A 115343-nucleotide genomic window follows, 5' to 3' on the forward strand; every position below is an offset into this window, starting at 1 on the left:
CAGGGCCGGGGTGCGGGAAGCCTGGATGCCGGCGCCGATCAGGCCGGCGAGGATGCGCGGCTTCATCGGTTTACCCCTTTCAACAGCTGGCTGAAATGCTCCAGCGCCAGGTGGTAACCATGGCTGCCAAAACCGGCCAGCACGGCCTTGGCGATGGGCGACACGAACGAGTGATGCCGGAACGCCTCACGGGCATGCACGTTGGACAAATGCACTTCGATCACCGGCACTTCGCTGGCTACCAGTGCGTCGCGGATGGCCACCGAAGTGTGGGTCCAGGCTGCCGGGTTGATCACGATGCCGGCACAGCGGGTGCGGGCGCCGTGAATCCAGTCCAGCAGCTCGCCTTCGTGGTTAGTCTGGCGGAATTCGATTTTCAGACCGAGTTGTTCAGCGCTGCGGCCACACAGGGCGGCGACGTCGGCCAGGGTTTCGTGGCCGTAGGTGGCGGGCTCGCGGGTGCCGAGCAAGTTGAGGTTGGGGCCGTTGAGCACCAGCACGATAGGCAGCATAGAGGGGTCTCCATTGTTCTTGTAGGTTGTGGAGATAAAATGTACTGGTTAGTTAATTTGGTCAATTGATGGCAGCGGATGTGTTCGATTACCGAACTGTTAATCGGACCTTTCGGACGTGGAATCAGATTAGATATCAATTGAAAATCATTCTCGACAACGCTTAAGATGCCCGCCTGTTTCCTTTACATTCCAGGGAGTCGGTTTGTCGGACGTGGATCTCAGAGGCCTGTTTCTCAAGCATGCCGATACCCTGCGCGGGTATCTGGCGCGCAAGGTACGGGACCCGCAGTTGGCCGCAGACCTAGTGCAGGAGAGCTTCCTGCGCCTGGCCGAAAAACCGGCCGGCGAGCGCATCGACAACTCCCAGGGCTATCTCTATCGAACGGCGAGCAATCTGCTGATCGACCATATTCGCCAGGAAGCGCGGCGCAAGACAGACTCCGTGCCCCACGAGGCGCTGGCCGAGATTGAAGATGAAGTGGCCGGGTTGGAGGCTCAGGCAATGGCGCAGCAACAGCGACAGGCATTGAAGCAGGCACTGGCGGAATTGCCGGAACGCACCCAGCAGATCTTCCGTCTGAACCGCATCGAAGGCATGACCCACGCCCAGGTCGCCCGGCACCTGGACATTTCCGACAGCTCCGTGCAAAAGCATCTGGCCAAGGCCCTGGCCTACGTGATGCAGCGCCTGCAGGAAGGCGAGGTGGCACCATCCGACGAATGAATTACCGAAAAACGCCAGGTCAGACGTCACAGCGTTATATAACGAAAAATTCGAGATTCACACGTGAATAGCCAGGGTCCGCAACAGCACAGCATTACCGAGGCGGCCGCCGAATGGGCGGTGCGCTTGCACGCCGGTGCCCTGACCGAACAGGAGCAGGCCGAACTGCGGCATTGGATCGCCTGCGACAGCCGCCACGAAGCGGCATTGCGGTTTGCCGAGCAGACCTGGGCGGCCTTGGGTGACGTGCATAAAGACGAGCCGGTGCATCGCCAGCGTCCGGCCACGGCAGCGATGCCTCAGCGCCGTCCCAAGCGCCGAAGGCCATGGCAACGTGCGGCCGCCGTGGCGTTGGTCGTGGTGGTGGCGGGCGTGGGCTGGGTGCGTGGGCCGGATGTTCTGCTGCGCATGCAGGCTGACTACATCACCGACAAGGGCGAAATGCGTACTGTGCACCTGGCCGATGGCAGCACGGTGGAGTTGGATTCCGCGAGTGCCATCCGTCTGGAGTACGACGGTGTGCAGCGGCGTATCAGCCTGATCCAGGGCTCGGCGATTTTTGATGTGGCGCCCATGGTGGGCGAGGAAACCCGGCCATTCGTGGTGCAAAGCGCTGGCGGGCAGACCCGTGCGCTGGGCACGCGATTCGTGGTGGAGCGCGAGGCGGATCGCCAGGCCTGGGTGGGTGTGTTGCAACACAGCGTCGCGGTCACTTTGCAGGCCTCACCCCAGGAGGGCTCGACGGACAGGGTGCTCAAGGAGGGCCAGGCGGCACGTTACAGCGCGCAGGAAGGCATCGTGCCCCTCGATCAATTCGATGTGGAGCGCGCCACCAGTTGGCGGCGTGGCGTGCTGATCTTTGACCGGCAACCGCTGGCCAAGGTCATCGAGCAGCTCAACCAGTACCGCCCTGGGCGCGTGCTGCTGGCAGACTCGGACCTGGGTGAGCGAGAGGTCAGCGGTGTGTTCCGCCTCGACATGCTCGACACGGCGCTCGCTACCTTGACCCAGGAACTCCAAGTGCAACGCTTGGACCTGGCAGGCCTCAGCCTGATCTATTGATAAGCCCGGTGGGAGGCCTTCTCCCACTTGATCAAAACCCCCGCCAAAAAAAACTTTCAAAAAAACCTTACTGACTTCCTGCGCGTCGTACGTCTTGCTAGGTGAGAAGCATTCGCATAAACAAAAAACGCTTAGCGCAGGGAAACCAGAAATGTCAGCACTCACCAAGGGGCGTATCACCGGTAGCCGGTTGGCCCTGGCCATCCACCTGGGGCTATTCGCCGCTGTGGCGCCCGCGTATGCCGCGCAGCCACAAGTGAAGGCTGCCCAACCTGCCGTGCTGATGATCGATATCCCCGCGCAATCCCTAGGCAGTGCCGTGCTGACCTTCGCCGACCAGGCAGGCTTGCAGGTACTGTTCGACAGCCAGCGCCTGGAAGGTTTGCAGAGCACGGCGGTGAAGGGGCAGTACGGCGTGCAGGAAGGGTTGGCGCGCTTGCTGGGTAATGCACCGGTGGAATATCGCTTCACCGGTGAGCGCCAAGTCACCCTCACCCGTGTCGAGCAGGGCAATGCCGCCTTGGCCTTGGCAACCACCACAATTACCGGCCTGCACCCCAATGACTGGGTGTATTCATCGCCGCATTCGGTCAGCGTGGTCGGGCGTGAGCAACTCGACCGCAACCCGCCGCGCCATGCCGCCGAGATGCTTGAGGAAGCACCGGGCGTCTACTCGGCCGTCAGCCAGCAGGACCCCGGCCTGTCGGTGAATATTCGTGGTATCCAGGATTATGGCCGGGTCAACATGTCGGTAGACGGCATGCGTCAGAACTATCAGCAAAGTGGTCACCAGCAACGCAACGGCACGCTCTACGTCGACTCGGAGCTGCTGTCCGAAGTCGTCATCGAAAAGGGCGCGACGTCCACCATGGGCGGTGCGGGTGTGATCGGCGGCGTGGCCAACTTTCGCACCATCGAGGCTGCCGACCTGCTCAAGGGCGGCAAGGAAATCGGCGGGCGTATCCGTGTGACCACGGGGCTGGGTGGGCGCAGCAACGGCACGCACTTTATCGGCAGTTCGGCGTTTGCCGTGGGCACCGATGTGTGGGACATGCTGGTAGCGGCCAGTGAGCGGCACCTCGGCGATTACAACCCCGGCACCAAGGGCAGCATCGGCGATCTGCGCACCGGCAGTTCTTTCCTGCCGGCCAGCCAGGATCGGATCAAGAACTCCACCGTCGAATACACCGGCTCGGTGATGCGCTCGCGCTTGCTTAAACTCGGCATCAACCTGCCTGTCGACCAGCGTTTGCAACTGAGCTACCTGACCACTGAAGTCGGCTACGACGACGTCAACATGATGGCCGCCGAAAAAGCCCAGTTATGGGAAAAGCTCGGTAGCAGCAATGTCACGGCACAGAACTTCGCGCTGGACTACAGCTACACGCCAGACAACCCGCTGATCGATTTCAAGGCCAAGCTTTATTACGTCGATACCCGCAATGACCAGACCACACTGACCCGTGGCAGCACCAAGGGCTACGAGGTCACGTATCAAACCAATACCTACGGTTTCCAGGCACAAAACACCTCGACCTTTGGCTTGAGCGAACTCTCCGTGATCAAGGCCAACTACGGCTTGGAGTTTTTCTACGACAAGGTCCGCCCGGACTCCAACCAGGCGGTGGCCGCCGACTCTGCGGTGGAGGCCTCGGCAGCGGAAAGCATCACCCCCGAGGGCGACCGGGCGCTCGGCAGCCTGTTCGCACGTTTGGATTACGACTACGACAACTGGCTGAACCTCAATGCCGGCTTGCGCTACGACCGCTATCGGCTGCGCGGCGAAACCGGGTTGAACACCCGTACGTTCATCATCGGTACCACGCGGCAAGTCGGCTTGCCCATGACCTATGACGTGGATCGGGAGGAGGGGCATTTCTCGCCCACCTTCGGCTTGTCGATCAAGCCAGGCGTGGATTGGCTGCAACTCTTCGCCACGTACGGCAAGGGCTGGCGCCCGCCGGCAGTCACCGAGTCGCTGGTCAGCGGCCGGCCCCATGGTGGGGGCTCGGAGTCGCTGTTCCCCAACCCCTACTTGAAGCCTGAGACGTCCACGGCCTGGGAGGTCGGCTTCAACGTGCTAAAGGAAGACTTGCTGTTCTCCGAAGACCGGGTGGGCATGAAGGTGTCCTACTTCAACACTCGGGTGGATGACTTCTCCTATATGGCCCTGGGGGTACAGCCGCCCGGTTATGGCATCGCCAATATCGGTAATGCGGCTTATGTGAACAACCTGGAAACCACCCGTTTTCGTGGCCTTGAATACCAGCTGGATTACGACGCCGGGTTTGCCTACGGCCAGTTCAACTACACGCGCATGCTTGGCAGTAATAAGTTCTGCAGCAAGACCGCGTGGCTGGGCGGGGTGACCAAAATTCAGAAAAGGCCGGGTAGCCGTGCGCCGGTAGACGCGATGGTGCCGGACGATGTGGCCAATGCGGGACAAAGCTGCAGTGCGATCCTGGGCTCCTCGGAACACATGCCGATGGACCGTGGCACCGCGACGCTGGGTGCGCGCTTCTTCGAACGCAAGTTGGACCTGGGCGTTCGCGCCCGCTACAGCGGCGGTTACTACGTGAAAGGCGGCGTCGGGGTGACCACCTCGCAAACCGGCGTCTACCCGGCCGACTGGAAGCCGTACACCGTCTATGACCTCTATAGCAGCTACCGCGCTACCGACCAATTGACGTTGCGCCTGGCCATGGAAAACGTCACCGACCGCGCGTACCTGGTACCGCTGGGCGACGTGCTGGCCTTCACCCTGGGCCGAGGCCGCACCGTGCAGGGCACCGTTGAATATCAGTTCTGACCGATTTTGCCCAGTGACGGGCAAAACCACAGCAGGCACTGGCTTGCTGCGGAGATACCACCCCATGACTTGGAGTTTTGCATGAGCATTTCTATTTCATACAGCACGACCTACGCCGCAAACACCGTTGCCGAATACCTGAGCGACTGGTCGGCTTACTTTGGTGACCTGAACCACCGTGAAGGTTCGGTCAAAGAGGGTTCGAACACCGGTGGTTTCAATCCTGGCCCGTTTGATGGCACCCAATACGGCGTATCGAGCACCGTCAGCAATGCGGCAGTGGTCGCTAACGGTGACCTGCATTACACCTTGTTCAACCCGCCGTCGCACACCTTGTGGGGTTCGATCGACTCCCTGAACCTGGGCACAATCCTGTCCGGCGGCGCGAGCAGCGGTGGCTACACCCTCACCGAGCAGGAAGTCAGCTTTACCAACCTCGGCCTGTCGAGCCTGCAGTCCGAAGGCCGCGATGGCCAGGTGCACCAGATCATTTACGGTCTGATGAGCGGCGACAGCTCGGCACTGACCTCGGCTATCGATTCCCTGCTCAAGGACATCGACCCAAGCCTGTCGGTCAACTCGACGTTCGATCAACTGGCCGCTGCCGGCGTGGCTCATGTGGACTCGGCTTCGTTCGCCGCCTCCGATGTGGCCCTGGTGGGCGTGCAAGACGTGCCTCAGGACTTCGCCCTGGCTGCCTGACGGCATGAAAAAAGCGAATGGAAGATCACTCTCCCATTCGCCGCATGACACCGCCGTCGCCCAAGCCTTCTAACTCTTCAGGCGACGGTGGTACCAAATTCTGCGCAGCGTCGTATCGCCTGTCAACGCGGCGGTGCTGCCCGCTAAACCCTTCGAGAATCCCCAGATGCGCCACGCCGGCAACGAAACCCTGGCCGCCCTCACGGCCTATAAAAGTGGCTTCTTTAACATCGGCCTGTTCTCGGCGGTGATCAACCTGCTGATGCTGGCCCCGGCGCTGTACATGTTGCAGGTGTATGACCGGGTGCTGGCTTCTGGCAATCAGATGACCCTGTTGATGCTGACGCTGATGATCCTCGGCCTGTTCGGCTTGATGGGCGCGTTGGAGTGGGTGCGCAGCCAGGTGGTGATCCGCCTCGGCACGCAGATGGACATGCGCTTGAACCAGCGGGTGTACGACGCCGCGTTCGAAGCGCAACTCAAGGGTGGCACCCAGGCGGCCGGCCAGGCGCTGCACGACCTGACCACCTTGCGCCAGTTCGCCACCGGTCAGGCGCTGTTCGCGTTTTTCGATGCGCCGTGGTTTCCGGTGTACCTGCTGGTGATCTTTATGTTCCACCCGTGGCTTGGCCTGTTGGCGTTGGGCGGCGCGGTGATGCTTATCGCGCTGGCCTGGATCAACCATCACGTGAGCCAGGCACCCATGGCCCTGGCCAGTCAACTGTCGATCAGCGCTAGCCAGCAGGCCACCACCAACCTGCGCAATGCCGACACCATCGAAGCCATGGGCATGCTCGCCACGTTGCGTGCGCGTTGGTTCCGCCAGCACCAGGCGTTCCTGGCCCAGCAGAACCTGGCCAGCGAAAAGACGGCCACCGTCACCGCGTGGTCCAAGGGCGTGCGCCTGGCGTTGCAGTCGCTGGTGTTGGGCTTGGGCGCCTTGCTGGCGGTGCAGGGGGATATCACGCCGGGGATGATGATTGCCGGCTCCATCCTGATGGGCCGGGTGCTGAGCCCTATCGACCAACTGATCGGTGTTTGGAAGCAATGGGGGTCGGCGCGCCTGGCCTTCGAACGGTTGTCGCAACTGCTGGAAGCCAACCCGGCACGGCCCGCGCGCATGAGTTTGCCGGTGCCCAAGGGCCAATTGACGGTTGAACACATCAGCGCCTGCGCCCCCGGTAGCCGCCGACCGGCGCTGGCGAATTTGGGCTTCACGCTACCGGCGGGTGACGTGCTGGGCGTGATCGGGCCATCGGGCTGTGGCAAATCCACCTTGGCCCGAATCGTCGTGGGCGCCTGGGCACCACTGTCCGGCAAGGTGCGGCTGGACGGCGCCGACCTGGCCCAGTGGGACAAGCAGCAACTTGGCCCGCACATCGGCTACTTGCCCCAAGACATCCAACTGTTCGCCGGCAGCATCGCCGACAACATCGCACGGTTTGCCGAGGCCGATGCCGACAAAATCCTGGCCGCCGCGCAAATGGCCGGCGTGCATGAACTGATCCTGCAGTTGCCTCAGGGCTACGACACGCTGTTGGGGGAGGGCGGTGCCGGCTTGTCTGGCGGCCAGAAGCAGCGCGTGGCGCTGGCCCGGGCGCTATATGGTTTACCCGCATTGATTGTGCTGGATGAGCCGAACGCCAACCTCGACGAAGTGGGGGAGCAGGCGTTGCTTCAAGCCATCGCCCAGCTCAAGCAGCAGCGTCGTACCGTGATCCTGATCACCCACAAACCCAACGTACTGAGCCTGACGGATCAGCTGCTGATCCTCAAGGAAGGCCAGTTGCAGGCCTTCGGGCCGACGGCGCGGGTGTTAGAGGCGCGGCAGAAACCCGCCGTCGCCAAGCCGGTGACAAGCATGAACATGAGCTACCGCGTCGGTGAAGGAAAACAGGCATGAGCATGAGCAAACCGATGTTGGTGAGCGACACACCCCATAACGTGCTGGCGCTGGACGACAAAAAATATTCGCGACTGGGCTGGTGGCTGGTGCTGGGCGGCTTTGTCGGGTTTATCGGCTGGGCCGCGCTGGCCCCGCTGGACAAGGGCGTGGCGGTGTCGGGCAAGGTCATGGTGTCAGGGCATCGCAAAACGGTGCAGCACCCTGCCGGTGGCATCGTCGAACGTATCGATGTGCGCGACGGTGATGTGGTCAGCGCAGGTCAGGTGTTGCTGCGCTTGAAGGAAACCCCGTTGCGTGGGCAGATGCAGTCCCTGCGCAGCCAGTACCTCGCGTCCCTCGCCAGCGAGGCACGGCTGAATGCGGAAAGTGAAGGTTTGCCCGCAATCACCTTCGGCCCTGAACTGCTCAATGATCCAGAGGCGGCGGGAACGTTGAACCTGCAACGGCAACTGTTCAGCAGTCGCGCCCAAGCGTTGGCCACTGAGCAGCAGGGCCTGCGCGAAACCATCGCCGGGGCTGAAGCGCAGTTGCGTGGCACACGGGACTCCCAGGCCAGCAAAGTCCAGCAACGAGCGGCCTTGAATGAGCAGTTGCAGGGCCTGCGGGAGCTGGCGCGCGACGGTTATATCCCGCGCAATCGCTTGCTCGACAGCGAGCGCCTGTACTCACAGATCGACGGCGCGATTGCCGAGGACTACGGCCGTATCGGCCTGTTGCAACGCCAGGTGCTGGAACTGCGCCTGCGCATCCGCCAGCTCGGCGAAGACTTCCAGAAAGACCTGCGCGGCCAATTGGCCGAGACCCGCACCCGCAGCGATGACCTGCGCAACCGCTTGGCCTCGGCTGAATTTGAACTGGCCAATAGCCTGGTGCGTGCGCCCGCGTCCGGGGTCGTCGTCGGCCTGGAGGTGTACACCGAAGGCGGGGTGATCAAGCCCGGCCAGCCGCTGATGGACATCGTGCCCCAAGGCGAGCCGTTGCTGGTGGAAGCGCGGGTGCCGGTGCAGATGGTCGACAAGGTGCACCCCGGCTTGCCGGTGGAGCTGATGTTCTCGGCGTTCAACCAGGCCACCACGCCACGGGTGGCCGGCGAGGTAACGCTGGTGTCCGCCGACCGCCAGGTGGACGAACGCACCGACGAGCCTTACTACACGGTGCGCGCCCAGGTCAGTGCGGCCGGCATGCAACAACTGGACGGCGTGCAGATCCGTCCGGGCATGCCGGTGGAAACCTTCATCAAGACCGGCGAGCGCTCGATGCTCAACTACTTGTTCAAACCCCTGCTGGATCGCACTCACATGGCCTTGGTGGAAGAATGAAGGCGTTGCTGTTTACCCTGTGTCTGAGTTGCATACCGGCGGCGCACGCCATGGGTTTGCTGGATGCCTACGACTTGGCCCTGCGCAACGATCCGACCTTTCAGGCGGCGATCCAGGAGCGTGAGGCGGGCGAAGAAAATCGTGTGATCGGTCGGTCGGGGTTGCTGCCGAACCTGTCCTGGAGCTACAACAATTCGCGTAACGAATCCGAGGTGACGGCGGGCAACACCACCAGCGATCGCGATTACCGCAGCTATGCGTCGAGCCTGACCTTGCAGCAACCGCTGCTGGATTACGAAGCCTACGCACGCTTTCGCCAGGGCACGGCCCAGGCGCTGATGGCCGACGAACGCTTTCGCGGCAAGAGCCAGGAACTGGCGGTGCGGGTGCTCAGTGCCTACAGCCAGGCGTTGCTGGCCCAGGAGCGTATCGAACTGAGCCGCGCGCAGAAACGCGCGTTTGCCGAACGCCTGCAACTCAATGACCGTTTGCTCAAAGGCGGTGAAGGTACGCGCACCGATGTGCTGGAAACCCAAGCGCGTTTGAGCCTGGCCCAGGCTGAAGAAATCGAATCGCTGGACGCGCAGGACAGCGCCCTGCGCGAATTGGAAGCCATCGTCGGCCAACCTTTGCAGATCGAAGAATTGGCGCCCTTGACCCGCCAGTTCAACATCCCGCCCCTGGAACCCAATCGCTTCGAAACCTGGCGCGAATTGGCCATGGCCAACAACCCCGAGCTTAAATCCCAGCACCATGCCTTGGACGTGGCTTCTTATGAAGTCGAACGCAAACGCGCCGGCCATATGCCCAAGGTCAGTCTGTACGCCACCAGCCGCCAGACCAGTTCCGATTCGGAAAGCAGCTACAACCAGAAGTACGACACCAACAGTGTCGGCATTCAGGTCAGCTTGCCGCTGTTCGCTGGCGGCTCGGTGTCGGCGTCCACACGCCAGGCGGCGAACCAGCTGTCCCAGGCCCAGTACGAGTTGGACGCACACACCTCGGCCACGCTGGTGGAGTTGCGCAAGCAGTTCAACCTCAACACCAGCGGCGCGGCGAAAGTGCGCGCCTATGAGATGGCTGTCAGCTCGGCCACTGCGCTGGTCACAGCGACCAAAAAGAGTGTCACGGGGGGCGAGCGGGTCAATCTCGACGTGCTCGACGCCGAGCAACAACTGTTCACCGCCCGTCGCGACCTGGCGAATGCGCGGCATGCGTATCTGCTGGCGAGGATTCAGTTGAAGTATTACGCGGGGTTGCTGAGCGAGCAGGACTTGCGAGCCTTGGCGGGGTATTTCCAGCCCTCGGCATGAGTGGTTACAACCCGGCATTCGCCGGGTTTTTTGTGCTGACTAGTCTGTGAAACAGCTCCAGGGAAAGGGAGCCGGTTGTCGGGTGGCAAGGCAAAATTGTTACCTGGCGGAAAATAACCTAACGGATGGGTTACGATGCGAGTAGGCGCCTACAAGGGATATGTGATTTCGGTATTTATCAGGGATGAACATTGCCCGCCCCATGTGCATGTGGGGGGAAAGGAGTGGGATGCGCGTTTTCGTTTCAGTTTTCTGGATGCAGATGTGGAGTTGTGGGATGTAGAGCCCGAGCGGAGGCAGCCATCCGCATCGGTCTTGAAAGAAATACGCGGGGCGATCATGCAGCGTCACTACCTGGCCCGTGCGCGTCGAATTTGGTGGGAATACCTGCAAACGGTCTGCCTGGAGAATCATTCCTGGGATTGGGAGGCCGGTGAATTGGTTCCAGGGTTGGTCATTCGACCTGGCGTCTATGTCATCGCAAGCGCCCGACACGATGTTGTAGAGCAACGGACAATTTTGAATCTGGTCAGGGCACCAGACTGCGTGGGGATTGATTTATGAAAATCGTAAAAGCAAAAGTTGTGCCTTATAAACCGCTCACTGAAGCCGACATCGACAAGGCAATTGCCCGAGGGCGCAGGACGCGGCATCTCTACGCCCGTGCCAGCTCTGTGCGTTATGAAGACAGCTGCATTTCCATCGGCTTCAGTGACGGCAGTCGCGTTATGTTGCCTGTGGCGGGGCTCCCGGAGTTCGAAGGCTTTACCCAGCAGGATTTTCAACAGTTGGAAGTCGGCTTTGGCGGAAAGGCGCTGTGTTGTGAGGCCCAAGACCTGGACGTTTCGATCACGGGCCTGATAGCCACAAGCAAACCTCTGATGGACTTGGCCACCAGCCTGGTGGCCTCGCACAACGGTCGCAAGAGCAGCGCTGCCAAGGCTGCTGCCGCACGTGCCAATGGCAAAAAGGGCGGGCGGCCGCGCAAGGAAGTCTTGGATAACGAGGATCCAACGGATGTATGAACGCCGAATGTGGGAGGGGCGGTGCGACGATTCGACTTGCTCGCGAAAGCGGTGAGTCAGGCAACACATCTGTGACTGATAGACCGCTTTCGCGAGCAAGCCCGCTCCCACAGTTTTGATCTGCGGTGAACCGCAGATTCAGCGGCGGGTCAGCAGCACCCCAGACTCCATATGATGCGTCCACGGAAACTGGTCAAACATCGCACACTGGGTAATGCGGTGCGTGTCGTGCAGTTGCGCGATGTTCGCCGCCAACGTCTCCGGGTTGCAGGAGATGTACAGGATGTTGTCGAAACGGCGGGTCAGCTCGCAGGTGTCCGGGTCCATGCCGGCGCGCGGCGGGTCGACGAAGACGCTGCCGAATTCGTAGCTTTTCAGGTCGATGCCGTGCAAGCGACGGAACGGGCGCACTTCGTTCAGCGCTTCGGTGAGTTCTTCGGCGGAGAGGCGAACCAGGGTGACGTTATCCACCGCGTTTTCATCCAGGTTGCTCAACGCTGCGTTGACCGAGGTCTTGCTGATCTCGGTGGCCAGCACTTTGCGCACACGGGTCGCCAGTGGCAGGGTGAAGTTGCCGTTGCCGCAGTACAACTCCAGCAGGTCGTCCGGACGATCGCCCAAGGCTTCGTACGCCCAGTTGAGCATCTTCTGGTTCACCGTGCCATTGGGCTGGGTGAACGCGCCTTCGGGTTGGCGATAGCTGAAAGTGCGACCGCCGACGTCGAGTTTTTCCACCACATAGTCGTGGCCGATCACATCACGCTTGCCTTTGGAGCGGCCGATGATGCTCACGTTCAAGTCCGCAGCCAGTTTGTTCGCGGCGGTGTGCCAATGCTCGTCCAGCGGGCGGTGATAGCACAGGGTGATCATCGCATCGCCGGCCAACGTGGTGAGGAACTCCACCTGGAACAGCTTGTGGCTCAGGGCGGCGCTGGCTTGCCAGGCGGCCTTGAGTTGCGGCATCAACTGGTTGATGCGCAGGCTGGCGATCGGGAACGCTTCGATGAGGATCGGCGTGCGTTTGTCATCCTGGGAGAACATCGCGTAGTGGCGCTCACCGCCTTCACGCCACAGGCGGAATTCCGCCCGCAGGCGGAAGTTCTGCAGCGGCGAGTCGAATACCTGCGGCTCTGGTGCATCGAACGGAGCCAGCAGGTCACGCAAGCGCGTGACCTTGTCTTGCAGTTGAGCGGTGTAGCTTGCGGCGTCAAAAGTCATGCGTTAAACCAGCCCAGCTTGATCACAAACAGAATCGACAGAATCACCAGCGCCGGGTTCAGCTCACGGTAGCGGCCCGAAAGCAGCTTGATGGCGGTCCAGGCGATGAAACCGAAGGCGATGCCGTTGGCAATGGAGTAAGTGAAGGGCATCGCCAGGGCGGTGATCACCACCGGCGCTGCAACGGTGATGTCATCCCAGTCGATTTCGGCCAGGCCCTGGGTCATTAGCACGGCCACGAACAGCAATGCAGGTGCGGTAGCGAAGGCGGGGACGCTGGCGGCCAATGGCGAGAAGAACAACGCCAGCAGGAACAGAATTGCCACTACGATGGCGGTCAAACCGGTACGGCCGCCGGCGCTCACGCCCGCAGCGGATTCGATATAGCTGGTGGTGGTCGAGGTGCCCAGCAGGGAGCCGGCCATGGCGGCGGTACTGTCGGCGATCAACGCACGGCCCATCTTTGGCATGTGGCCGTCCTTGCCCATCAGGCCGGCGCGCTTGGCCACACCGATCAGGGTGCCGGAGTTGTCAAAGAGGTCGACGAACAGGAAGGCGAAGATCACGCTGACCAGGCCGATGTCCAGCGCACCTTTGATATCCAGTTGCAGGAAGGTTGGCGCCAGGGACGGTGGCATCGAGGTCACGCCGCCGAACGGGGTAACGTTCAAGGCAATGGATACGATGGTCACTGCCAGGATGCCGATCAGCACCGCGCCACGCACGGCCAAGGCTTCCAGCGCGACAATCAGTACGAAGCCAAAAGTGGCCAGGATGGGCGCGGCTTTTGTCAGGTCACCCAGGCCAACCAGCGTGGCCGGGTTTGCCACCACGATCTCGGCGTTATGCAGGGCGATCAGCGCGAGGAACAGACCGATACCGGCCGCAATCGCAGAGCGCAGCGGCAGCGGGATGGCGTTGATGATCCACTCGCGAATGCGAAAGATCGACAGCAGGAAGAACAGCACCGCCGAGATGAACACTGCACCCAGCGCAACCTGCCAGGTATGGCCCATGTGCAGGACCACGGTGTAGGTAAAGAAGGCGTTGAGGCCCATGCCCGGCGCGAGGGCGATCGGGTAGTTGGCGATCAGGCCCATCACGGTGGAACCGATGGCGGCGGCCAGGCAGGTCGCGACGAAGATCGCGCCCTTGTCCATGCCGGTTTCGCCCAGGATGCTTGGGTTCACGAACAGGATGTAGGCCATGGCCAGGAATGTCGTGATCCCCGCGAGAATCTCGGTGCGCACATTGGTGTTGTGGGCTTTGAGTTGAAACAGCTTTTCCAGCATGCCGGCTCCCTGTGACGCTATTTTGCGTCGTGATTTGTTGACCTCTAAGTCAAAGCACAAACTGCGCCAAGCGCCTGTGGTTTCAGAGAGGATCGGAAAAAGCGGCGCATCATACCAGCAGCCGAGGCCGTGTGGGGCGCGGGCTCAGTCTTGTGAATCATCGCTCTGGATCATGGCCTTGAGGCATACTGCGCCGACGTTCAAACCGGGATCATCGACAGCATGAAAAAAGCCAACGCGTGGAGTCTAGCTCTGATCCCCTGTATCGGCCTGTGGCTCGCTGCAGCACCGGCGTGGGGCGCGACTGCACCGCCCTTGAGCGAGGTACGCGTGTTCAAGGTCCAATCGGCGGGTTGCACCGAAACCATTCCGGAGCGGGCGCAGGGCACGCAAATGTGCACGCATCGCGGGCCTACCAAGGTCTCGGTGATGGAAGTCGGCCTGGGCAACAACCCCATGGGCCGTTTCGATGGCGCCGAGTTGAACGGGCAGCGCACCCCGGTGTGCCAGGTCGGCAACATCAGCCAGGTGTGCAATGGGGCGGGCACGGTGATGGGCTATATCTACGTGTTTGAGGTGAATGTCGAAGCCCCAGGCTGGTTTGAATACACCAACTCGTCGATCAACGGCCCACAGAACACCTTGAAGACGCTACTCAATATCCGCTGATCAATCCTCTTGAACGCTCAAAACCCCGGGCAGTCGTACCCCTGAGACGGCGACTTTCCTGAACGCCGCGGACGTACACCAACCCGTGAGGTGTTTATGAGCGCAACTCCCAATGGCGCGGCGGTCCAACCGTTCGTCAGCCACCCGATTCGCCTGCGCCTCAACGGCCAGGACCGCCAGCTGGACGTGTTGCCCTGGACCACATTGCTCGACCTGTTGCGCGAACAACTCGACCTGGTCGGAAGCAAAAAGGGCTGCGACCATGGCCAATGCGGCGCCTGTACCGTGTTGCGCGATGGCAAGCGAGTGAATGCCTGTCTAACCCTGGCGGTGATGTGCGACGGCGCCGAATTGACCACCATCGAGGGGCTGGCCGACGGCGATGTGCTGCACCCGATGCAGCAGGCATTTATCACACACGATGCTTTCCAGTGTGGTTACTGCACCCCCGGTCAGATTTGTTCGGCCGTAGGCTTGGCCAATGAGGGGCGCGCCCGCGATTCGGCGCAGATCCAGGAATTGATGAGTGGCAACCTGTGCCGCTGCGGCGCCTACAGCAATATTCGCGACGCGATTGAAGATGCCCTGGGAGGTGAACGATGAATCCCTTCCATTACAGCAAACCGGCCAATGTGCACGAGGCCGTACATCTAAGCAGTGCCGCATCACGCTTTATTGCTGGCGGCACCAACCTGCTGGACCTGATGAAAGAAAACATCAGTCGGCCCGAACACCTCATCGATATCACCGGCCTGCCGCTGCATGACATCCAGGAAACTGCTCAGGGTGGCCTGATGATCGGCGCCCTGGTGAGCAATGCCGACGTGGCCTGGCACCCGCTGATCGAGCAACGCTATCCCTTGCTTTCCCAGGCGATCCTGGCCGGCGCCTCGCCACAATTGCGCAATATGGCCAGTACCGGCGGCAACCTTTTGCAGCGCACCCGTTGCTACTACTTCTATGACGCCGACGTGCCCTGCAATAAACGCGAGCCCGGCAGCGGCTGCCCCGCGCGCACGGGCCTGAACCGCATCCATGCGATCCTTGGCGCCAGCGATCAATGCGTTGCCACTCACCCCTCAGACATGTGCGTAGCCCTCGCAGCGTTGGAGGCACGTGTGCATGTGGAAGGGCGCGGTGGCGCGCGAATTATCGAATTTGCCGACTTTCATCGCCTACCCGGTGACGCACCGCAACGCGACAATCAATTGGCTGATGATGAACTGATCACCGCCATCGAATTACCGGCCGATCGCCTGGCCAGCCACAGTCACTACCTGAAAGTCCGTGATCGTGCGTCCTATGCCTTTGCCCTGGTGTCCGTGGCCGCCGCCCTCGAATTGGACGGTGACACCATCGTCGACGCGCGCCTGGCCCTCGGCGGTGTGGCCCATAAGCCCTGGCGTGATCGGGCAGTGGAAACCGCGCTGATCGGCCAAGCCGTCAGCCGTGAAACCTTCAGTGCCGCCGCCGACACCTTGTTGCAAGATGCCGAGCCGTTGGCGCACAACGGCTTCAAGATCAAGCTGGCTCGGCGCGGGATCATTCGCGCCTTGAGCGACGCTGCTGTGGCAGGAGTTCGACCATGACCGTTATCGGCAAACCGTTGGACCGGGTTGACGGTCTGCTCAAGGTCACTGGCCAGGCGCGGTATGCCGGTGAATTTCCCGAAAAGGGCCTGCTTCACGGCAGCGTGGTGTCCAGCCGTATCGCCAGAGGCCGCGTCTTACGCATCGACGCGTCCAAAGCCATGGCTTTGCCCGGTGTGGTGATGGTGCTCGATCACCTCAACCGCCCAACAATCGCCAGCTACGACGAGGCCTTTGCCGATGCCGATGCGGCGGATGGTTCGCCGTTTCGCCCGCTCTACAACGACCGCGTGCTGTACAGCGGCCAGCCGTTGGCCTTGGTCATCGCTGACAACCTGGAGTTGGCGAGGTATGCCGGGTCCCTGGTGGAAATCGAGTACGAAACCGAGGCGTTCGACACCGACTTGGTGGCCCAACAGGCGCATGCGTACCCATCGCCCCAGACGCCGCCCGCACCACGTGGCAACTTCCAGGCCGAATGGAGTGCGGCCGCTATCCGCCTGGACGTGCACTACAGCACACCGATCGAACACCACAACCCCATGGAGCCCCACGCCAGCACCGTGCTGTATCAGCCGGATGGCACCTTGCATATTCATGACAAAACCCAGGGGCCCCAGAACTGCCAGGCCTATGTGCAAAAAATCTTCGGGCTGGATAAAAGCCAGGTGCGGATCTTCGCCGCCTTTGTTGGCGGCGCGTTCGGTTCCGGCCTGCGCCCGCAGTATCAGTTGCCGTTGGCGGTGATGGCGTCCCTGTCGCTCAAACGCTCGGTGCGCGTGACCTTGACCCGCCAGCAGATGTTCACCTTCGGCTACCGCCCGCGTACGTTGCAGCGCTTGCAGATCAGTGCCGCCGCCAACGGCAAATTAATGGCACTTGGGCATACCGCCGTTGGCCAAACGTCGCGCTTCGAGGATTTCAGCGAGCACGTGGTGGAGTGGAGCGGCATGCTCTACCACTGCGACAACGTGCAACTGACCTACAACCTGGTGCCGCTGGATGTGTTCACGCCGTTGGACATGCGCGCTCCGGGTGCCGCCCTCGGGGTGATCGGCCTGGAGTGCGCCATGGATGAACTGGCCTGTGCCCTGGGCATCGACCCCGTAAAACTGCGGCTGATCAACTACGCCGAGTGCAACCAGAACGAAAACAAGCCCTGGTCCAGCAAGGCGTTGCGCGAGTGCTACCGCGACGGCGCCGAGCGCTTTGGCTGGTCGCAGCGCAATCCGGAGCCTCGCAGCATGCGTGACGGCCGCCAGTTGATTGGCTGGGGCATGGCCGGTGGCGTGTGGGAGGCTATGCAGATGAAGGCCAGTGCAAAGGCGCGAATGGATGCTACAGGCAAGCTGACAGTCAGCAGCGCCACTACCGATATCGGTACCGGCACTTATACGGTAATGACCCAAATTGCGGCGCAGGCCAGTGGCGTTGCGGTGGACGATGTGGTGTTCCTGCTCGGCGATTCGTCGCTGCCAACGGCCCCCCTGCAAGGCGGCTCGTTTACCGTGTCGTCGGTGGGCACTGCCGTGCAGCAAGCTTGCGAAGCGTTGACCGGCAAACTGCTGGGCATCGCCCGGCAAACGTACCCGGTATTTACGGACGCGGAGTCCGTGCGCTTTGAAGGGGGCCACTTGCATGCCGGCGCCGTGAGTGTGTCGTTGGCGCAGTTGGTCAAGGACAGTGGTGAAGAGGTGTTGGAGGTTCAGGTCGACAGCGAGCCCGACAAAAAACGCGAAGGTTATGCCACCGCCACCCATTCGGCGGTTTTTGTCGAGGTGCGGGTCGATGAGGACCTGGGCACTATCAAGGTCAGCCGTGTGGTCAGCGCAATTGCGGCGGGGCGGGTGGTCAATCCCAAAATGGCCCGCAGCCAGATCCTCGGCGGGGTGGTGTGGGGTATCGGTATGGCGCTGCATGAAGAGACGCAGATTGACCATCAACTGGGCCGTTATATGAATCACAGCCTGGCCGAATACCATATCCCGGTAAACGCCGATATTGGCGAGATTGATGTGGTGTTTGTCGAAGAACACGACGAGATCGTCAACGCCCTCGGGTCCAAGGGCGTTGGTGAAATCGGTATTGTCGGGGTGGCGGCAGCGGTGGCGAATGCGATTTATCACGCCACCGGCAAGCGGGTGCGGGAGTTTCCCATCACCCTGGACAAAGTGCTCTAGGCCTTCGCGGCCTCTTCCACTGGCACATGCATGCGGTCCCGATTCGCAAGGGTCGGGAACAGCTTGATCCATACGCCGGTCACCACCAACGTACCGATCCCGCCCATCACCACGGCGGGTACCGTGCCGAACCAGTGGGCGGTAATCCCGGACTCGAATTCACCCAATTGATTCGACGCGCCGATAAACAGCCCGTTGACCGCACTGACTCGTCCGCGCATTTCATCTGGCGTTTCCAACTGCACGAATGACGCACGGATCACCATGCTGATCATGTCCGCTGCGCCTAGCACCACCAGCACGCCCAAGGAAAACCAGAACGAGGTGGACAGGCCGAAGGCAATCGTGGCCACGCCGAACACGCCGACGGCGGTAAACATCACCCGGCCCACGTGGCGATCCACCGAAAACCGCCCCAACCACAGCGACATCAACAATGCCCCTACCGCCGGCGCCGAACGCAGCAGCCCAAGGCCCCAGGCGCCCGTCAGCAGGATGTCCTTGGCGAACACCGGCAGTAACGCAGTGGCGCCGCCGAGCAGCACGGCGAACAGGTCGAGTGAGATCGCGCCAAGAATGTCCGGGCGGCTGCGGATAAAGCGGATGCCGGCCAGCAACGAGTCCAAAGTGGCCTTGCCCTTGTTGAGCGGGGTCTGGCGAGCGGGCAGGTTAAGGGTCAGCACGCAGGCGATGAGGTACAGCGCCACGGTAGGCCCATACACCCACACGCTGCCGAAGGCATAAAGCAATCCGCCCAAGGCCGGGGCGACGATGGTGGCCAACTGCTGGGCGGATTGCGACGAGGCCACCGCGCGCGGAAACAATGCCGTGGGCACGATGCTCGGCAGCAGCGCCTGGGTGGTGGGCATTTCGAAGGAGCGTGCGGCGCCCAGCAGGAAGGCGAGGATAAAGATCATCTCGCGGGTCACGGTGCCAGTCAGGCCGCCGATGGCCAGGGACAACGCTATTAGCGCCTGCACGGTCTGGCAGATGGCGGCCACCTTGCGCCGCTCATAGCGGTCGGCCACATGTCCGGTGTGCAGCATGAACAACACGCGCGGTACGAACTCAACCAAACCCACCAGACCCAGGTCCAGCACGTTGCCGGTCAGTTGGTAGAGGTTCCAGCCAATGGCCACGGTGAGCATCTGAAACCCGCTGGCGGTGAAGATGCGCGCCAGCCAAAACGCGATGAAAGGGCGGTGGTGACGCAACAGCAGCGCGGGTTCACTAGGCATCGAGAGTTCAGGTCAGGGCCGGGGGGAGCGCCGAGATTATCATTAAGTTGTAACAGATGGTTGCAACAACTGAGCTGAGGCAGTCTGTCACGCGGCAAAAGACCACGCCGTCCTACAGCCAAATCCGGACTACTCTTTCAGCAATGCTTGATCCAGATCAAAACCTCCCCAGGGATTGCTCTGGCGGCCTTAGGGCCAGAATCCCTGCGTGGTTGGTTAAAAAAAGAAACGAATTGAAATTCGCCAGACTCCATATCCGTGGGGGCAGTGGGTGCAGGCTCCCGCCAGCAGCCGGTATTACCTGACAGAGGAAGACTTATGTTCGGTTTGGAGGCGCTAGATCTCGCCCGAATTCAATTTGCATTCACCATCTCGTTCCACATCCTGTTCCCGGCGATCACCATCGGCCTGGCCAGCTACCTTGCGGTGCTGGAAGGCTTGTGGCTCAAGACCCATAACGACACCTATCGTGACCTCTACCATTTCTGGTCGAAGATCTTCGCCGTTAACTTCGGCATGGGCGTGGTCTCAGGCCTGGTCATGGCCTACCAGTTCGGTACCAACTGGAGTCGGTTCTCGGACTTCGCGGGCGCCGTCACCGGGCCGCTGCTGACGTACGAGGTACTCACGGCGTTCTTCCTTGAGGCCGGTTTCCTTGGGGTCATGCTGTTCGGTTGGAACAAGGTGGGGCGCAAGCTGCACTTCTTCTCCACCGTGATGGTGGCCGTCGGTACGTTGATTTCCACGTTCTGGATTCTCTCGTCCAACAGCTGGATGCAGACGCCACAAGGTTTTGAAATCGTCGACGGTCGTGTAATTCCCACCGATTGGTTCGCTGTGGTCTTCAACCCGTCGTTCCCGTATCGCCTGGCGCACATGGCCACGGCAGCATTCGTGGCCACTGCATTCTTTGTCGGTTCCTCGGCGGCCTGGCACCTGCTGCGCGGCAAGGACAACCCGGCGATCCGCACCATGCTCTCGATGGCGATGTGGATGGCCCTGATCGTTGCGCCTATCCAAGCGGTGATCGGCGACTTCCACGGCCTCAATACCTTGAAGCACCAACCGGCGAAAATCGCCGCGATTGAAGGCCACTGGGAAAATATCGGCAACGAGCCGACCCCGTTGATCCTGTTCGGCTGGCCGGACATGAAAGCGGAAAAAACCAAGTATGCCGTGGAGATCCCGTACCTCGGCAGCCTGATCCTCACCCACTCCCTGGACAAACAGGTGCCGGCGCTCAAGGAGTTCCCGCCTGAGGACCGTCCCAATTCCACCATCGTGTTCTGGTCGTTCCGGGTCATGGTTGGCCTGGGCTTCCTGATGATCTTCACCGGCCTGTTCAGCCTCTGGCTGCGCCGGGGCGACAAGATGTATACGTCCAAGCCATTCCTGTACCTGGCGCTGTGGATGGGGCCATCCGGCTTGATCGCGATTCTTGCTGGCTGGTTCACCACCGAAATCGGCCGCCAGCCGTGGGTGGTCTATGGCTTGATGCGCACGGCGGATGCTTCATCCGGGCATAGCCTGGCGCAGATGACCATCACCCTTGTGTTGTTCGTGGTGGTGTACTTCGCGCTGTTCGGCGCCGGTTTGGGCTACATGATGCGCCTGGTGCGCAAAGGTCCTGTGACCCACGAAAGCACCGAGCCAACCCACGGCGGCCCTGGCCAGAAACGCACACCGGCCCGTCCGTTGTCCGCCGCCGATGATGGCAGCGACGACGACCACGTCGACATCCAGCACAAGGGGCATTGAGATGGGTATTGATCTTCCGCTGATCTGGGCCGTGATCATCATCTTCGGCATCATGATGTACGTGGTCATGGACGGTTTCGACCTGGGCATCGGCATTCTCTTTCCGTTCATCCCCGGCAAAGTCGACCGTGACGTGATGATGAACACCGTCGCGCCGGTCTGGGACGGTAACGAAACCTGGCTGGTGCTCGGTGGTGCGGCGTTGTTCGGCGCGTTCCCGCTGGCCTATTCCGTGGTGCTGTCGGCGTTGTACCTGCCGTTGATCTTGATGCTGATCGGGCTAATCTTTCGCGGCGTGGCCTTCGAGTTCCGCTTCAAGGCCAAGGACCACAAGCGTCACCTGTGGGACAAGGCGTTCATCGGTGGTTCCATTGCGGCCACCTTCTTCCAGGGCGTGGCGCTGGGGGCGTTTATCGATGGCATTCCGGTGGTCGATCGCCAGTTTGCCGGCGGCTCGCTGGATTGGCTCACGCCATTCACGATGTTCTGCGGTGTGGCCTTGGTAGTCGCCTACGCGTTGCTCGGTTGCACCTGGCTGATCATGAAGACCGAAGGCAAGTTGCAGGAGCAGATGCACAACCTGGCGCGGCCATTGGCCTTTGTTGTGTTGGCGGTGATTGGCATTGTCAGCTTGTGGACGCCGCTGGCGCATCCGGAAATCGCTTCGCGCTGGTTCACCCTGCCAAACCTGTTCTGGTTCCTGCCGGTGCCGATCCTGGTATTGGTGACCATGTACGGGCTGATCCGTGCGGTGGCGCGTAATGCGCACTACACGCCGTTCCTGCTGACGCTGGTGTTGATCTTCCTCGGCTACAGCGGCCTGGGTATCAGCTTGTGGCCCAACATCATCCCGCCGTCCGTGTCGATCTGGGACGCGGCGGCACCACCGCAGAGCCAGGGCTTCATGCTGGTGGGGACGTTATTCATCATCCCGTTCATCCTGGGCTACACCTTCTGGAGCTACTACGTGTTCCGCGGCAAGGTCACCCACGAAGACGGCTATCACTAAGAGGGTCGTTGCATGTCCGGCAAACCTACGTTGCACGAGATTGAACAGGCCGAGAAACAGCCGTTGTGGCGGCGCTTGGGGTGGTTGGCGATGATCTGGACCGGCAGCGTGCTGGCCCTGTTTGTCGTGGCCAGCCTGATGCGCATGTTCATGAATGCGGCTGGCCTGACCACCCACTGACATCCCGATCCGGGCTTCGCGGCCCGGCTTTCAACCCTGCCTCTCGCAAGAGTGGCAGGGTTTTTTTATTTGCGTGCCTTGAGGATCACGAACTTGGGCGTGGCCGCCACTTGCTCGACGCCCCGGAACAGTCGCGCCAATTTGCTGTGATAGCCCAGGTGACGGTTGCCGACTATATAGAGCGCGCCACCTACCACCAGCGCTTCACGCGCCTGCTGGAACATGCGCCACGCAAGGAAGTCGCCGACCACCTGCTGCTGGTGGAACGGTGGGTTGCACAGCACTACGTCGAGCGAATCCGGTTCCTGGCCGGCCAGGCCATCGGCGGCGCGCACGGTCACGTCGCGGTCGCCGAGGGCGGCTTGCCAGTTTTCGGCAGCCGATTGCACGGCCATGTATGACTCGTCCAGCAGGGTGTACTGCGCATCGGGGTTTTGCAGTGCACTGGCGATTGCCAATACGCCGTTGCCACAACCCAGGTCGGCCACACGGGCGTTGCCCAGGTTTTTTGGCAGGTGTGGCAGGAACGCGCGAGTGCCGATATCCAGGCTTTCACGGCAGAACACGTTGGCGTGGTTGAGCAGTTCGATGGCAGGCGTGTCCAGCGTGTAGCGGGTCGGGTAGGGCGACACTGCGACTGGGCGATCCGCGGAGGTGGCAATCAGCAGCCGCGCCTTCTTCACCGCCAGCGACGCATGCATGGGGCCGATATACCGCTCCAGCATTTCCCCGGCTGCCCGTGGCAGGTGTTTGACCATCGCCCCGGCGATCACTTCTGCGCCTGGGGCCAGTTGGCCCTGCAGGCGAATCAGCTGTTCTTCCAATAACGCCAGGGTCTTGGGCACGCGGATCAGCACCCGGTCGAACGGCCCGTTGGGTACTTGGCTGGCGGGAATGAATGTCACGGCATCAAAGGCCTTGCCATTGCGCACCAGGTTCTTCTCCAGGCCCTGGCCCGCTAGGAACGAGTCGCCGCTGGAGGTCACCTGCACCTGGCCATCAAGGCTGGCGGCCAGGGCGCCAAAACTGTCGTTGAGCACCAACACACGGGTGGCAGCAACGGGTTGCTGTTCTGCCAGGTAGTTGAGCAGGTACTCATCGGCGGCATCGAAGGCTTGCAGCGGATCATTGTGTTGCTCTGGCTGGCGGATCAGATCGAGCTGGGCGAAGGGGCTTTCGAGCAGGGGCATGGCGGGGGAGGCTCTGGGTCATCGATGGGAGTTCGACAGTTACCTGCGAACCCTCTGAGTGAACTGCGACGTGGGCCCCATGGGCTGCGTCAACACTCAGAATTGGGCGTAAATGTTACTTTTTTTCCAGAGGGATTACATGCGGTGTTTCCACGCGATTAAAAGCAGCCCATTTTGGATGCCCTTAGTACTGCGGCAATCTTGTTATTGACCCCCAGTTTTTTGAAAGAACTGCTGATATGGAACCCCACCGTGCGCTCCGACAAGCAGAGGATGGCGGCAATGTCCGCGGCGGTCTTGCCCATGGCTGACCATTTGAGGATTTCCGTTTCCCGTGGTGTCAGCTTACTGGGAGCTTTGACGCCAGGTTCGTCGGCAAATTTGTGGGCTACTACCGCGTGCATTGCATGACACAGCCACAGCACCTGGCCGGCTTTTTCGTACAGTTCTTCCGGGCTGACTTCGCCTTTGGTACGACCCAGGGTCAGCATGCTGAAGACCCCCTGGAAATCATGCACTGACTGCGTCCAGCCCAGGTGCACACCATGCGCTTGGGCCAATTCCCACAGGTTCGGCGCGGCGCCAAATGCCTTCTTCTCCCACACTATTGGCAATACGCTGCGTTTGCAGTGGGCGACAACGGGGTCTATTTCGAAGAAGTGTCCTTGTTTGTAGACAGTGTTCCATTCACTGGGGTAGTTATTTATATAAACAGGTTTTGTGTGGTTTTCAGGTATTTGAGAACTCATCGTAAATGAACAGAATTGGAAGCCGAGCTCTAAGGTGTGATTGAGGGCCATTTCAAAAACACTGGTTATCTGGTTCTCGCCCTCCAGCTTAGGGAGTCGTGTGTTGCGCCAGCTAATCATTGGTCACTCTCCATGAGATTTTACGTACTGTGGGTACGTCCTCACCCCGCAGTTGCACGAAACTGATTGTAGGATATGACCTACATAATTTAGTGAAAAAATAGTCAAAAGCTGTTGTGTTGTTATGGTGCTTGACCTTGTACAAATTGCAGGTGTCTGTGCAAGTTGTATTGGCATATATCTTTTCTAATTGAAATTAGAGAGTTGCCAATGCTGCCAAATTGATAGCTATTAACAACACTGCATCATCTGATAAGTGATTTAGACTGTATTAATAGCCAAATGATTAGTTGCGTGGTCGTCGGCTAACTGTTTCTCCAACGTTACGCACGCTCACTCACCGCAGCCATTGGCGGGACGTGAAAGGCGCAAATGCCAGTACAAATCAACGGTGTTTGCGCTCGCCACTTTGAGGGACACTAGGGCACCTGTAGAACGGAGCCCCCCATGACGGCCAGCGCTGAGAAATTTACCCGCCAGACCTTGCTAGACGTGCAGTCGCTGACTCCCAGTCTGTTTACCCTGCGCACTACCCGTGACGCGGGCTTTCGTTTCACCGCAGGCCAGTTTGTGCGCCTGGGGGTGACCAAGGCGGATGGCAGCACGGTGTGGCGTGCTTATTCATTGGTGTCCTCGCCGTTCGATGAACACCTCGATTTCTTTTCCATCGTCGTTCCCGGCGGAGAGTTCACCAGCGAATTGAGCCGTCTGCGGGTCGGCGACACCTTGATGGTGGAGCGCCAGGCCACCGGGTTTCTAACGCTGAACCGTTTTGTCGATGGCCGCGATTTGTGGATGCTGGGTACCGGCACCGGGGTCGCGCCGTTCCTGTCGATCCTGCAGGACTTCGAGGTTTGGGAAAAATTCGAGCGCATCATCCTGGTCTATAGCGCCCGCGAGGCCAAGGAGCTGGCGTATCAGGCGCTGATCAAATCATTAGGCGAGCGTGAATACCTGGCTGAACATGCGCACAAGCTCGTCTACCTCCCAATTGTCACCCGCGAACAACACCCTGGCGCATTGAACGGGCGCATTACCACGCTGATTGAAAACGGTGAGTTGGAGCGCGCCGCGGGTGTCGAACTGACGCCTGAACACTCCCGCGTCCTGATTTGTGGCAACCCGCAAATGGTTGATGACACACGGCAGTTACTCAAGCAGCGCGATATGCAACTGAGCCTGAGCCGACGTCCCGGCCAAGTGGCGGTGGAAAACTACTGGTAACAAAAAGGCGCCCCTTGGGGCGCCTCGTTTTACTGGCAGACGACGCTCAAGGCTTGTCGTTCTGCGCCTTGAGCAGATCGCGGATTTCACCCAGCAACACTTCTTCCTTGGTCGGCGTCGGCGGCAGGCTTGGCGCCACGGCCTCTTCACGCTTCAGGCGGTTGATCGCCTTCACGCCCATGAAGATCGCAAACGCGACGATCACAAAGTCGATCACGCTTTGGATGAATTTGCCGTACGCCAGCACTACAGCAGGCACATCGCCTTGCGCCGCCTTGAGCGTTATCGCCAAGTCGCCGAAGTCTACGCCACCGATCAACAGACCGATGGGAGGCATCACTACGTCGCCTACAAACGAGGAAACAATCTTGCCGAAGGCGGCGCCGATGATGATACCGACGGCCATATCGACCACATTACCTTTGACCGCGAAGGCCTTGAACTCACTGATCACGCCCATAGGTTATTCCTTGTTACAGATGAGAAGGGTGGAACTCAGTGTAAGTCAGTCGTAGAGCCCTTGCGCGACACAACTGTTAACACTGTTAGGTTTTATCGACACATTAAATCGCAAATAGTTTGCAAAATGCCACCAGTCGCGCGCGAAATACTCGTGATTTCAGTGGGTTACAACACTATTTTCTTTATCGGCTTGGTACTACTTTTCTATTTATCTTCTGCGCCCCAGGTCACTAGCCTCTGGCAAGCACAACAGAATGTGCACTAAAAAAACCAGAGGAAACCTCGATGAATAACTCAATGAGCCGCGGGCCCGTTTCAGCGCGATCAGCGCTGATACTGGTGACTGCCAGCTTGCTGTCCCTGTCGGTGCAAGCCGCCAACCTGACCCGCGATAACGGTGCAGCCGTCGGCGATAACCAGAACTCGCAAACCGCCGGCGCCAATGGCCCGGTGTTGCTGCAAGACGTGCAACTTATCCAGAAGCTGCAGCGCTTCGACCGCGAACGCATCCCTGAGCGCGTGGTACACGCCCGTGGTACCGGCGCCCACGGCACGTTCACCGTCACCGATAACCTCAGCGACCTGACCAAGGCCAAGGTGTTTGCCGCCGGCGAAACCACACCGGTGTTCGTGCGCTTCTCGGCCGTGGTGCATGGCAACCACTCTCCGGAAACCTTGCGTGACCCACGCGGTTTCGCCACCAAGTTCTACACCGCCGACGGCAACTGGGACCTGGTGGGCAACAACTTCCCGACCTTTTTTATCCGCGATGCCATCAAGTTCCCGGACATGGTCCACGCCTTCAAGCCAGACCCGCGCACCAACCTGGATGACGACTCCCGTCGCTTCGATTTCTTCTCCCACGTACCCGAAGCCACCCGTACGTTGACCGAGCTGTACTCCGACTCCGGCACCCCCGCGAGCTACCGGGAAATGGACGGCAATGGCGTGCATGCCTACAAGCTGATCAATGCCAAGGGCGAGGTGCACTACGTCAAGTTCCACTGGAAGAGCCTGCAAGGCATCAAGAACCTTGATCCCCAGCAAGTCACCGAGGTGCAGGGCCGCGACTACAGCCACATGACCCACGACCTGGTCACGCATATCAACAAGGGCGACTTCCCCAAGTGGGACCTGTACGTGCAGGTGCTCAAGCCTGAGGACTTGGCCAAGTTCGATTTCGACCCGCTGGATGCCACCAAGATCTGGCCGAACGTGCCGGAGCGCAAAGTCGGGCAGATGGTGCTGAACCGCAACCCGGCCAATGTGTTCCAGGAGACCGAGCAAGTGGCAATGGCCCCGGCCAACCTGGTGCCGGGTATCGAACCGTCGGAAGATCGCCTGTTGCAAGGCCGGGTGTTCTCCTACGCAGACACCCAAATGTATCGCCTGGGCCCTAATGCCCTGCAACTGCCGATCAACGCGCCACGGGTGGCCGTCAACAACGGCAACCAGGACGGCGCGATGAACGTCGGCAAGACCAGCAGCGGCGTGAACTATCAGCCGAGCCGCCTGGAGCCACGGGAAGAACCGCAGGCCGCGCGCTACAGCCAATCGGCGCTGTCGGGCAGCACGCAGCAGGCGAAGATCCAGCGCGAGCAGAACTTCAAGCAAGCCGGTGACTTGTACCGCTCCTACAGCAAGAAAGAGCGTCAGGACTTGATCGACAACTTTGGCGGCTCCCTGGCCACCACCGACGACGAGAGCAAACACATCATCCTGTCGTTCCTCTACAAGGCTGACCCGGAGTACGGCACTGGCGTGGCCAAGGTTGCCAAGGGTGATCTGGCGCGCGTGAAGGCGCTGGCGGAAAAGCTGACTGACTAACGTTGGTTCCGGTCGGCGCCCTCAAGCGGGCGTCGGCCTTTGGCAGGAGAAAAGCCATGCGTATTTCTATCGGGCTGTTAATGGTCATGCTGGCCTTTGTTGTCCGTGCCGAGCCGCCCGAGCCTGTGGCGCTCAAGGCCCAGTTGCAGGACTACTATTTCGATGCCGCCCGCCGTGGCGACCTCGACATGCTCAACACCTTTATCGACTCCGGCTACAGCCTCAACACCCAAGACGACAAGGGCTACACCGCGCTAATTTTGGCGGCCTACCACGGCCAGGGCGCGTTCGTGGAGCGCCTGCTCAACGCCGGTGCAGACGCCTGCGTACAGGACAAGCGCGGTAACACTGCACTGATGGGGGCGATCTTCAAAGGCGAGCTGAAAATCGCCCAGCGGCTTCTGGCCACCGACTGCAACCCCGACCAGCGCAACGGTGCCGGGCAGACAGCCGCCATGTACGCCGGACTGTTCAAACGTGTCGAGTTGCTGGATGAGTTGAAGGCCAAGGGCGCTGACCTCAACGCCGAAGACCCGATCGGCAACAGCGCATCACGATTGGCCAGTGGTGAAATCCGGACCCCGGCGCCGCGCTGAGCTATCATCGCGGTTTTTCGGTTGGAGGTTCTCAAATGGCAAAGGCCAAGCGCATGTACGGCTGCACGGAGTGCGGCGCGACCTTTCCCAAGTGGGCCGGCCAGTGCACCGAATGCGGTGCGTGGAACACGCTGACTGAAACCATGATCGAAAGCGGTGGCGCTGCAGCCCCCACCGGTCGGGCCGGTTGGACCGGGCAGCAAGCGCAGATCAAGACACTGGCCGAGGTCAGCGTCGAAGAAATCCCACGGTTTTCCACCGCCTCCGGTGAGTTGGACCGTGTGCTCGGCGGCGGCCTGGTGGACGGCTCGGTGGTGTTGATCGGCGGTGACCCAGGCATCGGCAAATCGACGATCCTGTTGCAAACCCTATGCAGCATTGCCAGCCGCATGCCGGCGCTGTATGTCACGGGCGAAGAATCCCAACAGCAGGTGGCCATGCGCGCCCGACGCCTGGGGTTGCCTCAGGACCAACTGCGGGTCATGACCGAGACCTGCATCGAAAGCATCATCGCCACGGCGCGTATCGAAAAGCCCAAGGTCATGGTGATCGACTCGATCCAGACGATTTTCACCGAGCAACTGCAGTCGGCGCCGGGCGGCGTGTCCCAGGTGCGGGAGAGTGCGGCGCTGCTGGTGCGTTATGCCAAGCAGAGCGGCACGGCGATCTTCCTGGTGGGCCATGTGACCAAAGAGGGCGCGCTGGCCGGGCCACGAGTGCTGGAGCATATGGTCGACACCGTGTTGTATTTCGAGGGCGAGTCCGACGGTCGCCTGCGTTTGTTGCGGGCGGTGAAGAACCGTTTCGGCGCGGTCAATGAGTTGGGCGTATTCGCCATGACTGACCGCGGACTGAAAGAAGTCTCCAACCCGTCGGCGATTTTCCTCACCCGTGCCCAGGAAGAAGTCCCAGGCAGTGTGGTGATGGCGACGTGGGAAGGCACTCGGCCGATGCTGGTAGAAGTGCAAGCGCTGGTGGATGACAGCCATTTGGCCAACCCACGGCGTGTCACCTTGGGTCTGGATCAGAACCGACTGGCGATGTTGCTGGCGGTATTGCACCGTCATGGCGGCATTCCGACCCACGACCAGGACGTGTTCCTTAACGTGGTGGGCGGGGTCAAGGTGCTGGAGACAGCGTCGGACCTGGCGTTGATGGCGGCGGTGATGTCCAGCTTGCGTAACCGGCCATTGCCGCATGACTTGCTGGTGTTTGGTGAGGTGGGGCTGTCGGGTGAAGTGCGTCCCGTGCCTAGCGGCCAGGAGCGGCTGAAGGAAGCCGCGAAGCACGGCTTCAAGCGCGCCATCGTACCTAAAGGCAATGCGCCGAAGGAGTCGCCGCCAGGCATTCAGATTATCGGGGTGACGCGCTTGGAACAGGCGTTGGATGCGCTGTTCGAGTAATCAGCAACGCCACAAAACCAATGTGGGAGCGGGCTTGCTCGCGAAGGCTGTCTATCAGTTGATACATGAGCCGACTGACACACCGCCTTCGCGAGCAAGCCCGCTCCCACAGTTGATCTGCGTGGATGCTCAGGTATCCAGCAATGCCGCCAACTCGCGATGCAACTCCTCCTCATCTCCAAGATTCAACTCGACGAACCGCCGCAAATAGCTGATCGAATCCAGGTCGATATGCTGGCACACGAACCCCAACTGCCCATGATCCTCATGGGTCAGCCGCACTTGCATCTTGATATGGGCCTTAGCGTCCAGGCGTATGTCCACATCAAACGGCAGCGCCTTATTGCCCTTCCAGTCTTCGGGCCGTTGCACCAACAACCCTTTTAGCGACAAATCCACCAATTGCACTGGCCATTCGCGACCGTTTTGCCGAAGTTCGGTCTTGGCGTCAAAGGCGATCCTGCGGAAACGGCGGCGGTCAGATGGTTGTTCGGTCATGGTGGAACCCTCTGTGGATAAGGGAATTGTAGCGCCGAGCCATCATTGGGCCTTTATTTCTGCTTTTTTTGCCCGCAGAAGGCTCTAGACCAACGTAGGGGGGTGGCCTTTGAGGCCAACAGCGCTAAACTCGGAACGGCTGTCCTTTCTGTCCACCCTGGCTGGAATATAAAAATGAAAAATAATAATAGCCTGCTACGCCACCTACCCTGGCTGGTGCTGGCAATCGTAGGAGCGTGCGCCCTTGGCGTAGTGGCCTTGCGCCGCGGCGAGGCGATCAACGCCTTGTGGATTGTGGTCGCTGCTGTGGCCATCTACCTGGTTGCTTACCGCTACTACAGCCTGTTCATCGCTAATAATGTGATGCAACTCGATCCACGGCGGGCCACCCCCGCAGTGATCAACAACGACGGTCTGGACTATGTGCCGACCAACAAACACATCCTTTTCGGTCACCACTTTGCGGCGATTGCCGGTGCAGGCCCCTTGGTTGGCCCGGTACTGGCGGCGCAAATGGGCTACCTGCCCGGCACGCTCTGGCTGATTGCCGGCGTGGTGCTGGCCGGTGCGGTGCAGGACTTCATGGTCCTGTTCCTGTCCACGCGTCGTAATGGCCGTTCCCTGGGGGATATGGTCCGCGAAGAGATGGGCCGCATTCCGGGGACCATCGCGCTGTTCGGCTGCTTCTTGATCATGATCATCATCCTCGCGGTGCTGGCGCTGATCGTGGTCAAGGCCCTGGCCGAGAGCCCGTGGGGCATTTTCACGGTGATGGCGACTATCCCGATCGCGATGTTCATGGGCATCTACATGCGCTACATCCGCCCGGGCCGCATCGGTGAAATCTCGATCATCGGCGTGCTGTTGCTGCTGGGTTCGATCTGGCTGGGCGGGCAGATTGCCGCTGACCCGGTGTGGGCCAAGGCCTTTACCTTCACCGGCATTCAAATCACCTGGATGCTGATCGGCTACGGTTTCGTCGCAGCGGTACTGCCGGTGTGGCTGATCCTCGCGCCGCGTGACTACCTGTCTACCTTCCTGAAAATCGGTACCATCATTGCCCTGGCCATCGGCATTCTGGTCACCATGCCAGAGCTGAAAATGCCGGCACTGACCCAGTTCATCGACGGCACCGGCCCGGTATGGAAGGGCGGCCTGTTCCCGTTCCTGTTCATCACCATCGCCTGTGGCGCGGTGTCGGGTTTCCATGCGCTGATCTCGTCGGGCACCACGCCCAAGCTGCTGGATAACGAAACCAACGCTCGCTACATCGGTTACGGCGGCATGTTGATGGAGTCGTTCGTGGCCATCATGGCGATGGTTGCCGCTTCGGTCATCGAGCCTGGCGTGTACTTCGCCATGAACAGCCCGGCCGCCGTTGTGGGTGGTGATGTGGTGGCTGTAGCGCAAACTGTCAGCAGTTGGGGTTTTGCGATTACGCCTGAGGCGCTGCAAGCCGTGGCCCATGACATTGGTGAAACCACCATCCTGGCCCGTGCCGGCGGTGCACCGACCTTGGCGGTGGGTATCGCGCAGATCCTGCACAGTGTGCTGCCGGGTGAAAACACCATGGCGTTCTGGTACCACTTTGCGATCCTGTTCGAAGCGCTGTTCATCCTGACGGCGGTTGACGCCGGTACCCGTGCCGGTCGCTTCATGCTGCAAGACCTGCTCGGCTCCTTCGTGCCATCGCTCAAACGCACAGAGTCGTGGACCGCCAACCTGATCGCTACCGCCGGTTGCGTGGCCATGTGGGGTTACCTGCTGTACCAAGGCGTGATCGACCCTCTGGGTGGCATCAACACCTTGTGGCCGCTGTTCGGTATCTCCAACCAGATGCTGGCAGGTATCGCGCTGATGCTGGCCACCGTTGTGCTGATCAAAATGAAGCGCCAGCGCTACATCTGGGTGACCATGCTGCCAGCGGTTTGGCTGCTGATCTGCACCACCACTGCGGGTTTCATCAAGCTGTTCGACGCCAACCCGGCGGTCGGCTTCCTGTCCCTGGGCAAGAAGTACAGCGATGCCCTGGCGAACGGCCAGATCCTGGCCCCGGCCAAGAACATCGACCAGATGCAGCACGTGATCTACAACGCCTACACCAACGCAACGCTGACGGCGCTGTTCCTGTTCGTGGTATTCAGCATCCTGTTCTATGCCCTCAAGGTCGGCGTCGCCGCCTGGGGCAACAAAGAACGTACGGATAAAGAAGCTCCGTTCCAGGCCGTACCGGACGCGTAATCGAGGGTTGCAACCATGTTCAATGACATCAGTCGCCTCGGTAAATACCTCGGTCAGGCCGCGCGCCTGATGGTCGGCATGCCCGACTACGACACCTACGTCGAGCATATGCAAACCAAACACCCGGACAAGCCGGTGATGGACTACAAGGCGTTCTTCCGGGAACGCCAGGAAGCCCGTTACGGTGGCAAGGGTGGGCCTAAATGCTGCTAACCCGGTAAGTCGGGTTGGCAGTGATCCCATGTGGGAGCGGGCTTGCTCGCGAAGGCGGTCTGTCAGTTGATGCATGTACTGACTGATACACCGCTTTCGCGAGCAAGCCCGCTCCCACATTTGTTTTTGTATTCCTTCAGGAGAATTCCTTTTGTCCTCTCCCATCCCCGTCACCATCCTCAGCGGCTTCCTCGGCGCCGGCAAAACCACCTTGCTGCGCCACCTGCTCAAGGCCGAGCACGGCCTGAAAATCGCCGTGATCGAAAACGAATTCAGTGACGCCGGTATCGACACCCAGCTGTTGGGCGATGAGCCGGTGCAAGTCATGACCCTGTCTAACGGCTGCGTGTGCTGCACCATCCACACCGACCTGACCAAAGCCCTGTACCTGCTGCTTGAGCGCCTGGACAGCGGCGAAATCGCCTTCGACCGCCTGGTGATCGAGACCACCGGCCTGGCCGACCCGGCGCCGGTGGCCCAGACCTTTTTCATCGACGAGGAACTGCGCGAGCGCTACATCCTCGACGGCATCATCACCCTGGTGGACGCGGCCCACGCCGAACACCACCTGACCCAGACCATCGCCCAGGCGCAGATCGGCTTTGCCGACCGCTTGCTGGTGAGCAAGCGTGACCTGGTGGATGACGCCGGCTTCGACGCCCTCAGCGAGCGCCTGACGCGCATCAACCGGCGTGCACCGATTCGGGTCGTCGATCACGGCACTATCGATCTGGCCGAACTGCTGGATGTGCGTGGCTTCAACCTCAACGCCGGCATGAGCCTGCGCCCGGTCAGCAAGGCACCGTCCATCGACCGTATCTCCAGCCTGGTGCTGCGCACCGACCAGCCGCTGGATATCGACCGGCTGAGCGAGTTCATGAACGAGCTGCTGGAAGACCACGGTAAGCAACTGCTGCGCTACAAGGGCGTGCTGAACATCGCCGGTGAAGACCGGCGCATGGTGTTCCAGGGCGTGCTGAAGCTCTACGGCTTTGATTGGGATACGGAGTGGGAGGAGGGCGAGGCGCGGGAGAGTGTGATTGTGTTTATTGCCGATGAGTTGCCGGAAGACAAGATTCGCGAGGGCTTTGCCAAGGTTTACCAACTTTGAATCGAAATGCGCTCCCACAGGTGACTGTATTTCAATTTGGTATCGCTCATAAAAAAGCCCGGCTCAAGAGCCGGGCTTTTCATTCAAGCAACTGCAATCAAGCGCCGTACACCGGCAGTTTTTTGCAGATGGCCTTGACCTTCTCACGTACCGCGTCGATCACGGCTTCGTTGTTCAGGTCTGCCAGGATGTCGCAGATCCAGCCAGCCAGTTCCTTGCACTCTGCTTCCTTGAAGCCACGAGTGGTCACAGCCGGCGTGCCGAAGCGCAGGCCTGAAGTGACGAACGGCGAACGTGGGTCGTTCGGCACGGAGTTTTTGTTCACGGTGATGAAGGCTTTGCCCAAGGCAGCGTCAGCATCTTTACCGGAAATGTCCTGCTTGATCAGCGACAGCAGGAACAGGTGGTTTTCAGTACCGCCGGACACCACGTCAAAGCCGCGCTCGATGAACACGCTGGCCATGGTCTGGGCGTTCTTGACCACTTGTTGCTGGTAAGTCTTGAACTCAGGCTGCAGCGCTTCCTTGAAGCAGATCGCTTTAGCGGCGATGACGTGCTCCAGTGGGCCGCCTTGGGCGCCTGGGAATACGGCAGAGTTCAGCTTCTTCTCGATGTCGGCGTTGGCGCGAGCCAGAATCAGACCGCCACGTGGACCGCGCAGGGTCTTGTGGGTAGTGGTGGTTACCACGTCAGCGAAAGGCACCGGGTTCGGGTAGACGCCAGCAGCGACCAGACCGGCTACGTGAGCCATGTCGACGAACAGGTAGGCGCCAACCTTGTCGGCGATAGCGCGGAAGCGTGGGAAGTCCAGGATCTGCGAGTAGGCAGAGAAACCGGCCACGATCATTTTTGGCTTGTGTTCAACCGCCAGGCGCTCGACTTCGTCGTAGTCGATCAGGCCGTTGGCATCGATACCGTATTGAACGGCGTTGTACAGCTTGCCGGAGGAGGAAACGCTGGCGCCGTGGGTCAGGTGACCGCCGTGGGCCAGGCTCATGCCCAGGATGGTGTCGCCACCTTGCAGCAGGGCCAGGTACACGGCGCTGTTGGCTTGGGAACCGGCGTGCGGCTGGACGTTGGCGTAATCGGCGCCGAACAGCTCTTTTGCACGGTCGATGGCCAGTTGCTCAACCACGTCGACGTACTCGCAACCGCCGTAGTAGCGCTTGCCTGGGTAGCCTTCGGCGTACTTGTTGGTCAGAACCGAACCTTGAGCCTCCATGACGGCTGGGCTGGTGTAGTTTTCCGAAGCGATCAGTTCAATGTGCTCTTCCTGGCGCACGGCTTCTTGCTGCATGGCAGCGAAGAGATCGGCGTCGTACTTGGCAATAGTCAAATCACGGCTGAACATGGCGGTCCTCAAGGATCGGGGGCAGAAAAGGAGGGCATTCTAACCCAATGGGTTTTAGATGGCATATGAAAGGACATCATGTCGCGGACAAGTGGGATTCACTTAGGGATGAATGGTGCCTGTGATGGCCCCTTCGCGAGCAAGCCCGCTCCCACACGTGACCGAGTCCCACCTTTGAACTGCGATCGAATGTGGGAGCGGGCTTGCTCGCGAAGAGGCCAGTGGCTTCACTACACCGTCTCAGTCGAACATGAACAGCGCATCATTGCTGAACTGCGCCTCGAATCGATTTGCCGGCATCGGCCGCCCAAACAGGTAGCCCTGCACCTCGTCACAACCATGTTCACGCAGGAAGTCCAACTGCTCATGGGTTTCCACACCTTCGGCGATCACCGCCAGGTTCAGGCTGTGGGCCATGGCGATAATGGCGCGGGCGATCTGCGCGTCCTGCTCGCCGGAGGGCAGGCCGTCGACGAAGGTGCGGTCGATCTTCAATACGTCGATGGGGAATTGCTTGAGGTAGTTGAGCGACGAATAACCGGTACCAAAGTCGTCTACGGCGATGCTCAGGCCCAGATTCTTCAAGCTGTCGAGGATATGCATGGCCTCGTTGACTTCGCGCATCAGGATACTTTCGGTCAGCTCAAGCTCCAGGCACGCCGGCGGCAGGCCGGTGTCCTTGAGGATGGTGGCGATGCGCGTACCCAGTTGACCGTCGGAGAACTGCCGCGCGGAGATGTTCACCGAGACTTTCGGCACGCGCACCTTGTTCTGGTGCCAGGTCTTGAGTTGACGGCAGGCTTCGCTGATCACCCAGTCGCCCACGTCCACCACCAGGCCCAACTCCTCCAACACCGGGATGAAATCGCCCGGCGGCACCAGGCCGCGTCGCGGATGGCGCCAGCGCAGCAGGGCCTCGGCGCCCGTCAGGCGTTTGCCGTCACCACTGAACTGCGGCTGGTAATAAAGCACGAATTCGTTCTGGTCCAGGGCGTGGCGTAGGTCGCTTTCCAGCTCCAGGCGTTCCAGGGCGCTGGCGTTCATGTCGGCCTGGTAAAACTGGAAGTTGTTCTTGCCGCGCTCCTTTGCGTGATACATCGCGGTGTCGGCGTTTTTCATCAGTTGGCTCAGCTCGTTGCCGTCCTGGGGGCTGAGGGCGATGCCGATACTCGCGGTCACGAAGAACTCGCGGCCTTCCAGCACAAAGGGCTTAACAAGGCTGGCGAGAATCTGTTCGGCCACATGAATTGCACGGTTCAACGCCAGTTCGCGGTTAACCCGCGGTTGCAGGAGCAAAGTGAATTCGTCGCCGCCCATGCGAGCCACGGTGTCGTCTTCGGCCACACAGCCCAGCAGGCGGGTGGCCATTTCCTTGAGCATGCGGTCGCCGGCGGCGTGGCCCAGGGAGTCGTTGATCGGCTTGAAACGGTCGAGGTCGAGGAACATCAACACCACCCACGACTTCTGGCGGTCGGCGGCCTGCAGCGCGGTGTGCAGACGGTCCTGGAACAACGTGCGGTTTGGCAAATGGGTCAGGGCGTCGTAGTAGGCCAGGCGGTGGATACGCTGTTCACTGGCCTTGCGCTCGCTGATATCACTGAAGAAGCACACGTAGCTCGCCAGGTCGCCTTCGTCGTCGAACACGGCGGTAATGCCGACCCAGGCCGGGTAATGCTCGCCGTTGCGGCGCTTGAGCCAGACTTCGCCTTCCCAGGTGCTGTGCTGGTGCAATTGTTTGAGCACGTAACGCAGGTGAGCTTCCTGCTGTTCATCGACGGTGAGCAGGTTGGGCAACTGGTCCAGTACGTCGGCGACCGCGTAGCCGCTGACCCGGCTGAATGCCTCGTTGGCCTGCACGATATAGCCCGCCGGGTCGGTGATCAGGATCGCCGACGTGGAGTGCTCGAATACCGTGGCCGCCATGCGCAGGTCTTTTTCGGCACGGCGCTGCTGGCTGACATCGCGACCCACGCCGAGGATGCCTTCAAAGGCACCGTGTTCGTCCCACACCAGCACCAGGCGCAGTTCGATCGGCACTTTGCGGCCATCGGCGCGCAGGCAGTCGAACAGGAACAGCTGGGTCTGCACTTCATCGCGCAGCTTGTTCAGCGCCTCGGTATCGCCCAGTGCGCGGCTGACCTGCTCCACCAGGCTGTAGATGCCGGTTAACTGCTGCGGGTTGGCGATGATCGATTGCCAGCCGTTCTTGAACACCCAGTCCACGTCGTAGCCCAGTACGGCATTGACCGACGGGCTGATGTAGTTGAGGGCCAACTGGCTGTCGGTGGAACAGATCACGTCGCTGATGCTTTCGGCCAGCATGCGGTAGCGCTGTTCGCTGTCACGCAGGGACTCGCTGGCTTCGATCTGGTCGGTGATGTCCTTGGCCACGCCGATGATCCGGGTGACCACGGCGGTCTTGTCCCGAGCCAGGGCTTGTTCGCGGATATCAAAGCGGCGCCATTGGTTGTTACGGTGACGGAAGCGCAACTGGCATTGCAGTTGAGTGGTGTAGCCGATCTGGCGTTGCTGCTGGCGCAAGTCGTGGTAATGCTCGGCATCTTCGGGATGTAGCAGGATTTCCCAGAAATACTCGCCCATTTGCTGCAGTTCGGCTTTGTTATAGCCGAGGGTATGGCCCAAGTGATGGTTGCTGAAAATCATGCGCTGGCTGATCACGTCCTGCACATACAGGTGGTCGGGCACGGTGCGTACCACGTCCGACCAGAAACTCTCACGCTCCACCAGTGACAACTCGATCAACTTGCGGCTGGTGATATCGCTGATGCTGAGGATCACGGCCTTGGCGTCATCCTGCTGCTCGGGCAGGCGCATCACCAGCCACAGGTATTGATCGTTGCCGGCCACATCCTTGAGCTGGATCTCCAGCTCAAGCTGGTTCTGTTGAGTCAGGACGGCTTCCAGTATCTGGTAGCCGATGGACGTGGCATTACGCGGGCAGTCATCGATCAGACGCTCCCAGGCTTCTTCGCAAGAGCCCACGTTCAGCAGGCGTACGGCAACCTGGTTGACCTCAGTAATGCGCAGTTCCTTGAGCAGTTGCTGGCGTTCGGCGGGGTTGTCTTGCAGCCAGGCGTGCAGTTGCGCGCGCGTTTCCAGTTGGGCCTTGGCGAAGAACGCCTTGAGCCCCGACAGGTCCAGCACGCAAAGCGCTACGCCGGTGCCCTCGAAAATGTCCTGGTAGCGTCGCCGGCCCTCATGCACCTGGCGCTGGCGGCGGCGCATGTTCAACAGCACGATCACCGGGATCAGTGAGAACGCCAGGCCCAGCAGGCATTTACCGATAAAGGCAGGCAGCAGTTGCTCCAGCACGGCGTTACGGTCGAACAGCCCGCGCAGCTGCCAGTCGCTTTTGCTCAGGGGCGTGACCAGCACGCTTTTATTCAGCTCGTCCGGAGTCAGGGCACTGGTCCATTGGGCGGGCATGCCACTGTCACGGCTGATGACACGGTGGTTGAGGCGATTCTCGATGGCCCACATCGGGCGCACGCCCTGGCCGTCCTGGCGGGTGAGGTTGGTCAGGTAATTGGGGGCCAGGCGCAGCACCCAATACACTCTAGAACCGCCGCTGGGCTGATGCAGCAACAAATAGATGATGGTCCCGTCGTTATTGTTGCTCAGGTAATACGACTGGGAGTGGCTGCGCTGCACCAGCTCTTCGAGCCAGGCAGCATCCTGGCTGTCGGTGGCGCTGTCACTGATCATCGCGCCGCTGGGGGCGAGCAGGGCGATGCTGCGCAGCTCCGGCAGCGAGCGTTGCAAGGTGCGCATCAGGGCTTGTTGCTGTTCGCTGTCGCGCGGTGGCTCGACCATCGGTAGCAGGTTCAGGGCGATTTTTGCGCTGAGGGCCATGTTCAGGCTGATCTGTTCAGCCAGGTCGGCGCTGTAGTCGATGGTGTATTGCTGCTGGTTCTTCTGGTTTTGCTGCAGTTGGTCCAGCAGTTGCCAGAACAATAATGCGAGCAGCATGAGGACAAGCGTCGCCAATGCGCCTTTGAGGGTGCCGTGCAGGGGCGCTCCCGGCGCTATATGAGCGGCGCGCAGAGGAGTTGGCGGCGTGACTTTGGACAAGCTGTGATCCTGCGGTTTGGCTGGACTGGCGCGCGACGTGCACTATAAGCCGGACGCCCGGAGGGCGGCTAGCATGCCTTGACTTGTGGCAAAGTGCCAGCCCCGCCTGGCTGGACTGACCAAGCGCATTCAGGTAGCTTTGCCGGTTACGCGGGGGCGTTCCAGCCCCAGACATTCAGGCTTTTTCCGCACGCAGGCATTGATCATCGTCAACGGCCCGCGCGGCGCATGGCCTGGCACGGGCTTCGCCCGCTTAATTCATCAGTCACTGACGCTAGGTTCACCATGGCTCAATACGTCTTCACCATGCATCGGCTGGGAAAAGTTGTTCCGCCGAAGCGGGAAATCCTCAAAAATATTTCGCTGTCGTTCTTCCCTGGCGCCAAGATCGGCGTGCTCGGCCTCAACGGTTCGGGTAAGTCCACGCTGCTGAAAATCATGGCGGGCGTCGACACCGAGTTCGAAGGCGAAGCCCGCCCGATGCCGGAGCTGAACATCGGCTACCTGCCCCAGGAACCGATCCTGGATCCGACCAAGACCGTCCGCGAAGTGGTTGAAGAAGCCGTCAGCGTGATCAAGAACGCCCAGGCCCGCCTGGACGAGGTCTATGCCGCTTACGCCGAAGAAGATGCCGACTTCGACAAACTGGCTGCCGAACAGGCCAAGCTCGAAGCCATCCTGCAAGCCGGTGACGGTCACAACCTGGAGCGCCAGCTGGAAGTTGCCGCCGACGCGCTGCGCCTGCCGGCGTGGGACGCCAAGGTCGAACACCTGTCCGGTGGTGAGAAGCGTCGTGTGGCCCTGTGCCGCCTGCTGCTGTCGGCCCCTGACATGCTGTTGCTCGACGAACCTACCAACCACTTGGACGCCGATTCCGTCGCCTGGCTGGAACATTTCCTTCACGACTTCCCAGGCACCGTGGTTGCGATCACGCACGACCGGTACTTCCTGGACAACGTTGCTGGCTGGATCCTCGAGCTCGACCGTGGCGCCGGTATCCCTTACGAGGGCAACTACTCCGGTTGGCTGGAAGCCAAGTCCGACCGTCTGGCCGCTGAATCCAAGCAGCAATCGGCCCACGAAAAAGCCATGAAGGAAGAACTGGAGTGGGTGCGCAAAGGCGCCAAGGCCCGCCAGTCCAAGTCCAAGGCTCGTCTGCAACGCTTTGAAGAAATGCAATCGCAGGAATTCCAGAAGCGTTCGGAAACCAACGAGATCTACATCCCGGCCGGCCCGCGCCTGGGTGACAAGGTCATCGAGTTCAAGAACGTTTCCAAAGGCTATGGCGACCGCGTGCTGATCGACAACCTGTCGTTCTCCATGCCAAAAGGCGCGATCGTCGGCGTTATTGGTGGTAACGGTGCGGGTAAATCCACACTGTTCCGCATGCTGATGGGCAAGGAAACTCCGGACTCGGGCAGCATCGAGATCGGCGAAACCGTGCAACTGGCCTGTGTCGACCAGAGCCGCGACGACCTCGACGGCAGCAAGACTGTGTTCCAGCAGATTTCCGACGGCTCCGACCAGATCCGCATCGGCAACTATGAAATCCCGTCGCGCACCTACGTCGGTCGTTTCAACTTCAAGGGCGGCGACCAGCAGAAGTTCGTCAAGGACCTGTCCGGTGGTGAGCGCGGTCGCTTGCACTTGGCCCTGACCCTGAAAGAGGGCGGCAACGTCCTGCTGCTCGACGAACCGTCCAACGACCTCGACGTTGAAACCCTGCGTTCCCTGGAAGAAGCCCTGTTGGACTTCCCGGGCGCCGCCATTGTGATCTCTCACGATCGGTGGTTCCTTGACCGCGTCGCGACCCACATCCTGGCGTACGAAGACGATTCCCAAGCGGTGTTCTTCGAAGGTAACTACACCGAGTACGAAGCGGACCGTAAAAAGCGTTTGGGCGAAGCTGCTGCTCAGCCGCACCGCGTGCGTCACAAGAAACTGGCCTGATTGGGGTTGGTGGTTTGAAAGAGCGGAGCCTTTGGGCTCCGTTTTTTTTGCGTTTTTTCAGGTGGACCGAGTTGGATTCATTCGCGAGCAAGCCCGCTCCCACATTCGACCGCATTCCAGGGTTGGAACCCGATCAAATGTGGGAGCGGGCTTGCTCGCGAAAGCGGTTTATCTGTTGGTGCATATCTACAGTTTGAAATCCCTTTTAAGGTGCACAAAACCCCTGCCTTTCAGGTTTATTTATATCAAATGCACCATTTAAATTCACAAAGGCGACATTTTGCCCTGTCGCAGTGCGGAATGAATTGATAAAGTCCGGCTCAATCTCCGTTAAAAACTAAAAATCTGCCGAGACTTTTCATGATCGAATCCGTCGAATCCTTCCTTGCCCGCCTCAAGAAACGCGACCCGGACCAGCCCGAATTCCACCAGGCAGTGGAAGAAGTCCTACGCAGTTTGTGGCCGTTTCTTGAAGCCAACCCCCACTACCTGACCTCGGGCATCCTGGAGCGCATCTGCGAGCCGGAACGCGCGATTACTTTCCGGGTTTCGTGGGTGGATGATCACGGCAAGGTCCAGGTCAATCGCGGTTTCCGTATCCAGATGAACAGCGCCATCGGCCCATACAAAGGCGGCTTGCGCTTCCATCCGTCGGTGAACCTGGGCGTGTTGAAGTTCCTCGCCTTCGAGCAGACCTTCAAGAACTCCCTTACTTCGCTGCCCATGGGCGGCGGCAAAGGTGGCTCGGACTTCGACCCCAAAGGCAAGAGCGACGCCGAAGTCATGCGTTTCTGCCAATCCTTCATGAGCGAGCTGTACCGCCACATTGGCGCCGATGTGGACGTGCCGGCTGGCGATATCGGCGTGGGCGCCCGTGAGATCGGTTTCCTGTTCGGCCAGTACAAACGCCTGAGCAACCAGTTCACCTCCGTGCTGACCGGCAAGGGCATGACCTACGGCGGCAGCCTGATCCGCCCGGAGGCTACGGGTTTCGGCTGTGTGTACTTCGCCGAAGAAATGCTCAAACGCAACAGCCTGCGAGTTGAAGGCAAGCGAGTGGCGGTATCCGGTTCCGGCAACGTGGCCCAATACGCGGCGCGCAAGGTCATGGACCTGGGCGGCAAAGTGATCTCCCTGTCCGACTCTGAGGGTACCCTGTACGCCGAAAGCGGTTTGACCGAAGAACAATGGTCGGCCCTGTTGGAGCTGAAAAACGTGCAGCGCGGTCGCATCAGCGAGCTGGCCGAGCGTTTCGGCCTGGAATTCCGCAAGGGGCAAACCCCTTGGGAACTGGCCTGTGACATCGCATTGCCCTGCGCGACCCAGAACGAACTTGACGCAGATGCGGCACGTGCACTGCTGCGCAACGGCTGCATCTGCGTGGCCGAAGGCGCCAACATGCCGACCACCCTTGAGGCTGTGGATATCTTTATCGAGGCGGGCATTCTGTTCGCGCCGGGCAAAGCGTCGAACGCCGGTGGCGTGGCCGTCAGTGGCCTGGAAATGTCGCAGAACGCTATGCGCTTGCTGTGGACCGCCGGTGAAGTGGACAGCAAGCTGCACAACATCATGCAGTCGATCCACCACGCTTGCGTGCACTACGGCGAAGAAAATGGCCGGATCAACTACGTGAAAGGCGCAAACATCGCGGGCTTCGTAAAAGTCGCCGACGCGATGCTGGCCCAAGGCATCGTCTAAGCCTCGGCCTCGATGCGCAGCACTTCGATCAACTGATCGCCGACGGGGCGCTTCCACAGCACCTCGTCACCCACTTGGGCGCCCAGCAACGCGCGGCCCAGGGGCGAACCCCAGTTGATCAGGCCGACCGAGGCGTCGGCCTGGTCCTCGCCCACCAGTTGAATGCGTTGTTGCTCATCCAACTGATTGGCGAAGGTCACCCAACTGCCAATCTGCACCTTTTCGGTGGACGTGGCCGCTGCTACCACCTGGGCGCTTTGCACCCGCTGGTTGAAGTAACGCAAATCCCGCTCAAGATCGGCCTGGCGTTGCTTATCTGCCTGTTCGCCCTTGGCGGATTCCAGGCTGTGCTCGTGCTGCAATTGCACAACCTTGGCCTGCAACTGCGCCAATCCTTGTGCCGTCAGGCGATTGGGCTGTTCACTGATCTGACGCTCCACCGGCTGATCAGCCTGGGCGGCGGCGCTGTCTTCATTCACAAAAGCTCGGCTCATGGCGTTCTCCCTCTATGGAGTTTGGGCCATGTTCACCGCGCTTTAGTTTCGATGGATGTCTGAAAGCGACCTATGGCGAGCGATAAGCCCTGGCCGCGTCGCGATCCTTCTCCTGCTGCCAGGCGCGTTCCCGGTCGTCCCAGTGGTTGTCCTTGTAGTCGCGCAGCTCTTCGTTTTCACGCATGGCTTTGCACTGGCGGAAGCCGTCCTCCCAGCCTTCTGCGTATTCACGGTCTTTCAGATAGCGCGGCACGTTCTTGCGAAACTCCCCGCTGATCACTCCAGCCGCCTGGCGACCGCTGCTGCAGCCGTCATCAAAACCATCGGCAAAGGCCGGGGGATAGCCCTTGGCCAACAACTCCTGATGGGTTGATTGGCAACCCGACAACCACACCACCGCACACAGCATTACTGCATACCGCCACATTGCTTGCTCCCTGGCCGGTCACCGGCTGATGGGGAGAAGTCTAGTTTGGGATTTGTCGGGGCGGTGTGAAAGGGAGGTGAGAATGGTGTTGGCGCTATGTCCCAATCGCACGGATGATGCGCTGGAGCCGGATAAATGCAGACCCAATGTGGGAGCGGGCTTGCTCGCGAATGCGTTGTGTCAGTTATAGATGTTCCAACTGAACCACCGCATTCGCGAGCAAGCCCGCTCCCACATTTTGGATTTGTGCTGAGTTTTAGAGTCGGGTCACGCGTAATAACCCACTGTTTTTTTCAATTGATCCGCGTACTCGTAAATCTCATCGATAGATGCGATTGCATGCCGGGTTTCATTTTTTTCCTCGTCGAATATTCCGAGGTATTTCTGACTGCGATTGAAGTGAAGACGGCAAATCGGTTTGCGGTTGTTATCGTCCAGTAATATCCCAAAATAGCTTTGTGTATCTCGCTGGACGATCCGCTTAGCATCAACCACTGATCGAACCAAAGCCCGAACAATGTGGTAACCCTCTAGTTCCTCAAGCGTTGTCACAACCTTGTCTTCTGACTCGTCGCGGTATTGCGAATCTTCATTTGCGCCGGTCGTTGAAGGTATCAACGCTATCGTTGGCTGGACCGCTCCACTCATGGCCGACTTAAGCCGATCGTTGATCTGGTCGTTCAGAAACTGGGCTAAAGCCTTTCGGGTCAGTTCAAAAAATTGCTCCCGCACTTTTTGCGTAATCACACCTTCGTAAACACGAGAGGCGAAAAATTTTACGAAGTCATCTTCTGGCTTACTGACCTGAGTGCCGATGAGCTTTTTGAGTTGGCTGACGTATTTCAGCTCTCCGGCTGCATTGATGATGGAGTCAACATCGAACGCCGACTTGGTGAGTTTGATCAGCTCCGGTACGGAGTACTCATCAATGTCTAACAGGTCCAATTCCAGAAATGGCTTTTCATCCATTTTGTTGGGGGCATCCAAGTCAGTAAAAAAACGATAGACCTGACCGTTGGTGAGAATCGAAATTCGTGCGCTAGTGACGTGGAAGTATCGAAAAAGCTGAGAGGCATGGTTGATGCTCAGTGATTCGCCGATCTTTTTGCATTCGATGAGTATTTGAACTTCGCCGTCTTTCATTATCGCGTAGTCGATCTTTTCGCCCTTTTTAGTCCCAACGTCACAGACGAATTCAGGCATCACTTCTTGGGGGTCGAACACGTCGTAACCCAGTACCGTGTTGATGAACGGCATTACAAATGCGTTTTTTGTAGCTTCTTCTGTTTGGATGGCAGGGCCTTGCAACCGAACTTTTGCTGCCAGGCTAGTGAGCTTTTCGAAAAAATCCATAGTAAGCCTCTACCTATTCAGATCCGTGTATAGACATGGTGGCAATTTGACTGCCACTCGAGACTAGACACAAATCCCCATAAAGCGAGGCTTGATCGGGACAAGTTTTTTGCTACAAAAAAAGCTAAAAACCGTTCAATATTTCCTGCTTATTAATCAGTGGCTTGAGTCGGCCATTTGGTTTTCTAACTCGGCAAATAAATTTGTTAATTTTTAGGGCTAGTTTGGGTGAGCTCTGCGTGCTCCGCCAACTCCAGCTGGATAAACGCCGCAATCATCGCGCGGTACACCTGCTCGGTGACATCCGGATTGGCGCCCACCGAATGGGACAAGTCCCGCACTTTGGCGATCACTTGTTCGACGCGCTGCGGTGCCTTGACGCTATCGGTGTCTTTTTTGAAGCAAGCAGCCTGGGAGACGAATTGGCCGCGCTCCGCCAGCAGGGTGACGATTTGCTGGTCGAGGCGGTCGATGTTGCTACGGACCTCTTCGAGGGTGGTGCAGGTAACGGCCATGTTGGTTGAGCTCCTTGAGATTAAACTGACTAGAAACGGACTCAATGTGGGAGCGGGCTTGCTCGCGAATACGGTGTGTCAGTCAATGCATCTGCTACTGAACCACCGCATTCGCGAGCAAGCCCGCTCCCACATTCTGGTCTTTGTCCGGCTTTAGCTAGTAGTGATACCACTTCACTTCAAGCATCACTTCATTCACCGGTGTGGACAGGTGGCTGTACTCGCGCTGCGCACTCAGCCGCAAGCCCAGGTTACGTGACAACTCCCACTGCTGGTTCAGGCTGAGACTACGGCGCACTTCGCCATTGGTGAAGAAGTCACCCTTGGCCTCCAGGCTCAGATTGCCCAGTGGATTTTTCCATAGCACACCCGTATTGAACCCGGCAGCCGGTGAGATGGCTTCGCTGAAGTCGTTGTTGTGTTCCACGCGCACGGTGCCGAGGGCGAAGCCGAGCATGTCGTCGCTCAACTGCCAGGTGCCGCCGGCGCCGCCGTTGACGTGGGCCACCAGGGTTTCATCGTCGTGTTTGCCCGGTACGCGCTCCAGGCCGCCGGTGACTTGCCATGACCAGGGTTGCAGCAAGGCGTTACGCGGGGTCAGGGAGCGGATGGTGGCCAGGTCCAGTTGTTGCAGTTGCCAGTGGTTGCCTTCGTACTGGCGCAGCTTCATTTGCAAAATTTCGATCTGCGCGCCGAGGGGGAAACCTTCGGCGTTGTCATTCAGGTCGTGGTAGGCCATGCGCAGGCCGTACTCGCCGTAGGCCTTGTCGCCACGGGTGCCGATGCCGGCTTGCCAGGTGCGTGATTCGTGGCCGTCTTCCGGCAGGCCTGGGCGCTCGATGTTCAGGTCGGGCGCCGGGTTCTGGTTGATGGCGCGCAGCAGTTCGAAGCTGCGTTGGGAGCGCGCGGGGTCGCGCTCCAGGCCATTGGCACGGTAGCGGCCCAGGCGATAGGCCGCATCGATGATCAGGGCCTGGCGCTCGCGTGGCAGGGCCTTGAACGCAGGTTCCTGCAGTTGCTTCTGGTCGTCGCTGACTTTCAGCACCCATTGTTGCTCGTCGCTGTTCAGCGGCTTGGCGCGTTCCAGCAGCTCGCGTTCGCGGGAAGGGCGGTAGTCGATTTTTTCCACCAAACCGGCCTCTTTCACCGCCTTGACCGTATCGGTCGGAATGGCGGTCAGCGGGAATTGTTCGGTCAGGCGCAGGCCAGGGCGCGCGACTTGCAGCAGTTCCAGCAGGCGATAGGAGCAGTTTTCGTCAAAGAAGAAGTAGTCGAACTGGATCTGCTTGAGTTCCCAAACATGCTCCACCATGCGCTCGGTCTCGACCTGGGTGAGGTTGAGGCGGTATTCCCACAGGTCGCGGTTTTCGAGGCTGCGGTATTCGGAGAGTTTTTCCTGGTAGGGCACCAGGGCGAACAGGCCGGGATAGCCGCCCATCAAACCCTTCCAGGCATAGAGAATGCTGTTGTCGGAGCCTTCGATATAGGCGCCGAAGTTGATCGCGTAGCTGAGCAGGGCGGTGTTGTTGCTCTGCACATCCGCCTGGTCGATGCGCAGCAGGGTATGGCCGAACATCGACGACGGGCTGTTGAGGTAGGCCGCCGGGAAAATCATCACCGCACTATGGGGCGCGACGTCCTTGAACCATTGCTTGAATTCTTTGCAGTCCACGGCAGGCAGGTCGGTCAGGTGCAACTGATCCTTGAGCCAGCGGGTACGTGCGGGGTAGACGCATTGGGCGTGTTGTTCGCCCAGGCTGGCCGGAGCATACAGTGCTTCAACGGTGGCCTTGAGTTCGGCGTCCGGGTGGTGGGCGCCATCGGGCGCGAGGAAGAACTTTTTGTCGCTGACATAGCTGCGCCAGCCGCTGATCTTGCCGGCCTCGTAATGGCCCAGGGAAAGCCAGAACGGATCGTTGGCCAGTTGCTGCAAACGTTGATCATCAATATGCGGCGCCGCATACAGCGGGGCGCAGGCGAAGAGTGCCATCCAGGCAAAGCGTTTGAGCATAGGGGCAACTTAAGTCGGAAAAAGTGAGACCCAAAGGGGAGGCGGGTCCAAAAAACGCCCGCGCCTCGAAGGACGCGGGCGGGTCGAGCTTAAGCTTGGGTTGCGTACTTCGCCAAGCGGGCATCGCTTTTCAGTACCGCCAGGGTGTTGTTGTGCACATCGTCTGCGGTCACGTCAGCCTTGCTGAAGATTTGCTGGAAGTGTTCGTGGGTCACGGCAGCAAAGTGCTCGCGATCTTCTGGAGCCACGCCCAGTACCACGGCATAGGTGGTCAGCGCTTCGCCATTGCCCTTGGCCATGTCTTCGGACAGCTCGTTCATCATGCCATTCATGGCAATCCAGGACTTGCCGCCGTAGGTCAGGGCGCTGTTGGTGCTGCAACCATTGGTGCCCGAGGTCATGCCGAAGGTGGCGTTACCCGAAGTGCCGTTGGTGGTGGAAGCCAGGAAGTGAGCCGGAGTACCGCGCTGGCCTTCGAACAACATGTTGCCCCAACCGCAGTTCGGGCCACCTGGTGCTTCTGCCATTGCATTGAGGGAGACGACGGTGAAGAGAGTACCGAGAAGGATCCGTTTCATAGCTTTGTTCTCTTTGTGTGCAAACCAATGGACAAGGGTTCAGGCGCGTCGCAGCGCCCTGAGGGATCGGTTATTAGTCCAACCCGCGCAGTTTGGAGTTTAGGCATGTTCCTGGGGTTCCGTTATTTTTTATAAAACAATCAGAGATTTCGCGTTTTTTATTTGGGACCTGTTCCGTGTCCACGCTTTCCCAACAACGCGCCTTGCCAGAGCGCGCAACCGGGAGCCAGAATGCCGTCATCTGCCCCGCCTGATGTAAGGAAGCCCGATGCCTGATCCTGTTGCTGCCAGCTTGCGTCTAGCGCCCGAAGCGCTGACTCGCCCTTTCTCCGCTGAACAGTTCAGCTTCTCGACCACCAATGATTTGGAGCCCTTTCGCGGTGTGCTTGGCCAGGAACGTGCGGTTGAAGCGTTGCAGTTCGGTGTGGCAATGCCGCGCCCCGGTTACAACGTGTTTGTCATGGGCGAGCCGGGTACCGGTCGCTTTTCGTTCGTCAAACGCTACCTGAAGGCTGAGGGTAAACGCCTGCAGACCCCTGCGGATTGGGTCTACGTGAATAATTTCGATGAGCCTCGCGAACCGCGCGCACTGGAATTGCCAGGCGGCGGCGCGGCGGCGTTCATCAGCGACATCAACGGCTTGGTGGATAACCTGGTTGCCACCTTTCCGGCGGTCTTCGAACACCCCACTTACCAGCAACGCAAAAGCGCCATCGACCGCGCGTTCAACCAGCGCTACGACAAAGCCCTGGACGTGATCGAGCGCCTGGCCTTGGAAAAGGACGTGGCGCTGTACCGCGACAGCACCAACATCGCGTTTACCCCGATGCTCGACGGCAAGGCGCTGGACGAGGCTGAGTTCTCGCAACTGCCGGAAGCCGACCGCGAGCGCTTCCACACGGATATCTCCGAGCTGGAAGAACGCCTGAACGAAGAACTGGCCAGCCTGCCGCAGTGGAAGCGTGAGTCGAACAACCAACTGCGTCAGTTCAACGAAGAAACCATCACCCTGGCCCTGCAGCCTTTGCTTGCACCGCTGTCGGAAAAGTACGCGGAAAACGCGGCTGTCTGCGGTTACCTGCAAGCCATGCAGGTGTATTTGCTCAAGACGGTGGTCGAGCAATTGGTGGACGACGCCAAGACCGACGCCCAGGCGCGCAAGCTGCTGGAAGAGCAATATTGCCCAAGCCTGGTAGTCGGCCACCCGGTCAACGGTGGTGCACCCGTAGTGTTTGAACCGCACCCGACCTACGACAACCTGTTCGGCCGTATCGAATACAGCACCGACCAAGGCGCGCTGTACACCACGTATCGCCAGTTACGTCCGGGCGCGTTGCACCGTGCCAATGGCGGCTTTCTGATCCTGGAAGCCGAGAAAATGCTCGGTGAACCGTTTGTGTGGGACGCTCTCAAGCGTTCCCTGCAGTCGCGCAAATTGAAGATGGAGTCGCCGTTGGGCGAGCTGGGCCGTCTGGCCACGGTGACCCTCAACCCGCAGATGATCCCGTTGCAGGTCAAGGTGATCATCATCGGTTCGCGCCAGTTGTACTACGCGTTGCAGGATGCCGATCCGGACTTCCAGGAAATGTTCCGCGTGCTGGTGGACTTCGACGAAGACATCCCGATGGTGGACGAAAGCCTGGAGCAGTTCGCCCAGTTGCTCAAAACCCGTACGTCGGAAGAAGGCATGGCGCCGCTGACCTCGGACGCGGTGGCACGCCTGGCGACATACAGTGCGCGGCTGGCGGAGCACCAAGGCCGTTTGTCGGCGCGCATTGGTGATTTGTTCCAGCTGGTCAGCGAGGCGGACTTCATTCGTCACCTGGCCGGCGATGAGATGACCGATGCGGGTCACATCGAACGAGCGCTCAAGGCCAAGGCCACGCGCACCGGGCGGGTGTCGGCGCGGATCCTGGACGACATGCTCGCCGGGGTCATCCTGATCGACACCGCCGGCGCCGCAGTCGGCAAGTGCAACGGGCTGACGGTATTGGAAGTCGGTGACTCGGCCTTTGGTGTACCGGCGCGGATTTCCGCCACGGTGTACCCGGGCGGCAGCGGTATCGTCGACATTGAACGCGAGGTCAACCTCGGCCAGCCGATTCACTCCAAGGGTGTGATGATCCTCACCGGTTACCTGGGCAGCCGTTATGCGCAGGAATTCCCGCTGGCGATCTCGGCGAGTATCGCGCTGGAGCAGTCCTACGGTTATGTGGACGGTGACAGCGCGTCCCTCGGCGAGGCGTGCACCCTGATCTCGGCCCTGTCAAAAACGCCGCTCAAGCAGTGTTTTGCGATCACCGGCTCGATCAACCAGTTTGGTGAAGTGCAGGCGGTGGGCGGGGTCAACGAGAAGATCGAAGGCTTCTTCCGTCTCTGTGAAGCCCGCGGTTTGACGGGTGAGCAGGGGGCGATCATTCCCCAGGCCAACGTTGCCACGTTGATGCTGGATGAGAAGGTGCTGCAGGCCGTGCGTGCCGGGCAGTTCCATATCTACGCGGTGCGCCAGGCGGACGAGGCGTTGAGCCTGCTGGTGGGCGAGCCGGCGGGTGAACCGGATGCCGAAGGGCAATTCCCGGAAGGCTCCGTCAACGCGCGCGTGGTTGAGCGTTTGCGGGTCATTGCGGAGATGATCAGCGAAGAAGACTTGAAGGAAGCGGAGAAGGAACTTGCGCAGCAAGCGCTGGCCGAGGCCAAACCCACCTGAAGACGGTTTGTCATGAAATTGACTCGGGCTGTAGGGACCAACGCCCGTTGGTCCCTACAGCCTTGGTTTGTACTGGTTTTCTTCTATTCTCTGCTCAAGGGATCTCTACAGGAGTCGCAGGATAGAGACAGCCTCGCCTTGCGTGAGGTTGAACACCGATCTACCGAGGGTCGCCGCCATGTCGCGCAACCTCTGCCTCACCCGCCAGTGCCTGGGCCTGGTCACCCGTATCGAATGCTCCATTCGCCCTCTTGCGGGGGATACCGGGATGTGGACCTTGTTGTTTGCCGCCGGAATGACGGGCGAACAGCCTTCCACGATCAAGTCTCAAGGTCCGTTCCATGGGCCTTTCGTGGCCGAAACCATTCTTGAGTCCATCGTCGAAAGCCTGACGCTGCACGGCTATAAGCTGGCAGACGACCCGCAGATCTGGTGCCTGCACCTGCAGGCCCATCTGCGAGAGCTCAACAGTGGACGGGTGCATAGCCTCAGCGACACCCGTCACTGAGGGTTATTTGGTTTCTGGCTTGTCCAGCTTGACCTCGAAACCGTATTGCACGGTGTTCAGGTCGGTGCGCTGGTAGCTTTCCAGCGATGTCGGCTGACCGTAGAAATAATGCACATCAAACATCGCCGTGCCGTATTCCTCGGCGCGGTGACTTACGCCGAGGATTTCCTTGAGGTAGTTGCCACTGGCGTCCTTGGCGTAGAAGCGCCAGCTGTCGGACGGGAATTCTTTTTGGTCGACGATCAACGCGTTGTCCTTGAGGGTCAGGCCCTTGGGCAGCTTGGTCACGTCAATCGTGGCTTTCTCGATATTGGCCAAAAACAGCGGAATCGAGCCCACCACAAATGCCGGGTTTTCCGGGAACAGGTTCAGGTCGTAGGTGAGAGTGCCGCGCGCAGCATCCAGCTCGAACGCCTCGGCCGGTAGCTCAATGGGCTCGCCGCGTTCGCCTTTTTCGTCGGCGGTGAAGAAGGTGATGGGCTCTTCACTGCTGCTGCGTTCGTTGCCCACCAGGTCGTCATTGAAGGTGAACGGGTGGTCGAACACGATATGTGCAGCGCTGGCGTCTTCGGTGGACTGGCTGATGGTGACGCTGTTTTTCAGCTGGTCCTCGGTCATCGACGCGTCCTTGAGCCAGCTGGCGGCGCTGTCGTCGTACACGGTGACTGGCATCGGCAGGGCTTGCACGGTTTTCTGCAGGCTGTTTTTGTCGAAACGTTGTACGGGCAGGTCGAGGTCTTTGCGGGTGACCGTGGCCGTGGAGAAGTCGAGCACATCGACCTGCAGGTTATCGATCAAGCCATTGAAATAGACCTTGGCGTAATGGCTGCTCTGTTTATGTTCGAAGGCTTTTTGCTCGTCAGTGAGCTGTTTTTCGAACGCATCGGACCAGGTTTTCTGTTTTTGCATTTCGGCCAGTTGTTTCTCGTAGAACTCCACCTGCGCGGCATTCTCGTTGATCGAGCCTGAGCGCGTGAGGAATTGCCCCGTGCTGTCCCGTGCCTGTACCAGCAGCGGGTTGGGCGATTCGTCGCCGACCTCCGGCGCCAACGGTGCGCTGTTGGTCAGCTCGATTTCGGCGTAGTTCTTTTCCAGCAACAGCAGGTTGAGGGTGATCGTGCCCTCGGTACGTTTGTGGCCGACGTCTTTTTTCGACAGGTCAAACGTCAGCACTTTACCGGGCGCAACCACTTCAACCGCACCTTTGAGGCTGACGGGCTGTGGTTGGCTCTTGTTCTCTGTCTCGACGCCCTCGATGAATGGGTAGGTCACTGTCAGGTCGTCAGGGTTGGTCAGGTTGGAGCTGCTGGGGCTCAATTGGATGCCGGGATCGGTTTCCGACCATTCGGGTTGGAAGGGAATGACCTTGTTGTTGCTCAAGGTGACCGACTGCCATTCCAGGACGTGGGGGAACGGGAATTGGTCAGGGGTGTTGAAGCTGAACGGGAAGACCGGCTGCAAATCCGTCAGGTAGTCGGAGTGGGAGGCTTTGCGCAGCACGAACAGGCCATTGACGTAGGTATCCACCAAGGCTTGGGGAGTGGGGTAATGCTTGAGCAGGGCCAAGGTGTCTTCGCCGTACTCGGCCTCGATGGGCTTGTCGGCGAGCTTGACCCGCGCGCGCTCCAGCAACAGCAACGAACCACCGAGGTCGGCGATGGCGTCGCGCAGTTTTGGGTCCTGGATGCTGTCCAGTGACTGTTCGAACTTTGCGGTTTTCTCTTCGAGGGTGACCTGCTTTTTCTGCTCGTCTTTGGGGGAGCAGCCGCTGGCCATCAGCAACGCCGCACACAGGCCGATACTGGCCAAAGGGGATCGCACATCCATCATCTGAGTCTTCCTGTCCGACGTCATCGAGCCGAGTTGATGGGCTCGACACTAGCAGAAAAACGCTCTTACAGATGCCGCCTGGGTCAGTTTTCTCGCGGTTACAGCTGTTTGGTAGTGGCTGGTATACTCGCCGCCATTTTTAGCCTAGCTGTGTGAGATCCCATGGAACGCTTTATCGAAAATACGATGTACGCCTCACGCTGGCTGTTGGCGCCTATCTACCTCGGGTTGTCCCTGGGCCTGCTGATCCTGGCGCTGAAGTTCTTCCAGGAAATCATCCATGTACTGCCCAACGTGTTCACCATGCTGGAGGCGGACGTCATCCTGTTGCTGCTGTCGCTGATCGACATGGCCCTGGTTGGCGGCTTGCTGGTGATGGTGATGATCTCCGGCTACGAGAACTTCGTCTCGCAACTGGATATCGATGACAACAAGGAAAAGCTCAACTGGCTGGGCACCATGGACTCTTCATCGCTGAAGATGAAGGTGGCGGCCTCCATCGTGGCGATTTCGTCCATCCATTTGCTGCGCATCTTCATGGACGCCAAGAACGTCGATCCACAGCACCTGATGTGGTACGTGATCATCCACATGACCTTCGTGGTCTCGGCGTTTGCCATGGGTTACCTGGACAAACTCACCAAGCACTGATGCCCCGCGCCAGCCTTATTGCTCAATGAAGTAGTAAGGCTGGCGGCTGATCGCCATCTCCTTGATCACCGTCACCTTCTCATCCAGCCCCTTGGTGTGATCCGTCAGCACAACGTTGCCGGGTTTGGCGGTGAGGAAAGCGCGCAACTCAGGCTCGGTTTGCAGGATCGGTACGTAGGCCTGCATGTAGAACACACCGGCTCCGGAAATACGTTCGTTGGGCTGGAACATCGCCACTTCTCGACCTTCTGCCTGCAGCGCCTGGAGTTGGCTGATCACCGGCACGAACGACTCGCGCTTGTCGGCCTTGGGGATAAACCAGAAAGCCGCGCCGAGGTAGCTGGCAAACAGCACGGTAAATACCCCAGTAATCACCGGCCGGTGGTAGCGGTACAGGCCAGGCTTGCGATCCTTCAGCCATTGCAGCAACACGTAGGCATATTCCGCCGCCAGCACCGTGGCCGCTGGCGTGAGGGACATCAGGTAAACGGTACGTTTGCTGGAAGCCAGCGTCAGCAGGGTGAACTGCGCCACCAGCCACACACTGAAAAACAGGCGGTAGCGATTGCGCATCAAGCTTTTGCGGAAATGCCACAGGCCCAGGTACACCAGGATGTTCCACGGCAGGAACGCCTGGGGCAGCTTGGCGATGTAGTAGTAGAACGGCTCGTAATGACCGGCTTCGACAAACGAACCGCTGAAACGCCCGACGCTGTTGGTCCACAGCACTTCGCCGACAGCCTGCATACCGCCGCGCTGGAACAGGAAGCCCAGCCAGATCATCAGCGGCACCAGCGCCAACAGTGTGAACAGCCCAGGCTTGATCCAGTCAACGATGCGCAGGCGCTTGTCCATCACACTGGTCACGGCCAGGTACACAAAAATCACAATGCCCGGCATCGCCAGCCCCAGCACCCCTTTGCTCAGGGTGGCGATCACCATACCGACGGTAAACAGCGCCCAAGCCCAGGTGCTGGAGCCTTGGCGCTCCGGACGCATGACTTGGTAGAACGCCAGCAGCGCCGTGGTCACGCCAAGGGTCAGCAATGCGTCTTCACCCACACCGCGCACATTGCCCCAGAAACTGGCCATGGTCGCCAGGATCAACGCGGCGCCGAACGCCAGGTTCTTTGGCCGGCCGAATTGACGCAGCATCCCGTAGAACAGCATCACGCTGAACAACCCGGCAAACGCCGAGGCCAGGCGCACGGCCCAAGTAGTGCCGCCAAACAGGCGAATCGCACCGGCGTCGAGCCATAGGCTCAGAGGCGGTTTTTCCAGGAAGGGTTCGCGAAACAGGCGCGGCACCACCCAATCGTTGTCCAAGTGCATGGCCATGGCTATCCCGGCAACGCGGGCTTCGGTGGAACCTTGCAGCTCATGTCTGCCCAGGGCGAAGAAGAACAGCAAACCTACAAGCAGCAACAGCAAAGGAACGGGACGCGTCATGGGTTCAAGCTACCGGGGCAGGGGACCGTTCGGGGGGAGCGGTCATTGCAATTGGCTAGTATCTGTCGGGGATTCTGAATATTTCGTGAACGAGGCGGGTATTTCTTAGGGGTAAACCTTAAAAAGCCGAGCCACTGAATGTGCCTCGGCCGTTTCTGTTACTGGATTATTTGCAAATCTTGGATGACAGCCCAAAACAACAAAACCCGCATCAAGCGGGCTTTTTCGATATTCAATCAGGTGGCGCCTTCAATCGGCTGACGCGGCCGTTTCAACTCACCACCGGATAACACGCATCGCCCCACAGGGTTTCAGGGTTATCCAGCATCAGCAAAATAATCACCGGTACCAACTTGCCGAGCAGGTTCGAGCAATCGCGCAGCTGGTCCCGGTTCACGCTGCTGTTCCAGGTGGCGCCGCCATGCATCAGTTGGTTGCGCAAGGTGTAGATCCGATTGAACAACACGCCGAGCACCGCAGGTGTGTTGCGGTTCGCCAGGGCTTGCTGCGCGGCTCGACGGCCACTGGCAAAACGCTCGGTCCATTGCGCCTCGCTGATCTTGCCGTTCTGGTGATCCCAAAAGCTCTGGAATACGTAAGGGTTGTCCAGCAGCGCACGAATGCTGCCGGAAAACTCGGACCACACCAGGTTTTCGATCAGGTTGCCTGTGTCCAGCGTGCAGAGTTTGTCCAGGAAGGCCTTGAACGTGGACTGTTCCGAAAGGCGGTATTGCTCATCGATATCGGTGGCATATGCAGAGTTGAAGGCAATCCACAGGAAGATAAAGCGTCCATCGACATCAACGGCTTGCTCGGCGCGATTGAGCCAACTCAAGGCGCGGTGCACGCGCAGAGTGAGGTTGGGATGGTGACCTTCACGTTCCTGACGATGACGGGCCTTGAGTGCTTGATGGTCCATGAGCGATCGATCCTTGAGTGCGGGGGGCAATATGCATCGCCACGACGTATGTCTGAAAACTTTACGGGTATTGGCGGCAAACTCAGCGCGGTGTGCAAAGCACCTGGCCAGGGCTTTGGAACCTGCTCTATTTGTTTACCTGTATGTACACACAACGTGGACGTAGCGTGTTGTTTTGCATAGGGTATGGCCATTCGATATTACCCGCAAGGCGGTCTGCATGAAGCGTGAACAGTTCCTGGTGCAACCTGAAGTCGAGGCCTTTATCGCTTGGTTGCAAGAACATTTGCCGACGTTCACCTTTAATCTGCGCTTCAAGGCCAGTAACGCTGTACCCGGCGGATTGAGCGAGGACGTCCAGGGTTTTGAGCAATTGATCAAGCACTATCGCTGGAACGCGAGTTGGCGCGACACCCACCAAAATGCCGTCGACTCACAGACTTGGGCGCAGACCCAGCGCTCCCTCGGGCAACTTCGCGAGTGGCTTGCCAGTGCAGTGCGTGCCGGGGATGAAGAACAAGCCTTGCAGGCGTGCCTTCAAGTGCTGCGCTGGGGCGGTGTGAGTGGGGCGGTTCTGTTTCTGAATCGGCTGGCGGCCAACGGCAAACTAACCGCGTATTTGCGCGAGATGGCCGGGCTCATGGCGCTGGATGGCGACAATGATCTGGATGAGCTCAACGACAGCAGCGTGCAGCGTTTTGATGCGGGCCTGACCAAGATTCACGCGCTGCTGGATACCTCCGGTTCACCGATTTACGACAGCCGTGTCGGTGCCGCGATGGGCATGCTCTATTCACTGTTTCGCCAGCAATGGGCGGGTGGCGGCAAGCCCTTGCTGGTGTTCCCGTCCGGGCGCGCCCGTGGCAGCCAGCTACGCAACCCCGGCGACTTTATCAACGGCCTGACGGCGCCACAGTTTTCATCCATCAGCTATCCGGCCTGGGCCCGTTCGCAAGTGCGCTTGGGCTGGATGGTTCGCGCGCTGCTTGAACGCACGGGTTGGTTCGCCGAGCACGGTACGTTGCCCGCCCGCTGCCACGTGTTCGAAGCCAGCCTGTTTATTCTCGGTTACGACCTGCGCTGTTTTGGCGTGGCACCGAAAGCTGCGGTGAATGACGAGCAAGACGAGCAGGGCGACGAACCAGGCAGCACGGGCTGGGTGCCTACCGGGCATACGTTCAACCACGTCATCAACGATTACCTGGAGTATCGCCGCCAGGGTGGGGAGCCGGATGACGCACCCTTCATCGACTGGCTGTCGACGCACCGCCCGATCTCGCGCTCGACCGCCAAGAGCTATTGCTTTGCGTTTTCCATGCAGGAGTTTGCCCTGTTCGATTGCTCGCTCGAAGCACTTGAGCGCATCGCGGCTGGTGGCCGGGATGGCTTGTGCGCTGTGCGGGGGAGTGAGGTACTGGAACCGTTCACGCTGGGAGACGAGCGCCATCACGTTTGCCTGGTAGACGTGTTGATCACGGGGCGGGCTTACCAGCGTGAGACAAGCGTCGACGCGCGAGTCGCGTCGATCGTGAACGCCGGGCACGCAGGCAAACCAGGCAGCGCTAAAACCTTGATGGCCGTGGGGCGCAACGTCGGCAAGCACTTCGGGTTGCTAGACGACGATCACCTGCCAACACCGCTCTTCGAGCAGTTTTTCCGCGATTGCGACCTCGACGCCTGACCCTCATTCGCCAGTCTATCGACGTGCAGCGGTCCCGGGCACGCCACAGGAATAAGCACGACCATGCAAACCCGAAATGGCACCCGGTTGTACTCGGCCTCCGACCTTTGCGGCTTTCTTGAATGCCAGCACCTCACGGCGCTGGACCTTGAGCACTTGGTCACCCCGATGCCAAAGGCGGCCGACAGCGAGCAAAATCGCCTGATCCAGGACAAGGGATTGGCCCATGAGGCGGCCTTTTTCCAGCGGCTTAAAAGCGAGTACGCCAACGTCATCGACATTGCCGAGGGCAATCCGAGTTTCGAGCGTCGTGTGGAACTGACGATTGAGGCCATGCACGCCGGCGCCGATATCATCTTCCAGGCGTCGCTGCAGGACGGTGCGTTGATCGGGCATGCCGATTTCCTGCGCAAAGTGCCGCGTGCATCAACACTCGGCGCATTCAGCTATGAGGTCATCGACACCAAGCTGGCCAAGACCGCCAAGGCCAAGTTCCTGGTGCAAACTGCGCTCTATTCGCGCTTGCTGGTGCCGATCCAGGGTGTGCAGCCGCAGTTCATGTACGTGGTGCTCGGCGATGCGGCGCGTACCGAGCAGGCATTCCGGGTGGCGGACTACGCCGATTACCTGGAGCAGGTACTGCAACGATTCGACGCGTTTACACGCCACGCCGAGCCGCCGGCCACTTACCCCGAACCGTGTGGGCATTGTGGCTTTTGCGGATGGCGCGAGCGCTGTGACGAGCAACGCCAACGGGACGACCACCTCTCGGCCGTCGCGGGTATCAGCCGTTCGCAAATCAACAAGCTACGCAGTGCCGGTGTAAGCACTTTGCGCCAGTTGGCACAGAGCGACGACGCCTTGCGCGTACCGAAATTGCAGTGGGAGTCATTGCATAAACTGCGTCATCAGGCGCGTTTGCAGTTCCAGGGACGCGCCAGTGACGAGCCTTTGTTCGAACGGCTGCCGGTCGTGGGGGACCGTCGCGGTTTCAATCGGATGCCGCGTGCGGCCGAGGGGGATCTGTTTTTTGACATGGAAGGCAACCCGCTGGAAGAAGGTGGGCTGGAATACCTGTTCGGCCTGTATATCGATGAGGGGAGCATGCCCGTCTTTCTGCCGTTCTGGGCTCACAGCCGGGATGAGGAGAAAGTCGCGTTCGAGTGTTTCATCGATTGGGTGGTTGCCCACCTCAAGCGTTACCCCGACGCTCATATCTACCACTACGCCAGCTACGAAGAGACGGCGATCAAGCGCCTGATGAGCCAGCACGGTACCCGCGAAGCCCAAGTGGACGGGTTACTGCGCAGCGGCAAGCTGGTCGATTTATACAAGGTGGTGCGCGAGGCCATCCGGGTGTCGCAGCCCAGCTATTCGATCAAGCATATCGAGCGTTTCTACATGGAGCAGCGCGACGGCGACGTCACCAACGCCGGCGCCAGCATCGTGTTTTATGAACGCTGGAAAGAGACCGGCGACATGGCACTGCTGGAGCAGATCGAGCGCTACAACGAAGACGATGTGCGCTCTACCTTCCTGTTGCGCAATTGGTTGCTCAGCATCAAGCCGGCAGCAGCAGGTGATTTCGTCTCGCCTGAACCGGCGAGTGAACGGGCCGTAGCCGAGCAGACCGACCTGGAGGTGCGCCTGGAGCGATACCGCCAAACCTTGCTTGACGGGCTGCGCGCCGAAGACCCGGTGCGCTTGCTGACTTTCCAATTGCTCGATTTTCACCGTCGCGCCGACAAGCCCACGTGGTGGCAAATGTTCAGCCGCCAGGACATGAGCACCGGGGAACTGCTGGAGGACATCGAAAGCCTAGCGGGGCTGACGCGCACGCACACCCCGCGGGAACCGATCAACCGGTCCTTTTTATACGAGTACCGTTTCGAGCCCCAGGAAACCAAATTGCGCAGCGGCTCCACGGTGGTCATTGCCGATTCCCTGGCCCGCATTGAGTTGCATCACCTGGACCCTGACCAGTGCCTGGCAACGTTCAAGGCCACGGAACGAAATGCGCCGCCGGATAGGTTCGACGCAATCCCCGGCCCGCCGATCCCCACAGACGCCTTGCGCGAAGCGTTGTTTCGTTATGCCGACAGCGTGCTAGCCGGCCAGCGGCGTTTCGAGGCGGTGAGCGATTTTCTGCACCGACGCGCCCCACGACTCAAGGGCGGCAAACCGGGCGCCGCGCTGCTTGATCCGGCCATGGCACCGCTGGAAGCCATCAAGCACGCCGTGCGCAATCTTGATAACAGCGTGCTGTTTATCCAAGGCCCGCCGGGTACCGGCAAGACCTACACCGGCTCCCACGTCATCGTCGACCTGCTCAAGGCGGGCAAGCGCATTGGCGTGACCTCCAACTCGCACCATGCCATCAATAACCTGCTGGCGGCGGTTGAGGCACGCGCCCTGGAAGATGGATTCACCTTCACCGGCTTGAAGAAGTCTTCGGACGGAGAGGGCAATGAATTCAATGGCCGCTGCATTCGCTCCATCAGTGACAAAAGGTCTTTCCTCATGGCCTGGGGGCCGTCGACCGATTTGATCGCCGGCACCGCCTGGATACTCTCGGACGAGACCTTCACTGAACAGTTGGACTACCTCTTCATCGACGAGGCGGGACAAGTCAGCGTGGCAAACCTGGTGACCATGGGCATGGCGGCGCGCAACATCGTATTGATGGGTGACCAGATGCAGTTGTCGCAGCCGGTGCAGGGCGTGCATCCAGCGCGCTCCGGGGACTCGATCCTGGACTACCTGCTCGACGGCACGCCGACCATTGCGGCCGATCGCGGTGTGTTCCTTGCGCGAACCTGGCGGATGCACCCACAGGTGTGTTCGTTTATTTCCCAGGCGGTCTACGAGGGGCAGTTGTCTTCCGCGCCCGGCACCGAACGACGGGTGTTATTGCTCGATGGCCAACAGCCGGAGATCCCGAGCAGCGGCCTGATGTTTTGCCCGGTGCAGCACGACGGCAATAGCCAGAGTTCGGGCGAAGAGGCAGCGAAGGTCCAGGCGCTTTATACGTATTTTTTGCAGCAGCGGTTTGTCGACAGCGAGGGTGAAATACACGCGATCGGCCTGGACAACATCCTGGTGGTGGCGCCTTACAACTTGCAGGTGCAACTGCTCAAGCAAGTGCTGCCAGCGGGCGCTCGGGTGGGCACTGTGGATAAATTCCAGGGCCAAGAGGCAGAAATTGTCATCGTGTCGATGGCAACCTCCAACGAAGATTACCTGCCACGCGACATCGGTTTTCTCTACTCGAAAAACCGTTTGAATGTGGCAGTCAGTCGCGCCAAATCCCTGGCCTGCATCGTCGCCAGCCCGGACCTGAGCGCCGTGCGTTGCGTGACGCCCCACGAGATGAGCCTGGTCAATGGCCTGTGCATGGCGATCCGCTACGGCGCGGTCGATCACTGTGCTTGATCCCACAAAGGAGCAGGCGGAACTGGGCCTGGGCGACTGGCACCTGTGCGTGTTGCTCGATGAGCAGCAGCCCCTCGATACGCAGGGGTTGAACCTGCGTGACCTTGCAGGTGACACGCCGCTGGACCTGGCCTACCGCCTTAACCGCCGTGAGTGGGTGGACACCCTGGAGGCCCTCGGCGCCCAGGGCAACCCGCAGATTCGGCAGTGGGCGGGCCGTGGCTGCTTTATGCCCCACGACAAGTTCATCCACCTGCCGGCCCGCCACGGGGATGCCAACACGCTGCGCGCCCGTTACCGGCTGGGGGCGAGCCTCAATGATCGTGACGCCCTTGGGAATACGCCGCTGCATTGGCTGTTGATCAACGGCCATGTGAAGGCTGCTCGCTACTTCATCGCCCATTACGACGCGTATGGGCTGGATCTGAACGCGAAGAACCACCAGGGCAACACGGCGCGCACGGTGGCTTTGCTCCACGGGCATCACGCGCTGGCGCAGCAACTACTGAGTGCCGAGGTCGACAACTGCATTGGCGCGCTGCGCCTGTGGCGGGACATGGGCCTCAATCATGCATGAGCCATGGCCGCAGCTCCTTGATGTTACTCACCACAATCTGCTGAGCCTCGGGGTTGGTGGCTAGGTTTCTGGGGTCGACCTGATAGCGACGCAACACGTACTTCACCAGTGCCTTGCGGCTGGGGACCACCAGTTGCCCATCGGTCATGCCGAAGTCGGTCTCGATGATCGCCTGCTGCGCGGTGTTCAAGCGGCCATCGGGGGTGAAGATGATGGGCACTTCGGTGTTCCAGTCCTCATCCAGCTCCCGGGTGTTCTGCGACGCATCAAGCAGGTCGGGCTCGCCCCGCAGGCGGCTGAGCACAAAGTCTCGGTACTGGCGGTTCTTCTCGCAGTAGGCGCGCACATGCCAGCGCATGCCGGTGTACACCAGGGTGTGCGGGGCGATCAGGCGGATTTCCACGTTGGGGGTGTTGAGCGAAACGTACTCGGTTTCCAGGCGCAAGCCGTCGCGACAAGCCGCGAGCAAAGGACGCAGCACTTCAGGACGAATTGGCCGGTCGGGCACTTCAAGCACCTTGGTATGGGCATACGCCAGGGCCAGCCCGTCGATGTGCGGTGCCCGTTCGTTGTTCTGGTAAAGCAGGTGCAAATAGGCACTGGCGCTGTCGTCAATGAACAGCGGTTTGAAGTGCTTGCTGGGTACGTAGCCTTTGCGCTGCTTGTCATATGTCAAGTTTCGGGGCGCATGTTCATTGATGTAGGTGTTGATGTCCTTGGACGCTTGTTGACGGCTGATGCCGAAGCTCTGGATCAAGTGTCCCGTGGTCAGGCGGCCTTCCCACCAGGCGACGGTCTCGATCAGGCGATAGCGAAGTGCCAGGTCCCAGCGCACTTGTTCAATGGATTGCTTGCGTTTCATACCCGCTCCATGTGTGTGAATACTTTACCTGTATAAGTCTACATTCTAGACCTGTCGTAAATCACTACATATCGTGTGCCTGTCTTCGGAATACATCGAAGACAGGAAAGGATGTGAACATGAGTATGTCGGAAGTCGTTTCGACGGGGGCGCTCGCAGTGATGGGAGTCATCCTGCTGGTGCTGATACAGCATTGTTTGAAGCTGAGCGAGCTGTGGAAAATGGTCGCTCATTATCAGAAAGATCTGCGCTGGGCGCAGATCTGGGAAGTGGAAAACCGCGAGCTGCGCTCGGCGTTGCGTGCTGAGCGCGAGCATGTCGCGCAGTTGCAGCGAAAGCTGGAATTGCTGCAAGCGCTGCTCCCGGTCACAGAATAATTTGCGGCATCGCTATCTAGGAGAACGTATCCATGCCGATAAAACCCAGGCCCTTCACAGTTGTGTGTGAAGACTGCCACTGGAAGAAAACCGTAGCACCGCGCAGTGATGCATTGATGCCCGGCGACTGGTTCGCCAGCTGCCTGAAGTGCGGCAGTACAGCGTTGAAAATGCGCGCAGCGGGGTGGTTTGAAGCGGCGGCAGCGCAGTTCCGGGCGCCTCACCTTTGACGTATATCGGGCTGGCGTAGAGGCGTGCCCTTGACCTCAGACGCTGGGGTTTCCGATAGGGGGCACGTAGAGCGCCCATGCCCACACGTGCACATGACTGCAGGCTAAAGTTTTCCCGCGTGCTGCGGATAAGTTAGGGATAAATGGGTCGCTAACTGCGGCATGCGTGAACGGATTCCAGGGGATAGTTGATGGAAAGCGAGATTGATATCAATGGGGACAGTGATCTGCTGCAGATGCTTATCGATGCAGATCCAGTCGATGTAATCGTACTGGTCGACTTCCTGACCGACTCTGGCAAGGGCCGACTGGCGATGGCCAGCGAGGTGCGCGAAGCACTGGAGTCGGCAAAGAAGAAGAGCAAGTTCTCCAGGGGAGTGTTGCTCCTGATGATTCGCGAGCTGCAACATTTTGGCGGTAATAGTTTCGTCAACCTGTTCCGCCGCAACGGTGTTCCCTATGCCGAGATCGTCGCCGACGTGCTAAGTCATGTGGGGGGTACGGGCGGCAAGAATGAGCCGGTTGCGAGCATGGAACTCAAGGTGCTGGAGAAGCTACTTTCCGATGCCTGGGAAAAAATGTCGGCGCAGGAACAGGCCGATTTCTCCAAGGGCTTCCAAAATGAAACGGGCCCCTTGGGCGTTTCATATGCGGCTATTCAGGCCGCCATACGGCGCGGTGGTCCTGCTGCCATTCAGGCTGCTCTTCTGGCTACCGGCGCGTTTGCACGGTTGGCAATGGGGGGTGCGCTGGCCGCCGGCACCAGTCTGGTAGCGGGTCGTGCTGCGGGGTTGGCCTTCGGTCCGATTGGCGTCGCGTTGTCGGGTATTGCCGGCGCTCACACACTGACGAGTCAGGCCTATCGGGTGACCGTGCCTTGCGTGGTGCAGATCGCCTACATTCGGCAAAAAAGTACGTTGGTTACTTGCCCTTCCTGTGAGGTCCCCACCCCTAAAACCAGCAAATTCTGCAGCGAATGCGGAGCAGGCTTGGCGCTATAAAGCCTCTCATTTGAATCTGGAGCCTGTTATGGAAAATAACCTCACGCTGCCGAGCGCTGGAAGCAACGACCTGCCAACCTGGTTAATCGGGAAGTCTGCCGAAAAACCGTTGATGAGCGTTACGTTGGCAGCGCAGCAGGTCATGCCTGCCGGCGTTGAAAAGGTTGATGCGGCTCGTTTGGGCATCGATCGTTTGGGGCCGTTGTTGCAAACACTGCCCAACCTGATCGTCGCGAACGATGTTGCCCAGTCTCGATACATGCAAGTGGTGATCGACGGCCCTCTCGCGGCGGCCGCCGATGGCAACGGCTTTCGAGCCTTCTCGAGACAAGGCGGAAGTATCAAGGAGCATGCGAGGTTGTTTGAGCCTGAAAAGCTTCAGCAGCTGGTCAGTTCTGCGGCGATGTTCCAGATCGCGTCCGCCGTGGTGGCTCAAAAACACCTGGCCGACATTAGCGCCAAGTTGAGTGAGATTCAGGCGGGCGTTGAGGGTATCTCGACGTTCTTGGTCGAGGGGCGCAAGTCCATTGTCAAAGGCGCTTTGAATTACCTGACGCAGGTTGCACCACTAGTTTTGGCCGGTGAGTTGAGCCCGGCGATCAGACAGAAGTTAGAAGACATCGAGCTGGATCTGGGCGCGATCCACAATCAGTTGGAAGGCGAGCTGGTCACACTGGCCAAGGACGCGGCGGAGCACAAAGCGCCCGGCATGTTTGAAACAACGGCTGGATTGACCGCTGCACTGAAAGTGATGCAGAGCAAATCGGACGCCCGCGCAGAAGAGTGGAAACTGTGTATGGGAACCCGGTTAGCGGCGTGCCGTCTGCTGGCCTCGTTTCCTGGTGAAAGCGCTTTGGTCCAGCGACGTCAAACGACCTTGGGCCATGTGGCGAGTCAGTTTCTGGGAGAGAACGGGCGTTTGTCTGACTTCAAGAACGCCGTAGAAGCTCGGGCGAAAAATCTTTCTTCTTACCTGGATTCTCAATCCACGATCCAGGCCAATCGCTTGTCGTTGAGAGAGTGGGAGGAGGAGACGCTACCGTTGTTTATGACGGGCGCAATCAGCGAAATCGGGCAGATGCAGCAATTGCTGGTTGAACAGCAATCGCCGGTCGTGTTGACGGTAGAGATGCGGGGTAATGAGTTTGTCGGCGCCTACCAGGCCCGCACCGCTTAGCTTTCACGATCATCGGTGTGCCGCGTCGCCAACAGAGTGTGTCTGTCAGCGACGCGTCGGCCGATTCAAATGCGCTTGTTCGAATCCCGGCGGTTCACAAACTGCACTTCTACGCGCCGATTGTGTTCGTCCGCCGGATCAATCTCTGGCAGCGGTTGCGAGTCCCCATAGCCGGCAACGATGACGCGCTTGGCCTGTGCGGGTTCCAGCAGCTCGATGATCAACTTGCGCGCCTCTCTGGCCCTTGCCGCAGACAGTGTGAAGTTGTCGTCGTAGACCGTGCAGAACTTGACGAAGTCAGTCACCGGACGCGCGACCTGCGTATTGTCGGTGTGCCCCTCTACCAATATCTGGGCGTCACCGGAGCTGCCAAAGAAGGTGGCGATGCGCGGGCTGACGAGGCGAAGTTCGCGCTTGGCCTCATCCGTCAGGCACGCGCTGCCCCGGGCGAACATCTTGTCACCCAGGGTCATTTTGTTACCGGCGAGGTCGAACGAAACCAACCCGGAGTCGCCCTGTGCGTCCAGGGCGGCTTTCATCTCCTGCAATAGTCCGGTGACCTTTTCCTGTTCGGTCACTCCCGCCTGGTTTTGCTCTTCCTGGCGCTTGAGTTCGGCAAATTGATTCTGCAACACCGACATTACCAACAGCAGCATCACCACTGCCATTACGCCAGCCATCAGGTCAGAGATGGATACCCACTCGCTTGGTTTCTCTTTCATGAGGGTGCTCAGGCTTTTACGGCTTTCACGGCTTTTCGGGCCGCGACTGATTTATTGATACTGTTGGCAACACCCGTCAACTGATTCACGGATTGCAGCAGAGGTTGCAGGTCAACGGGGGCGCGCGTCACAACGCTGGCCAGCGCGTCGAGTGACTCGGGGACCTTGATCAGCATTTCCGAGACTTTGCCGTAACGTTGATCCAGCGAGACCATGCGCTGGCCGCTTTCGGATACGGCTTTAAGGCCGCTGAGAATGTCCTTGGACAGTTTCTCGACCACGCCCTGGATCGCCAGGATGTTCGTATTCAGGTTCTCACTGACCATCTCGAACTCTCGCGTGGTCTTTTCCTGCGCGGTGGCGGTCTTATCCATATTGGTGGCGACCTCTTCCATGGCCCGGCTGACGGTGCCGGACATGCTGTCGATAGCCTTGGAAATATTCCCTGTCGCCTGTCCCAGGCTGGTGGTCATGTTGACAAGGTTGGTGCCGAAGTCGTGGTTCATGGTCCTGATGTTCGAACCCAGGTCAGTCTTGACGGCTTCCATCACGTCGCCCAGTTTCGTGGTGGCGCTTTCGAGCTGCGCGCCCATGCCGTGCAGGTTGTCGCTGAAGTCCTTGTTCATGGTAGCCAGCGTGCTGTTCAGATCAGCTTTGACGCCATTCATGACCTCTGTCATCTGACCATTCAGGGCACTCACCACAACGTGCAGTTCAGCGGCGGACTGGCCCACCTTGACGGCCGCGTCACCCATCGTTTCACCCGCGGTTTGCAGGGCTTGCAGGTTGTCGCGACTGTTGTCGGTGAACGCGGTCATTGCCTGTTCAGTGCGTTTACCTGACGTGGCGATTTGGCTCATAACGTCTTGCGTATCGCGGTGCACTTGCAAACTCTCGGTGTGGCTTTGCAGTAGCGTACCGATGCCATCTGTGACACTGGCAATACGCATGTCGAGCCCCGCAAAGCCTGTTTGCAGATGGTGTTTGTTGTTGTCGGCCAAAGCACTCAAGGCTTGTTCAGCGCGTTGAGCGGTGTCTGCGGCTTCGCGGACGATCACCTGCCCTTCGCGGGCGATCTGCTGGCTGGTGCTCTCACTTTGCAGTAAGGCGCTGATGCCGTTTGCCACACCACTGATGTGGGTGCTCACGCTGTCGAAGCCGGTTTGCAATAACTGCCGTTGTTCGGTGTCAGTGCCGTGTCGTCGGTTGGCCTGTTGCTGCATCAGTTCATTGAAGGTCTCGGCCTGTTTGCCGAGCGCGCCGGTCATGTACTTGGCCGCACTGGATATGCAGTTTTGGAGGAAGGCGTCGTGAGCGGCACGGGCGGTTTCGCGTTGTTGCTCAGAGGCCGACATTTGCGTCTTGACCTGTGAGATGCACCACGCCAGACGGCGGCCCTCATAGCCCAGAAGCAAGTCCCATACCTTCAATAAAATGAAGGCCATGATGCCCCAGGTGGAGGTTTTGAACTTGGTCCCCAGCCCTTGCATCATCGCGGTCATGTCTTGCATCGCACCGCCCATGGCGCCCACAGAAGCATTGCCGCTTTTCTGCAAAATAGTCGATGCATGATCGAGTGCCATGCCCAGACCTAGGAACGTGCCCAGCAAGCCGACCACCAAAAGCATCCCGGGCATGATGCCGGCGATTTTCTCGGCAGTGGTGGAGACGGCTTCACTCAGGTCGTGGATCGAACCATGATCTGCACGCAGCCCCGAGGCGCCCAATTTGCCCCCTTGCCACTTCTTTTCCCAATGGCGCTCGTTCGCTCGCAGAGCCACCATCAGCCCTGTTAGAAGGGTTGCACCGGTGATGAACAGGAAGAAGAACATCTGCAAGGGTTCAAGCCGAGGCAGCAAAAAACTCACTAATTCGTTGTTCACACGCCTACCTCAACTTCCTGGAGCGCGGCTTCGGTCCGAGCAAGGCAGTCATTTTCGAAAATGTTACCGAAGTCGATCAGCAGGGCTTGTTCGCTCTCGCTCAGGGAGGCCCATTTCAAGTTCTGTTGCGCGCAGCGAGCGATCAGTGAGCCGACTTCCTCGCTGCGGTCGAGCAGATATTCCTGGTCATCGGCAATCAACTGTTGCTCATCTTTTTCCAGCAACTGCAGAAACCCTTCCGACGCGTAGACGTAGTAGCGTTTTTCTCGAATGCTGACATCGAGGTTTTCAAGTCGCTGGGTGTCTCGACTTACATTGCGCTCAAGGTCGTTGAGTACGACTTGTTCTTCTGCGCTCAGTGCTTCGGTGCGACTGGCCATGGACATCCGTTTGGCCAGCACCTTGTCGCGGGCCAGGTCCAGGTTGAGCTTTTGCCACTGGACCTCAAGGCGGCGCAGATCTGCGCCCCATGCGAGTGTCATCTCCTCGAAGACGAACGGCACGACTGGCTTGCCGAAGTGCAGTGTGGTGAGTTCGTTGAGGGTTTGAGTTTGTTCGAGGGTGAGGGTCGGTGTCTCATCGAGCAAGCTGGTAGAGATGTCCATCAGCGCGATCATGTCGGCATCGACGTCGGTCAGGTTTTCGATGGACGTCATGCGCCTTTCGTAGAAATTCAGCAGTTTTTGGGCGGCACGCACACGCAGGTAGTGGTTGAAATCAGCAAACTGCTCGCTGTTGACCACACGTTGGATCTTGGCCTTGGTCAACATGTAAGAGTTGATGAGTTCCGCGATTTTCAGTACGCCGCGCTCGGTGGCAGGCACCTGCTCTGCGCCCTCCTTGAATACTTTCGCCCGCGCTTCGGCTTCTTTGATCTCAATCTCGTTCAGCACCTTTTCCCGGACATCCCTCGCGGATTTTATGACCCAGTCGATGGCGTGTTTGAGCTTGGTCATCAAGGGATGGCTTTCGATGTTTTCGAGGAAGCCCAGAACCTTCTCCAGGCCCAGCGCCATCCGCTTGACGATGGGCCATGGCGCGAGGTTCGCCAGCGTCGTCAGGGCAACACGTGCATGCGCCAGATAGGGTTTAACCGATTGCCAGATGTTCTTCACATCGCCGACAAACGTCTCCGCCTTGTCGGCCAGCCAATTAACCGTAGCAACGGCTTTTTCCTTCACCGTTTCGTAAATAGAGGACGCGGTTGATTTGACCCAATTCCATAGACCCATGATTCGCTCCTCAGCGCACGCCCAATAACGTGCGGGCTGCTTCCAATGTTGGTGTGTTGGTTTTGCCGCCATGTGCCTGCATCTGTGCGATGGCACTGGCAACCTGTTCGATGGCGTCCTGCAAATGTGTTTGCGCCAGCGCAGGCTGATCCGGGATACGGACTGCCTTGGCCAGCGCTAGGCGCATGCAGGTACGCATCTCGCGCCCTGACAGTCCAGCCGATAGTTGCGTTGCTGAATTCAATAGCGTCTCGCGCGCGTCAGTCAGCGGAATACCAGGCACCAGCAGCTTTGCCCAGATAGCCAGCCGCTCCGGCTCGCCCGGCAGTTCGAAACCCACGTGTTGAGAGATGCGGCTGACGAAGGCTGCGTCGTAATTTTTCGCAAAGTTAGTCGCAAAGATGACCACACCCTCATGCCGCTCCAACTCAATCAGCAGGGTCGAGCGCATGGCGTTCACTTCGTTATCGATACCTTGGGTGACAGACGACAAACGCTTGCCCAGCAGGGTGTCGGCTTCATCAAAAAACAACACTGCGCCTTCGGCCTGCGCACTGCGGAACACGCTTGTAATGTTCTTGGCGGTGTCGCCCATGAACTTGCTTTCCAGGTCGGCGATGCTCACCAGCATGATCTTCTTGGCCAGACTGCCAGCAAACGCTTCGGCGGTGAGGGTTTTGCCTGTGCCGGGAGGGCCATAGAAGTTGAGGATCGTTCCCTTGCCAGCCGGGTCTGCGGCGGCGAAACCCCATTCGATATAGATCGTTCGGTAGTGCTCGATCTTCGCAACAGCCTCCGCCAACTGCTGCTTGAGCTCGGCGGACATCACAACATCGCGTTCCAGCGTAAAGCGCGGTTCCACGCACCGAAATTCCGCCTTAGCGGGGGTAGCCGTTGGCGCAGACTCGGCATCCAGGCCTTCAAGAAAACTGGGGCGTATTTTGTTGCGCAGATAATCATTCGCTGCCATAGGTTCGAGCCTTTGATCGATCAAGAATATAAGGGGCGGATAGGTGTTTCAGGCGCGGGAGCTGTGTCGAACGAACGGGCGACGTAATACGTCGTAACCCGTTGTGTGTGATAGCTAAAACGTAGGCAAGGGCGCAGGGCTAAGGGCAAGGGACACGTCCGTGTGTGAGAAATCGGGTTGCACTCTTTTATCGGCGTGGGGTGGGTAAGCTTTAGAAAAACCGCAAGTGGAGGGATGAGGGTATGAGGTACGAGATACTTGAAGGTAGGCGGGGTTTAAAAAGAGGTGGAGGCGAAACGCTTTAGCTTTACTGGATTTCAGGCACAAAAAAAGACGTCCATGGACGTCTTTAGATGATGAAGTGGTGGAGCCGGGGGGATTTGAACCCCCGTCTACATGTGGTGTTTCGGTGGCTGCAACACGATAGCTGCCATAATGCTGTCATTCTAGGTATCGCGGAAAATGTCTCGTGCTTTTCTTGTAGGCATTAGTCCGCGAGAGCTTCAAGTAGTCGCGTGATGCGCGAGCGGTCAATGCCCGTCGAAATTTAAATTTCTCTCACTACCGATGCGTTGAATGCAGACGAATTTTGTTTGCCTTCATTGCCTGAGAAAGCTAGTTCCGCCTTTTCCCCCGCTTTTGCATCTGCATGTGGCATCCATCTACCATAGACCCTTGCGATCATCGTCCAATCGGTATGCCCCATCTGCTTCGCTATCCACATCGGGTGTTCCCCTGCCGACAACATCATTGAGGCATAAGTGTGCCTAGTCTGGTAAGGGCGGCGGTATCGCACACCTGCCTTCTTCATCGCGGGCACCCACATCGTTTTTCTAATTGGTCCGTCGCCCGTCCAGCGCTGGAGCGTTCGAGGGTTTTGGAAAACTTCGACATCGGCCAGAAAAGTGTATGTCTTCTGCGCCCTGAGTGCCTCTAAGGCTGGCTTGAGTAGTTTAACGCTACGGCGCCCAGCGGCAGTCTTGGTCGCTTCGGCTGTTCCTTTTGCAGCTTGTGTCATCGCACGGCTGATCATTACCTCTTCACGCAACCAGTCTATATCTGCCCAGTCCAGCGCGACCAGTTCGCTGGTGCGCAGGCCCGTCCAGAGAGCAAACTGCATCATGTTTCGGGCTTGTCCGGTAAGTACACTAAGCACTGCGCTCTGCTCCATAGGGGTGAAAGGGTCTACGTCATCCTCTTTCAGGGGGGGCTGTTTTCGGGAATAAGTCCAACCTGCCAGCGGATTTACGTCCAAAAGTTCTTCCTCCACAGCCTCGGTAAATGCTGAGCGCATGCAACTTTGAATATTGCTGAGAGTTTTGTTGCCTATCTCTAAAGAGTCCAACCAGTCTCTAATGATTTTTCGCTTGAGATCTACTATCATGATGTCACCAAAGTGAGGGATTACGCGAAACTCTACAATCTTTCTATATCCTTCGAAGCTGCTGCTAGCCAAGTGCTTTCGCTTAGCCTGCAACCAACGGTTAAAGAAACCTGATACCAGTCTCAAGACTGGCTGCCGGTAAAAATTTAGCAGCGCGGGGAGATCCAGGAAATGTAGACGCATAATCAAATGTTCCTGTAGAGATGCTATATTCAATCGCAGCTTTGTGCATCTCTGCCTTTTTTATGTTAGAGGCGGTGGGCTTGAGTGTAATGCGCTCACGGCACCGAATGCCACGGTACATGAACGTGATTTCAAGACTCGAATCGGAAACCGCTCGTACACCTTGCCCGCCTCTACCCATTTTTCATACCCCGTTACGTCAATTAGAGTTCGCCCATCTGGTGCTCGATTCCAAACTTCTCCAAGAGGCCAAATGCCATCGCGGATCTTTGATCTGATTGCGTCTTCGGTATAGCCTGATTCAGTAGAGAATTTCCTTACAGTCAAATATCTCATCGGAACACCGGTATAACGTGCCTAAGGGTTACTTTTTATGCAGATTGAATGACTTGGAAGTTGTTTTTAGGTTTTTATAAGTTAATCATAAAGCGAGTATGGATAATTAATGCACTTTGCTTTGTTGGTGTTCAGCTCGTCTGTATGCGAGTCGGACGCTTAGAGATGAATCTGGAGTTCTTTTTCGGGTGTCTTTTTGAGTTAAGGGCTTGCTGCTGATAGTGTCTGTTTTGCCATGAAGTAAACATAGGTGATTAAAAAAAACTGGCAATGGCCCTTTTGTGAAAAGATGGGCAGGTGCAGAGCGCACGGGGTTTCAGGCGTGCGGCGACTTTTTCGTATGATCTCGCCGGATAGGGAATATCCCTATGGGTCGATAACCTTGATGCAATACATCTTTGGCTAAAAAATCGTCAATTGGTCTAACCCGTGGTTAGCAAAATGCTAATTCTGCACATTGCTTTCGGACCCTACACTTCACTGGTGTTCTCTCCAGTTTAGTAAACTCGATAGAGTTTTTGGAAGGCGAAAGCTTTACGGGTTGATGATGCATTTAATCAGAACTTTGAAGCGTTGGTGCCTTAGGGAGAGGCGCAGGTGACACGCCAGCTAATGGAGGATATTTTGAGTTTTTGCCCGTCCTGCTAGAGTCTGAAGGTCTCGTCGGCTTTAGGGTTTGTGTTTAGATGACGGGGCAGGATAGGTATCCGAATAAATTGTGTCGTGACAGGCAGCAATCGACCCTTAGCTGTCTTTGGTGGAGGGCAGCAAACGGCCAAAAACTGACCATCGGCCCTGGTGGCTTCTGGCAAAAATTGAGTTATGGTTTGCCTACGAAACAATGGACGATTCAAAACCCTGCTTTTTAGGTTTAATTGACTTCAGTACACGAACGGCAGGAGCTGGAAGCAGTATGAAGGACTCATATAAACAAATCGTAGCCCTGGGCAAAGGCACTGTACGAACACTTCTCGACGAAAAGAAGGTTCTCATGTCCTACCTGTATAGCCAGGCGCTTACGCACTGTATAGAGCATTCGGAGAAGCATGGTGATTACACCCTTCTTGGTGCATTGGTGAACGTATTCGAAAGTCGTGACTTCAAGCTGTTCGTTTCAGCATGGATCTGTGAACGCCTTGGGCTAACAAGCAAAATGGGGCCGGTGGGAGCCGTCTTCGCAAGGAGCGGGAAACCTCCCAATACGCATATGAGCTTTAAGGTAAGTGTGGAGGAGTTTGCAGGAGCGAAATTTAAAGCAAAAGTGCCGGTGAAGCCTGTTGCTAAGAAAGAGAAGAAGGCGCCAAAGCGTGTTGATATGCTCGACTCGTGGGCACGCCTGCCGGGTAGCTTCGGACATGGGAAGCGGTGAGCAAGTCGATCATCGGACTACGTTACAAGTGGTTCGAAAAAATGGGAAAAAAAATAGTGTTCCGGAGAAAGATTTTGACCGCTACATGGATGCCCACTTGGCATTTGCTGATTCATTGGTAAGCGGCGTCGACCAAGTAGAAGCAAGAGCAGCAATCCAAAAATGGGAGCGCTACGCAGGGTAATCCTGGTTACAGGAAATTCTCGCCTAAGTCCCGCATCTGTGGGGCTGAGGCCGAAGACGCTGCCGCTTTGGCTTCCAGCACATCAGGGACTGACTTGATCATGAAAGATGAAGCGCAATCGGGCTATAAGCCTGTGCAGGACGATGTGCTGAAGACATTGGGCCTTGCGGTGATCACGGGGCAGGGTGTTGAGCGTCTGTTGAGCAGCTGCCTAACGTTTCCATTGCACGGCGAGCCATTGCAAACTGTGGAACAGCTTCAGATCCTGCTTGAGCGACATTCAAAAGCCACTTTGGGACAACTGCTCAATGCGCTGCGGAAGCGGGTAGACCTGCATCCCACCTTCGACGACAAGTTGGATCGCTTCCTCCAGTATCGCAACGTCATCGCGCATCGGCTACATGATGTGCCCGGAGGTCTTGACCTGCATTCCGATGAAGGACGGGGGAGGCTAAAGGCTTTCCTGCTCCAGTACATGGATGATGGTCAGACCGTCAGCATGGTGTTGCTGGGCGTTTTGCGGGAATGGGCGAAGCAAGAGGGCATTAGTATTCCCAACGAACACCATCTGAGCCAGCAAATGCAGGATCACCTCGACGCCAATGTCGTGCCAAATTTGGATGCCTTGATCAGGTCTAAAGAACTTGGCTCGAAGCCAAAGGGCTCGAACACGGATTAGACCATGAATGCAATCAGGACAGAGCTTGAGAAGGTGGCCCTTGCGTGCAGGGTTGGGCTCATTAGCCTCGTTGATGCAAAGGGCTCAACCTTTAACGGATTTCCCTCAGGCGCGTGCGGGGTCGCTTCCGACATTTTGGGGCGAGTAGTTTGGGAAACGCTTCAGTATGAAGGGGAGTACGTCTGCGGTACACGTCACCCAAAGCTGAAAGACGGAGCGACCCACGCATGGTTTGAGGTCGGTGATTTCATCATCGATATCACATACGACCAGTTTCAAGCTACTGGACTATTCGGCTGGGTTTTCGACCGTAACGATGGCTGGCATGCGCAGTTCCGATCCCAGGAGCGCCGTCAGGGGTTTTGCATGCCCTCCGGGTGGCCGGCATACCCGTTGGATGGCTATAAGGCTGCCCGCGAAGAGGCCAAGAAAGTAGGCCTGATCTGTAAGCCGGATTAAATAGGAAAAAAACATGAAACGGATGTTTGTAGCGCTCATTTTGGCGATTGCAGCAGGCAGCAATGTATCAGCCGCTGCCGAACCACCGATGCCATCTGGCATGGAAGAAAAGGCACTTACCCCGCCAATACCAGAGCAACCGATGGACGTCTTGCATTTGCGCAAAATTCGATTTGATGACGATTGTGAAAAATGGCGATCGGCAGGCAGCAAATTTACTGCATCGCAAGACGTCACGGACTACCTACAACGTTCCCGTGTCGCTGCGTGGAGAGTTAATGATCGAGAGTACGTGAATCGCGTACTTTGGCCCGTCATGCGCGATTGCGTATTTGCGGGATATTGGGGGAATGTCCCAGTTGTTGAAAAGATTAACGACTAGGCGGAAGCCCCTGATCAAATCTAAACAATCAGGCTAATGAACCAAGGCCAACGATAGGAAAGTCGCATGGAGGACGCCGATGAGGTGTACCAGATCCTTCGAGACACCAAGGTTTTGGCTCGCCGTTATTACCAACTCACTCGTAAACCGCTGGGTGTGACTGGGGAAATCGCAGAGTACGAGGCAGCTCGGCACCTCAACGTCGAGTTGGAACTGGCTAGGCAAGCTGGGTACGACGCGACAGAAGTGAAAGATGGGCTGACAGTCAGAATTCAAATCAAGGGGCGGTATTTCACCAGCCCACAAATGCGGAGCGGCCGAGTGGGATCAATCGATTTAAGGCAACCCTTCGATACTGTTTTACTGGTTCTTCTCGACGCGGATTACAACGCTTTCCAGATTTTTGAAGCTGATCGCTCTGCGGTTGAGGCGTTACTGACAAGGCCTGGGTCAAAGGCTCGAAACGAACGTGGCTCAGTCGGTATCAGTCAATTCAAAGCTATCAGCAGACTGCGCTGGGCGCGGTCTGAACTATAGGAAATGACGCCATGCGACAGTTCGAACGAGATGATGTGCTTCGGGCTGCCGCTGGGGACGCAGATGCCTTGTTAAGAGTGCAAAGACGCAAGGACGTGCTGAAGTGGAATGCCGAACATTGCGAACACAAAAAGCAATGCGGTTGACCCTACAGCTGACCACATTGGCCATAACTTGCGAGCATTGTGGAGTTTGAATATGTGTTTATTGGGTTGTTTACGACTGATTTTATAAAGGGCCTCGAGATGAGCCCATTCCTTGAGTTTCATGACCCATCCTTATGTTTAAAGTCTTGAGAACCGAGCGGTACAACGTTGCCCGCACTTGCCACTGCTGACAACCCACAGCCAAAAAAGACGATCGAAAGGCGACAGATTTATTTTTTTCTATCACTGTCCGATTTTGGCCGAGTGCTGCCCTTCGCGAAGGGCACTTTAGGTCGATTGCTGCCTGTCGTGAGGGGCAGCAAGCGGCCAGAAGCAGCTATTCCTTATCGCCGTAAGATTCTGCCTGAAAGGCAAAGCCGGAGGGGTTGCCCTCGCCATCACAAAGGAAGAGGCCTATCCTGGATGACCCGTTTCATGATCAGGGTCGAGGTCAGGCGTTCCACATTGGGTATATTTAGAGCCACCAGCAAACTTCCTGACCGTCAGTGTGTGGCTGATCGTACCTCTGAGTCGGCCCAAGTAGCCACGTAGAAGGCTGAACGATTTGTGTGAATCAATCTGACACTTCTCTGCCGATTCCAAGTAATCTGCGAGAATCCCGGTACGTATCCAGCATGTTTTATTACAATCTGGACCCAGAGCTACCATTGCCACTAAGCAGCTATCGACCAGAAGCAATCTTTAATAGCATTGCGGAATCTGAGAACGCACAATATCCTATTTATGACAACTTGATCTGGCATACCTCAAGATCATAATCAGACACTCCACTAGCACCTCGCAGCGGACAGATATGGACCCAAGCAGTGTAATTCGCGCCTTGTCGTCAGCTGCGCAGGCAGTTTTGAAAAAATTTAAGACGTTAAGAGCGGAAAGGGCGGCCGGGAAAGCACCAGAAAATGTGCGGTCTGCTGATGATTCAATATTAGAAAGTGCGATCCAGCGATTAGCAGGTGGACAACTGGATGGTTCGCTTAGTGAACGTTTCGTCGATTCGGTTGCACACTTACTGATCACACCCGAGCACCTAGATACTCCAAATGTTGTGAATTGGCTCAATGATCGCAACGTAAGGATTGATCTCAAGTATGCCGCACGCACGAAATCGCTAGGTTCAGCAATCCCCGAAGAGATATCTGCTCGGCTTCAGGCCCGATATGGTGAAGTAGCCATGGCGAGCGCGAGGGAGGCTCGCGGCGTAGTATCAGACATCATTGCGATGCTTGCAGAGTCTGTAAACGCGCGCGTAGAAGATTCAGGGACCGCTGGCTTAGTCGTCGCCTCTCATCGTGGGCTGTCTGCCCAGATACAAGACGTCCAAGATCGATTGGCTAGTCATTCTTGCCGTGGGCAACAGATGACCGACGAAACCACCGATATTGCGCTTGAGAGCAACGTTGCTTGGCTCTCGCAAGCATTCTGTGACAAAAAGCGTGCTCGTACCGTATTTGGCCAAGCTCTCAGCCCTGGTGATGAGTCCGTATCTCGCACAATTGATCGTAAGGATCTGCGTACCAAAGTCGCGAATAATGTCTTTGGAAAACCAGATGGCGGCGTTGTTGCGATATTAGGCGCCGACGGCAATGGCAAGTCTTGGATTTTTGCACAGGCCTGGAGCCGTCAATCCTATCGGCCATTGACTGTCGTTGTGGTCCCCGACGATATCAATGGACTGCCTTCCAACGAGTACTGCCGGGATCTCTTGATTTCGAAGCTCCTAACACAGACAGGGGAATTACCAACATACGAAGCCAAGGAGCTATGGCTCAGGAATTTTCAGTATTGGCAAAGCCAACCCGACATTACCGTCCCGCGATTGGTTGTATTTATGGATGGTGTCAATCAACGTGAAAGCATCGACTGGGTTCGGTTTATTGATGCGATAAGCGATGTTCTGGCTCAGATCGGCGGTAGGCTAGTTTTCAGCTGCCGGCGGGTTTTCTATCGTGATTTTCTAGAGAATAAGCTACTCAGCGAAGTAGTCCCAATCGAAATCCCTGGGTGGACCGATTTGGAGTTGGACGAGCTTTTAAACGAACGGGGAACATCAATATCTGCTCTCGACACAGAGGTGGTGCGCAGTCTGCGTAATCCTCGAATTTTTGGAGTCGCTGCGACCCTCTATAACTCTGAGGAAATCACAGCGTTTGGCGAATTGAGCATCAGTCGTCTTCTTTTCGAGCATATCCGCAGCGGCAGTGCCGCAGAAGGTACGAAGGTATCTGATAAGCAGTTTAAGGCGGATATCTGCACCCATGCGAGAAACATTGTGCAGCGTCTCAAGGAGCAGCAAAGCGACGATATCAACGAGTTCCACATGCCTGTATTAGTGAAGGCTGGTGGTGCTAATCAAGCTATTTCCGAACAGTTTGTCATCACGTCAGCAGGGCGTTTTTTTGAGGTATTAGAAGAAGATCCTAATAAGTACCTCTTGAAAGATGAGGGTTTACCGCTGGCCCTAGGGCTTACGCTGGTGGGGACTGCGAGGGAAGCATTTCGAAAGAAAAAGAGTGTTGAAGACGCGCTTCACAATATTCTTGAACCAATTGCTGCGCTTGATAGGACCGGCGATATCTTGATGGGAGCAATTCTCGCGGCGGTACTGGAAGAGTCACCTTTGGAAATTGTGAGCCCATTGGTACGCTGTTTCGTCATGCTTCAGAACATAGATTCCTTGCGTTATCCGGAATTTCGTAACCTATTCGGTCGAAATCCCAAGGCGTTTATAGCGGCCCTAGAAGATTCGTCCCTTTCCCGCGATACAGTCTCAAATCTCTCTTGGCTCACTGACGCCGCCGATGATCTACGCGGAAATGAAGCCTTCGAAGTGGAGCTGTCAGCGAGTATCCACCGTTGGCTCAATATGTACTCCCTGGCCCCCGACCGTAAGGTTTTTTTTCCCAACACTTCGAAGCATGGAGCCGAGCGAGAAAAAAAGAGGGCTGAACGAGAGCAGGAGCTTTCCGATATTCTTATGTCATTGTCAGAGGTTGAACGCGATATTCTGAATGGCATGATTCGGGTCGATCGTGGCGACTATAGCCGCCTCAGTTTGCTTGCCTTCCATGCGTTAGCTGGCCGCTCGCTTGCCCCCTTCGCTGTGAGCCTACGCAACTGGTGTTTCTCGACCTCGCTCAATGGTGGTCACCGCAACCACCATGAGGTTTTTGATGACCTTCTGCATTTCAACTTGGTTGACTGGTTAGCCACCAGAGATTCGCTACGGGAGTCGGCGAAGCCACTACGACAAACCTGCATTTCAAGGACCGGTCAGTGGGCATTAATCTACGTCTTGTGCGCCACTGGCGAGAGCGCAGACGCAGAAGAGGCCAATGCCATCGTAGAGGAGTTGACGGAGGATCAAGAGCACAGGGGGGGCTGGCGAAGGATTGAGGACTATTGCGCTACTGATCCTTGCGATCCATCCTCGGAAGAGCCCGACAATATTGACCAGACAGCGATAAGGTACAGGGCAATTGACCCCGCCAAACTGAGCAATGGCAGAAGTGTCACGCTAGACGATCACTTTTTCTCGATGGCCAAACCAGGCCTCGCACGCTTCCGCCCTGATGCTGCTATCGAAGTTTTGCGGGCCTTGGCAGATGAGGCCGTGACACGCGAAAAGTCGGAGTTCCGCCTAGCGACCTACCTGCTTGAAAGCCATACCGTTGGCTTGGAAGATCGCGTTGCGAAATCTTACGTCGAAAAAGCGGCGGAGATTGCTCAGGCGGCACTGGATGCCGACGAAGATGAGAACAATGAGGCTTGGGTTACTGCGCAACATGCTCTTTTTGTTGCGTTTGCTCATATGACTGGAGATGAGCAATTCACTGCGTTACTGAGTCATCCGAAAGACAAAACCATTCTTCGGGATCTATGCGATCTATTCCTACCAATAAAAGAAACCACATTGGAGCGCGCGCTCGACAAGGCCGTGCAGGAAGCTAATCAGGTCATTCAATTTCGAATTCTTTGTTTCGCTGAAAACTCGGGTACCACTCTCAGCGCTCAAACTAGGCAGACGGTAATCACTCTGCTCGCATCGGAGCACGATCATGTCCGTCTATCTGCGCTGTCCCTCATCCAGGCGGCTGCTGATCCAAGGCTACTCGTGGGGCTCGTGAAGTCGGGATGGAGCGCGGCTTCTCTAGATGCTGTATCTCAAAAAACCGAAATATATTATGGATCGCAGGCCCTTGTAATGGCTGCGGAGTACGGCTCAATTACGGTCGAAGAGTGTCTAGATCGGATCGCGCTTTCCGCTTATGAATCCTTCGCTGAGCGGCTCGGACCTGATGCTGCAATGGCAATTTCAAGTCGTCTCAACACGGCTATTTTCAACGCCGCAGCTTTTCAGATTACTAGCAACCTGCCGCATATTGAGCAAAATATAGGAGGTTGCCACTGGCCTGAGTTTGTTGAGGTTTCCGAAAAAGTGTCGCAAAAGGAAGGCCTGCGAGAGCAGTTGGAGCGGTTCGCCGACACTAGCGACGCTTGGTACAAGCGTCAAAAGCAGAACCAAGATGCCTTTGATCGCTTTGAGCGTGATCTGGTAAAGGTAGGTGCGCAGCTAATCATTGAGTCCATCACTATCGGGTTGATTTTGTCAATCGACAAGGTGGCACCTGCTCTAGTCGACTCCTGGTACAAGTATTTCCTAGAGCTGGACAGCAAGAGTTTCAATAACGTGCACAATATTGCCTCGCTCATTTCCGAGGTCATCTCCAAAAGAAATTTGGTTGCTGGACTAACTTTGTTCGAGCGACTGAGAGTTGGTTCCCCTGATGTGTGTGTGACGATAGGTCTGCATAAAGTTAAACTTGGTGCGGTTAGCATTTGGAGGGCTGCTGATAGCGACGAAATTAAAAAACTCTGCTTCGCTCGCCTCGATAGCATCGACAACGATCATGAGCTTGCCATGGAGATTCTGGCTGCTATCGAAGCGCAGCGAGAAAATCTCATCCGGGATTATGTCGTAGACCGTAGGAGTCGTCTGGAGCCGGCATATCGTGCTCGAGCTACGATGGTGGCAGGTCTTTCACCAGATGAAGTCTGGGCAATTGAAACTATCGATTTGCTGAAAGACGAACATGGATTTCTGCAACAGGCATACGTTGCGGCCAAATACGCAATGGATCGCCATCAATGGTCCCGCCATTGGGCATCCCTGATGTGTACTGCGACAGATTCAGTTGAGCTTTGGCGCTACACAGTTTTGCTTTCGAAAATAGTTGATGGCCGCTTCGATTCGTTGGAAACGTATGGCGGCACACCTAGCACTCTTATCCAACGCTTCGGGCCTACGCTCAACCGCCAAATCCGCAATCGGATCAGCAAGTGGAAAAACAAGCGAAGGTCAAAGCTTTTTGGCATGCGTGTTCCAAGTAGGATGTTCATTACTGAAGGGCGTGTTTCTGATTGACCCCAGGTCCGAAGAAAGCTGACTGTTGAGGATTTGGCGGCGGTAGTAAACCGTCGCTATCCGACCCTAAGCGGCCAATCACGTAAGGCGGGAAATCAGCCGATCAGACATGCCCACGAAAATAGCGAACGCTTAAACACCACGCTAGATATTCCATTCTGGTAATGTTATAAGCGCTAAATAATTTCATCATCAGATTTAGATTCTCGCCGTGAAAGATACATTCTCAACCGCTGCGTTTCGTTCATTCAAAAAGTTTGTTGGAGAGTTAACAGCTGTAGCTGCCGGTACCTACGTGGGATTGCAGGAGGTCTCAGCGTCTATAGATGGGCTCGGTTTGGCTGATCCATGGGAGATCTTAGCGGAGAAACATGGCGTTAAGCTTTGCGGGATCAAATCTGAGCGCGTTCTTCGCAGCGCTATTCGACTTAATATCGTAAGCCTTTACAGCGGTATTGATCTGTTTTTTTCAGACACTCGAAGTCAGTTTCATGCCCTTCATGGGAAGGTGTGGGTTCAGTATGATGGTGATACTCCATTTATGGCGTTGGCTCGAAATACCGGATCTAGCAAGCAGCTTCATGAAAGTAGGCTTGGTTTGGAACGAATAACATCTTTAGATTACTACAGGCTAGTTCGCAACTCTATTGCGCATCCTAGTGGTGAAGCTGAGTCTGCGGCAAAGCAATTCTATTTAGATAACCGAGATTTACTTACCAGTACAGCTATTGCTTACGGAATGAAATCAGTTCCTCGCCCAGTTGACGACCTCAGCTTTCATGATATCAAGTATCTCGCGAGACTTGCCCTAGACCTCGCTACAGCTGTAGATAAGGATCTGGATCCTGGAGACGATAGATTAGCAATTTTAGTCCCAACAACCATTTCGAGGTTGCCTCGATCCAGTGAACGCCTTCATAATGCACGTAAGGGATGGCTTTCTGTAACGTTTGGTATCCAGTCCGCTCGTGCAGAACGTATTCTCTCAATATGACTCATAAGCTTAGTGGTTGAGCGTCCCCCTTCACAAGCGAATTGCGTTCAGTTCGCTTGTGAAGGGGAAGGGTCCAGTTCGATTCTGGAATGAGTCACCAATTTAAATTTCAACCTCAATTGGCCACCGCCATCCGAATTAGGTAGGTAGCTTCGCTATTCTGACCTTCAGCACTAAAGCTCCCCAAGAGTTATCACCGTAAGGGTCATTCGATTCGGGGCAGATATAATAGAGAATTTTGCTTCTGGCCTCCGATTTAGGGGCAGATCAAAATCAGTCCTGCGAATGATACGATCTAAATTTCACTTCTTCATTACAAGCAAACGACGTCAAGAAGGCTGTCTTTTAAAAATGCCAGCATGCTTCTCCAAGTTAAATTGTTATTCGCAGATACGGAAATCGAGATGAAATCTTGCAGCTATTGCGCCAGCTTTGAAAAACTTACCAAAGAGCATATTTGGCCAAAATCCTTAATAAAAAGAAATCCGGACTTTTTGACTTACAACAAGATTACCAATTCTTTTTACAAAGGCGAAGCTGTGATAAAGGATGTATGCGCCAAATGTAATAATGACACTCTAAGCAAGCTGGATGATTATCTAGCGGCTTTATATGACTCGCATCTTGCGAATACAATTAGCGCCGGAAGCGAGGCTAAAATAGCCTACGATTACAACATGTTGCTAAGGGTATTATTGAAAATATCTTTCAATTCAGCTCGCTCATCCGGAAGTGAAAAATCAGTCAAGTCTCACCAAAAGTTTATCACTTACATAGCTAAAGGTACTCATCGAAGCGATGTTATATTACGCCTCCTGATTGTGACCGACTCCATAGAGTTCGGCCTGGATGGCGAAATACGCAAAACCGTTAAACCGGAAGTTTTAAGGTGCGCGGATATTGGTTACGATGGGGTATTAGCCAGTCGTTTCATGATTCGCTTGATAGCCATCAATAGCTTCTGGTTCTACTTAATAATTCCACACAAAAAAGAAAAATCTCACAAATTAAAAGAGTTTATGGAAGGTTTTTCAGCTTGGACGCTACAGCCTGGCGTGCTAATCACCCCAGATTCTAGCCGATTGAATATACCAGTAAATAAGACGACTTGGTTCGACCCAAGATTGCTGGGCAGCCTCCTAAGTGCGAACCCAGGAAATTAAAGTTATTAAGCCTCAAAGAGCAGCTAAACTGCTGCTCTGAAGGGCTGCTATTAACTGACACCTGCGGTTCGGGACGGGCAGCGATCGGCCAGAAGCCTCCTAACATGAACGACTTTTAAGACAAGAAACATAAATTCGCTGTCACTAGTTTCTTCTGGAACTTGACCGTTTGCATCCAGCCACGGTGTAGCAGGCGCCGCTCTCACGCCCTTCCTCCTTTTACTCTTGCCTTAATCCATTTCAAAAGTCCGCAGGATCTTACGTTATTATACCGCCTATCTCTCTTCTCATCCCTCTTCGCATCCTTGTCCAATATCTGCTTATATCGGGTGTGAAAGCGATTTTCAAGCTCAGCCAAAAGTTCCGGGTGAGCCCAGTTCTGCCTATCCCATCTAACCGACACAATCCATCGAGGTGGGCCAGGCTGAGGGATTCTCTGGTACGAGCACGTCGCGCCCAACGATAAGAAAAGCTGCTCTCGCGCATCGCGTAGAGCGATTGGGTCGTCTTGTGGGTTTTGGCGAAACAAATTAAATTCAAGCATTGTGACGTTTGGGAAGACGCTAGCGATGTGTCTAGCGAACAGCAGAGGCCCAATGCCGCCCAGTCCGTAGCCCTTTAGCTCGGTGACAACTGCGTAGTGGTCGAAGGAAAGCGTGGCGCTTTTATTGTTCCCGGTCGGCGTTTCGACGTTCGCGATGATGAAGGCACCATAGCGAATGGTCGCATCGCCCGCGCCTAGATACGGTGCAAAGTAGGCGTCCAGTACACAAAACTCATATTTATCCTTTGCTACCACCGCTTTTTTCATTGCTACTCCATTGGTGTTTTTTTGGGATTGCTGCGGATTTCACGACTGTTCACATTTGCTCAGTATGCCTTGCATGTGCAAAGGAGAGCTTGCCGCGCTTGCACTGCGTAATTGCAAGGACTGGACCACCCATTGCATTCGGCTCGACCAGTCATTTGCGCGGGATGTGACCAGCTAACTGGGTGGCGATGATTGACAGAAATCGGCCTATACCCGCCATTTACGAAAAGCCGCTTTCGACCCAAAGCGGTCAGTCAACCTACACACGTAGCTGCTGCCGAAGGCTACACTGGCCATCAGCACCCAAAAAACTTAGCTTACTCTGATCCTGCAAAACCTAGGGCCAGCGGGTGAATGGCGTTGTCGGAGGGGGGCTCGGCTGATGATTCCCTACATTGATGTTATGGGGCTCGGATACCGGAGGCGCGTGGATGGATCTAGCTCTTCAGGCAGGCGCCGCGTGTGCAACTGCTAAGCTGTCTAGCGTACATCTACGAGTCAGCTTCACTCATTTCCATGATGAACGTTGCGCGACAACGCTGAGCCTGACCCATCGCGTTACGTGGGGGGGATCAAAGCTTCTTGGCGGCCATCATGATCTTGTAGTGGCGCTTCCATTCTTTTTCGATCATGAGGTTTTCAAAACCGCCGGTACGGAACAGGTCGAATGATGCGTCATCCAAGCAGACGGGCCAGTTGTTGAAGGTTGCCTGTTTTGCTTCACCCTCTGTCCAAATATCGACCAGTACGATGGCGTACCGGTTTTCTATTTTTAACTCGCCTAGTCCTAGTTCCAGCGTGGCGTGATGGGCCTGATATGACATCCGCTGGATATCATGTATGGTTTCGGCGATTTTTTTGTTGAGGTTGGAAAATCTCTTGGCTTCAATGAGAAAGCAGCTTTTCGTGGTGGGGTCAAAAACGATTGCATCAAGGTGCAGTTTTTCCTCGGCGCTCAATGGGGCTTCAAACCAGGCAAATGCGTCCTTGCCTAATACGTGCTCCAACGACCTGACGAAATTATTGGTCAGGTTTCTCTCGGTGAAGCCGGTGCTTTTATGCGCAGGGTAATAGTTGTTCAGGATTTGGCGATATTTGCACAAAGTTTGATCGAATGCTGCCATCAGCGCATTTTCAATTTCGCGAATCATATTTTTTCCTACTCAATGCATTGTGGGATTGCTGCAACGCAAGCCTGAGAACTGAATCACCACGTGTCCGTCGCTCGATTCCCATGATGCACCTCTGACTGCAAGGAAAGGAGTACTTGATGTTTATTGGTCCAGAGCAGTACCCAAAGGCTCTTCGTGCGATGGTCGCCCAAGAAGCTTCGTTAGACGTGGCTATTGCATTCTGGGGCGATGGCGCAGAGGCAACCATCCATCCTGACGACGGAAAGCCGTTGCGAGTCATCTGCAATCTCAAAAGCGGGGGGACGAACCCTGCGGTGATCAAACTGCTAGTTGATCGAGCAAAGGAAATGGCTCATGTCCAGATCCGCCAGTGCGACCGGCTACACGCGAAACTGTTGGTAGGGCCCACCTCGGCAATCATCGGCTCAGCAAACGTATCCGCGAATGGGTTGGGATTTGAAGGGGTTGAAGTTGCGCACTGGCTCGAAGCGGCAATTCAAACCGTCGACAGAGAGGAAGTCGAGTCAGCACAGGAGTGGTTCGAGCGACTTTGGTTGTCGACCGACAGCAAGCCAATCACAGACCAGGACCTAGCCGACGCAATCGAGGCTTATGAGAAGAATCGGGATGCCCGCCCTGATTACAGCCGGAAGGGGCCGTTCGCTTTCGACAACTATTCAGTGGCCGATCTAGAAGGCCGAAACGCCTACGCCCTTCTTTACACTTCAAGACCTGGACCTGAGGCCGAAGCCCGGGCCAAGCAGCACGAAGACGAAGAGCTAATTGAGCATGGGAGCTACGGGCAGGGGGGCGAGGGCAACGAGCGCTGGTCGTTTGAGACTTGGCCAGACTCTCTCGACACTACAGAGAAGAACGAATACCTCTGCATTATCTGGAACGAGAATGGTGGGGTCGCCGTCGACGGTGCATGTCGTATGACAGGTACAAAACTAAATTTCATTTATGATGAAAGCAATGACGATGGTTGGGTCGATCTTGCCAAACCATTAACTACGCTGCTTGGTCGGCGGCTTGTCCAAGTGGATCGTCAGCGGATCGCGAAGTCAGTGAGGCCAAAGATTGAAGCGATTTGGAACGCTGCTGAGAAGCTTGATCCCGATGCCAGGCGCATCCACCTTTCCGGCCTTAAGCGAATCCTTCAAGCGCAATAAACACTCGTTGAGCGGCGAGGCGGGCGGTGGCTGGAGCCGATCATCGCCTTGCTTATGTAGGCGGGCAACTCTCTCCATGATTTCATTGTGTTCTCGCTGCATCTGGCCGACGGCTGCCCGTAGCGAGAGGCTGCTTTTGGCCAATTGCTGTCTGTCACGGCCGACCGCAATCGACCCGAAGTGGCTGTTCATGAGGACGCGTTCTGCGAACTCACCTAAGAATGTCTGCGAAACCCAGGATGATTCAGTATCGACCGATTGGCTCACTGAATTCTACGCGCAGTAATGTGAAATCCTCTGGCTAGGATTTTGATAAATACGTTCAATGATGTCCGGCCTATTCGTTGTTCGAAAGTCACAATTACATAGTGACTACCGCTATGGGTAATAAACGTCCATAGTTCCTTTGATCGTCCGAGGCGAACGACGTCTGACGTTCGGACACTACGGCCATCACATAACCATCCATCGGCACGTGCCGCCTGGTGATGGTAAATAGCTCCGATGCAGCAACATGATTCAAATCGCGCATTGACTATGTAGCCTGTTACAGGTTTTTCGAAGCTAGTAGTCATGGCATACATCAATCTACGGTGAGCATATTCTGTGAGAAAGTTCATGTGAGGAACCGCCCTATGTTCCGTGGGAGAAGACTATGCCGCATTGGGCTTGAGTTCCGAACCTTTTAAATGTCGGCATTACCGTAACGCGAAAATTTTGCGTAACGTATCTTACGTTACGCAAAATTTCCGCGTTACGATGATGTTCTTGGAGCTTCATAGCAGGACAGATCAAATCGCTCACTCTCCCTTGTTGCGCGGCTTAAAGCGCACAGACTTTCCAAATTGCACACGAATTTTTTCGCAATACACTTTGAGCTGCTCGTCTATGTCTGACCGGGCTTCATCAGTGAGCGCGATGTACCAGATTCGCCAGACGCGAAGGCTTTCCTGCTTTTGGTGTTGGTGCTCTGCTTTAAGCCAAATTACTTCGGCGAATGTGTTCCGCCGCTCATCCGGTTCTTTGGGGAGGTCAGTCACGACAGGCTTGCCGATGGCTTGGCCACACTGTCCGACCGCATCTCAAGGCAATAGCTTTCACTAGCCCAAGACTTTCCTAAATTGGAACTCGGTAGTGGGTTGCGTAAAGCTGGAGGCTCACAGCTCATGACCATTCATAGCTACTCCATTGCGCTTCAACGTGTCTATGGTTGCTTCCACTTGCTCCATTAGCCGTTTGAGTTCGTTAGGATCTTTCTCTGGGCGGAGAGGCTTTGGCTTTTTCAATCGGCTCTCAAGTTTTCCCAGTTCAGCTTTAATTTTTACCGCGCGTAGTTTGCTTGGCGTGATCTCTTCCCCAGACTGTTGGTCGGGAAAATCGCGCATGAAAAGGCGAGGCGTGTTGGCCGGGGTCGGATCAAGGCGGTCGTAGGCACGATACATATTGATGAAATATATCCAGCCCAAAGCTGCAAACGACAGAATTCCGTATCGGCTGCCGTCTTTGGTAACAACCCAAAGGCTACTGTCGTAAGAATGTATCTCAATTAATGCAGAGGTCCTAATGCGGCAGCCATCTGTGAACTGGTCAGATACCCCCGCCCCGGCATGATCCCAGATTTCCCCCTCAACTATTGGAATGTCCTTGATATGGGCGTTTGCGATGAATCCAGTAAAGTTTTGGCAGCCAGAATCTGATATTAGTTTTGCTATTCCGATGTCGATAGCTTTCCTCATTTCTCGCTCCATTTGTGACTGACAAGTGTTAGGTTGCGAGAATGTCTGTGGACCTAAATATCCAACATCTGTTCTGTTATGCAACCCGAACCGGAACTATACTTCCTGTCAATCTAAACAAATGCACGCTCAAATGCTAGTTTTTTGTACGGGCATTTGATGAATTTCGACCAGACCTTCGGCAACGTTTTCAAGCGGCTTCGAACCTCCAATGGTTACTCACAGGAGGATTTTCACACGGCGGTTACGGATCGGTACATCAGAATGCTTGAAAAGGGTAAGGCGTCGCCTACCCTCGCTACAGTGGACAAGCTTGCAAAAATTCTCGGAATTGATCCTGTTGCGATGATGCTGCTTTGTGAAGTGGAGGCTGCTGCGGAGATTGAGGGGGTTGAAGCTGTACTAGAGAGAATCGCAAACCAGGTGAGGCTTTTCGGCGGTTTCCCTAAGCCTCAGGATTGATGGAGTCTTCTTGTTGGCCAGGATTGATATCAAATGTGGGTCAAGCGTTGAGCTATTTGAGGATGTATCTATAGGTATCTGGCGAAAGCGTGAGAATTATACGCTGTCATAAAGCTGGCATTCCTGAGCCAAAATAGCCCCTTTGGACACAAAAAAGGCACTTGCGATAATCGCTAAGTGCCTGATTTGTAGTGCTTATTTGGTGGAGCCGGGGGGATTTGAACCCCCGTCCGCCAGTACTCCGCTGTCGGTACTACATGCGTAGCCGTTTCTATTAAGTTAACCCTCAGCGACCCGAAGGGCAGGGTGCTTTGGGCGAGTTGTGTAAGTTTTAGCCGATTCGTCCACAACGTACTGCACGGCGATTCTGTTCTATATGACAATCACTTTGGGTTTACAGACATCCCCTGGTGATTGCTGGACCCGAAGGTACCAGAAGCTCAGGGCTAAGGCTGCTTACGCAGCGAGAGCGAATTCCTGGCCGTAGTTTTCGTCATTGGCAACTATAAGAAGTTGCAACAGTGGATTTACGAGTTCTGTTACCAACTCGGCATGCACCTAAAGTTTCGCAACCGGCGTCGAATCCTAAACGGCCCCGTGCTTGTAACTCGTTGTTTCATAGTGAGTGACAAGCCTGTGCAGTGTACGCCAAACGGTCACAGAAGGCCAACCCGAAGGTTGGCCTTGAGCGGGCGAGGGGCTACTGGCCGCCTTTCTCGCTGTTCTGCAGGTCCTGTATGGCCTTGGAAGTGATCTCGATGCATTTCTTGTCATCGCCTGCGGCATGCGCGGCCTTGGCCTGGGAGACGGCAGTGTCTATTTCGCCGCTTTTGCCACTGGTGTCGGTGGCGAGCAGGGCTTTGCCGTTGTTGATTTTGTCCAGGTTGATCTTGCACAGGTCGGGGTCGCCAGCCGCGAAAACGGGGGAGGCCAGCATCGCAGCGGTAATGAACAAGCCAGCAAGAGCGGAACGCTTCATAGGGTATCTCCTTGCGCAAAAGGGCTCGACGCTACTGGCGTTAAAGGGCTGCCAGCGACATCACTGAAGGGCCTCGTTCGTTGAGGCCTATGCAGATGACTACGCTGGCGCGCAAGGGTTCTGTTTTCTTGCGCAATTAATGGACGCGGGCTTGGGTGACGCGGTCTACGAGGTACACCAGGCCGTGATAATCAATGCCGCCGTGTTGGCTAAGGCCTATCTCGCAGGTTCGGCTGGTGGAGATGCCTTCGCTGCAATATTGCACCGCATCCTTGAGCGTGCGCAGCGAGTGGGCGTTGAGTTCCGGGGTGGTGAAGCCTTTGTCACCGGCAAAGCCGCAACAGTGAATACCTTCTGGGATAACTACCGTTTTGGCGCAACGTCGAGCCAGGTCGATCAGGGCCTGGCTTTCTCCCAGGTGCTGGGTGCTGCAGGTGACGTGTACCGCGATGGGGGCTTCCTGTGGCGTGAAGTCCAGGCGATCCATCAAATGTGTGCGGATGAAACGCACGGGGTCATACAGGTCCAGGCGCGTTTCGCCCATGTCCTGGACAAGCCGCAAGGTGCAGGGGCTGGTGTCGCAATAGATTGGGTCGATCCCGCCACGGCTGGCGTGGAGCAGGGCGCCGATGAGTTCCTGGCGCTTGTGTTCGGCTTGTTCGGCATAACCTTTGGACGCGAATGGCTGGCCGCAGCAGAGGCTGTCCTGGTTGTCGGGTGACACTACTTGGTAACCGGCTTTTTCCAACAGACCACGGGTTTTTTCGTACAGCGACATCTGCTCTTTATCACCTGCCGCTGGGCCCATGGCGCGTGAGACGCAGGCCGCCAAGTAGACGACGCGGGGACGCTCATCGGCCACTGCCGGGCTGAAACGGATGGCTTTTTCCGGCTGAGGCATGGCGTTGGTCCACTGAGGGATTTGCCCGTTGGACAGCTTGGTCACGCTGGCTGAAAGCTTTGCCAAGCGTGGTGCACCCAGCAGCATGCGTGCACCGTTGGCGACATGCAGGGTAAAGCGCGCGCCTTGCAGTGCGGTAGCGAAATGGTCGGCGAGCCATTCAGCGGTTTTCGTACGGTTGGCATCGCGGCTGCGCAGCTTTTTCACCAGGTCGCCGGTATTAATTCCTACGGGGCAGCGTTGCGCGCAGAGGCCGGTGGCTGCGCAGGTGTCGATGCCTTGATAGTGATAGGCGGCTTCCAATTCGGTAGTGTCGATGCCTGCACGCTTCTTGGCCTGGATATCACGCCAGATCACGATGCGTTGGCGCGGGCTAAGCGTCAGCCCTTTGGACGGGCACACCGGTTCGCAGAACCCGCACTCGATGCACTTATCCACAAGCTCGTCGGCCGCGGGCAGAGGTTTGAGGTGCTTGAGGTGAATTTGTGGGTCTTCGCTGAGCACCACGTCCGGGTTGAGAATGCCGTTGGGGTCCAGCAGGCGCTTAAGTTGCCACATGAGTTGATAGGCATCGCTGCCCCACTCCAGCTCGACGAACGGCGCCATATTACGACCGGTGCCGTGTTCAGCCTTCAGCGAGCCGCCAAACTCTACCGCCACCAATTGCGCCACGTCGTCCATGAACGCCTGGTAGCGTGCGACTTCTTCCGCACTGTTGAAGCCTTGTGTGAACACGAAGTGCAGATTGCCTTCCAGCGCGTGTCCGAAAAGGATGGCTTCGTCGTAATGATGTTTGTCGAACAGTTCGATCAGGCGGTTTACGCCGATGGCCAATTGTTCGACTGGAAAGGTAACGTCTTCGATGATCACCGTAGTGCCGGTTTTTCGCACGGCGCCGACGGCGGGAAAGGTGTCTTTGCGGATCGCCCACAGGCGGGCGTTCTCGACGGGGTCTTCGGTGAAGTCGACCTGTTTCTCCACGGGGAAACGGGCCAGGGATTCCATGATCAGCGCCAATTGCTCATGCAGCAACGAAGGCGATGCCGCGCGGGATTCGATCAGCAGTGCGCAGGCATTTTCCGATAGGTGTTGTACGAATGCGGGCATGCCCGGTTTGTCCTGTACCGAACGCATGCTGCGCCGGTCCAGCAATTCAACCGCAGAGACCGGCTGGGTTTTCAGTAAGGTGACTGCATTGCAGCAGGTTTCCACATCCGGGAATACGATCAGCGCTGACGCTTTGTTGGGGTGGTCGACCACGGTGTCGTAGGTGACCGCACTGATAAACCCCAGGGTGCCTTCGGAACCCACGAGCAGGTGACTGAGGATATCCAATGGCTCATCGAAATCCACCAGGGCGTTGAGTGACAGGCCGGTGGTATTTTTCAGGCGATATTTGTGGCGGATTCTTGCTGCCAATTCGGTATTCGCCCGCGTCTCACGCCCGAGTGTTGCAAGCCGATCAAGCAGTGCGCCGTGCTGCTGGCGAAACGCGTTGACGCTGGCTGCATCCTCCGTGTCCAGGCGGCTGCCATCAGCCAGTACAAGACGGATGCCTGCCAAGGTGTGGTAGGTATTTTGCGCCGTGCCACAGCACATGCCGCTGGCGTTGTTGGCGACAATGCCGCCGATTTTGCAGGCATTGATTGACGCAGGGTCCGGCCCGATCTTGCGTCCGAACGGTGCCAGCCAGGCGTTGGCCTGGGCACCGATTACCCCGGGCTGCAGGCGAATCTGTGTGCCCTGGTCCCGAATCTCGCGACCGTTCCAGTTGTCCCCCAGCACGATCAGCACCGAGTCGCTGATCGCCTGCCCGGAAAGGCTGGTGCCGGCAGCGCGAAAGGTCACCGGCACGTGGTCGCGTTGGGCCAGTTGCAGCAATGACACCACTTCGTCTTCTGACTCTACACGGATCACCAGCTGTGGGATCAGTCGGTAAAAACTGGCATCGGTGCCGAATGCGAGTGTGGAAAGTGGGTCGTCGAAGCGTCGATCTTTTGGGATCAGGTGTGCGACATCGCTCAGAAAAGCAGCAGGCAGGCTCATCGGTCCTCCAGAAATAGCTGACGCCGGCGTGGATGTCCGGCGTCGATTCTTACCCTATTACGTGCAGGTCTCAGTGCACCAGCATACCGGTGAACCAGTAAGCCTGGGCCAGGGTGATCAGCCCCACGATGGTGGCGAAGAACAAGCTGTGCTTGAGGGTGAAACGGAACAGGTCGGATTCCTTGCCCACCAGGCCGGTTGCGGCGCACGCCACGGCGATCGATTGCGGCGAGATCATCTTGCCGGTGACGCCGCCGCTGGTGTTTGCAGCAACCAGGAGGGTGTCGTTTACGCCGATCTGATGCGCAGTAGTGGCTTGCAGCGAGCTGAACAGGGCGTTGGACGAGGTGTCGGAGCCTGTCAGGAAAACCCCCAGCCAGCCGAGGAAAGGCGAGAAGAATGGGAAGGCAGCGCCAGTGCCGGCCAATACCAGGGCCATGGTCGAGGACATGCCGGAATAGTTGGTGACGAACGCAAACGCCAGCACCATGCCGATGGACAGGATTGGCCAGCGCAGCTCGTAGAAGGTTTCTTTTAAAGTGGTCAGACCAGTTTTGATGTTGATCTTCAACACGAGCATAGAAATCAGCGCGGAGAAGAAAATCGCGGTGCCGGTTGCCGAAATCGGGTCCAGCTTGAACACGGCCGGGATGGCGGTTGGGTTGGTCACGATCGGCGCGACTTTGATCACCAGCTGATCCAGATGCGGGATCGCGAAGTTGAACACCCAGCTGTACATCGAGCCGCCGGCGGCAAACATCGCCTTGAACGGCTTGAGGGTCCAGATCGTCACCAGCACGGTGAGGATCAGGAACGGCGACCAGGCCTTGAAAATCTGTAGCAGGCTATACGGCGATGCAACGGTGCTGCGTGGCAGGCCAAAGCCGCCGGCGCTGGCAGTGATCGCTGCGCTGGAGCTTGCGCCGGCGATCTGTGCACCTGCGGTGCGCTTGGGCTGCCAGATTTTCAGGAACAGGGTCAGGGAGATCAGGCTGGCCAGGGCCGAGGTGATGTCCGGCAACTCTGGGCCGATGAAGTTGGAGGTGAAGTATTGGGTGATGGCAAAGCTCAGGCCCGCTACCAGCGCGGCTGGCCAGGTTTCACGCACGCCGCGTAGACCGTCCATCATGAACACCAGCCAGAACGGTACGAACAACGACAGTAGTGGTAGCTGACGGCCAGTCATGGCGCCGATCTTGAACGCGTCGATGCCAGTGACTTGGCCGGCGACGATGATCGGGATCCCCAGGGCGCCGAAAGCAACCGGGGCGGTGTTGGCAATCAGGCACAGGCCTGCGGCGTACAGCGGGTTGAAGCCCAGGCCTACCAGCAACGCCGCGGTGATCGCCACAGGTGCGCCGAAGCCTGCTGCGCCCTCCAGGAATGCGCCGAAGCAGAAGCCGATCAGCAGTACTTGCAGGCGCTGGTCGTCAGTGATCGAGAGGACGGAGCTACGGATAATCTCGAACTGACCGCTCTTGACGGTCAACTTGTAGAGGAACACGGCTGCGACGATGATCCATGCGATAGGCCACAGGCCATAAGCAAAGCCGTAACCGGCGGCAGCCAGCGCCATGTCCACTGGCATTTGGAAAGCGAAAATCGCTACCAGAATCGACAGCGCCAACGTGATGCTGCCGGCCACGTGGCCTTTGAGGCGAAACACGGCCAGGGCCAGGAAGAAAAACACGATCGGGATTACGGCGGCCAATGCGGACAGGCCGAGGCTGCCGAGTGGGCTGTAGAGCTGTTGCCAGGTTTGCATATGGGGTGGCCCCTAATTGTTGTTGGTCAGGCACTTCGTAGTCGACTTGGATAATTGGTAAGACCAATTTACAATCGCTGTGGGCTAGGTTAAAAGCCTTCGGGTGGGTGTGTCAATTTGCCGCCCGAGAAACTTTCGTCGTAGGGCTGTTGATAGGCGCTGCTGATCGGACAAAACGAGCGTGTTCTGATAGGTGTCGCAAGGGCTGCGATAGGCGAGAATAGAGGGCCCGGCGAGTGGTCGGGATGGTGGAGAGTGAGTTATGGGGTTTGATCAGGTGCGTCAGCGCCGTTTGTCTGACGATATTGTCGAGCAGCTTGAGGGCATGATCCTTGAGGGCACGCTGAAGTCAGGTGAGCGTTTGCCTGCCGAACGGGCGTTGGCCGAGCAGTTTGGTGTGTCGCGCCCGTCGTTGCGGGAGGCGATCCAAAAGCTGGCGGCCAAGGGATTGCTGGTGAGTCGTCAGGGTGGGGGTAATTATGTCGCCGAGTCCCTGGGTTCAACCTTCAGTGATCCGCTGTTGCACCTTTTGGAAAATAACTCGGAGGCTCAGCGTGACTTGCTGGAATTTCGTCAGACCCTGGAAGCATCTTGTGCCTATTACGCAGCGTTGCGTGCCACCGAAGTTGACCGTGAACGGCTGAAGGCTGCGTTTGAGGTGTTGCAGGATTGCTATGCCCGGGCTGATGAAGTGAGTCGAGCGGAGGAGGGCGCGGCGGATGCGAGTTTTCACTTGGCGATTGCCGAGGCAAGTCATAACGCCGTGTTGCTGCACACCATTCGTGGTTTGTTCGACCTGCTCAAACGTAATGTGGTGACCAACATTGGCGGCATGTACCAGCAACGTACGGAAACCCGCGACATGCTGATCAGTCAGCACCGGGATTTGTACCTGGCTATTATCGAGGGGCGGGCAGAGCAGGCGCGTGAGGTGTCTACGCGTCATTTGCTGTATGTGCAGGAAGTGTTGGAGGAGGTGCGCCAAGAGGTGCAGCGCGTGGCGCGTGCCGAGCGGCGTAAGGGAATGTAGCCAGGGGCCTTGCCCAAGGCTACATCGCTACAAGGATTACTCTTCCTTGCCCTTGTTGCGCACTGCGCGGTGCAGTTCGCGATTGGAATCGCGCTCGCGCTCGGTATCGCGCTTGTCGTATTCCTTCTTGCCCTTACCCAAGGCGATCTCGCACTTGACCAAATGCTTGCTCCAATACCAGGACAGGCAGACGCAGGCATAGCCTTTCTGCTGTACTGCGGCGGCGAGCTTGTCGATTTCGCGGGCATTGAGCAGCAGCTTGCGCGTGCGCACCGGGTCGGCAATCACGTGTGTGCTTGCGGTGGTCAGCGGAGTGATATGACTGCCGAGCAGCCATGCCTCGCCATCCTTGAGCAGCACATAACTGTCGACCAGCTGCAGCTTGCTGGCACGCAGACTCTTTACTTCCCAGCCGGCCAGGACCAGACCAGCCTCGAAACGATGTTCGATGAAGTAATCGTGTCGCGCCTTTTTATTTTGCGCGATGGTCCCTGTGGGGTGTTTCTTTTGTTTAGCCATAGGGGCGGCATTATAGGGAGTTGCGAGCGTGTCGGCTACGGTCAACCTGCGTGCTTGAGCGTGTTGGATGAATCCCGGACAATACAGGCAATTCTTTGGTTTTTTTCTTTCGCGGATCGGGCTGTTCTTTCGCGATGTTTGCCTCCGCAGTGGAAATGACGCACACATGACGACGCATATTCAACGTTCGGCGCTGCTGCCTTATCCGTCACAGGCGCTCTATGACCTGGTCAACGACGTGGCGCGTTACCCGGAATTCCTGCCTTGGTGCTCAACGGCCGAGGTGCTGGAAAGCAGTGATGAGCACATGGTCGCCAGCGTTGGCGTAGCGAAGGGTGGCTTGAGCCAGCACTTTGTTACGCGAAATGTGCTGGTGCCGGGTAAATCCATTGAGATGAATCTGCAGGAAGGGCCGTTCACCCAACTGCATGGGGTGTGGGTGTTCAAGGCGCTGACCGACAAGGCCTGCAAGATCAGCCTGGACCTGTCATTTGATTACGCTGGCCCGATTGTGCGAGCGACGTTGGGGCCTTTGTTCAACCAGGCCGCCAATACGTTGGTGGATGCGTTCTGCCAGCGAGCCAAGCAACTGCATGGTTGAGATTGAAGTGGTGTATGCGGCCGTGGATCGTCAGGTTTTGCTGGCGGTGACGGTGCCTGAGGGAACTGGCTTGCGGGCAGCGGCGCAGGCGTCGGGGATCGCAGCACAGTTTCCTGAGCTGAATCTGGCGGATTGTCCCTTGGGTATATTCGGCAAGGTGGTCGCGGACGCGGAGCTGCGGGTTGTGCAGGCGGGTGATCGTATCGAGATCTACCGCCCCTTGCTGGTCGACCCTAAAGAGGTGCGCCGGCTGCGTGCCGCCAAAGCGGCCTTGGCCAAACAGCGGAACTCGTGAGTTTGCCAACCAGCAAATAGCAAAAAGCCCGGCATGCCGGGCTTTTTGTTGGGCGCCGCAAACTTATTGCGGGCTGGTGTCCAGAGGCTGTGGCGTCGGGACTGGGACAGTCTGCACGCCATCGACGTCTTTCTGGATCTTGTCGAGCAGCGAGCCAGGCTTGGCTGGCACTTCGGACTTCGGTTTCTCGGCTTCCTGCGCTGGCGCAGTCACGTTGGTACCGTTGTCCTTGCCAAGCAAGGCTTCATCACGGCTCACGCCGGGCATGAAATCGCCGGAAAGGCTCACAAGCTGGTCATTGCCATTGAAAATGACGCTGACGCGCTCCTGCTGGCGTTCACCGCCACCAGGCTGGATGCTGTAGAGATAATCCCAGCGATCAGCATGGAAAGTGTCGGTCAGCAGGGGGTTGCCCATGATAAACCGTACTTGCCGTCGGGTCATTCCCGGGCGTAACTGGTCTATCATGTCCTGCGTGACGACATTGCCCTGCTGGATGTCGATTTTGTAAACCCCGGGGAATGAACAACCGGCGAGTGCGAGCAGTCCCACAAAGGTGAAACTGGTTAGCAAGAGCTTGGTGTTTTGCATCGGTGGGCGACTTCCACTATCTTGGCTGGGACAACGTAAACGCCGATCATACCCGTATTAAGAGAAGCTGCGAAGCAGCATCCGCGAGAAAGCTAACCATGGTTGAAAATAGCGAACTACGCAAAGCCGGTCTTAAAGTGACTCTGCCACGAGTCAAGATTCTACAAATGCTCGATTCTGCTGAGCAGCGCCACATGAGTGCCGAGGATGTCTACAAGGCGCTGATGGAGTCTAACGAGGACGTTGGCCTGGCCACGGTTTACCGTGTGCTGACCCAGTTTGAAGCCGCAGGGCTGGTGGTTCGTCATAATTTCGACGGCGGTCATGCGGTGTTCGAATTGGCTGACGGTGGTCATCACGACCACATGGTTGACCTGGATACCAACGAGGTTATCGAGTTCACCAGTCCAGAAATCGAACGTCTCCAGCACAAGATTGCTGAGGAGCATGGGTTCGATTTGGTTGACCACAATCTTGTGTTGTACATCCGTAAGAAAAAGTAAAAAGCGATGCAGATTCGCTCTGCAGAACGATCGAAGGCGACCTTAGGGTCGCCTTCGTGCTTTTTATAAAGGGAAAATTTTCAGTTCAGGCCTTTGTCGCGACGACCATTTTTTTCGCGTGTGCCAGGGACTCCTTAGTCAAGTCGATGCCCCCGAGCATTCGCGCCACTTCTTCTACGCGTTCCGACTTGTTCAGCTTGGAAACGGCTGTGTGTGTCGCATCGCTGCCGCGTACCTTGTGTACAAATAGATGCTGATGCCCTTGGGCTGCCACTTGTGGCAAGTGGGTCACCGTCAGCACCTGCCCCCGATCTCCAAGGCGCCGCAACAGTTGGCCAACAATTTCTGCTGTAGGCCCGCCGATTCCCACATCCACTTCGTCGAATACCAGCGTTGGTACTCGCGAGGTTTGTGCGGTAATCACCTGAATCGCGAGGCTGATCCGCGACAGCTCGCCGCCAGACGCCACTTTTGCCAGTGCCTTGAGCGGTTGCCCGGGGTTGGCACTGACCAGTAGCTCAACCTGTTCCAGGCCATGAGGTTGCAGTTCATTGCTGGTGTTGGCGCGCAACTCAATGGTGAAGCGCCCGCCTGGCATGCCCAGCCGCTGGATCTCCAGTTCCACCGCGCTGGCCAGGCCAGTGGCTGCCTGCTGTCGCAAGTCACTCAGCTCACGTGCTTTTTCTTGATAGTGGCGTGCGAAGGAGGCGAGCTCATCGCCAAGTCGCTCGATGGACTCGTCATTTGCATTCAGGGTTTCGACTTCATCCAGCAGTTTCTGCTGCAGGGTTGCCACTTCGGTCGGCTGAATTCGATGTTTGCGCGCCAGGGTATAAATAGTGTCCAAGCGTTCTTCGATTTCCTGCAGTCGCGCTGGGTCAGCGTCGAAATGATCCAGGAAGCGATTCAACTCTCCCACGGCTTCTTCTACCTGGATCTGTGCGCTGGTCAACAGGGTGGTTGCTTCGCTCAGTGAGCCAGAGGCGCTGTTCACGCTGGACAGGCGATTGAGGCTGGCGGTCAGTGCATTAAGAACATTGCCGGAATCGCTTTCACTGCATTGCTCGACAACTTGGCGGCAGATGCCCAGCAGGGTTTCGGCGTTGGTCAGGTTCTTGTGTTCCTGCTCAAGCTGTTCCAGCTCGGTCTCGCCCAGGCCAAGGCTTTCCAGTTCTTCAAGTTGATAGCTGAGTAGTTGATGGCGAGCGCGCTGTTCGTCACCGGAGTTGGAGAGGCGCTCCAGTTCCTGGCGGGTTTGGCGCCAGCGCTGTGCAGCCAGCTGTACTTGTCGGGCAAGGTCGGTGGCGCCGGCATACTCGTCGAGCAGGCGGCGGTGGGTGTCGGTTTTCAGTAGGGATTGATGCTCGTGCTGGCTGTGGATATCAATCAGCAGCTCGCCCAGGGCTTTCAGGTCGCCGAGGGGGCAGGGCGTACCGTTGATATAGCCGCGGGAGCGTCCTTCGGCGGTGATTACCCGACGCAGGATGCAGGGACCATCGTTATTAAGGTCGCGCTCGGCCAACCAGGCTTCGGCTTCGGGAATGTCTGCCAGGTCAAAGGTGGCCAGGATATCGGCCTTGTCCGCGCCAGGACGCACAACGCCGCTGTCGGCGCGGTCACCCAGGGTGAGGCCCAAAGCGTCAAGCATTATCGACTTGCCGGCACCGGTCTCGCCTGTGATTACGCTCATCCCGCGATCCAGTTCAAGGTCCAGATGTTCAACGATGGCGTAGTTATGTACGGACAGGTGCACGAGCATGACGGGCGCTCCCAGGCTTTAGGTCTGGTTATTTATACAGTGTTTTGTTCGGGGCTGACAATCCTGACGCTTAGCTCGATTTGCTTGATTGCCCGACGTTCTTAGCGCGATGTGGAATGGGTGCGAAGGAATTGACCCGCCCCACTCGAAAGACTTTTGGTAACCCCTGCGCTCTTGAACCTGGAAATTGTGGCCCCATATACCGGAACAGAAGCGCGAGTTGAGTTCGCGCATGATTTTGAAAGGAGAAAACTATGGCTGACGAACAGACGCAGGATACGCAAACTCCAAACGCCAATTCGGCTGCCGGTGATGAGCTGGCAACTCGTGTGCAAGTGCTCGAAGAGCAATTGGCTGCTGCGCAGGACCAGTCTTTGCGTGTTGCCGCCGATCTGCAGAACGTCCGCCGTCGTGCCGAGCAGGATGTAGAAAAAGCTCACAAGTTTGCGCTGGAAAAATTCGCCAACGATCTGCTGCCGATCATCGACAGCCTTGAGCGTGGCCTTGAATTGTCCAATCCGGACGACGAAAACATCCGTCCAATGCGCGAAGGGATCGAACTGACCCTGAAAATGTTCCAGGACACCCTGAAGCGTTATCAGTTGGAAGCTATCGACCCGCAAGGCGGCGAGCCTTTCAATGCCGAGCATCATCAAGCCATGGCCATGCAGGAAAGCCATGATCTTGAGCCGAACAGTGTATTGAAGGTGTTCCAGAAAGGTTATCAGTTGAACGGTCGCTTGCTGCGTCCGGCGATGGTGGTGGTGAGCAAGGCTCCTGCACCTGTTTCGCCATCTATTGATGAGCAGGCTTGAAATAAGCCTTAGCGGCCCCATCTATAAGTCAAGCGTTTAAGTGCTACCGCAGTTAGCCACCACTGCTGCGGCAACCAAATTCAAGTTTCGGGAGAGTAAATCATGGGCAAAATTATCGGTATCGACCTGGGGACCACCAACTCCTGTGTCTCCGTGCTGGAAAACGGCGTTGCAAAAGTAATCGAAAACGCCGAAGGCGCACGTACCACTCCGTCGATCATTGCTTACGCCAACGACGGTGAAATCCTTGTTGGTCAGTCGGCCAAGCGTCAGGCTGTCACCAACCCGCATAACACCCTGTACGCGGTTAAGCGTCTGATCGGTCGTAAGTTCGACGAAGAAGTCGTGCAGAAAGACATCAAGATGGTCCCTTACAAAATTGCCAAGGCTGACAACGGTGACGCCTGGGTTGAAGTAAACGGCCAGAAAATGTCGCCGCCGCAAATCTCGGCTGAAATCTTGAAAAAGATGAAAAAAACTGCCGAAGACTACCTCGGTGAAGCAGTGACTGAAGCGGTCATCACCGTTCCGGCCTACTTCAACGACAGCCAGCGTCAGGCGACCAAAGACGCCGGCCGCATCGCGGGCCTGGACGTAAAACGTATCATCAACGAGCCAACCGCAGCCGCTCTGGCTTACGGTATGGACAAGGCCAAAGGCGACCACACTGTGATCGTTTATGACCTGGGTGGCGGTACTTTCGACGTCTCCGTGATCGAGATCGCTGAAGTTGACGGCGAGCACCAGTTTGAAGTGTTGGCCACCAACGGTGACACCTTCCTGGGTGGTGAAGACTTCGACATTCGTCTGATCGATTACCTCGTTGACGAATTCAAGAAAGAAAGCGGCATGAACCTCAAAGGTGACCCGCTGGCGATGCAGCGTCTGAAAGAAGCTGCTGAAAAGGCGAAGATCGAGCTGTCTTCTGCTCAGTCGACCGACGTGAACCTGCCGTACATCACTGCAGACGCTACCGGTCCTAAGCACTTGAACGTGAAGATCTCGCGCGCCAAGCTGGAAGCGCTGGTTGAAGACCTGGTTCAACGCACCATCGAACCTTGCCGCATCGCGTTGAAAGATTCCGGTATCGACGTGGGTGCTATCAACGACGTGATCCTGGTGGGCGGTCAGACCCGTATGCCACTGGTTCAGAAGTTGGTAACCGAGTTCTTCGGTAAAGAAGCACGTAAAGACGTGAACCCGGACGAAGCTGTTGCCATGGGTGCTGCTATCCAGGGCGCGGTACTGGCCGGTGACGTGAAAGACGTGTTGCTGCTGGACGTTAGCCCGCTGACCCTGGGTATCGAAACCATGGGTGGCGTGATGACTGCGCTGATCGAGAAAAACACCACGATTCCTACCAAGAAATCGCAAGTGTTCTCGACTGCCGACGACAACCAAGGCGCTGTGACCATTCACGTGCTGCAAGGTGAGCGTAAGCAGGCTGCTCAGAACAAGTCCCTGGGCAAGTTCGACCTGGCCGAGATTCCACCAGCACCACGTGGCGTGCCACAAATCGAAGTGACCTTCGACATCGACGCCAACGGCATTCTGCACGTAGGCGCGAAAGACAAGGCTACCGGCAAAGAGCAGAAAATCACGATCAAGGCCAACTCCGGTCTGTCTGATGAAGAAATTCAACAGATGATTCGTGATGCTGAAGCCAACGCTGATGCGGACGCCAAGTTTGCTGAGCTGGCCGGCGCGCGTAACCAGGGCGATGCACTGGTTCACTCGACACGTAAAATGGTCGCTGATGCTGGCGACAAAGTGACTGCCGAGGAGAAGACTGCAATCGAAGCTGCCGTAGTTGCCCTGGAAGCCGCTATCAAAGGCGACGACAAGGCTGCTATCGAAGCCAAGGTTGAGGAGCTGTCCAAAGTCTCCGCGCCGGTTGCTCAGAAAATGTACGCCGAACAAGGCCAGCCGGCTGAAGGTGCTGCACAGCAAGCAGAGCCTGAAGCCAAGCACGACGATGTTGTCGATGCCGAGTTCGAAGAAGTCAAAGACCAGAAGTAAGTTGGTCGCCCGGTTGACCGCTATCAAGCGGTGACTGGTAGGATGTCGCCGCGCGGGAGCTTGCTCCCGCGTTGGCGTGTCTGGGGTATGCGAATTTTTACAGCATGCGACAGCTGTCGGGTGCTGGCGGTGTGATTGGGAAAGCTCCTGCTTCCTGAGCGATATATACCGCGTTTTTTGGCTGGGTCTCGGCTAAAAGTAGTAACGACCAGGATCGTTGAATTGACGTGAGTTGGGTCCGGGCCTGTATTGGGGCTCAACGAGTTTGGCAAGGCTCAGGAGGGTCTGGCTGAACGTCCTTAAGAGTGCAAAGACTTATGGCAAAGCGTGACTATTACGTAGTATTGGGTGTGGAGCGCAGCTCCAGCGAGGCGGACCTGAAGAAGGCTTATCGCCGCCTGGCGATGAAGCACCACCCGGACCGTAATCCGGATAGCAAAGAATCCGAAGAGTTGTTCAAAGAGGCCAACGAGGCCTACGAATGCCTGTCTGATCCCAATAAGCGTGCGGCCTACGACCAGTATGGCCATGCCGGTGTCGACCCGAGCATGGGTGGCGGCGGTGCTGGTTTTGGTGGTCAGAACTTCTCCGATATCTTCGGTGATGTATTCAGCGACTTCTTCGGCGGTGGCCGTGGTGGTCAGCGTGGTGGTGCCCAGCGTGGCAGTGATCTGCGCTACACCCTGGAGCTGAACCTGGAAGAGGCCGTGCGCGGCACTAGCGTCAATATCCGTGTACCGACGCTGGTGAACTGCAAGCCGTGCGATGGTTCGGGGGCCAAGAAAGGTTCCTCGCCGATTACATGCCCTACGTGTGGCGGTATCGGCCAAGTGCGTATGCAGCAGGGCTTCTTCTCGGTGCAGCAGACCTGCCCGCGTTGCCATGGCCAGGGCAAGATCATTTCCGATCCGTGCGACTCCTGCCACGGCGAAGGCCGCGTCGAAGAGTACAAGACTCTTTCGGTGAAAGTGCCGGCGGGTGTTGATACTGGCGACCGCATTCGTCTGTCGGGCGAAGGCGAGGCGGGTACGCAAGGTGGTCCTACCGGCGACCTGTACGTGGTGATCAATGTGCGTGAGCACTCGATCTTCCAGCGTGACGGCAAGCATCTGTTCTGCGAAGTGCCTATCAGCTTTGTCGATGCGGCCCTGGGTGGCGAGCTGGAGATTCCGACTCTTGATGGTCGGGTGAAGCTCAAGATTCCTGAGGGTACCCAGACCGGCAAGCAGTTCCGTATCCGTGGCAAAGGCGTTGCGCCAGTGCGCGGTGGTGGTGCTGGCGACCTGATGTGTCGTGTGGCGGTAGAAACACCGGTCAACCTGAATCGCCGCCAGCGTGAGCTGCTTGAAGAATTCCGCAGCTCGTTGGAGGGTGATGACTCGCACTCGCCAAAGACCACGGGCTTTTTCGATGGCGTGAAGCGCTTTTTCGGCGACCTGTAAGGGATGAGTATGCGACGTATAGCCGTGATGGGCGCTGCAGGGCGCATGGGTAAAACCCTGGTTGAAGCAGTGCAGCAGCGCTCGCCGGCCTCCGGGCTGACGGCAGCAATTGTGCGTCCGGGTAGCACGCTGATCGGTGCAGATGCTGGTGAGCTGGCTTCGCTGGGGCGTATCGGCGTTTCGTTGTCTGGCAGTCTGGAGCAGGTCGCTGACGAGTTCGATGTGCTGATCGACTTCACCCTGCCGGACGTGATGCTGAAAAACCTGGCGTTTTGCCGCAAGGCAGGCAAGGCCATGGTGATTGGTACTACCGGTTTGACGGCTGAGCAGAAGCAATTGCTGGTGGAGGCGGGCAAGGATATCCCTGTGGTCTTTGCTGCCAACTTCAGTGTCGGTGTGAACCTGTCGCTCAAGTTGCTGGATCTGGCTGCGCGCGTGTTAGGTGATGAGGCGGATATCGAAATCATCGAGACCCATCATCGTCACAAGATCGACGCGCCGTCGGGTACTGCGTTGCGCATGGGTGAGGCGATTGCCGATGCGCTGGGTCGAGATTTGTCGAAAGTGGCTGTGTATGGTCGCGAGGGTCATACCGGTGAGCGCGCACGTGACACTATTGGCTTTGCGACCGTTCGTGGTGGCGATGTGGTGGGTGATCACACCGTGCTGTTTGCCACCGAGGGTGAGCGCTTGGAAATCACGCACAAAGCGTCCAGTCGCATGACGTTTGCCAAGGGTGCGGTACGTGCTGCGCTCTGGTTGGAAGGTCGCGAGCCGGGTCTGTATGACATGCGCGACGTGCTTGATCTGCACTAATCAGTAGCTAAATCGGGGTCTCAGGCTTATCCTAAGGCCCCGTTTTTACCCGCTAAGCGACGTCCTGTCGCATTCCCCTGCCTTTAAGGCTCTTTAGCGGTGGACCAAAAAAGCCTTTTTCTGTAAGCTACAGCTTTAGTGTGTCCACTAAAAGCGCGCAGAATAATTCAGTGAACAAGCGGGGTGACGTGTCCATACGTCACTCCGCTTTTTTACAACCTGCGATCGCCCTTTCAGGCTTTATTTACGGGAGGTCTTCTTGACTAAGCCAGCCATACTCGCCCTTGCTGATGGCAGCATTTTTCGCGGCGAAGCCATTGGAGCCGACGGTCAAACCGTTGGAGAGGTGGTGTTTAACACCGCCATGACCGGCTATCAGGAAATCCTTACCGATCCTTCCTACGCCCAACAGATCGTTACCCTGACCTATCCGCACATCGGCAACACCGGTACTACACCGGAAGACGTCGAGTCTGATCGTGTCTGGTCGGCTGGCCTGGTCATTCGTGACCTGCCATTGGTTGCGAGCAACTGGCGTAACACGATGTCGCTGTCCGATTACCTGAAAGCCAACAACGTTGTGGCGATCGCCGGTATCGATACGCGCCGCCTGACACGCATCCTGCGTGAAAAAGGCTCGCAGAACGGCTGCATCATGGTTGGCGACGATATTTCCGAAGCGGCGGCTATCGCTGCAGCCCAGGGTTTCCCTGGCCTGAAAGGCATGGACCTGGCGAAAGTCGTCAGCGTCAAAGAGAAGTACGAGTGGCGCTCCACTGTCTGGGACTTGAAGACCGACAGCCACGCGACCATCGAAGCCGCTGACTTGCCGTACCACGTTGTGGCCTATGACTACGGCGTTAAGTACAACATTCTGCGCATGCTGGTAGAGCGCGGCTGTCGCGTTACTGTAGTGCCGGCGCAAACCCCGGCCAGCGATGTGCTGGCACTGCAACCGGATGGCGTGTTCTTGTCCAACGGCCCGGGTGACCCTGAGCCTTGCGACTACGCCATCCAGGCGATCAAGGAAGTGCTGGAAACCGAGATTCCGGTATTCGGCATTTGTCTTGGTCACCAGCTGCTGGCCCTGGCCTCGGGTGCCAAGACCCTGAAAATGGGCCACGGCCACCATGGCGCCAACCACCCTGTGCAAGACCTGGACACCGGCGTTGTGATGATCACCAGCCAAAACCACGGTTTTGCGGTGGATGAAGCGACCTTGCCGAGCAACGTGCGCGCCATTCACAAGTCGCTGTTCGACGGCTCCCTGCAGGGCATCGAGCGCACCGACAAGAGCGCGTTCAGCTTCCAGGGCCACCCTGAAGCCAGCCCGGGCCCGAACGACGTAGCACCGCTGTTCGACCGTTTCATCAATGAGATGGCCAAGCGACGCTAACTGAGTGGCTAGCAGGCGGCCCCGAACCTCGGTGGCCCCTGCAGGCTCTTCAAAGATTGTTCAAGACGGCTTGCCGACTGACCTGCGGATTTGAGTGACAAACCCATGCCAAAACGTACAGACATAAAAAGCATCCTGATTCTCGGCGCTGGCCCGATCGTGATCGGCCAGGCCTGCGAATTCGACTACTCCGGCGCCCAGGCCTGTAAAGCCCTGCGCGAAGAGGGCTACCGCGTCATCTTGGTGAACTCTAACCCAGCCACCATCATGACCGACCCGGCCATGGCCGACGCCACCTACATCGAGCCGATCAAGTGGCAGACCGTTGCCAAGATCATCGAGAAAGAGCGTCCAGACGCACTGCTGCCAACCATGGGCGGCCAGACCGCTCTGAACTGCGCCCTGGACCTGGAGCGCGAAGGCGTCCTGGAAAAGTTTGGCGTAGAGATGATCGGTGCCAATGCCGACACCATCGACAAGGCTGAAGACCGTTCGCGTTTCGACAAGGCCATGAAGTCCATCGGCCTGGCGTGCCCGCGCTCCGGTATCGCCCACAGCATGGAAGAAGCCAACGCGGTCCTCGAGACTCTGGGCTTCCCGTGCATCATCCGTCCGTCCTTCACCATGGGCGGCACCGGTGGCGGTATCGCTTACAACCGTGAAGAGTTCGAAGAAATCTGCGCCCGTGGTCTGGACCTGTCGCCGACCAAAGAGCTGCTGATCGACGAATCCCTGATCGGCTGGAAAGAATATGAGATGGAGGTTGTCCGCGATAAGAAGGATAACTGCATCATCGTCTGCTCCATCGAAAACTTCGACCCGATGGGCGTGCACACCGGTGACTCGATCACCGTTGCGCCAGCACAGACCCTGACCGACAAGGAATACCAGATCCTGCGTAACGCCTCCCTGGCGGTACTGCGCGAGATCGGCGTGGAAACCGGCGGTTCCAACGTTCAGTTCGGCATCTGCCCGGACACCGGCCGTATGGTCGTGATCGAGATGAACCCGCGTGTATCCCGTTCGTCGGCCCTGGCTTCGAAAGCCACCGGCTTCCCGATCGCCAAGGTCGCTGCCAAGCTGGCTGTGGGTTACACCCTGGACGAACTGTCGAATGACATCACCGGTGGCAAGACCCCGGCGTCCTTCGAGCCGTCCATCGACTACGTCGTCACCAAGCTGCCACGTTTTGCTTTCGAGAAATTCGCCAAGGCTGATGCACGCCTGACGACTCAAATGAAGTCGGTGGGTGAGGTGATGGCCATCGGCCGTACCTTCCAGGAGTCCCTGCAGAAAGCCCTGCGCGGCCTGGAAGTCGGTGTTTGCGGCCTGGATGAGAAACTCGACCTGACCAACCCGGAAAGCATGAGCGTGCTCAAGCGCGAGCTGACCGTGCCAGGCGCCGAGCGTATCTGGTACGTGGCGGATGCCTTCCGTGCAGGCCTGAGCGTCGAAGACATCTTCGGTATGAACATGATCGACCCGTGGTTCCTGGTTCAGATCGAAGACCTGATCAAGGAAGAAGAGAAGGTCAAGACCTTGGGTCTGGCCAGCATCGACCGCGACATGATGTTCCGCCTCAAGCGCAAAGGTTTCTCCGATCAGCGTCTGGCCAAACTGCTGGGTGTGACCGAGAAGAACCTGCGTACTCATCGTCACAAGCTGGAGATCTTCCCGGTCTACAAGCGCGTTGACACCTGCGCCGCCGAGTTCTCCACCGATACCGCCTACCTGTACTCCACCTACGAGGAAGAGTGCGAAGCAGCGCCGTCGGGTCGCGACAAGATCATGATCCTGGGTGGCGGTCCTAACCGTATCGGCCAGGGTATCGAGTTTGACTATTGCTGCGTACACGCCGCCCTCGCTCTGCGCGAAGACGGGTACGAGACCATCATGGTCAACTGCAACCCGGAAACTGTTTCCACCGACTACGACACCTCCGATCGCTTGTACTTCGAGCCAGTGACCCTGGAAGACGTACTGGAGATCGTGCGCGTCGAGAAGCCAAAAGGCGTGATCGTCCAGTACGGCGGCCAAACCCCGCTGAAACTGGCTCGTGCCCTGGAAGCTGCCGGCGTACCGATCATCGGTACCAGCCCGGATGCTATCGACCGTGCCGAAGACCGTGAGCGTTTCCAGCAAATGGTTGAGCGCCTGAACTTGCGTCAGCCGCCAAACGCCACCGTGCGCAGCGAAGACGAAGCCATTCGTGCCGCCAGCAAGATCGGCTACCCGTTGGTAGTGCGTCCGTCCTACGTACTGGGCGGTCGTGCGATGGAAATCGTCTACGAAGAAGAAGAGCTCAAGCGCTACCTGCGTGATGCAGTGAAAGTGTCCAACGACAGCCCAGTGCTGCTGGACCACTTCCTCAACTGCGCCATTGAAATGGACGTGGATGCTGTTTGCGACGGTACCGACGTGGTGATCGGCGCGATCATGCAGCACATCGAACAGGCTGGCGTTCACTCCGGTGACTCCGCTTGCTCGCTGCCGCCTTACTCGCTGCCGGCACACATCCAGGACGAGATGCGTGAGCAGGTCAAGAAAATGGCCCTGGAGTTGGGTGTTGTCGGCCTGATGAACGTACAGTTGGCGCTGCAGGGCGAAGACATCTACGTCATCGAAGTGAACCCGCGTGCTTCGCGTACCGTGCCGTTTGTTTCCAAGTGCATCGGTGTCTCCCTGGCCATGATCGCTGCCCGCGTGATGGCCGGTAAGACCTTGAAGGAAATCGGCTTCACCAAGGAAATCATTCCGAACTTCTACAGCGTGAAAGAGGCGGTGTTCCCATTCGCCAAATTCCCTGGCGTGGACCCGATCCTGGGCCCAGAGATGAAGTCTACTGGTGAAGTCATGGGCGTGGGCGATACCTTCGGTGAAGCGTTCGCCAAGGCCCAGATGGGTGCGAGTGAAGTGCTGCCGACCGGCGGTACTGCGTTCATCAGCGTGCGCGATGACGACAAGCCACTGGTTGCAGGCGTAGCCCGTGATCTGATCAACTTGGGCTTCGAAGTCGTGGCCACTGCCGGGACCGCCAAGCTGATCGAAGCTGCCGGCCTGAAAGTGCGTCGCGTGAACAAGGTGACGGAAGGCCGTCCGCATGTGGTCGACATGATCAAGAATGACGAAGTCACGCTGATCATCAACACCACCGAAGGTCGCCAGTCGATCGCGGATTCCTACTCCATTCGTCGTAACGCCTTGCAGCACAAGATTTACTGCACCACCACCATTGCTGCTGGCGAAGCCATCTGCGAAGCGCTCAAGTTCGGTCCGGAAAAGACCGTGCGTCGCTTGCAGGATCTACACGCAGGATTGAAGGCATGACCAAATACCCAATGACCGTCCAGGGCTTCAAGGCCCTGGAAGAGGAGCACGCCCATCTGACCAAGGTCGTCCGTCCGAAGCTGAGCCAGGACATCGGTACGGCCCGCGAGTTGGGTGACTTGAAGGAGAACGCCGAATACCACGCTGCTCGCGAGCAGCAGGGTATGGTCGAGGCGCGGATCCGTGACATTGAAGGCCGCCTGCAGAACTCGGTGGTCATCGACGTCACGACCATTCCGAAGACCGGCAAGGTGATTTTCGGCACTACCGTGGAAATCGCCAACGTGGAGACTGACGAAAGTGTGGTCTACCACATCGTTGGTGAGGACGAGGCTGACTTCAAGCTCGGCAAGATCTCTGTTGGTTCGCCGCTCGCCCGCGCCTTGATTGCCAAGGAAGAGGGTGATGTTGTGGCCGTGAAAACGCCTGGTGGCGTGATCGAGTACGAGATTGTCGAAGTTCGTCACGTCTGAAAGGCGGCGCCCGCTACGTGCGGGCGCCATGCTTTGGCAGCTCTCCCAGATGCTTTGGGTGGGTGGCCTGTGGTTGCTGCACATTGGTGTTTTGCCGGCGCTGGGCCTGATTGGCCTGGCACCGTTGCTGATCGATGAGATCGACGGATTACTGAGTGCGTTGCTGGTGGGTTTTGCGGCGGCGTGCGTGATGGTCCAGGCGTTGGTGCTGGTCAAGGCTGAAGGCTTGGGAAGTTTGTGGCGGGATATTCGCGGGCAACTGCTGTTGATGGCGCTGTATGCGTGTGCAATGTATTGCGTTGTGCATGTCTGGCTGCCGGAAGCGTTGCGCTGGCAGTTATTCAGCTATCTTGTGCTAGGGTTCTCCGGCTTGGTGTTGGTTATGCAGCCAGCACCGGGATGGAGTGGCAGGGCGCGCGAAGCACGCCCGTGACCCTTTGAATCATTTGAAGCGATGAACGTTCGACAGTTGCTTGTTGACGCTGAAGTTCTTGCGATACAGCAGCGCCATCTTGCCGATGACCTGGACCAGGTCTGCTTTGCCAACCTTGCATAGTTCTGCAATGGCAGCCAGGCGTGCTTCGCGGTCGAGGATGTTGACCTTGATCTTGATCAGTTCGTGATCGTTCAGTGCGCGTTCGAATTCGGCTAACACACCCTCAGTCAAACCGTTGTCTGCCACAATCAGAACTGGTTTCAGATGGTGGCCAATGGATTTGTACTGTTTCTTCTGCTCTTGAGTGAGCGGCATAATCTGACCCCTGCGTCTGATCTTGTAAAAAGCGGCGGCCAGTTTACCCGAGCGAGTCCGGGACCGCCCAGTTAATCACGACCCGTTTTATTTTTCGAGGTGGCCCGTGGCCCGTTCCAAAACTAGTCTTAAGTGGCTGCAAGAGCATTTCAACGATCCTTACGTCAAAAAGGCGCAGAAGGACGGTTACCGTTCCCGGGCCAGCTACAAATTGCTGGAGCTTCAGGACAAGGACAAATTGTTTCGCCCTGGCATGAGTGTGATCGACCTGGGTGCCGCCCCGGGTGGCTGGTCCCAGGTGGCCAGTCGTCTGATTGGTGGGCAAGGTCGTTTGATCGCCTCTGACATCCTTGAGATGGACAGCATCCCGGACGTGACCTTTGTGCACGGCGACTTTACCCAGGACGCCGTATTGGCAGAGATCCTGGAAGCTGTGGGAAATTCGCAGGTAGACCTTGTGATTTCCGACATGGCCCCCAATATGAGTGGATTACCGGCCGTTGATATGCCGCGAGCCATGTTCCTGTGCGAATTAGCATTGGATCTGGCGGGGCGGGTATTGCGTCCGGGTGGTGATTTCCTGGTCAAGGTCTTCCAGGGTGAGGGCTTCGACGAGTACCACAAGAACATCCGCAAGCTGTTCGATAAGGTGCAGATGCGCAAACCGGACTCTTCCCGGGACCGGTCTCGCGAGCAATATCTGTTGGCGCGGGGGTTCCGCGGCATTGAAGGCGCTGCCAGCGATGAGCGTCTTTGAAGGTTTGAGGGGAGTCGATAGGTTTTTTTATATCGCTTTCGTCACGAAGCTTTACGAATATTGTGTAGTCAAAGTTTCACAAAGGGTTACAGACGGCGCCTGCCAGAGTTGTAGGTAATGTAGTAAGTTAGGCCGGTGAATATCATGCGAAGCGCGCGCCAGTAGCGGAGCTTGCTTCAGAGGGTAGTTAATTGAACGATATGGCAAAGAATCTGATCCTGTGGTTGATCATCGCGGCTGTCCTGGTGACGGTGATGAACAACTTCTCCAGCCCTAACGAGCCGCAGACCCTCAACTATTCCGACTTCATCCAGCAAGTTAAGGATGGCAAGGTCGAGCGCGTAGCGGTTGATGGCTATGTGATCACCGGCAAGCGCAACGATGGCGACAGCTTCAAGACCATTCGTCCGGCAATTCAGGACAATGGCCTGATCGGCGACCTGGTGGATAACCACGTGGTTGTCGAAGGCAAGCAGCCCGAGCAGCAAAGCATCTGGACTCAGTTGCTGGTCGCCAGCTTCCCGATCCTGGTGATTATTGCCGTGTTCATGTTCTTCATGCGCCAGATGCAAGGCGGTGCGGGAGGCAAGGGTGGGCCAATGAGTTTCGGCAAGAGCAAGGCACGCCTGCTCTCCGAGGATCAGGTGAAGACCACCTTGGCTGACGTCGCAGGCTGCGATGAAGCGAAGGAAGAAGTTGGCGAGTTGGTCGAATTTCTGCGCGATCCAGGCAAGTTCCAGCGCCTGGGTGGTCGCATTCCGCGCGGCGTACTGATGGTCGGTCCTCCAGGTACCGGTAAAACCTTGCTGGCCAAGGCGATTGCTGGCGAAGCCAAGGTGCCGTTCTTCACCATTTCCGGCTCTGACTTCGTCGAGATGTTCGTCGGCGTGGGCGCCAGCCGTGTCCGCGACATGTTTGAGCAGGCTAAGAAACACGCGCCATGCATCATCTTCATCGATGAAATCGACGCCGTTGGTCGCCATCGTGGCGCCGGCATGGGCGGCGGTCATGATGAGCGTGAGCAGACCCTCAACCAATTGCTGGTTGAGATGGACGGCTTCGAAATGAATGACGGTATCATCGTCATCGCTGCAACCAACCGTCCGGACGTATTGGACCCTGCGTTGCTGCGTCCAGGTCGTTTCGACCGCCAGGTCGTGGTTGGCCTGCCGGATATCCGTGGTCGTGAACAGATCCTGAAAGTACACATGCGCAAAGTACCAATGGGTGATGACGTGGCTCCTGCCGTGATCGCTCGTGGTACGCCAGGCTTCTCCGGTGCTGACCTGGCCAACCTGGTGAACGAGGCCTCGCTGTTTGCAGCTCGTACCGGCAAGCGCATCGTTGAAATGAAAGAGTTCGAATTGGCGAAAGACAAGATCATGATGGGCGCCGAGCGCAAGTCCATGGTCATGTCTGAGAAAGAAAAGCAGAACACCGCTTATCACGAAGCGGGTCACGCCATTGTTGGTCGTGTTGTGCCTGAGCATGACCCGGTCTACAAGGTTTCGATCATTCCTCGTGGTCGGGCGTTGGGTGTCACTATGTTCCTGCCTGAAGAGGATCGTTACAGCCTCTCCAAGCGTGCGTTGATCAGCCAGATTTGCTCGCTGTACGGTGGGCGGATTGCCGAGGAAATGACCCTGGGTTTTGACGGTGTGACCACCGGCGCTTCCAACGACATCATGCGTGCCAGCCAGATTGCGCGAAACATGGTGACCAAGTGGGGCTTGTCGGAAAAACTTGGCCCGTTGATGTATGCCGAGGAAGAAGGCGAAGTGTTCCTGGGGCGTGGCGGTGGTGGTCAAAGTGCTAGCTTCTCCGGTGAGACAGCCAAGCTGATCGACTCCGAAGTGCGCAGCATCATTGATCAGTGCTACGGCACGGCCAAGCAGATCCTGACCGATAATCGCGACAAGCTGGATGCGATGGCTGACGCGCTGATGAAGTACGAGACCATTGATGCCGATCAGATCGACGACATCATGGCAGGTCGCGCGCCTCGCGAACCTCGCGATTGGGAAGGCGGTTCGGGTACGTCTGGCACTCCGCCAGTGGTTCAGAATGAACGCCCTGAAACCCCGATCGGTGGTCCGGCGGCTGACCACTAAGGTTTGAAATGACTTCTGTGTTGTCCTCAACCCGGTTGCCTTGCGGCAACCGGGTTCTTGATTTGGCCCATACGCATGTCATGGGCATTCTCAACGTAACCCCCGACTCCTTTTCCGATGGCGGCCGCTTCGCTCAGCTTGATGCTGCGCTGCGTCATGCCGAGGCTATGGTGCTGGCGGGCGCAACCTTGATTGATGTGGGTGGCGAGTCCACCCGGCCGGGTGCGCGCGTGGTTTCTCCTCTGGAGGAGCTTGAGCGGGTTGCCCCGATTGTCGAGCGCATTGCCCTTGAGTTGGATGTGATCATTTCAGTGGATACTTCTACGCCCTCAGTGATGCGCGAAACGGCGCGCCTGGGTGCGGGGTTGATCAACGATGTGCGCTCATTGCAGCGTGATGGTGCCCTGGACGCTGCTGCCGCTACAGGCTTGCCAGTTTGTCTGATGCATATGCTGGGGGAGCCCGGGAATATGCAGGACAGTCCGCACTACGACGATCTACTGGGTGATGTGAGCGGGTTTCTTGCCGAGCGAGTTGCTCAGTGTGCCCGGGTGGGAATTGCTCCCGAGAAAATCATTCTCGATCCCGGGTTTGGCTTCGCGAAGACATTGCAGCACAATTTGAGTCTGTTCAAACACATGGAATCCCTGCATGCCCTGGGCCGGCCGTTATTGGTCGGGGTTTCGCGCAAGAGCATGATAGGGCTGGCCTTGAATCGTCCGGTGGGTGAGCGGCTGTATGGTGGTCTCGCGCTTGCAGCGCTTGCGGTGACCAAGGGTGCGCGTATCTTGCGTGTACATGATGTTGCCGAGACCGTGGATGTGGTGCGCATGATCGCCGCCGTAGAATCAGCCCAATAAGAATGATGGAGCGCTTATGACTAAAAAATACTTTGGCACCGACGGAATCCGTGGTCGGGTCGGCGAATTTCCGATTACTCCTGATTTTATGCTCAAGCTAGGTTGGGCGGCAGGTATGGCGTTCCGTAGCATGGGCGCCTGCCGCATCCTGGTAGGGAAGGACACGCGCATTTCGGGCTATATGTTCGAGTCTGC

General features: G+C 57.6%; 95 protein-coding genes, 1 tRNA gene, 1 other RNA gene and 2 pseudogenes (2 of these 99 only partly in view). 61 read left to right on the plus strand and 38 right to left on the minus strand.

Annotated elements, in window-relative coordinates; translation table 11 throughout:
- On the minus strand, nucleotides 1-66 hold the 5' end (the start) of the coding sequence (locus HF257_RS22435) for a shikimate dehydrogenase (RefSeq protein WP_185708568.1). It extends 783 nt beyond the left edge of the window; only the first 66 of its 849 coding nucleotides appear in the window; its start codon is at nucleotides 64-66; its stop codon lies beyond the left edge, outside the window.
- Nucleotides 63-512 (minus strand): type II 3-dehydroquinate dehydratase, encoded by a 450-nt coding sequence (aroQ, locus tag HF257_RS22440; RefSeq protein ID WP_185708567.1) that lies wholly within the window; start codon nucleotides 510-512, stop codon nucleotides 63-65. Before aroQ ends, HF257_RS22435 begins: the two co-directional genes overlap by 4 nt.
- 205 nt (nucleotides 513-717) lie before the next feature.
- Between aroQ and HF257_RS22445 the strand changes: the two genes are divergently transcribed.
- The 9 genes from HF257_RS22445 (at nucleotide 718) to HF257_RS22485 (ending at nucleotide 11375) form a co-directional block, all read left to right on the plus strand.
- Nucleotides 718-1239 carry an RNA polymerase sigma factor gene (locus tag HF257_RS22445; protein WP_185708566.1) on the plus strand — a complete coding sequence of 174 codons (522 nt, stop codon included), beginning with the start codon at nucleotides 718-720 and terminating at the stop codon, nucleotides 1237-1239.
- A gap of 63 nt (nucleotides 1240-1302) precedes the next feature.
- Entirely contained in the window at nucleotides 1303-2301 is a 999-nt protein-coding gene (locus HF257_RS22450) for a FecR family protein (protein ID WP_185708565.1), read from the plus strand.
- Nucleotides 2302-2452: 151 nt separating this feature from the next.
- Nucleotides 2453-5110 carry a TonB-dependent receptor gene (locus tag HF257_RS22455; RefSeq protein ID WP_185708564.1) on the plus strand — a complete coding sequence of 886 codons (2658 nt, stop codon included), beginning with the start codon at nucleotides 2453-2455 and terminating at the stop codon, nucleotides 5108-5110.
- Nucleotides 5111-5191: 81 nt separating this feature from the next.
- Complete coding sequence (locus tag HF257_RS22460) at nucleotides 5192-5812, plus strand: heme acquisition protein HasA (RefSeq protein WP_185708563.1); 621 nt, start codon at nucleotides 5192-5194, stop codon at nucleotides 5810-5812.
- 166 nt (nucleotides 5813-5978) lie between these two features.
- Nucleotides 5979-7715: a type I secretion system permease/ATPase gene (locus tag HF257_RS22465; protein ID WP_185708562.1), complete on the plus strand. Its 1737-nt coding sequence runs from the start codon at nucleotides 5979-5981 to the stop codon at nucleotides 7713-7715.
- Complete coding sequence (locus tag HF257_RS22470; RefSeq protein WP_185708561.1) at nucleotides 7712-9037, plus strand: HlyD family type I secretion periplasmic adaptor subunit; 1326 nt, start codon at nucleotides 7712-7714, stop codon at nucleotides 9035-9037. The genes HF257_RS22465 and HF257_RS22470 overlap by 4 nt, the downstream gene beginning before the upstream one ends.
- Nucleotides 9034-10350, plus strand: coding sequence for a TolC family outer membrane protein (locus tag HF257_RS22475; protein WP_185708560.1), 1317 nt, complete (start codon nucleotides 9034-9036; stop codon nucleotides 10348-10350). The genes HF257_RS22470 and HF257_RS22475 overlap by 4 nt, the downstream gene beginning before the upstream one ends.
- A 135-nt stretch (nucleotides 10351-10485) precedes the next feature.
- The gene (locus HF257_RS22480) at nucleotides 10486-10914 is read left to right on the plus strand and encodes a DUF4160 domain-containing protein (RefSeq protein ID WP_185708559.1); all 429 of its coding nucleotides are present in this window, start codon (nucleotides 10486-10488) and stop codon (nucleotides 10912-10914) included.
- Entirely contained in the window at nucleotides 10911-11375 is a 465-nt protein-coding gene (locus HF257_RS22485; RefSeq protein WP_185708558.1) for a DUF2442 domain-containing protein, read from the plus strand. The genes HF257_RS22480 and HF257_RS22485 overlap by 4 nt, the downstream gene beginning before the upstream one ends.
- Nucleotides 11376-11513: 138 nt before the next feature.
- Here the strand turns inward: HF257_RS22485 and trmA are convergent, their stop codons facing one another.
- Both trmA and HF257_RS22495 read right to left on the minus strand, forming a co-directional pair.
- Entirely contained in the window at nucleotides 11514-12593 is a 1080-nt protein-coding gene (gene trmA / locus HF257_RS22490; protein ID WP_185708557.1) for a tRNA (uridine(54)-C5)-methyltransferase TrmA, read from the minus strand.
- Nucleotides 12590-13885: an NCS2 family permease gene (locus HF257_RS22495; protein WP_105698997.1), complete on the minus strand. Its 1296-nt coding sequence runs from the start codon at nucleotides 13883-13885 to the stop codon at nucleotides 12590-12592. The genes trmA and HF257_RS22495 overlap by 4 nt, the downstream gene beginning before the upstream one ends.
- Nucleotides 13886-14107: 222 nt before the next feature.
- On the opposite strand from HF257_RS22495, the gene HF257_RS22500 reads away from it, so the two are divergent.
- The 4 genes from HF257_RS22500 (at nucleotide 14108) to HF257_RS22515 (ending at nucleotide 18323) form a co-directional block, all read left to right on the plus strand.
- Nucleotides 14108-14554, plus strand: coding sequence for a DUF4879 domain-containing protein (locus tag HF257_RS22500; RefSeq protein WP_185708556.1), 447 nt, complete (start codon nucleotides 14108-14110; stop codon nucleotides 14552-14554).
- Between the two features lie 96 nt (nucleotides 14555-14650).
- Nucleotides 14651-15157: a (2Fe-2S)-binding protein gene (locus HF257_RS22505; protein WP_185708555.1), complete on the plus strand. Its 507-nt coding sequence runs from the start codon at nucleotides 14651-14653 to the stop codon at nucleotides 15155-15157.
- The gene (locus tag HF257_RS22510) at nucleotides 15154-16143 is read left to right on the plus strand and encodes an FAD binding domain-containing protein (protein ID WP_185708554.1); all 990 of its coding nucleotides are present in this window, start codon (nucleotides 15154-15156) and stop codon (nucleotides 16141-16143) included. Before HF257_RS22505 ends, HF257_RS22510 begins: the two co-directional genes overlap by 4 nt.
- Nucleotides 16140-18323, plus strand: a complete 2184-nt coding sequence (locus tag HF257_RS22515; protein WP_185708553.1) for a xanthine dehydrogenase family protein molybdopterin-binding subunit — start codon at nucleotides 16140-16142, stop codon at nucleotides 18321-18323. Before HF257_RS22510 ends, HF257_RS22515 begins: the two co-directional genes overlap by 4 nt.
- Here HF257_RS22515 and HF257_RS22520 read toward each other — a convergent pair.
- Nucleotides 18320-19561 (minus strand): MFS transporter, encoded by a 1242-nt coding sequence (locus HF257_RS22520; protein WP_185708552.1) that lies wholly within the window; start codon nucleotides 19559-19561, stop codon nucleotides 18320-18322. The genes HF257_RS22515 and HF257_RS22520 overlap by 4 nt on opposite strands.
- 318 nt (nucleotides 19562-19879) lie before the next feature.
- Here HF257_RS22520 and HF257_RS22525 point away from each other — a divergent pair, with 318 nt between their 5' ends.
- From HF257_RS22525 to HF257_RS22535, 3 genes are read left to right on the plus strand one after another with little or no spacing between them, the layout of a single operon-like run.
- A complete protein-coding gene (locus HF257_RS22525; RefSeq protein ID WP_185708551.1) occupies nucleotides 19880-21319 on the plus strand; it encodes a cytochrome ubiquinol oxidase subunit I in 1440 nt (479 codons plus the stop codon).
- 1 nt (nucleotide 21320) lies between these two features.
- On the plus strand, nucleotides 21321-22328 hold the full coding sequence (cydB, locus tag HF257_RS22530; protein WP_016973854.1) for a cytochrome d ubiquinol oxidase subunit II: 1008 nt from the start codon (nucleotides 21321-21323) through the stop codon (nucleotides 22326-22328).
- A 12-nt stretch (nucleotides 22329-22340) separates the two neighbouring features.
- A complete protein-coding gene (locus HF257_RS22535; RefSeq protein ID WP_010562540.1) occupies nucleotides 22341-22508 on the plus strand; it encodes a DUF2474 domain-containing protein in 168 nt (55 codons plus the stop codon).
- Nucleotides 22509-22573: 65 nt separating this feature from the next.
- On the opposite strand, the gene HF257_RS22540 is transcribed toward HF257_RS22535, so the two are convergent.
- Nucleotides 22574-23698, minus strand: coding sequence for a methyltransferase (locus HF257_RS22540; protein WP_185708550.1), 1125 nt, complete (start codon nucleotides 23696-23698; stop codon nucleotides 22574-22576).
- A 158-nt stretch (nucleotides 23699-23856) separates the two neighbouring features.
- On the minus strand, nucleotides 23857-24567 hold the full coding sequence (locus HF257_RS22545; RefSeq protein ID WP_185708549.1) for a helix-turn-helix transcriptional regulator: 711 nt from the start codon (nucleotides 24565-24567) through the stop codon (nucleotides 23857-23859).
- A gap of 447 nt (nucleotides 24568-25014) precedes the next feature.
- Here HF257_RS22545 and HF257_RS22550 point away from each other — a divergent pair, with 447 nt between their 5' ends.
- Nucleotides 25015-25791, plus strand: a complete 777-nt coding sequence (locus tag HF257_RS22550; RefSeq protein ID WP_185708548.1) for a ferredoxin--NADP reductase — start codon at nucleotides 25015-25017, stop codon at nucleotides 25789-25791.
- Between the two features lie 46 nt (nucleotides 25792-25837).
- Here HF257_RS22550 and mscL read toward each other — a convergent pair whose 3' ends face one another.
- Nucleotides 25838-26251 carry a large-conductance mechanosensitive channel protein MscL gene (gene mscL / locus HF257_RS22555; RefSeq protein WP_185708547.1) on the minus strand — a complete coding sequence of 138 codons (414 nt, stop codon included), beginning with the start codon at nucleotides 26249-26251 and terminating at the stop codon, nucleotides 25838-25840.
- Between the two features lie 287 nt (nucleotides 26252-26538).
- On the opposite strand from mscL, the gene katB reads away from it, so the two are divergent.
- From katB to radA, 3 genes are read left to right on the plus strand one after another with little or no spacing between them, the layout of a single operon-like run.
- A complete protein-coding gene (gene katB, locus HF257_RS22560) occupies nucleotides 26539-28080 on the plus strand; it encodes a catalase KatB (protein WP_185708546.1) in 1542 nt (513 codons plus the stop codon).
- Nucleotides 28081-28136: 56 nt separating this feature from the next.
- Entirely contained in the window at nucleotides 28137-28676 is a 540-nt protein-coding gene (locus HF257_RS22565; protein ID WP_185708545.1) for an ankyrin repeat domain-containing protein, read from the plus strand.
- A gap of 35 nt (nucleotides 28677-28711) precedes the next feature.
- Nucleotides 28712-30079, plus strand: a complete 1368-nt coding sequence (radA, locus tag HF257_RS22570) for a DNA repair protein RadA (RefSeq protein ID WP_003235145.1) — start codon at nucleotides 28712-28714, stop codon at nucleotides 30077-30079.
- Nucleotides 30080-30208: 129 nt separating this feature from the next.
- Here the strand turns inward: radA and HF257_RS22575 are convergent, their stop codons facing one another.
- A complete protein-coding gene (locus HF257_RS22575) occupies nucleotides 30209-30577 on the minus strand; it encodes a PilZ domain-containing protein (RefSeq protein WP_185708544.1) in 369 nt (122 codons plus the stop codon).
- Nucleotides 30578-30751: 174 nt separating this feature from the next.
- Here HF257_RS22575 and HF257_RS22580 point away from each other — a divergent pair, with 174 nt between their 5' ends.
- The 3 genes from HF257_RS22580 to yjiA all read left to right on the plus strand — a co-directional run bounded on the left by HF257_RS22580 (nucleotide 30752) and on the right by yjiA (nucleotide 34142).
- The gene (locus tag HF257_RS22580) at nucleotides 30752-32818 is read left to right on the plus strand and encodes a carbon starvation CstA family protein (protein ID WP_185708543.1); all 2067 of its coding nucleotides are present in this window, start codon (nucleotides 30752-30754) and stop codon (nucleotides 32816-32818) included.
- Between the two features lie 15 nt (nucleotides 32819-32833).
- Nucleotides 32834-33031: a YbdD/YjiX family protein gene (locus HF257_RS22585; RefSeq protein WP_003194308.1), complete on the plus strand. Its 198-nt coding sequence runs from the start codon at nucleotides 32834-32836 to the stop codon at nucleotides 33029-33031.
- Between the two features lie 151 nt (nucleotides 33032-33182).
- Nucleotides 33183-34142: a GTPase gene (yjiA, locus tag HF257_RS22590; protein ID WP_185708542.1), complete on the plus strand. Its 960-nt coding sequence runs from the start codon at nucleotides 33183-33185 to the stop codon at nucleotides 34140-34142.
- A 97-nt stretch (nucleotides 34143-34239) separates the two neighbouring features.
- On the opposite strand, the gene glyA is transcribed toward yjiA, so the two are convergent.
- Both glyA and HF257_RS22600 read right to left on the minus strand, forming a co-directional pair.
- Nucleotides 34240-35493 (minus strand): serine hydroxymethyltransferase, encoded by a 1254-nt coding sequence (gene glyA, locus HF257_RS22595; protein ID WP_105523351.1) that lies wholly within the window; start codon nucleotides 35491-35493, stop codon nucleotides 34240-34242.
- Nucleotides 35494-35733: 240 nt separating this feature from the next.
- The gene (locus HF257_RS22600) at nucleotides 35734-39585 is read right to left on the minus strand and encodes a sensor domain-containing protein (protein ID WP_185708541.1); all 3852 of its coding nucleotides are present in this window, start codon (nucleotides 39583-39585) and stop codon (nucleotides 35734-35736) included.
- A 285-nt stretch (nucleotides 39586-39870) separates the two neighbouring features.
- Between HF257_RS22600 and ettA the strand changes: the two genes are divergently transcribed.
- Both ettA and gdhA read left to right on the plus strand, forming a co-directional pair.
- Nucleotides 39871-41535, plus strand: a complete 1665-nt coding sequence (gene ettA / locus HF257_RS22605; protein ID WP_185708540.1) for an energy-dependent translational throttle protein EttA — start codon at nucleotides 39871-39873, stop codon at nucleotides 41533-41535.
- A 360-nt stretch (nucleotides 41536-41895) separates the two neighbouring features.
- Nucleotides 41896-43233, plus strand: a complete 1338-nt coding sequence (gene gdhA / locus HF257_RS22610) for an NADP-specific glutamate dehydrogenase (protein ID WP_185708539.1) — start codon at nucleotides 41896-41898, stop codon at nucleotides 43231-43233.
- Here the strand turns inward: gdhA and HF257_RS22615 are convergent.
- The 6 genes from HF257_RS22615 to HF257_RS22640 form a co-directional block, all read right to left on the minus strand.
- On the minus strand, nucleotides 43230-43727 hold the full coding sequence (locus HF257_RS22615) for a GreA/GreB family elongation factor (RefSeq protein WP_185708538.1): 498 nt from the start codon (nucleotides 43725-43727) through the stop codon (nucleotides 43230-43232). The genes gdhA and HF257_RS22615 overlap by 4 nt on opposite strands.
- Nucleotides 43728-43797: 70 nt before the next feature.
- Nucleotides 43798-44154: a hypothetical protein gene (locus HF257_RS22620; RefSeq protein ID WP_185708537.1), complete on the minus strand. Its 357-nt coding sequence runs from the start codon at nucleotides 44152-44154 to the stop codon at nucleotides 43798-43800.
- Nucleotides 44155-44421: 267 nt separating this feature from the next.
- Nucleotides 44422-45507 (minus strand): type I restriction endonuclease, encoded by a 1086-nt coding sequence (locus HF257_RS22625; protein ID WP_185708536.1) that lies wholly within the window; start codon nucleotides 45505-45507, stop codon nucleotides 44422-44424.
- 206 nt (nucleotides 45508-45713) lie between these two features.
- Complete coding sequence (locus HF257_RS22630) at nucleotides 45714-46022, minus strand: chorismate mutase (protein WP_185708535.1); 309 nt, start codon at nucleotides 46020-46022, stop codon at nucleotides 45714-45716.
- A 157-nt stretch (nucleotides 46023-46179) separates the two neighbouring features.
- Nucleotides 46180-48033: an Lnb N-terminal periplasmic domain-containing protein gene (locus tag HF257_RS22635; RefSeq protein ID WP_185708534.1), complete on the minus strand. Its 1854-nt coding sequence runs from the start codon at nucleotides 48031-48033 to the stop codon at nucleotides 46180-46182.
- Nucleotides 48034-48122: 89 nt separating this feature from the next.
- On the minus strand, nucleotides 48123-48611 hold the full coding sequence (locus tag HF257_RS22640; RefSeq protein WP_016973832.1) for a DUF3015 domain-containing protein: 489 nt from the start codon (nucleotides 48609-48611) through the stop codon (nucleotides 48123-48125).
- Nucleotides 48612-48879: 268 nt separating this feature from the next.
- Between HF257_RS22640 and HF257_RS22645 the strand changes: the two genes are divergently transcribed.
- Both HF257_RS22645 and HF257_RS22650 read left to right on the plus strand, forming a co-directional pair.
- On the plus strand, nucleotides 48880-51318 hold the full coding sequence (locus HF257_RS22645) for a Lon protease family protein (RefSeq protein WP_185708533.1): 2439 nt from the start codon (nucleotides 48880-48882) through the stop codon (nucleotides 51316-51318).
- Nucleotides 51319-51496: 178 nt separating this feature from the next.
- The gene (locus HF257_RS22650) at nucleotides 51497-51826 is read left to right on the plus strand and encodes a PA4575 family protein (RefSeq protein ID WP_185708532.1); all 330 of its coding nucleotides are present in this window, start codon (nucleotides 51497-51499) and stop codon (nucleotides 51824-51826) included.
- A gap of 3 nt (nucleotides 51827-51829) precedes the next feature.
- Here the strand turns inward: HF257_RS22650 and HF257_RS22655 are convergent, their stop codons facing one another.
- On the minus strand, nucleotides 51830-53656 hold the full coding sequence (locus HF257_RS22655; protein WP_185708531.1) for a hypothetical protein: 1827 nt from the start codon (nucleotides 53654-53656) through the stop codon (nucleotides 51830-51832).
- Between the two features lie 162 nt (nucleotides 53657-53818).
- Between HF257_RS22655 and HF257_RS22660 the strand changes: the two genes are divergently transcribed.
- Nucleotides 53819-54307, plus strand: coding sequence for a TIGR00645 family protein (locus tag HF257_RS22660; protein WP_017739158.1), 489 nt, complete (start codon nucleotides 53819-53821; stop codon nucleotides 54305-54307).
- A 15-nt stretch (nucleotides 54308-54322) separates the two neighbouring features.
- On the opposite strand, the gene HF257_RS22665 is transcribed toward HF257_RS22660, so the two are convergent.
- Entirely contained in the window at nucleotides 54323-55756 is a 1434-nt protein-coding gene (locus HF257_RS22665) for an ArnT family glycosyltransferase (protein WP_185708530.1), read from the minus strand.
- A gap of 271 nt (nucleotides 55757-56027) precedes the next feature.
- Nucleotides 56028-56675: a HEPN domain-containing protein gene (locus HF257_RS22670; RefSeq protein ID WP_185708529.1), complete on the minus strand. Its 648-nt coding sequence runs from the start codon at nucleotides 56673-56675 to the stop codon at nucleotides 56028-56030.
- 220 nt (nucleotides 56676-56895) lie between these two features.
- Between HF257_RS22670 and HF257_RS22675 the strand changes: the two genes are divergently transcribed.
- The 3 genes from HF257_RS22675 to HF257_RS22685 all read left to right on the plus strand — a co-directional run bounded on the left by HF257_RS22675 (nucleotide 56896) and on the right by HF257_RS22685 (nucleotide 62365).
- A complete protein-coding gene (locus HF257_RS22675) occupies nucleotides 56896-58356 on the plus strand; it encodes a hypothetical protein (protein ID WP_185708528.1) in 1461 nt (486 codons plus the stop codon).
- Nucleotides 58357-58419: 63 nt separating this feature from the next.
- The gene (locus HF257_RS22680; RefSeq protein ID WP_185708527.1) at nucleotides 58420-61788 is read left to right on the plus strand and encodes a TM0106 family RecB-like putative nuclease; all 3369 of its coding nucleotides are present in this window, start codon (nucleotides 58420-58422) and stop codon (nucleotides 61786-61788) included.
- On the plus strand, nucleotides 61781-62365 hold the full coding sequence (locus tag HF257_RS22685; RefSeq protein ID WP_332872225.1) for an ankyrin repeat domain-containing protein: 585 nt from the start codon (nucleotides 61781-61783) through the stop codon (nucleotides 62363-62365). The genes HF257_RS22680 and HF257_RS22685 overlap by 8 nt, the downstream gene beginning before the upstream one ends.
- Here HF257_RS22685 and HF257_RS22690 read toward each other — a convergent pair.
- Nucleotides 62352-63227 (minus strand): WYL domain-containing protein, encoded by an 876-nt coding sequence (locus tag HF257_RS22690; RefSeq protein WP_185708525.1) that lies wholly within the window; start codon nucleotides 63225-63227, stop codon nucleotides 62352-62354. The two genes, HF257_RS22685 and HF257_RS22690, sit on opposite strands and share 14 nt — an antisense overlap.
- A gap of 119 nt (nucleotides 63228-63346) precedes the next feature.
- Between HF257_RS22690 and HF257_RS22695 the strand changes: the two genes are divergently transcribed.
- From HF257_RS22695 to HF257_RS22705, 3 genes are all read left to right on the plus strand, one after another.
- Nucleotides 63347-63604 carry a hypothetical protein gene (locus HF257_RS22695; protein ID WP_185708524.1) on the plus strand — a complete coding sequence of 86 codons (258 nt, stop codon included), beginning with the start codon at nucleotides 63347-63349 and terminating at the stop codon, nucleotides 63602-63604.
- Nucleotides 63605-64025: 421 nt separating this feature from the next.
- Nucleotides 64026-64835, plus strand: a complete 810-nt coding sequence (locus HF257_RS22700; RefSeq protein ID WP_185708523.1) for a ubiquinol-cytochrome C chaperone family protein — start codon at nucleotides 64026-64028, stop codon at nucleotides 64833-64835.
- Between the two features lie 28 nt (nucleotides 64836-64863).
- Entirely contained in the window at nucleotides 64864-66012 is a 1149-nt protein-coding gene (locus HF257_RS22705; protein WP_185708522.1) for a hypothetical protein, read from the plus strand.
- A gap of 65 nt (nucleotides 66013-66077) precedes the next feature.
- On the opposite strand, the gene HF257_RS22710 is transcribed toward HF257_RS22705, so the two are convergent.
- From HF257_RS22710 to HF257_RS22730, 5 genes and pseudogenes are all read right to left on the minus strand, one after another.
- The gene (locus tag HF257_RS22710) at nucleotides 66078-66734 is read right to left on the minus strand and encodes an OmpA/MotB family protein (RefSeq protein ID WP_185708521.1); all 657 of its coding nucleotides are present in this window, start codon (nucleotides 66732-66734) and stop codon (nucleotides 66078-66080) included.
- 8 nt (nucleotides 66735-66742) lie between these two features.
- Nucleotides 66743-68566: a hypothetical protein gene (locus HF257_RS22715; protein WP_185708520.1), complete on the minus strand. Its 1824-nt coding sequence runs from the start codon at nucleotides 68564-68566 to the stop codon at nucleotides 66743-66745.
- A 47-nt stretch (nucleotides 68567-68613) separates the two neighbouring features.
- Nucleotides 68614-69921, minus strand: coding sequence for a hypothetical protein (locus tag HF257_RS22720; protein WP_185708519.1), 1308 nt, complete (start codon nucleotides 69919-69921; stop codon nucleotides 68614-68616).
- On the minus strand, nucleotides 69860-70843 hold the full coding sequence (locus tag HF257_RS22725; RefSeq protein WP_233100297.1) for an ATP-binding protein: 984 nt from the start codon (nucleotides 70841-70843) through the stop codon (nucleotides 69860-69862). The genes HF257_RS22720 and HF257_RS22725 overlap by 62 nt, the downstream gene beginning before the upstream one ends.
- 523 nt (nucleotides 70844-71366) lie before the next feature.
- Nucleotides 71367-72567, minus strand: a pseudogene (locus tag HF257_RS22730) (Arm DNA-binding domain-containing protein).
- A gap of 1068 nt (nucleotides 72568-73635) precedes the next feature.
- On the opposite strand from HF257_RS22730, the gene HF257_RS22735 reads away from it, so the two are divergent.
- From HF257_RS22735 to HF257_RS22755, 5 genes are all read left to right on the plus strand, one after another.
- Nucleotides 73636-74091, plus strand: a complete 456-nt coding sequence (locus HF257_RS22735) for a hypothetical protein (RefSeq protein WP_185708517.1) — start codon at nucleotides 73636-73638, stop codon at nucleotides 74089-74091.
- A 284-nt stretch (nucleotides 74092-74375) separates the two neighbouring features.
- Nucleotides 74376-74954 carry a hypothetical protein gene (locus HF257_RS22740; RefSeq protein ID WP_185708516.1) on the plus strand — a complete coding sequence of 193 codons (579 nt, stop codon included), beginning with the start codon at nucleotides 74376-74378 and terminating at the stop codon, nucleotides 74952-74954.
- Nucleotides 74955-74957: 3 nt separating this feature from the next.
- A complete protein-coding gene (locus tag HF257_RS22745) occupies nucleotides 74958-75413 on the plus strand; it encodes a hypothetical protein (protein ID WP_185708515.1) in 456 nt (151 codons plus the stop codon).
- Between the two features lie 13 nt (nucleotides 75414-75426).
- Nucleotides 75427-75795, plus strand: a complete 369-nt coding sequence (locus tag HF257_RS22750) for a hypothetical protein (RefSeq protein ID WP_185708514.1) — start codon at nucleotides 75427-75429, stop codon at nucleotides 75793-75795.
- A gap of 66 nt (nucleotides 75796-75861) precedes the next feature.
- The gene (locus HF257_RS22755; protein ID WP_185708513.1) at nucleotides 75862-76332 is read left to right on the plus strand and encodes a DUF6998 domain-containing protein; all 471 of its coding nucleotides are present in this window, start codon (nucleotides 75862-75864) and stop codon (nucleotides 76330-76332) included.
- Nucleotides 76333-76876: 544 nt separating this feature from the next.
- Here the strand turns inward: HF257_RS22755 and HF257_RS22760 are convergent.
- A pseudogene (locus tag HF257_RS22760) lies at nucleotides 76877-76951 on the minus strand (AsnC family transcriptional regulator); the annotation flags it as partial.
- A gap of 341 nt (nucleotides 76952-77292) precedes the next feature.
- Between HF257_RS22760 and HF257_RS22765 the strand changes: the two are divergent.
- The 4 genes from HF257_RS22765 to HF257_RS22780 all read left to right on the plus strand — a co-directional run bounded on the left by HF257_RS22765 (nucleotide 77293) and on the right by HF257_RS22780 (nucleotide 84078).
- The gene (locus HF257_RS22765) at nucleotides 77293-81921 is read left to right on the plus strand and encodes a hypothetical protein (RefSeq protein WP_185708512.1); all 4629 of its coding nucleotides are present in this window, start codon (nucleotides 77293-77295) and stop codon (nucleotides 81919-81921) included.
- A gap of 211 nt (nucleotides 81922-82132) precedes the next feature.
- Nucleotides 82133-82915 (plus strand): hypothetical protein, encoded by a 783-nt coding sequence (locus HF257_RS22770; protein WP_185708511.1) that lies wholly within the window; start codon nucleotides 82133-82135, stop codon nucleotides 82913-82915.
- Nucleotides 82914-83015: transfer RNA gene (locus HF257_RS22775), tRNA-OTHER, on the plus strand. Before HF257_RS22770 ends, HF257_RS22775 begins: the two co-directional genes overlap by 2 nt.
- A 304-nt stretch (nucleotides 83016-83319) precedes the next feature.
- Nucleotides 83320-84078, plus strand: coding sequence for a hypothetical protein (locus HF257_RS22780; RefSeq protein ID WP_185708510.1), 759 nt, complete (start codon nucleotides 83320-83322; stop codon nucleotides 84076-84078).
- Nucleotides 84079-84280: 202 nt separating this feature from the next.
- Here HF257_RS22780 and HF257_RS22785 read toward each other — a convergent pair whose 3' ends face one another.
- On the minus strand, nucleotides 84281-84889 hold the full coding sequence (locus HF257_RS22785; RefSeq protein WP_185708509.1) for a hypothetical protein: 609 nt from the start codon (nucleotides 84887-84889) through the stop codon (nucleotides 84281-84283).
- A 572-nt stretch (nucleotides 84890-85461) separates the two neighbouring features.
- Entirely contained in the window at nucleotides 85462-86040 is a 579-nt protein-coding gene (locus HF257_RS22790) for a hypothetical protein (RefSeq protein WP_185708508.1), read from the minus strand.
- A 119-nt stretch (nucleotides 86041-86159) separates the two neighbouring features.
- Between HF257_RS22790 and HF257_RS22795 the strand changes: the two genes are divergently transcribed.
- The gene (locus HF257_RS22795) at nucleotides 86160-87194 is read left to right on the plus strand and encodes a phospholipase D family protein (protein WP_185708507.1); all 1035 of its coding nucleotides are present in this window, start codon (nucleotides 86160-86162) and stop codon (nucleotides 87192-87194) included.
- A gap of 1157 nt (nucleotides 87195-88351) precedes the next feature.
- Here HF257_RS22795 and HF257_RS22800 read toward each other — a convergent pair.
- On the minus strand, nucleotides 88352-88930 hold the full coding sequence (locus tag HF257_RS22800) for a hypothetical protein (RefSeq protein WP_185708505.1): 579 nt from the start codon (nucleotides 88928-88930) through the stop codon (nucleotides 88352-88354).
- A 159-nt stretch (nucleotides 88931-89089) separates the two neighbouring features.
- On the opposite strand from HF257_RS22800, the gene HF257_RS22805 reads away from it, so the two are divergent.
- The gene (locus tag HF257_RS22805) at nucleotides 89090-89392 is read left to right on the plus strand and encodes a helix-turn-helix domain-containing protein (protein WP_185708504.1); all 303 of its coding nucleotides are present in this window, start codon (nucleotides 89090-89092) and stop codon (nucleotides 89390-89392) included.
- 200 nt (nucleotides 89393-89592) lie between these two features.
- On the opposite strand, the gene ssrA is transcribed toward HF257_RS22805, so the two are convergent.
- The 4 genes from ssrA to HF257_RS22825 all read right to left on the minus strand — a co-directional run bounded on the left by ssrA (nucleotide 89593) and on the right by HF257_RS22825 (nucleotide 95083).
- Nucleotides 89593-89989, minus strand: a transfer-messenger RNA (tmRNA) gene (gene ssrA / locus HF257_RS22810).
- 103 nt (nucleotides 89990-90092) lie between these two features.
- On the minus strand, nucleotides 90093-90371 hold the full coding sequence (locus HF257_RS22815) for a hypothetical protein (RefSeq protein ID WP_185708503.1): 279 nt from the start codon (nucleotides 90369-90371) through the stop codon (nucleotides 90093-90095).
- 136 nt (nucleotides 90372-90507) lie between these two features.
- On the minus strand, nucleotides 90508-93318 hold the full coding sequence (locus HF257_RS22820; RefSeq protein WP_185708502.1) for an FAD-binding and (Fe-S)-binding domain-containing protein: 2811 nt from the start codon (nucleotides 93316-93318) through the stop codon (nucleotides 90508-90510).
- Between the two features lie 70 nt (nucleotides 93319-93388).
- Complete coding sequence (locus tag HF257_RS22825; RefSeq protein ID WP_185708501.1) at nucleotides 93389-95083, minus strand: lactate permease LctP family transporter; 1695 nt, start codon at nucleotides 95081-95083, stop codon at nucleotides 93389-93391.
- A gap of 262 nt (nucleotides 95084-95345) precedes the next feature.
- Here HF257_RS22825 and HF257_RS22830 point away from each other — a divergent pair, with 262 nt between their 5' ends.
- Nucleotides 95346-96113 (plus strand): GntR family transcriptional regulator, encoded by a 768-nt coding sequence (locus HF257_RS22830; protein ID WP_185708500.1) that lies wholly within the window; start codon nucleotides 95346-95348, stop codon nucleotides 96111-96113.
- 36 nt (nucleotides 96114-96149) lie between these two features.
- On the opposite strand, the gene smpB is transcribed toward HF257_RS22830, so the two are convergent.
- Complete coding sequence (gene smpB / locus HF257_RS22835; RefSeq protein WP_060752280.1) at nucleotides 96150-96632, minus strand: SsrA-binding protein SmpB; 483 nt, start codon at nucleotides 96630-96632, stop codon at nucleotides 96150-96152.
- A gap of 166 nt (nucleotides 96633-96798) precedes the next feature.
- Between smpB and HF257_RS22840 the strand changes: the two genes are divergently transcribed.
- Together HF257_RS22840 and HF257_RS22845 are read left to right on the plus strand one after the other, a co-directional pair.
- Complete coding sequence (locus HF257_RS22840) at nucleotides 96799-97233, plus strand: type II toxin-antitoxin system RatA family toxin (protein ID WP_185708499.1); 435 nt, start codon at nucleotides 96799-96801, stop codon at nucleotides 97231-97233.
- Nucleotides 97226-97528, plus strand: a complete 303-nt coding sequence (locus HF257_RS22845; RefSeq protein ID WP_185708498.1) for an RnfH family protein — start codon at nucleotides 97226-97228, stop codon at nucleotides 97526-97528. The genes HF257_RS22840 and HF257_RS22845 overlap by 8 nt, the downstream gene beginning before the upstream one ends.
- A 63-nt stretch (nucleotides 97529-97591) precedes the next feature.
- On the opposite strand, the gene HF257_RS22850 is transcribed toward HF257_RS22845, so the two are convergent.
- Nucleotides 97592-98119, minus strand: coding sequence for an outer membrane protein assembly factor BamE (locus HF257_RS22850; RefSeq protein ID WP_105698706.1), 528 nt, complete (start codon nucleotides 98117-98119; stop codon nucleotides 97592-97594).
- A 98-nt stretch (nucleotides 98120-98217) separates the two neighbouring features.
- Here HF257_RS22850 and fur point away from each other — a divergent pair, with 98 nt between their 5' ends.
- Nucleotides 98218-98622, plus strand: coding sequence for a ferric iron uptake transcriptional regulator (gene fur, locus HF257_RS22855; protein ID WP_185708686.1), 405 nt, complete (start codon nucleotides 98218-98220; stop codon nucleotides 98620-98622).
- A gap of 85 nt (nucleotides 98623-98707) precedes the next feature.
- On the opposite strand, the gene recN is transcribed toward fur, so the two are convergent.
- The gene (recN, locus tag HF257_RS22860) at nucleotides 98708-100381 is read right to left on the minus strand and encodes a DNA repair protein RecN (RefSeq protein WP_185708497.1); all 1674 of its coding nucleotides are present in this window, start codon (nucleotides 100379-100381) and stop codon (nucleotides 98708-98710) included.
- Nucleotides 100382-100635: 254 nt separating this feature from the next.
- Between recN and grpE the strand changes: the two genes are divergently transcribed.
- From grpE to HF257_RS22900, 8 genes are all read left to right on the plus strand, one after another.
- Nucleotides 100636-101196, plus strand: coding sequence for a nucleotide exchange factor GrpE (gene grpE / locus HF257_RS22865; protein ID WP_185708496.1), 561 nt, complete (start codon nucleotides 100636-100638; stop codon nucleotides 101194-101196).
- A gap of 102 nt (nucleotides 101197-101298) precedes the next feature.
- On the plus strand, nucleotides 101299-103215 hold the full coding sequence (dnaK, locus tag HF257_RS22870) for a molecular chaperone DnaK (protein WP_185708495.1): 1917 nt from the start codon (nucleotides 101299-101301) through the stop codon (nucleotides 103213-103215).
- Between the two features lie 317 nt (nucleotides 103216-103532).
- Nucleotides 103533-104657 carry a molecular chaperone DnaJ gene (dnaJ, locus tag HF257_RS22875; RefSeq protein WP_185708494.1) on the plus strand — a complete coding sequence of 375 codons (1125 nt, stop codon included), beginning with the start codon at nucleotides 103533-103535 and terminating at the stop codon, nucleotides 104655-104657.
- 9 nt (nucleotides 104658-104666) lie between these two features.
- Nucleotides 104667-105473: a 4-hydroxy-tetrahydrodipicolinate reductase gene (gene dapB / locus HF257_RS22880; protein ID WP_185708493.1), complete on the plus strand. Its 807-nt coding sequence runs from the start codon at nucleotides 104667-104669 to the stop codon at nucleotides 105471-105473.
- Between the two features lie 259 nt (nucleotides 105474-105732).
- Nucleotides 105733-106869 (plus strand): glutamine-hydrolyzing carbamoyl-phosphate synthase small subunit, encoded by a 1137-nt coding sequence (gene carA, locus HF257_RS22885; protein ID WP_159956129.1) that lies wholly within the window; start codon nucleotides 105733-105735, stop codon nucleotides 106867-106869.
- 105 nt (nucleotides 106870-106974) lie between these two features.
- Entirely contained in the window at nucleotides 106975-110196 is a 3222-nt protein-coding gene (carB, locus tag HF257_RS22890) for a carbamoyl-phosphate synthase large subunit (RefSeq protein WP_185708492.1), read from the plus strand.
- Nucleotides 110193-110669: a transcription elongation factor GreA gene (greA, locus tag HF257_RS22895; RefSeq protein ID WP_003235048.1), complete on the plus strand. Its 477-nt coding sequence runs from the start codon at nucleotides 110193-110195 to the stop codon at nucleotides 110667-110669. Before carB ends, greA begins: the two co-directional genes overlap by 4 nt.
- A 28-nt stretch (nucleotides 110670-110697) precedes the next feature.
- Entirely contained in the window at nucleotides 110698-111102 is a 405-nt protein-coding gene (locus HF257_RS22900) for an MFS transporter (RefSeq protein WP_185708491.1), read from the plus strand.
- A 9-nt stretch (nucleotides 111103-111111) separates the two neighbouring features.
- Here HF257_RS22900 and HF257_RS22905 read toward each other — a convergent pair whose 3' ends face one another.
- Nucleotides 111112-111420 (minus strand): YhbY family RNA-binding protein, encoded by a 309-nt coding sequence (locus HF257_RS22905; protein ID WP_010206607.1) that lies wholly within the window; start codon nucleotides 111418-111420, stop codon nucleotides 111112-111114.
- A gap of 106 nt (nucleotides 111421-111526) precedes the next feature.
- On the opposite strand from HF257_RS22905, the gene rlmE reads away from it, so the two are divergent.
- The 4 genes from rlmE to glmM all read left to right on the plus strand — a co-directional run.
- On the plus strand, nucleotides 111527-112177 hold the full coding sequence (rlmE, locus tag HF257_RS22910) for a 23S rRNA (uridine(2552)-2'-O)-methyltransferase RlmE (RefSeq protein WP_010206606.1): 651 nt from the start codon (nucleotides 111527-111529) through the stop codon (nucleotides 112175-112177).
- Nucleotides 112178-112377: 200 nt separating this feature from the next.
- Nucleotides 112378-114288, plus strand: coding sequence for an ATP-dependent zinc metalloprotease FtsH (ftsH, locus tag HF257_RS22915; RefSeq protein ID WP_043205904.1), 1911 nt, complete (start codon nucleotides 112378-112380; stop codon nucleotides 114286-114288).
- 8 nt (nucleotides 114289-114296) lie between these two features.
- Nucleotides 114297-115148, plus strand: a complete 852-nt coding sequence (gene folP / locus HF257_RS22920) for a dihydropteroate synthase (RefSeq protein WP_185708490.1) — start codon at nucleotides 114297-114299, stop codon at nucleotides 115146-115148.
- A gap of 16 nt (nucleotides 115149-115164) precedes the next feature.
- Nucleotides 115165-115343, plus strand: the 5' portion of a protein-coding gene (gene glmM / locus HF257_RS22925) for a phosphoglucosamine mutase (RefSeq protein ID WP_185708489.1). The gene runs 1159 nt beyond the window's last position; the window shows 179 of its 1338 coding nt (coding positions 1-179); the start codon lies at nucleotides 115165-115167; the stop codon falls past the right edge of the window.

This window comes from Pseudomonas cremoris (assembly GCF_014230465.1).

Excerpts from the sequence above, each read along its gene's own strand:
- HF257_RS22795 (WP_185708507.1), top strand. The coding sequence starts at position 86,160 with ATGTTTATTGGTCCAGAGCAGTACCCAAAGGCTCTTCGTGCGATGGTC.
- HF257_RS22825 (WP_185708501.1), bottom strand. The coding sequence starts at position 95,083 with ATGCAAACCTGGCAACAGCTCTACAGCCCACTCGGCAGCCTCGGCCTG.
- HF257_RS22840 (WP_185708499.1), top strand. The coding sequence starts at position 96,799 with ATGACGACGCATATTCAACGTTCGGCGCTGCTGCCTTATCCGTCACAG.
- HF257_RS22500 (WP_185708556.1), top strand. The coding sequence starts at position 14,108 with ATGAAAAAAGCCAACGCGTGGAGTCTAGCTCTGATCCCCTGTATCGGC.
- carB (WP_185708492.1), top strand. The coding sequence starts at position 106,975 with ATGCCAAAACGTACAGACATAAAAAGCATCCTGATTCTCGGCGCTGGC.
- HF257_RS22475 (WP_185708560.1), top strand. The coding sequence starts at position 9,034 with ATGAAGGCGTTGCTGTTTACCCTGTGTCTGAGTTGCATACCGGCGGCG.
- HF257_RS22805 (WP_185708504.1), top strand. The coding sequence starts at position 89,090 with ATGAATTTCGACCAGACCTTCGGCAACGTTTTCAAGCGGCTTCGAACC.
- mscL (WP_185708547.1), bottom strand. The coding sequence starts at position 26,251 with ATGGGCGTGATCAGTGAGTTCAAGGCCTTCGCGGTCAAAGGTAATGTG.
- gdhA (WP_185708539.1), top strand. The coding sequence starts at position 41,896 with ATGATCGAATCCGTCGAATCCTTCCTTGCCCGCCTCAAGAAACGCGAC.
- HF257_RS22495 (WP_105698997.1), bottom strand. The coding sequence starts at position 13,885 with ATGCTGGAAAAGCTGTTTCAACTCAAAGCCCACAACACCAATGTGCGC.
- HF257_RS22850 (WP_105698706.1), bottom strand. The coding sequence starts at position 98,119 with ATGCAAAACACCAAGCTCTTGCTAACCAGTTTCACCTTTGTGGGACTG.
- HF257_RS22735 (WP_185708517.1), top strand. The coding sequence starts at position 73,636 with ATGAAGGACTCATATAAACAAATCGTAGCCCTGGGCAAAGGCACTGTA.
- HF257_RS22670 (WP_185708529.1), bottom strand. The coding sequence starts at position 56,675 with ATGGACCATCAAGCACTCAAGGCCCGTCATCGTCAGGAACGTGAAGGT.
- glyA (WP_105523351.1), bottom strand. The coding sequence starts at position 35,493 with ATGTTCAGCCGTGATTTGACTATTGCCAAGTACGACGCCGATCTCTTC.
- HF257_RS22465 (WP_185708562.1), top strand. The coding sequence starts at position 5,979 with ATGCGCCACGCCGGCAACGAAACCCTGGCCGCCCTCACGGCCTATAAA.
- HF257_RS22800 (WP_185708505.1), bottom strand. The coding sequence starts at position 88,930 with ATGAGGAAAGCTATCGACATCGGAATAGCAAAACTAATATCAGATTCT.
- HF257_RS22520 (WP_185708552.1), bottom strand. The coding sequence starts at position 19,561 with ATGCCTAGTGAACCCGCGCTGCTGTTGCGTCACCACCGCCCTTTCATC.
- HF257_RS22815 (WP_185708503.1), bottom strand. The coding sequence starts at position 90,371 with ATGAAGCGTTCCGCTCTTGCTGGCTTGTTCATTACCGCTGCGATGCTG.
- HF257_RS22690 (WP_185708525.1), bottom strand. The coding sequence starts at position 63,227 with ATGAAACGCAAGCAATCCATTGAACAAGTGCGCTGGGACCTGGCACTT.
- HF257_RS22580 (WP_185708543.1), top strand. The coding sequence starts at position 30,752 with ATGAAAAATAATAATAGCCTGCTACGCCACCTACCCTGGCTGGTGCTG.
- ftsH (WP_043205904.1), top strand. The coding sequence starts at position 112,378 with ATGGCAAAGAATCTGATCCTGTGGTTGATCATCGCGGCTGTCCTGGTG.
- dapB (WP_185708493.1), top strand. The coding sequence starts at position 104,667 with ATGCGACGTATAGCCGTGATGGGCGCTGCAGGGCGCATGGGTAAAACC.
- HF257_RS22675 (WP_185708528.1), top strand. The coding sequence starts at position 56,896 with ATGAAGCGTGAACAGTTCCTGGTGCAACCTGAAGTCGAGGCCTTTATC.
- HF257_RS22615 (WP_185708538.1), bottom strand. The coding sequence starts at position 43,727 with ATGAGCCGAGCTTTTGTGAATGAAGACAGCGCCGCCGCCCAGGCTGAT.
- HF257_RS22790 (WP_185708508.1), bottom strand. The coding sequence starts at position 86,040 with ATGATTCGCGAAATTGAAAATGCGCTGATGGCAGCATTCGATCAAACT.
- ettA (WP_185708540.1), top strand. The coding sequence starts at position 39,871 with ATGGCTCAATACGTCTTCACCATGCATCGGCTGGGAAAAGTTGTTCCG.
- HF257_RS22900 (WP_185708491.1), top strand. The coding sequence starts at position 110,698 with ATGCTTTGGCAGCTCTCCCAGATGCTTTGGGTGGGTGGCCTGTGGTTG.
- HF257_RS22755 (WP_185708513.1), top strand. The coding sequence starts at position 75,862 with ATGGAGGACGCCGATGAGGTGTACCAGATCCTTCGAGACACCAAGGTT.
- HF257_RS22515 (WP_185708553.1), top strand. The coding sequence starts at position 16,140 with ATGACCGTTATCGGCAAACCGTTGGACCGGGTTGACGGTCTGCTCAAG.
- HF257_RS22700 (WP_185708523.1), top strand. The coding sequence starts at position 64,026 with ATGGAAAGCGAGATTGATATCAATGGGGACAGTGATCTGCTGCAGATG.
- HF257_RS22780 (WP_185708510.1), top strand. The coding sequence starts at position 83,320 with ATGAAATCTTGCAGCTATTGCGCCAGCTTTGAAAAACTTACCAAAGAG.
- HF257_RS22765 (WP_185708512.1), top strand. The coding sequence starts at position 77,293 with ATGGACCCAAGCAGTGTAATTCGCGCCTTGTCGTCAGCTGCGCAGGCA.
- greA (WP_003235048.1), top strand. The coding sequence starts at position 110,193 with ATGACCAAATACCCAATGACCGTCCAGGGCTTCAAGGCCCTGGAAGAG.
- katB (WP_185708546.1), top strand. The coding sequence starts at position 26,539 with ATGAATAACTCAATGAGCCGCGGGCCCGTTTCAGCGCGATCAGCGCTG.
- HF257_RS22460 (WP_185708563.1), top strand. The coding sequence starts at position 5,192 with ATGAGCATTTCTATTTCATACAGCACGACCTACGCCGCAAACACCGTT.
- HF257_RS22830 (WP_185708500.1), top strand. The coding sequence starts at position 95,346 with ATGGGGTTTGATCAGGTGCGTCAGCGCCGTTTGTCTGACGATATTGTC.
- HF257_RS22720 (WP_185708519.1), bottom strand. The coding sequence starts at position 69,921 with ATGGCGGCAAAACCAACACACCAACATTGGAAGCAGCCCGCACGTTAT.
- HF257_RS22455 (WP_185708564.1), top strand. The coding sequence starts at position 2,453 with ATGTCAGCACTCACCAAGGGGCGTATCACCGGTAGCCGGTTGGCCCTG.
- smpB (WP_060752280.1), bottom strand. The coding sequence starts at position 96,632 with ATGGCTAAACAAAAGAAACACCCCACAGGGACCATCGCGCAAAATAAA.
- HF257_RS22485 (WP_185708558.1), top strand. The coding sequence starts at position 10,911 with ATGAAAATCGTAAAAGCAAAAGTTGTGCCTTATAAACCGCTCACTGAA.
- HF257_RS22575 (WP_185708544.1), bottom strand. The coding sequence starts at position 30,577 with ATGACCGAACAACCATCTGACCGCCGCCGTTTCCGCAGGATCGCCTTT.
- HF257_RS22845 (WP_185708498.1), top strand. The coding sequence starts at position 97,226 with ATGGTTGAGATTGAAGTGGTGTATGCGGCCGTGGATCGTCAGGTTTTG.
- aroQ (WP_185708567.1), bottom strand. The coding sequence starts at position 512 with ATGCTGCCTATCGTGCTGGTGCTCAACGGCCCCAACCTCAACTTGCTC.
- HF257_RS22535 (WP_010562540.1), top strand. The coding sequence starts at position 22,341 with ATGTCCGGCAAACCTACGTTGCACGAGATTGAACAGGCCGAGAAACAG.
- HF257_RS22625 (WP_185708536.1), bottom strand. The coding sequence starts at position 45,507 with ATGGATTTTTTCGAAAAGCTCACTAGCCTGGCAGCAAAAGTTCGGTTG.
- HF257_RS22480 (WP_185708559.1), top strand. The coding sequence starts at position 10,486 with ATGCGAGTAGGCGCCTACAAGGGATATGTGATTTCGGTATTTATCAGG.
- HF257_RS22650 (WP_185708532.1), top strand. The coding sequence starts at position 51,497 with ATGTCGCGCAACCTCTGCCTCACCCGCCAGTGCCTGGGCCTGGTCACC.
- HF257_RS22470 (WP_185708561.1), top strand. The coding sequence starts at position 7,712 with ATGAGCATGAGCAAACCGATGTTGGTGAGCGACACACCCCATAACGTG.
- HF257_RS22710 (WP_185708521.1), bottom strand. The coding sequence starts at position 66,734 with ATGAAAGAGAAACCAAGCGAGTGGGTATCCATCTCTGACCTGATGGCT.
- HF257_RS22550 (WP_185708548.1), top strand. The coding sequence starts at position 25,015 with ATGACGGCCAGCGCTGAGAAATTTACCCGCCAGACCTTGCTAGACGTG.
- HF257_RS22785 (WP_185708509.1), bottom strand. The coding sequence starts at position 84,889 with ATGAAAAAAGCGGTGGTAGCAAAGGATAAATATGAGTTTTGTGTACTG.
- trmA (WP_185708557.1), bottom strand. The coding sequence starts at position 12,593 with ATGACTTTTGACGCCGCAAGCTACACCGCTCAACTGCAAGACAAGGTC.
- HF257_RS22635 (WP_185708534.1), bottom strand. The coding sequence starts at position 48,033 with ATGCTCAAACGCTTTGCCTGGATGGCACTCTTCGCCTGCGCCCCGCTG.
- HF257_RS22745 (WP_185708515.1), top strand. The coding sequence starts at position 74,958 with ATGAATGCAATCAGGACAGAGCTTGAGAAGGTGGCCCTTGCGTGCAGG.
- HF257_RS22585 (WP_003194308.1), top strand. The coding sequence starts at position 32,834 with ATGTTCAATGACATCAGTCGCCTCGGTAAATACCTCGGTCAGGCCGCG.
- HF257_RS22655 (WP_185708531.1), bottom strand. The coding sequence starts at position 53,656 with ATGATGGATGTGCGATCCCCTTTGGCCAGTATCGGCCTGTGTGCGGCG.
- HF257_RS22630 (WP_185708535.1), bottom strand. The coding sequence starts at position 46,022 with ATGGCCGTTACCTGCACCACCCTCGAAGAGGTCCGTAGCAACATCGAC.
- HF257_RS22680 (WP_185708527.1), top strand. The coding sequence starts at position 58,420 with ATGCAAACCCGAAATGGCACCCGGTTGTACTCGGCCTCCGACCTTTGC.
- grpE (WP_185708496.1), top strand. The coding sequence starts at position 100,636 with ATGGCTGACGAACAGACGCAGGATACGCAAACTCCAAACGCCAATTCG.
- HF257_RS22660 (WP_017739158.1), top strand. The coding sequence starts at position 53,819 with ATGGAACGCTTTATCGAAAATACGATGTACGCCTCACGCTGGCTGTTG.
- HF257_RS22510 (WP_185708554.1), top strand. The coding sequence starts at position 15,154 with ATGAATCCCTTCCATTACAGCAAACCGGCCAATGTGCACGAGGCCGTA.
- recN (WP_185708497.1), bottom strand. The coding sequence starts at position 100,381 with ATGCTCGTGCACCTGTCCGTACATAACTACGCCATCGTTGAACATCTG.
- HF257_RS22905 (WP_010206607.1), bottom strand. The coding sequence starts at position 111,420 with ATGCCGCTCACTCAAGAGCAGAAGAAACAGTACAAATCCATTGGCCAC.
- HF257_RS22540 (WP_185708550.1), bottom strand. The coding sequence starts at position 23,698 with ATGCCCCTGCTCGAAAGCCCCTTCGCCCAGCTCGATCTGATCCGCCAG.
- HF257_RS22740 (WP_185708516.1), top strand. The coding sequence starts at position 74,376 with ATGAAAGATGAAGCGCAATCGGGCTATAAGCCTGTGCAGGACGATGTG.
- fur (WP_185708686.1), top strand. The coding sequence starts at position 98,218 with ATGGTTGAAAATAGCGAACTACGCAAAGCCGGTCTTAAAGTGACTCTG.
- HF257_RS22620 (WP_185708537.1), bottom strand. The coding sequence starts at position 44,154 with ATGTGGCGGTATGCAGTAATGCTGTGTGCGGTGGTGTGGTTGTCGGGT.
- HF257_RS22695 (WP_185708524.1), top strand. The coding sequence starts at position 63,347 with ATGAGTATGTCGGAAGTCGTTTCGACGGGGGCGCTCGCAGTGATGGGA.
- dnaK (WP_185708495.1), top strand. The coding sequence starts at position 101,299 with ATGGGCAAAATTATCGGTATCGACCTGGGGACCACCAACTCCTGTGTC.
- HF257_RS22750 (WP_185708514.1), top strand. The coding sequence starts at position 75,427 with ATGAAACGGATGTTTGTAGCGCTCATTTTGGCGATTGCAGCAGGCAGC.
- HF257_RS22640 (WP_016973832.1), bottom strand. The coding sequence starts at position 48,611 with ATGAAACGGATCCTTCTCGGTACTCTCTTCACCGTCGTCTCCCTCAAT.
- radA (WP_003235145.1), top strand. The coding sequence starts at position 28,712 with ATGGCAAAGGCCAAGCGCATGTACGGCTGCACGGAGTGCGGCGCGACC.
- HF257_RS22505 (WP_185708555.1), top strand. The coding sequence starts at position 14,651 with ATGAGCGCAACTCCCAATGGCGCGGCGGTCCAACCGTTCGTCAGCCAC.
- HF257_RS22715 (WP_185708520.1), bottom strand. The coding sequence starts at position 68,566 with ATGTTCTTCTTCCTGTTCATCACCGGTGCAACCCTTCTAACAGGGCTG.
- HF257_RS22565 (WP_185708545.1), top strand. The coding sequence starts at position 28,137 with ATGCGTATTTCTATCGGGCTGTTAATGGTCATGCTGGCCTTTGTTGTC.
- HF257_RS22705 (WP_185708522.1), top strand. The coding sequence starts at position 64,864 with ATGGAAAATAACCTCACGCTGCCGAGCGCTGGAAGCAACGACCTGCCA.
- cydB (WP_016973854.1), top strand. The coding sequence starts at position 21,321 with ATGGGTATTGATCTTCCGCTGATCTGGGCCGTGATCATCATCTTCGGC.
- folP (WP_185708490.1), top strand. The coding sequence starts at position 114,297 with ATGACTTCTGTGTTGTCCTCAACCCGGTTGCCTTGCGGCAACCGGGTT.
- HF257_RS22645 (WP_185708533.1), top strand. The coding sequence starts at position 48,880 with ATGCCTGATCCTGTTGCTGCCAGCTTGCGTCTAGCGCCCGAAGCGCTG.
- HF257_RS22820 (WP_185708502.1), bottom strand. The coding sequence starts at position 93,318 with ATGAGCCTGCCTGCTGCTTTTCTGAGCGATGTCGCACACCTGATCCCA.
- dnaJ (WP_185708494.1), top strand. The coding sequence starts at position 103,533 with ATGGCAAAGCGTGACTATTACGTAGTATTGGGTGTGGAGCGCAGCTCC.
- HF257_RS22665 (WP_185708530.1), bottom strand. The coding sequence starts at position 55,756 with ATGACGCGTCCCGTTCCTTTGCTGTTGCTGCTTGTAGGTTTGCTGTTC.
- HF257_RS22545 (WP_185708549.1), bottom strand. The coding sequence starts at position 24,567 with ATGATTAGCTGGCGCAACACACGACTCCCTAAGCTGGAGGGCGAGAAC.
- HF257_RS22525 (WP_185708551.1), top strand. The coding sequence starts at position 19,880 with ATGTTCGGTTTGGAGGCGCTAGATCTCGCCCGAATTCAATTTGCATTC.